Consider the following 115343-nt stretch of genomic DNA (forward strand, 5'->3'; position numbering starts at 1 on the left):
GTGAGCCTTTCTACCCTATGGCAAGATTGCTTATCTCAACTACAAGATCAGGTTTCCCCGATGGATCTCAGTACTTGGTTACGCCCACTACAAGCGGATTTAATCTCGCAAGATCAAGTGGTGTTATATGCGTCAAATATGTTTGTGAAAAGCTGGGTAGAAAATCATTACTTGGCCCAAATTCATCAAATTTGCCAAGCCCTTGCTAAAAATCCAAATTTACAAATTATCGTAAAAGAAGGGGTAAAACCAGCTCCAAAAGCAGTTGAAGCCCCAATTCAAACGAATAATCATCAAGAAAGTGCGGTGAGTTTTCAGCAAGAATCTGATTCATCCACTAAATTTGAATCACATCTAAATCGTAAACATTTATTCGAAAACTTTGTTGAAGGTAAATCAAACCAACTCGCTCGTGCTGTGGGTCAAAAACTTGCCCTTGCACCTGGTGAACCAACGGCAAACCCATTCTTTTTATATGGGGGGACTGGTTTAGGTAAAACTCACTTATTACACGCAATCGGTAATGGCATTTTAGCGAATAAACCGAATGCCCGCGTGCTTTATATCCATGCAAATAACTTTATGCAGCACATGGTAAAAGCAATGCGTGATAATAAAATGGATCAATTCAAAAAATTCTATCGTTCTCTTGATGCATTATTAGTGGATGATATTCAATTCTTCGCAGAAAAAGAAAAAACACAAGAAGAGTTTTTCCATATTTTCAATAGTTTATTTGAAACTGGCCGTCAAATTATTTTGACCTCTGACCGCTATCCAAAAGAAATTGAAAAAATTGAAGAACGCTTAAAATCTCGTTTCGGCTGGGGTTTAACCACTGCGATTGAACCACCTGATTTAGAAACTCGTGTTGCGATTTTGCTGAAAAAAGCAGAAGAACATCATATGGAACTGCCGGAAGAAGTGGCATTCTTTATTGCACAACGTTTACGCACCAATGTTCGTGAATTAGAAGGCGCATTAAACCGTGTGAAAGCGATGCAAGACTTCAAAGGTGGTCACATTGATATTGATTTTGTCCGTGACACATTAAAAGATATTCTCGCTTTACAAGAACGTTTGGTAACCATTGAAAATATTCAGAAAGTCGTGGCAGAATACTATCGAATTAAAGTGGCGGATTTAAAATCGAAAAGCAGAGCAAGATCAGTCACTCGCCCACGCCAAGTTGCGATGGCGTTAGCAAAAGAATTAACCAATAAAAGCTTACCGGAAATTGGCCGTGCCTTTGAACGCGACCATACGACAGTTTTAAATGCTTGTCGTGAAGTGCCAAAATTCCGTGAAAAAGACAGCAGTATTCAAGAAGATTGGGCGAATTTAATTCGCACATTATCTGCATAAGGAGCCAATGATGCAATTTAGCATTTCAAGAGAAAATCTATTAAAACCCTTACAGCAAGTTTGTGGCGTATTAAGCAATCGTCCGAATATTCCTGTATTAAATAACGTGTTATTACAAATTGAAGATAACCGTTTAACGATTACAGGTACAGACCTTGAAGTTGAGCTTTCTAGCTATACTCAACTTTCTTCTTCAACCGCTGATGGTGCGTTCACCATTCCGGCTAAAAAATTCTTAGATATTTGCCGTACGCTATCAGATGAATTTGAAATTACGGTCACCTTTGAGGAAGATCGTGCCATTGTAGAGTCTGGTCGCAGTAAATTTAATCTCACTACGCTACCTGCAGAAGAATACCCAAACCTGACAGATTGGCAATCTGAAGTGGATTTTGCCTTACCGCAAAGTACCTTGCGTCGCTTAATTGAAGCAACTCAATTTTCAATGGCAAACCAGGATGCCCGCTATTTCTTAAACGGCATGAAATTTGAAACCGAAGGTAATTTATTACGTACTGTTGCAACTGACGGTCACCGTCTTGCGGTTTGTACGATCGAATTAGATCAAGATCTGCAAACTCATTCAGTTATTCTTCCTCGTAAAGGTGTATTAGAACTAAACCGCTTATTAGAAAGCAGTGACGAGCTTGCTCGTTTGCAAATCGGTACTAATAATCTTCGTATTCACTTAAACCACATTGTGTTTACCTCAAAACTCATTGATGGTCGTTTCCCTGATTACCGTCGTGTATTACCACGTAATGCAACTCGTATCGTAGAAGGTAACTGGGAAACCTTAAAACAAGCCTTTATACGTGCATCTATTCTTTCAAATGAACGTGTACGTAGCGTGCGTTTAAACTTAAGTGAAAACCAACTTAAAATTACCGCATCTAACCCTGAACACGAAGTGGCAGAAGAAATCGTGGATGTGAATTACCAAGGCGAAGAAATGGAAGTGGGCTTTAATGTGACTTACATTTTAGACGTATTGAATGCCTTAAAATGCCAACAAGTACGTATTCGCCTAACAGATGCATCATCAAGCTGCTTAATTGAAAACAGCGAAGATGCAAGCGCAGAATACGTCATTATGCCAATGCGCCTCTAGAAATAATGGCCATTTCCCGCTTAATTGTTGAAAAATTTAGAAATTTAAATGCCGTGGATCTTGAATTTGATCACGGCTTTAACTTTTTAGTCGGCAACAACGGCAGCGGAAAAACGAGCTTATTAGAAGCAATTTTTTATCTCGGACATGGACGCTCTTTCAAAAGTGCGGTCGTAAATCGCATTATTTCTTACGACGAACCTCATTTCACGCTTTTTGGCCAAATTCAAGAAAGTCAGCATCAATGGTCTGTAGGCTTACAAAAACTTCGTCAAGGTAATACCATTGCGAAAATAAATGGTGAAGACGGCAATAAAATTGCCGATCTCGCTCACCTTTTACCCATGCAATTAATTACGCCTGAAGGACTTACCCTATTAAACGGTGGACCAAGTTTTCGACGTGCATTTTTAGATTGGGGTTTATTCCACCACCATAATAGCTTTCATTCCTCTTGGGTCGCCTTAAACCGTTTATTAAAGCAGCGAAATGCCGCACTCAGTCAAAATCAGCCTTATTCTGCAATAAAAATATGGGACATTGAATTAGCTAAATTAGCCCATCAAGTGAGTGATTGGCGCGCTGAATACGCGGAGGCTTTACGTCCTGAGATCGAAAAAACCTGCCAGTTATTTTTACCTGAATTAGAGATTACTGTGAGCTTTCATCAAGGCTGGGAGAAAGAGACAGAATATGGTGAATTATTGGCGCAAAACTTTGAGCGAGATAAAGCCATTGGCTATACGGTTTCTGGTCCACAAAAAGCCGATTTCCGTTTTAAAGCCAATGGACTCCCCGTGGAAGATGTACTCTCTCGTGGTCAATTAAAATTATTGATGTGTGCGCTACGTTTAGCCCAAGGTGAGCATTTAATGATTCAAAAACAACGTCATTGTATCTTTCTAATTGATGACTTTGCCTCAGAGTTGGATCAACATAAACGTGCGCTTCTAGCTGAACGCTTGCAACAAAGTGGTTCTCAAGTTTTCGTAACCGCTATTACTCAAGGCCAACTCAAAGAAATGCAGGTTGGTAAAGGGAAATTATTCCAAGTGGATACAGGTAAGATCACCGAATTGCAACCATAAAAAATAATCCGATCTGTTTAAAGATCGGATTACGTTTAAAACAATGCTATTTTTGACCGCACTTTAGTTTGGTTTCCATTCACCATTCAATATGGTACCAATCACATCATAATCTTTTGTGAATACAGCCAAATTAGCCACTTTACCCGCTTCAACAGAACCTAAACGGTCATCTACGCCAATCGCTCTTGCTGGGTACAGGTTACTCATACGAATCGCTTCTGCTAATGGAATTTCCACATACTCTACAGCATTCTTAATAGATTCCATCATGGTAATCGATGCGCCCGCAATCGTACCATTTGCATCGTAGCAACGACCTTCTTTCACATAAATCGGTTTTCCTACAAAAGTGAAAGTTTCCAATTCAGGTGGTGCACCTGCAGCAGCAAGAGAATCGGTTACAATGCAAAGTTTGTCACCTTTCGCTTTTTTATCTAAGCGAACGTTACCAAAATTCACATGCACGCCATCTACAATAATCCCCGTGTAAACATCGGAATCTAACACTGCGCCAACTACGCCCATCGCACGTCCTGAACTGATCGGCGACATCGCATTATGCAAGTGTGTCGCAAAAGTTGCCCCTTTATGAAAGGCGGCTTTTGCTACTTCATAAGTCGCATTAGAATGGCCAATAGACACAATAATGCCTGCTTTCACAAAATCAGGAATATATTGCACCGTTGGGTTTTCAGCAGCAATAGTTAACTTAGTAATCACATCCGCATTATCACACAAGAAATCTTTCATCTCTGGCGTCGCTTCACGGATATATTCCGGACGATGCACACCTTTTTTCTCAAGACTTAAATAAGGGCCTTCGATGTGTAAGCCAAGCGCTTGATTTTTATGCTTATTCAAATACTCACGCATAATATTTACTGCGCGTTTTATATCTTCATCTGGTGCAGTAATAAACGTTGGCAAGAAACTGGTACAGCCTGATTTTAAGTTCGTGGCTTGCATAATTTCTAATGTTTCCACGCTTGTTTGATCGTTAAACATCACACCGCCGCAGCCGTTTAATTGCAAATCAATAAAACCTGCAGTGAGATTATGCCCTTTTAAATCAATGGTTTTAATCCCGCTTTCTAATTCGCTTTGTGGAATAACGGATTGAATATATTCCCCTTCAATAACCACTGCATAATCTCTTAAGACTTCATTTTTCGTGTAGATTACGCTGTTAATTAATGCATACTTCATCATACCTTCCTAAAATCAAATTAAAATTAACCGCACTTATAATACACTATGAATCGCGCGACCTTCCAATTCAGTAAAATATTTCACTGTTTTGACTTTCAATTCTTGCAATGCTGGCTCATCACATACCAAAACGAAATGACGATGAAGCTGTAAAGCACTCACTGTCCAAAGGTGATTAATACTGCCCTCTACGGCGGCTTGTACGGCTAAGGCTTTATTATAACCCGTTGCTAAAATCATCACTTCTTCTGCATCAAGTAATGTCCCTACACCTATTGTTAAGGCATATTTTGGTACTTGATTTACGTCATTATTAAAGAAACGAGAATTCGCAATAATAGTATCTGGCGTTAAAGTTTTAATACGGGTACGCGAACTTAAAGAAGACGCAGGTTCATTAAAGGCAATATGTCCGTCAACACCTACACCGCCCATAAACAAATGAATTTTGCCATAAGATTTAATTTTTTCTTCATAACGGCGGCATTCTTCATCATGGTCATTGGTATTACCATTTAAAATATTGATATTTTGCGGTTGAATATCAATATGGTTGAAGAAATTATTATGCATAAAACTGTGATAGCTTTCTGGATGTTCTTTTGGTAAACCCACATATTCATCCATATTGAAAGTCACCACATGTTTAAAACTCACTTCTCCTGCTTGATTTAATTTAATCAATTCTTGATAGGTCTTAAGTGGCGTACCACCTGTTGGTAAACCTAATACAAAAGGACGTTCTGCGGTAGGTTTAAAATGATTAATTCGATCAGCAATATGACGCGCCGCCCAACGGCTGACTTGTTGTTCATTATTCAGAGGAATGAGACGCATAATAACCTTCCTTATCGGTACCACACCGACATTCTTTCCTCTCCGATAGAGAGAGGAAAGAAGTAAGTGCGGTCACTTTTCCATTAATTTATAAATATTTTGCTTTTAACTCTTTCGCTTTCGCTAATTGCTCTGGCGTTGCTTTCGCTGTCATTGGCTCACGGCAATAACCTGCATCCACACCATCTAGTTTCAATAACTCTTTGATAGTGAGATATAAGCCATTCGCTAAAATGCCTTCGATAAGATCATTGGTCACATGTTGAACTTGAAGCGCATCAGCCAATTTACCTTGTTTGGTTAATTCAAAGATTTGTCTTGCGCGTACACCATTAACATTGAATGTACTACCAATTGCACCATCCACACCTAAAGATACTGCAGGTACCATCATTTCATCAAAACCAGCCCAAATGAGGTGATTTGGATAAGCTTTTTTCAAGCGTTCTAATAGATAGAAATCCCCAGCGGTAAATTTCACACCTAGCACTTTCGGGTTTTTATAAAGTTCGCCGAATTGTTCAATACCCATGTTCACGCCAGTTAAGAACGGAATTGAGTACACGATCATGTTATTGCCCGTTTCTGCAATAATGGTGTCGTAGTAATGTTTGATTTCAGGGAAGCTGAATTTATAGTAGAAAGGCGTTACCGCAGAAAGACTGTCATAGCCTAATTCGGTTGCATATTTACCTAATTCCACTGCTTCGTGTAAGTTTACGCTACCCACTTGTGCGATTAACGCGACTTGGTCTTTCGCTTCATCTTTCGCGATACGGAAAATTTGTTTTTTCTCTTCCGTAGAAAGCATGAAGTTTTCACCTGTTGAGCCGCCTACATATAAACCATCAATTTTCATCTTATCAATGTTATAGCGAATAATTTCACGCAAACCTTTTTCATTGATAGAGCCATCTTCATTGAATGATACTAATAACGCACTAAAAATACCTTTTAAGTTACGCATTTTTCTCTCCTATTTAATACGTTGTTCTAAAATGACATTTAATGTTTTTTGCTTTATTTTGACCGCACTTTCCTGCGATGCCTGTACCAATAAAGCATAAATCAAATCTAATACGAATAATTGAGCAATCTTCGTGCCGATAGAGTCGCCTTGTAACTTGCCTTGCTTATTGCCATTCACTAAAACCAGATCGGCATATTCAGTGATTGGAGAACGCAAACTGTGTGTAATCGCAATGGTTTTGGCGCCATTTTCTTTAGCGATTTTCATGGTATGAGTGGTTTCTTGAGAATAACCGGAATGGCTCAAACCAATTGCCACATCCTTTTTCGTCAATAACGATGCCTGCATATACATAAAATGATTATTACCTGTCGCATCCACTTGCACACCGATACGCATCAATTTATTTTTGGCATCCTCTGCTGTAATACCCGATGTGCCCACACCAAATAAAAAGACACGATTCGCTTGCTGAATGGCTTTTACGGCCTCTTCCAACTGCTCAAAATCTAATAAATTAATGGTTTCATCCATCACGTTATTGATGGCAGATTTCAGCTTATGCGCAATATTCAATGAGTTGTCAGAATCGGTAATATCTGAATCTAATACGGTGTTATCTTTACCATCTTTCGTCGCAAGCTCGATGGATAATTCCAATTTAAAATCACTGAAGCCTTTAAAGCCGAGAGTGCGGCAAAAACGCACAAAGGTCGCTTCCCCTACTTCTAAATGAGCCGCAATTTCAGCTAGAGGACATTGCACCGCAAGATCAGGATTCAATAAAATCGCATCCGCAATTTTCTTTTCAGTTTTCGTTAAACTGCGATATAACGAGCTGATGGTATTTAAAATATTGCCATTTTTAGCCATAAACCACTCCCGTATTTTTTGCTTGTAATAAGCAATCTTTTACCCAGTAAGCTGCACCAATCAAGCCAGCATCTTGCCCGAATTTAGCACTTTCTAATTCACAATGATAAACAGCAGGAAGTTCACTTAATAAAGATTGAACCAACGGTAAATAACCGTCTGCTAATCCGACACTACCGCCAACCACGACTTTCTGCATATCTAAGCCAATCTTCAAATCTGCAATTAAATTCGCGATAGCTTGAGCTGAACGTGTGACAAGTGCGGTTGCTTTTTCATCATTTTGACGAAAACGTGCAAAAACTTCTTTCGGATCACAAGGATCATCCCATTGAGAAGAAACCGCTTCAATAGCTCGACCTGATGCAATGGCTTCGACACAACCATGCCGACCACAGCCGCAAACGGGGCCATTAGGATCGGCCAAAGTATGACCTATATGCCCTGCAATGCCGTTTGGCTCAGTGAGCAAACGATGATTTAAAATTAAACCGCCACCTACGCCTGTGGAAACCGTAATAAAGGTAAAGTTTTGCACATCATCAGGATTTTGTAGTTGATACTCTGCATAGGCTGCAGCTTGCACGTCATTAAGCAACCCAATCGGTTTATCAGTATGCTGTGCAATGCTGTCTTTTAGCGGAAATTGGGCTAATCCACCCAAATTTTTAGGGTTAAGTGCGGTCAAAACGCCTTGGTTAATAATGCCCGTTGAAGCAACGGCGACATAATCAAACTGTCCTTCATATTCTTTTAACAACTGAGCAAGGGTTTGATGCATAGCTTGTGTGGCATCATCTTGTGGCGTGGAAATCTGTTTTCGCTGTTGAATCTCACCATTTTTCACTATAGCAGAAGCGATTTTTGTGCCACCAATATCTAATGCCAAACAACGCTGTAATGCTTGACCACTATCCACTGTTAATGACATGTCTTCTTCCTTTATTTTTTTGCTGAATGAATGGCTTTAGCAAACCAGCTTACAATATGCTCTAAACGCGTTAATGCAGAACCAACTGTCACGCAATAAGCACCAATTTCAATGGCTGTTTTCGCCAACTCAGGGGTGTTATAACGGCCTTCCGCCATGACACGACAGCCTGCGGCTTTCAAATCTTTGACTAATTGATAATCAGGCTCTTCAGGTACAGCACCACCTGTGTAGCCAGACATCGTACTACCCACAATATCAAAACCGAGTTTTTGGCAGTACAAGCCTTCTTCTAAATTCGAACAATCCGCCATGGCTAAACAGCCTAATTCGTGGATTTTTTTGACCGCACTTTCAATATCTACTGGTCTAGGGCGATTTGTCCCATCCACGGCAATAATATCTGCACCGGCTTTCGCTAAATCTTCAATATCATGCAAAAATGGGGTAATTCGCACTGGGCTGTCAGGTAAATCACGTTTCACAATACCAATAATCGGCACATTCACGGTAGGGCGTGTTGCTTTGAGATTTTCTACGCCCTCAATACGCAATCCGGCTGCGCCACCAATAACAGAAGCCTGCGCCATCGCCGCCACGATTTCTGGTTTATCCATCGGGCCGTCATCGACAGGCTGACAAGAAGCAATAAGACCAAATTTGATTTTATCTAAGACTTCATTATGTGATAATTTCGACATATAAACTCCTATATTAGACAGTAACACTTGGTGTCCTTTTGGCTCTTTCGTCATTATAGTAAAACTCACACCATAAAAAAATATTTTTTGAAGTTTAATTTCAAAATTTGTGATCGGCTTCTCAAATTTAAGATAAAGTGACAACATCTATACAAAATATTTTTTTTTACTTTAAAATATGAAGTAATACTTCATTACTTATAAATAGGAGAAAAAAATGAATGTGTTAGGTTATGCGCAAAAAATTGGGCAGGCCTTGATGGTACCTGTCGCTGTCTTACCAGCAGCTGCTGTACTGATGGGTATCGGTTATTGGCTTGACCCTGATGGCTGGGGTGCAAACAGTCAACTTGCTGCATTTTTAATTAAATCAGGCGGTGCTATCATCGATAACATGGGCCTGCTTTTTGCCGTTGGCGTTGCTTTCGGTTTATCTAAGGACAAACATGGTTCTGCTGCACTTTCAGGTTTAGTTGGCTACTATGTGGTAACCACTCTACTTTCACCTGGCAGCGTTGCTCAGCTACAACATATCGATGTAAGTGAAGTGCCAGCTGCCTTCGGGAAAATCAATAACCAATTTATTGGGATTTTGATCGGGGTGATTTCAGCTGAACTTTATAACCGCTTCTATCAAGTGGAATTGCCAAAAGCACTTTCCTTCTTCAGCGGAAAACGTCTCGTACCGATTGTTGTGTCTTTTGTCATGATGCTTCTCAGTTTCGTCTTGCTCTACATCTGGCCATATATTTTCGGCGGTTTAGTGTCATTCGGTGAAAGCATTAAAGACTTAGGTGCGGTTGGTGCAGGTCTTTACGGTTTCTTCAACCGTTTACTCATCCCTGTTGGCTTACACCACGCATTAAACTCTGTATTCTGGTTTGACGTTGCAGGCATTAACGATATTCCAAACTTCTTAGGTGGTGCAAAATCACTTGCTGAAGGTACTGCAACAGTTGGTGTAACCGGTATGTATCAAGCTGGTTTCTTCCCTGTCATGATGTTCGGTTTACCGGGTGCGGCATTAGCGATTTATCTCAGTGCTAAACCAAGCCAAAAAACGAAAGTCGCATCAATCATGCTTGCCGGTGCGTTTGCCTCATTCTTCACTGGTATCACCGAGCCATTAGAATTCTCTTTCATGTTTGTTGCGCCAGTGCTTTACTTCATCCACGCAGTATTAACCGGTATTTCTGTCTTTATCGCCGCAACAATGCATTGGATCGCAGGCTTCGGTTTCAGTGCGGGTCTCGTGGATATGGTGCTTTCATCACGCAACCCATTAGCCGTTGAATGGTATATGCTCATCGTACAAGGCTTAGTATTCTTCGTGATTTACTACGTGGTATTCCGTTTTGCAATTAAAGCGTTCAACTTAAAAACATTAGGTCGTACCGAAGAAGCGGAAGAAACCACTACTGCACAACCAGTAGCAAGCCAATCTCGCGAAGAAAGAGCGGTCAAATTTATTGATGCTTTAGGTGGTGCAGATAACTTCAAAAATATTGATGCTTGTATCACTCGCTTACGTTTGAGCTTAGTGGATCAACACAAAATTAATGAAGAACAGCTTAAGTCTCTTGGCGCAAAAGGTATCGTGAAAATCGGTAACGATGGCTTACAAGTGGTTCTCGGCCCTGAAGCTGAACTTGTGGCAGAAGCCATGAAACAAAAAGTAAAATAAAATACACCAAATGAAATACCGACTCAGAAATGGGTCGGTATTTTTTTGCCAAAAATAAAGTAAAAAATGACCGCACTTTAACCGAGAATTTCTCGTTTGAAGTGATTTTGATGAATGTTTGAAAATTGAAGATTGTTTTGAAGGGTGGTGGAACTAAGCAGAATTGGTCTTAACAGCAAGTGGCTTACTGCATCGCATCCCTGCGGGATTTCTACCTAGCCCACCATAGATTTAAAGCATCTCTGGGGTTCCAGTCTGCGATATAAAATTAAAAGATTAAGTATCTTTTAAAAGCCACTTATTATATTCAGGAGACCAATCCTGACTTCCAAACAAACCACGTTGGAAGGCAGTATTATGATAGAAGTCTTCCGCAATTTTGTCAATTAAGATATTGCACTAAAAGAAGTATTTTTTCGCTTTTCGTATAAAAATTAACAAAGCCATTTCAACTATCACATCAATGTAACAAAAACAAAATAACCGTCTGATTAGAGACGGTTATTTTTGCTATCTTGTGCCATAAACCACAATGGTTTTGCCGTGTGCATGAATGAGATTTTGATCTTCCAGCATCTTAATGATTCGCCCTACGGTTTCACGCGAACAACCTACCATTTGACCGATTTCCTGACGTGTAATTTTAATCTGCATACCATCAGGATGCGTCATCGCTTCAGGTTGTTTTGCTAAATGCATAAGCGCCTGAGCAATACGCCCTGCCACATCTAAAAAGGCCAAGTTAGTCACTTGTCGCGATGTATTTTGCAAGCGTTTTGATAACTGAGAAGTAAGGAACATTAAAATCTCAGGATTAATTTGGATAAGCTGACGATATTTTTTATAGGAAATTTCTGCAATTTCACAAGGGGTTTTCGTTTTCACCCAAGCAGAACGTTTCGAGCCTTCATCAAATAAACCCGCTTCACCAAAAAATTGTCCGGCACCTAAATAAGATAAAATCATCTCTTTGCCTTCATCATCTTTCGATGAAACCATCACGGTTCCTTTAATTAAGAAATATAAAATATTGGCATCTTCACCCGCATGAATTAAGGTCGATTTTGCTGGATATTTATGTAAATGACAGTGAGTAAGGAACCAATCCAGAGCAGGATCTCGCTGCTGATCATCGTCCTGCGGCTTTTGTTCTTCTAATAATTCGACATTTTCTGACATATAAGCTCCTATTGATTTATTTTAGAAATTCCATTTTATCTTTTATATCAATGGATTCATGTAACTCTGACCAAACAATCACTGCACTTCCATTGTGAATCTTGTTTAGTAGGTGTTGTTTTTTTTGTTCTAAAGAAAATTCGTGTGAACCATAATCGGTACCTTCTCTAAGTACCACACTTTCCACAATATTTTCTAAGGTTTCTGTTGGCAATTCTTGCCACGGAATAATCATATATTTATCAACTAAAGTCAATTAAGCAAAAAGCGGTTCTAGAAAACGCCATTGCTGTTCAAAACTTTGATTTGCGCCTAAACGGAAATTTGTACGGACATAACGCATAAACTGCCCTTCACAAAGCGTCACTAAATGCCCCGCAATAATGCGTTCATCGACGTTAAAACCGCGCCCTTCGCGTAATTTTCGCATTTGTAAAATATTCACAAATTGCATTTCAAGACGATCGAAAAATTGCGCAACACGAGCCTGTAAAAGAGGTTCTTCAAACATCAATGCATGTCCGGTTAAAATACGTGTTAACCCTGGGTTTTTACGCGCAAAGTCGAGGATCATCTGCATAATGTCACGCACTCGATTCATCGTATTGGTTTCATTACGAATTGATGTGGTGATACGGCTAAATAAATTCGCTTCGATATTATCGATCAACGCTTCAAACATTTTGGTTTTACTTGGGAAGTAACGATAAAGCGCCGCTTCTGACACACCGACTTCTTCCGCCAAACGCGCTGTTGTCATACGCTCCATTCCGCGTTCAGAATGTAGCATATGCGTAAGCACCGTCAACACTTGTTGCCGACGTTCTTTTACCGTACGTTTTTCGATTTTTGGCGGTTTGATTTCCGCGGCAATCTCATCAACTTCTACGAGAGATAATTGTTCTACCATAGTTTATTTTTTACCTGAATGACCAAAACCGCCCTCACCGCGTTCAGTTTCGGTAAATTCGCTGACAATATTGAATTCCGCTTGTACGACTGGCACAAAGACTAACTGTGAGATGCGATCGCCGACTTCAATTTTGAACGGTTCATGACCACGATTCCATACAGACACCATTAATGGACCTTGGTAATCTGAATCAATTAAGCCCACTAAGTTACCTAATACGATACCGTGTTTATGACCTAAACCAGAACGAGGCAGAATCACTGCTGCAAGGTTCGGATCGGCAATATAAATTGAAAGGCCTGTCGGGATAAGTTTAGTTTCGCCTGGTTGAATTTCAATGCCTTCTTCAAGCAATGCACGTAAATCCAAACCTGCTGAACCTTCGGTTGCATAGGTTGGTAAAGGAAATTCGTTGCCAATACGGCTATCTAAAATTTTTACATCAATTTTTTTCATGCTTATTTATCCTTTAAAAGAAATCTGTCATACAAAAGTGCGGTCACAAAATCCAACGAATTTTAAACGTATTTTATTTGTGATAATGCTCAACAATTTCGGTGACCAACACTTCTGCCAATTTATTTTTATCAGCTAACGGCAACGCTTTTTCACCTGTTTTCCAAAAGATCTGCAAAGCATTTTGGTCTTGTCCGAATACTTGCCCACCCGATACATCATTGGCACAAATCATATCTAAATTTTTGCGTTGAAGTTTGCTCTTCGCATACTCAGCGACATTTTGCGTTTCAGCCGCAAAGCCCACAACAAATGGACGATCTTTTTCTAAACTTGCCACACTTGCGATAATGTCTGGATTTTTCACCAATTTAAGAGAAAGCTCATCGTTATCATTGGTTTTCTTAATTTTTTGATCAGCAACTTCCGCAACTCGATAATCAGCCACCGCAGCACAGCCAATAAAGATGCGATTTTTGACCGCACTTTCAAGGGAGGCTTGCCACATTTCATGGGCAGTTGTCACATCAATACGATGAACATTTTTCGGTGTAGCCAGATTAACAGGCCCTGCAATTAAGGTGACGTTTGCCCCACGTTTTGCAAAAGCCTCGGCAATTGCAAAGCCCATTTTGCCTGAGCTGTGATTAGAAATATAACGAACAGGATCGATAGCTTCACGCGTCGGACCTGCCGTAATGGTGACACTTAAATCGGCTAAATCCTGCTGAACAGCAAAAAGTGATTGAAGTGATTCGAAAATTTCAGCGGGCTCGGACATTCTACCAGCCCCCACATCGCCACAAGCTTGAAAGCCACTATTTGGCCCAACAAAATGAATACCTCGCGCAGAAAGGGCAGTCAAATTTTGTTGTGTAATCGCCTGGTGGTACATTTGCTGATTCATCGCCGGTGCGAGCAAAATAGGTGCACTTGTCGCGAGACAGATCGTACTGAGTAAATCATTTGCCATTCCAACGGTTAAACGCGCAATAAAATCGGCGCTAGCTGGCGCAATCACAATCGCATCAGCCCATTTGGCCAGCTCAATATGTCCCATGGCTAATTCAGCTTGTGGATCAAGTAAAGATTGAGAAACCGCATTACCCGAAATGGCTTGTAGCGTTAAAGGTGTGACAAATTCAGCAGCGGCAGGCGTTAAAGCCACTCGAACTTCTGCGTTAGATTTGCGTAACAAACGAATAAACTCAATGGTTTTATAGGCGGCAATGCCTCCTGTAATTCCGACAACAATACGCTTTCCGCTCAAGCTCATTTGCTACTCCGCTAAGACTTAATAGAATGGATATGTTTTTTGTGTGTTAGTACTTAACAACTTAAGGCTGTCTATTTTACTTCAAATTTCACCAATAAAAAATTTTATTTTTGCGATCGCTATACCAAAAATAAAACAGACTTCTCGCAAAGATTCGAAACCTCCTGAAAATTGACCTCACTTTTTTCTTTTCATTAATTAATATGCAGACAAACTCCCCCTTAATGCCTCGTGAAAAATTGTTGAAATATGGCGTTGAAGCCTTAGAAGATCACGAATTACTTGCTATTTTTCTACGAACAGGGATTAAAGGTTGCCCTGTCATGGAATTATCACATAACGTGCTGCAACATTTTGGCTCTCTTCGAAGCTTATTAAGCGCAGATAAAGAAGCCTTTTGCAAAGTAAAAGGATTAGGCATTACGCAGTTTATTCAACTGCAAGCCACCACAGAAATGACAAAGCGGTATCTGAAGCAAGAATTACTAATAGAGCATGTATTTAGCGACACATCTACGGTAAAGCTTTATCTTCAAGCGGAGCTTCATCACGAAGAACGTGAAATTTTTATGGTGTTATTTTTAGATAATCAACATCGTTTGATTAAAAAAGAGCGGTTATTTTTAGGCACAATTAATGTGACGAATGTTTATCCTCGTGAAATCATCAAAGAAAGCCTTTACTGCAATGCAGCCGCCTTAATTTTGGCTCACAACCACCCTTCTGGCCTAGCAGAACCGAGCTATTCCGACAAAATGATCACACAAAAAATTATTGAAGCTGCTGAGTTAATGGATATCCGAATTTTGGACCATTTTATTGTCGGCAAAGGCACTTGTTATTCTTTTGCAGAACATAATTTGTTATAGTTTTAGGGAATTTGATGATTTTTTTATCGTTCATTTCCATTTAAAGACGGAAAAATCGCTTTTAGACTTGAGAAATGAAAATAAAGTCAGTATAATTTGCGACCTTTAATATAGTAAGTGGGTCGGATACTGCGACCTGACGAGGAAGCAAGCTTAGTTTTAAGCTTCATTATCCGAACCATAAGCTCGAGCTTATATTTAAATTATTGGAGATTATTATGTCTAGAGTTTGTCAAGTAACAGGCAAGCGTCCAGCTGTGGGTAACAACCGCTCACACGCGTTGAATGCGACACGTCGTCGTTTTCTTCCAAACCTTCACACTCACCGTTTCTGGGTTGAAAGTGAAAACCGTTTCGTAACCTTACGTTTAACTGCGAAAGGTATGCGTATTATCGATAAAAAAGGCATTGATGCAGTGTTAGCTGAAATCCGTGCTCGTGGCGAAAAAATCTAAGGAGCTAAAACATGGCAGCTAAAGGCGCTCGTGAGAAAATCCGTTTAGTTTCTACAGCAGAGACTGGTCACTTCTACACAACTGATAAAAACAAACGTAATATGCCTGAAAAAATGGAAATCAAAAAATTTGATCCAGTAGTGCGTAAACACGTTATCTATAAAGAAGCAAAAATCAAATAATTTTGCTGATTTGAAAAAAGCCCGACATTGTTCGGGTTTTTTTATACCACAAATTCATTACCGAGATTATCTATGCCTGAACTTCCTGAAGTTGAAACAGCCCTACGTGGTGTCAGCCCCTATTTAAAAGGTTTTACCATTGAAAAAATTGTAGTGCGCCAACCACAATTACGCTGGGTGGTTTCTCCAGAATTAACAACGCTCAAAAACGTCAAAATTTTAGATACTTCTCGTCGTGCGAAATATCTAATTATTCACACAGAAAAAGGTTACATCATTGGTCATTTAGGGATGTCTGGCTCCGTTCGAATTGTGCCACACGATAGCCCTATTGATAAACACGATCACCTTGATATTGTGATGAATAATGGCAAATTACTGCGTTATAACGACCCTAGACGCTTCGGTGCGTGGTTATGGACTGAAAACTTAGATGACTTTCATCTTTTCCTAAAACTTGGTCCTGAACCACTTTCTGATGAATTTAATGCCGAATACCTTTTTAAAAAATCACGCAAAAAATCGACCGCACTTAAAACCTTTTTAATGGATAATGCTGTTGTTGTGGGCGTAGGAAATATTTATGCCAATGAAACACTCTTTTTATGTGGTTTACACCCAATGAAATTAGCTGAAAATCTCACGCGAAACCAATGTGCCTTACTCGTTGAAACAATTAAAAGTGTATTAACAAAAGCTATTACACAAGGGGGAACAACATTAAAAGATTTCTTACAACCCGATGGCCGTCCAGGTTATTTTGCTCAGGAATTATTAGTTTATGGAAACAAAGATAAACCTTGTCCAAAATGTGGTACAAAGATTGAAAGTATGATTATTGGGCAACGCAATAGCTTTTATTGCCCACATTGTCAGAAAAAGAAATAGGCGTGATACACGCCTTATTTTTTTAGAAAAAAGCACTCCAGAAATAAGAAATCGGCATGGCGAGGAAAAGAGCCGGCAACATATTCGCTACATGGAACATTTGAATATTACAAATGCGAAAACCTGCCGCTATCATTAGCATACCGCCTACTGCGGCAAAATCACCTCGCATTTCAGGTGTCACAAAAGGAATAATAAATACTGCAGAATAAGCTAAAATCACTTGAACCAATGTTTGTGGCACAAAAATACTCGCGACAGAAATGCCGAGCGATGTAGCAAAGATCATCGCGGTGAAGAAATCTAGAAAGGATTTCACAATGAGGATATCAAAATTCCCTGTCATCCCCTCATTCATCGCCCCGAAAATACCCGTTCCGCTAAAAGAAAATAAAATCACAATCGCAACAAATTTAGACAAGAACTCTTCTTGGCTATGCATGCTACTTGGTGTATCAGGGAACATCTTTTCAACAAGGCCTTTCGCTGATGAGGCGAGCTTATTGATCCCATGCTCTAATAAAAGCAATTCTCCAATTATCGTGCCTAATAACACCGATAAAATCATTGCAGGCATATTTGTCGTTTTCGCTACCATCACAATGCCCATGCCCATAGAACACAGACCAAAGATCAAGGTTAAATTAGTGCGTAAACGTTCTGGAATACGTCCACCGAGCGCTGCTCCAATAACTGCACCACTAATAATCGCCAGTGCATTGATATAAGGTCCGATAATCATATTCATCTCCAAGTTAACATATCCTATTATACGAAAAACAGGATGAAAATCGACCGCACTTTTGGCAATAAAAAAGGCATGGTTCCCCATGCCTTTTGTTTATTAACGATAAATTACCAGTGGTAACCTGCACCAACTGCTACACCCACTTTACCTTGTGTATCGCTCGTACCGGCTAAACGGATAATGATTTTACCGTTGTCTGAAATACGTGACATACCTAATGCCACTGCATTTTGACCTTGGTAATTACCCGCTGCCACAGATACCATGCTCTTACCAGGAATGTACGCTTGTGGCAATTGAGACGCTGCTAATGCGCTCGCTGTACCTGCATTGACACGTTTACCTAACTTGTTCACTTGACCATTTAAGTGGTTGATCTTGTTATTCATGTCAGCTTTTACTTCGTGTAATTGGCTGCCGTTTACCGCATCAGTACTGTCTGCCGCAATGCGTCCTGGTGCAACATTGGTAATTTGTTTATTACCTGCATCAATACCATTTTTAGTCATACTTGGACCATTTTTAATGGTGACGCCATTGCCATCAATCACAGTATCACCCGCAGTGAATTTGTTTGCCGTTACGCTTTCCACTTTAAGGTTTTTCTTGATACCTACACGAACATTACCGCTCTTATCAATGTTTGTCATCACATTATCACCACCATCAAACTCACTCCAGTTTGTGTTGCTATCTGCGCCTTTCACATTGATTTGGCTATTTAATTTCGCACCATAAACATCGCCTACGTTTGCACCAAATTTTAAGCCGTCACTTAATGTCGCAACAGTTTCATCACCAAATTTCATACGTTTTGGTGTTTTACCATCAAGATTTGGTGCTGCATATTTATCTTTATCTTTATCTTTATCTTTACCACTTACTACTGTAATTGGCGTTGAGTTATCACCTTCGCCAAGATTGATAGTTGTTGCAGTGACATTTTTAGCTTTCAAGTTTTCTGTGGTAGAAATAGTAAAATTCATACCAGCTTGCTTAATTTTGATATTTTGTCCAGCAATATAAGTCACGGTATCACCTGGGCTTACCTTTTGAACAGTTCCACCTTCAGTTTCACTACCGTCTTTATTTACAGTGACAGCTTCACCACCGTCTTTATTCACAGTTGCATTCCAACCTTTACCCGCAAGTTCCTTCACTTCGTATAACTGACTACCATTCACTGCATCTTTGCTATTGGCATTAACAGCGCCATCTGCAACATTGCTAATTGTCTTACCTGCAGCATCAATCCCTGATTTAGTAACATTTGGACCACCAGCAATAGTTAATCCATCAGTATTAATGGTTGTATCACCAGCTTTTACGCTATCAACGTTGATGTTTTTGTTTAATTTAACTTCAACTTTATCATCAGTTGCTTTAGTGGTGATATTATCATCACCTTTAATCGTAACAGTAGAACCCAATTTTTCCACATTAGTTGAACCGCTATCACCGTTAAAAGTTAGACCTTTTGTGTCTACCGTAGTCTTCGCATCAACACCTTGTTTAATCTCATCTTTCGTTTTTTTAGATAAATCAAGATGATAGTTAGTTACTAAAGCATTACCTAACTTTTCTGGGCCTTTTGGATCTACAGTAAGCGCTTCTGAAGTTGTCACATTCGCTGACGTATCCACGGCATTAATTGTATAAACACTTTTACCATTAGCGTCTATTTTTTCTTCAACCGTGGTATTTTCACCTGCTTCTACTCCAGTTTTAGCGGCATTAACGGCTTTGTTTAATTGTGAAACATTGACTGCATCTGTATCATCAATACCAGCTGCAACACCTGTGATTTTTTTGTCACCTGCATTAATGCCATCTTTTGTTACAGACACATCACCTGTTGTTAAGCCGTCTTTATCTAAAGCAACATCATCACCCACTTTGATACCATCACTATTCATCACAGTATCGCCAGTTGTAACACTATTGATATTGATATCTCTTGCTAACTTGATATTTAATGTATCTTCGCCATCAGCTATTACACCAATATTATTGTCAGAAAGATTAGCGTCATCAGCTAGACCACCTTTAATATTAACCGTTGTGCCTAATTTACGTTCAACATTTAAACCAGTGTCACCAGCAAAGGTTAATGGCATATTACGTACGTTATTAATTGCATCAGCTACATCACCTGCTGTAGCAATATTATTTGGATTCGCTGCAGTTACATTGCCTGCTGCATCAGTCGTGAAATTTGTTGTATTCACATCAAATTTCACAATGGTGCCATTATCCGCATCAGTTACATTTACAGTGGTTAAATTACCATCTTTAAAGTTCACAAAACCGTTGTTATTAATACGTGATTTATCAGTACCATTTTGTTGTACGTTAAAGCCACTATAAGTTAATACGGCATAAAGCTGTGAACCGTTGATTGCATCAGTAGAGTTTGCAGTAACACGGCCCGCACCTACATTTTGAATTTGACGTTCAAAACCTTCTTTACCAACTGAAACAGCACCAAGCGAATTATTAGCTAAACCTGCTTTAAACTGTTTATTTTCACTCACGCCAGTATCATTTTTGAAAGCGGCTTCATGGGCAGCTCCACCGAAAACATTGCCACCTGCAACACTATCTTTACCTAGTGCAACTGAATTTTGTACCGTTGCATTAGCTGATGAACCAATCGCTACACCATCAGCTGCTGTACCTACTGCACCTTTACCGATAGCAATAGATGCTTGTGCAGAAGCATTTGCATTATTACCTACTGCAATACCATAAATATCACTAACATTTGCATTCGCCCCCGTAGCAACGCCTGCATAAGCAGAAGAGGCAGTATGACCGATAGCCACACCTAACTCTTTCGCATCTGTATTAGAACCTAGCGCTGTCGAGTTGGTAACAGCTTTAGCATTTGTACCAACAGCCGTAGCATTACCGCCATCCGCATGAGTCGCAAAACCTATCGCTGTAGAGTTTGAATAATTACTGGTTGCATTATTACCTAATGAAACGCCATTAACTGCACTTGATTTTGCATCAGGACCAATTGCAATAGAATTAACTGCCGTTGCACCATTATTATTTTTATTTCCCTCAACAGTAGAATTAACCGAGAAATAACGGATTTTTTCAATTTCTGCCATCGCAGCGTAAAGCTGAGAACCATTGATCGCATCAGTCGAGTTTGCAGAAATATCACCTGGTGATAAGTTGATGAGTTGACGTTCATAGCCTTTTTTACCAATGGAAACAACATCCCCCGCGATAGTATCAGCACCACCCGCCCAAGTATAAGTTGTCCCTAAAATAGTACGAGTAGTATAGGCAACCCCCGCTTTATCCGTCGCAGAACCGCCACCAATCGCAACAGAGTTTGCAAAAGTTGCATTAGCTCCTGTACCAACAGCGACAGCATTCGTTTTTTGCGCTGCAGCCAATGAACCTAATGCTAATGAAAGATCCCCAGATTTTGTTTTTGTTCCTAATGATACAGCAGCCTCACCAGCAATCGTATTCATCCAACGGGGAGTTTGAAGATCCCCTCCAGTTAAATCTTTAAATGCTTGTTGAACCGTTCCCGTTTTATCTTGGCCATTAGTATTGATATAAGTCGTTTGTGTAGCCGCTGCTTTATCAGTATCATCCCCACCAATCGCAACCGATGCATTACCATAAGAAATAACATTACCGCCAATCGCAATTGATTGATCGCCTCGAGCCCATGCACCCTCAGTAATAGAATTACCACCAAATGTAGCTGCTTTATCAGCTCTAATGCCAGCTCCAATAGCAATAGACTGGTTTACTCGTATAACAGAAGTGCTATCACCAACTTGAGCATTTTGACCGATGAGAATATTACGACTACCCGTTGTTCCACCATAATTTCCTGTGCCATCACCAATCAGCACACTATTGTCATAACGACCATTTACGCCATAACCAATAGCGGTAGTACTTCCACCGCTTGCTGATGTGGCACTGTTCCCAACCGCAATACTAAAAGGATGTACATTTGTAGGCGCATTGCTTCCATCCCCCACAATCACGTTCGCTTGCGCCGGCATCATCACTGCAGATAAAGAAAGTGCAAATGCTGAAAGTTTAAAAAGAGAAGATAAACGTGTTTCGCTTGTTACACGTTGTTCTGAGTTTGAAGAGGCTTTTACTGCCCCTTTCGCTAATTCTGATGTCACGACAAAAGATTGTGTCGTTTTGTTCCAAATAATCTTAAATACTTTGTTCATAAAAAGGTTCTCCCAAACAAATAGGCCAATAAGTTGTTGCGAAGCTAAAATAATGCAAACTAAGCAAGTAAATAATAAAGTTCTTGGAGTATATAGGAGCGAAGCATAAGATCAAGTAAATGTTTGCTTTTTACACTGTTTTTTACAAAAAATTTACATTTTAACGTTTGCGTAAAAACCGAACATTAAAAAAGTAGTCAGGATGGGCTAATCACAAGGGTTTAATCTCTCTCAAACAAGTAAAAAACACGATGAAAATCGATCGCACTTTTTCCTCTTTAGGGTATCCTCCTCTACCACTTCCTTAACACCCAACATACCCCTTTATGAGTATTTTGATTTTAAAGTTTGATCAACCTCAAAGTTTTGAAAAAAAACCTTAGGAAAACTACTACTTTTTGGTATCTTATGCTTGCGTTGAGCTATTTTTATGAGTGATTTCAAAAGCTTAATAGGAATTGTTCGCATTTAAAATTGTTTTTTTATTCTTTCCTAATGGAGTGATTATCGTGAACGCATTGAGAAAAAGCCTTGTTTTGGCCACTTCTTTCGCAGCTTTAGGTGTGTATAACTCAGCGATGGCTGAAATGGTATACAAGCCTGTTGAACAACCTGTGGAAGCACCAAACCCTAATTTAAAAATCGAAGCAGTGAATGAAAAATTTGCTGAGAAATATCCTAGCCAATTCAATTCGTGGAAAGCGACTGAAAAAGGCGACAAAATCATCTATGCTAATGAACAAGATCCTCGTTTAATCGTGTTATGGGGGGGCTATTCTTTCGCAAAAGAATATAACGCACCTCGTGGTCACGTTTATGCAGTAGAAGATGTACGTAATATTTTACGTACTGGTGCGCCCAAAAATGCAAATGATGGCCCTCAACCAATGGCATGTTGGACTTGTAAAGGTCCAGACGTTCCTCGTTTAATTGCAGAATGGGGTGAAGATGGTTACTTTGGTGCCAAATGGGCTAAAGGTGGACCAGAAATTGTCAACTCGATCGGTTGTGCTGACTGTCACGATACGACCTCTAAAGACTTTGCTGAAGGCAAACCTGCATTACGTATTGCTCGTCCACACGTTCTTCGTGCATTAGATCACTTAAATAATGCACTTCAAGCAAAAGCAAAAGCTGAAGGTAAAGAACAAGCTAACTTAAGCTTTAACACAGCTGCTCGCACTGAAAAACGTGCTGAAATCTGTGCAAACTGTCATGTTGAATACTACTTCGCGGGCGACTTAAAACAAGTAACCTTCCCTTGGGATAACGGTCAAACTGTTGATGACATCGAAAAATACTATGATGATATCGGCTTCAGTGACTGGACTCACTCTCTTTCTAAAGCACCAATGTTAAAAGCGCAACACCCTGACTTTGAAATTTGGTCTTTAGGTATGCACGGTAAAAACGGCGTAACTTGTATCGACTGTCACATGCCTAAAGTACAAGGTAAAGACGGTAAAGTTTACACCGACCACCAAATCCAAAACCCATTCGATGCATTTGATACCACATGTGCAAACTGTCACGATCAAAGCAAAGAAAAACTTAAAGACATCGTTGCTTCACGTAAAAAAGAAGTGAAAGATGTAATGGGTCGTTTAGAAGATCAAGTTGTTCGTGCTCACTTTGAAGCGAAAGCGGCATGGGATGCAGGTGCAACTAAAGAAGAAATGGAACCTGCTTTAATGGATATCCGTCACGCTCAATGGCGTTGGGACTACGCAGCAGCAAGTCACGGTGGTCACATGCACGCACCTGATGTAATGCTTCGCGTATTAGGTTCTGGTATCGACAAAGCTGCGGATGCACGTGCTAAACTTGCAGCAATCTTAACTAAACATGGCGTGAAAACTCCGGTTGAAGTACCAGATATTTCTACAGCTGATAAAGCATGGAAAGTAATGGGTATTGATATCGAGAAAGAACGTCAAGCGAAAAAAGAATTCTTAGAAACTGTTGTACCTCAATGGGTAAAAGAAGCGAAAGCCAATGGCAAATTAGCTGAAGATACCGCAACAAAACAATAAAAAAAGAACCGCACTTTGTAACTAAAGTGTCGAAGTGCGGTCATTTTTAACCATATATTTGAGGTAATCAGAATGAATTTAACTTCTTTAATCAGCAAATCGGCAAAATCCCTTGCATTGCTTGCAATGCTTGCGGCAATGCCAATGGCTGCAAGTGCGGAAGAGATGGCAAAAACACCTGCCTCTCAACTCACTTACGAGCCACAAATGGATAACCAACGTGATCCAAACCAATATTGTGCAAAATGTCACAAATTTGACCAAGTTGATAAAAACCAAACTTTAGATCAATCTGGTGGTGAATTACACTTTGGTAAATTCCACGGCGCACACTTAAATCAAAAAAGCCCTAACACAGGTAAACCGATTAACTGTGTAAACTGTCACGGTAATATTTCGGAAGATCACCGTCGTGGTGCAAAAGATGTGATGCGTTTTGATGGCGATATCTTTGGTGATAAAAAACCAATGTATACCGCGCAAGAACAAAACCAAGTTTGTTTTGCTTGTCACCAACCGGCAAAACTTCGTGAAAAACTTTGGGCGCACGATGTTCACGCAATGAAATTGCCTTGTGCAAGCTGCCACACATTACACCCGAAAGATGATGCGATGAAAGGTATTCAACCGAAAAATCGTGTGAAACTTTGTGTAGATTGCCACGGCGAACAACAAAAACGCAAAGCGGCAAAAGAAGCACAATCACAAACGCAATCAACCGAACAAAAGGATAAATAATGACAGCTTGTTCACGCCGAAACTTTGTTTCCGGCATGGGGGCATTAATCCTTATGACGGGGACATCAGTTACCTCTTTAGCGAAAGAGGAAAAGGCGGATAAACCGAAACGCTATGCAATGGTACACGACGAAACAGCTTGTATCGGCTGTACCGCTTGTATGGATGCTTGTCGTGAAACAAACCACGTTCCTGAAGGCGTTTCACGTTTGGAAATTCTCCGTAGTGAACCTTACGGCGAATTCCCAAATCAAGAATACGAGTTTTTCCGTCAATCTTGCCAACACTGTACAAACGCCCCTTGCGTGGCAGTTTGTCCGACCGGTGCATCATTTATTGATCCTGAAACAGGTATCGTCGATGTGCATAAAGATCTTTGTGTAGGTTGCCAATACTGTATTGCAGTTTGTCCTTACCGCGTACGTTTCATTCACCCAGTACACCGTACTGCGGACAAATGTAACTTCTGTCGCGATACAAACTTAGCAGCTGGCAAACAACCTGCTTGTGTAGAAGCTTGTCCAACCAAAGCATTAACCTTTGGCGATATGAATGATCCAAGCAGTGCCGTTTCCCGCAAAGTGAAAGAAAAACCGGTTTATCGCACGAAAGTGGAATTAGGTACTCAACCAAATCTTTACCATATTCCATTCCAACACGGGGAGCCAAGAAGATGACATTAGATTATCCTGTTCCGTTTCACACACCTAATTTAGTGTGGGATTCAACAATCGCTATCTATTTGTTCTTACTTGGTATTTCTTCCGGTGCGGTACAATTAGCGATTGCTTATAAACGTAGTCACAAATTAGAAAATCCTAGCAAAAACTGGATTATCCGAGCAGCCGCCGTTTTAGGTTCTGTGCCAACATTAATTGGTTTAACCCTGTTAATTTTCCACTTGGCACGTCCTTGGACATTCTGGAAATTGATGTTTAACTATCAATTCAACTCTGTAATGTCTATGGGGGTAATGTTATTCCAAGTTTATATGCTGTTCTTGGTGTGTTGGTGTGCGGTTATCTTCAAAGAAGATATCATGGCGTTCATTCAACGTTTTATGCCAAAACTTGGCTTCATCGGTAAAATTATCAATGTATTAGAACGTTTAACTGGTCCTGTAGAAGTTATTCTCTTCATCTTAGCCGCTGTGCTAGGGGCTTATACTGGTTTCTTACTTTCAGCATTGATCAGTTACCCAATGTTGAATAACCCTGTTCTACCAGCGTTATTCCTGGCTTCTGGTACCTCTTCAGGTATCGCAGCAACCTTCTTATTTATCCTCATTGCAGGTAAATTAAAAGGTGATAGCCATGAATCACACTTCATTCATAAATTTGAAGTGCCAATTATGGTGACTGAACTTGGTTTATTAATCTGTTTCTTTGTTGGTCTACACTTCGGTGGTGGTCAGAAAGTGGTTGCATTACACAATGCACTTTCCGGCTTCTGGGGTGCAGTGTTCTGGATTGGGGTATTCTTAATTGGTATCATCATTCCTCTACTTGCGAACCTTGCAGTAAAAGACAACTTAAAATACAACAAGAACTTTATTATCCTTGTGTCAATCTTCGACTTAATCGGGGTTCTCTGCTTACGTTACTTCATCTTGTATGCAGGACAACTTACCGTTGCGTAAGGATAAACTTCTTATTTAATCAAAAGGCGTATACAATACGCCTTTTGTTTATTTAAAAGACTAAAGTGCGGTTAATTTTACGTATGTTTTTCATGCTTAAAATTAACCTTATTTTGTCAAATACAACTATATAATACTGAAGAATACTATGCTCCCCGAATTCGGATTTCTATCACTACTCTTCGCTACTACCGCAGCACTCTTACTTTCTATCGTGCCACAAATTGGTATTTGGCGAAATAAACCCTCTCTCACCAACACAGCTTGGGGATTAAGTTATTGCTTCGGTATTTTTACGAGCGTTTCAATCGGTATTCTTGCCTACTCTTTTGCAACAGATGACTTCACTTTGGAATACGTGGCAGCGCACTCCAATTCTCAACTACCAACATTTTTCAAAGTCGCCGCCACATGGGGCGGACACGAAGGCTCAATTTTATTTTGGCTTTTCACATTAAGTCTTTGGTTAGTGGCTTTTGCCTTTTTCTCTCGCAAAAATGACCGCACTTTTTCTGCACAAACCCTTTCTTTACTCGGCTTAATTTGTCTTGGGTTTGCTATTTTTATTTTGTTCTACTCCAATCCATTTGGACGTGCTTTTCCTGCCCCTGCGGAAGGGCGAGATCTCAACCCAATGCTGCAAGATATTGGCTTAATTTTCCATCCACCACTGTTATATGTGGGTTATGTGGGCTTTGCCGTTAACTTTGCCATGTCCATTTCTGCCTTAATCTTTAATCGTTCTGCGCAAGCAATCGCGCGTGCGATGCGAGCCTGGGTTCTCGTTTCTTGGTTATTCCTAACATTAGGGATCGTGCTCGGTGCATGGTGGGCATATTATGAATTAGGCTGGGGTGGCTGGTGGTTCTGGGACCCTGTAGAAAACGCCTCTCTTATGCCGTGGTTATTGGGTCTTGCACTTTTACACAGCTTAATGGTGACTGAAAAACAAGGCATGTTTAGCTACTGGACAACACTCTTTTCCCTACTCGCTTTTGCATTCAGTGTATTAGGCACATTTATTGTCCGTTCAGGCGCATTAACTTCCGTGCACGCCTTTGCTTTAGATAGCTCCCGTGGTTATGTGTTATTACTCATTTTCTTCTTACTGACTGTCGGCTCGCTCAGCTTATTTGCGCTACGCACAAATACCAATGAAAGTGCGGTCAAATTTCCACTCATTTCTAAAACTGGGGCTATTTTAGGTTTAAACATCGTATTGACCGTCGCAACCGTCAGTGCCTTCTTAGGCACCTTCTATCCTATGCTATTCCAAGCCATGAATTGGGGAAGTATTTCTGTGGGGGCCCCTTACTTTAATAGTATTTTCTTGCCCTTGCTCACGTTAGTACTTTTTGCCATGGCGGGTACACTTTGCTTAAACTGGTTTAAATCAGACAAAAAACGCTTTTTCAAACGTCTGTTATTACTTATTCCCGCTGCAGTAATTGCTTATGGCATGATTTGGAACGCGTTGCAAAATGACAGTGCGTTACGTTTCCATTTCTTTGCTTATGTATTACTCACCCTCGCTATTTGGGTATTATTCGTCACCTTATGGCAAAATTGGACAAAAGTAAGACTTGCCTATTTTGGAATGATTCTTGCACACTGCGGCGTGGCTATTGCCACAATGGGCGCCGTGATGAGTAGTTACTTTGGTAGTGAATTAGGTGTTAGACTTGCACCACAACAAAGCCAACAATTAGGTCAATTTGAATTCCACTACGATCGTTTTTCCAATGAAATTGGGCCAAACTTTACCGCCGAAGTCGCTTTCGTTAGCGTGTCAAAACAAGGCAAACCGTACGCTGAAATTGTACCGGAACGCCGTTATTATGATGTTCGAACTATGACCATGAGTGAAGTGGGCTTAGATGCAGGCTTTTGGGGCGATTTATACATTGTTATGGGCGATAACTTAGGCAAAGGCGAGTTCACATTCCGCTTACATTACAAACCACTTATTCGCTGGTTATGGCTCGGAGGCATTTTAATGGCACTTGGTGCATTATGTTCAGCCATCAATTTGAAGAGAAAACGTGATGAATAAAAAGTTTATTTTGTTTTTACCGCTGATTTTGTTATTGAGTATTTGCTTACTGCTTTTTGTTGGCTTACATAAAGATCCAAAACAAATTGCCTCAGCTCTCATTGATAAGCCTGTGCCAGAATTCTATCAAGCGAATTTGCTTGAACCGAGTCAAATTGTCAGCCCAAGAGATTTCCCGAAAAAGCCTTTTCTACTTAATGTGTGGGGAAGTTGGTGTGGCTATTGCCAACAAGAACACCCTCTTTTAATGGAAATTTCAAAAGACGTGCTCATTGTGGGCATCGACTATCGTGACAAACCACAAAACGGTATTGCGATGCTAGAACGTATGGGTAATCCATTTATACTTACCATTGACGATAGTCGTGGTGAATTTGCGATGCAATTAGGCGTAGATGGTGCACCAGAGACCTATATTGTCGATGAACACGGCATGATCCGTTATCGTCATTCTGGCTATATGGATCGTGAAACGTGGCTTACCGAAATCAAACCAAAACTTGATGAATTAACAAAAAAGTAAAATGAAAAAATTAACCCGATTTCTGACCGCACTTTTACTGACTTTCGCCCTTTTTGCTCACGCAGAAATGGTGGACACCTATGCGTTTAAAAACCAAGCCGATCGTACTCGTGCTGTTGAACTGGCAAAATCCTTACGTTGCCCACAATGTCAGAATCAGAACTTAGTTGAGTCCAATTCGCCGATTGCTTATGACTTACGTATTGAAGTCTATAAAATGGTGGATGAAGGAAAAACGAATCAGCAAATTATTGATACGATGACTGCACGTTTCGGTAATTTCGTGAACTATAAGCCCCCTTTCCAATGGAATACCGCACTCCTCTGGTTATTACCTATTTTGCTATTAATTGGTGCTTTTGCGTTGATTTTGTTTTCCACTAAAAAATCAGAAGACGAACCTAAACCACTTGAAAATAAACCTTATACAGCGCCTAAAGAAGAAAAAAATGCGGTCAAATTTGAAACCAAATCTGCCATTTGGGTCTTTGCTATTTTGTTGGTTCTTCCTTTAAGTTATTACTTCTCCCTTGATCGTTTTGAGCGTGTTCAACAAGGTGAAAAAGAAATGATTGAGCTTGCCAACAAAAAAGCAGATACATCAATGGTGCATCAAAAAGAAGATATGGTGCTCAAAATTCAAAATAAAATTCGAGAAGATGTGAATAACCCTGAGCTTTGGGCTCAGCTAGGTGACGCCTATATGCAAAATGATGAATTTGATCATGCTCTCATCGCCTATAGCAATGCAGAAAAAATTTCAGGCACAACACCCGCTATTTTAGGCCTAAAAGCGACCGCACTTTATTATCAAGCAGGTCAAAACATCACACCGCAAATCCAGCAAATAATGGATGAAGCGTTAAAACAAGATAAACATGAAATCTCGGTAATCACATTATTGGCGACTGAAGCTTTTAAAAATCATGAAGCCGAAAAAGCCAAAGCTTATTGGCAACAATTATTAGATTCGGGGAATTCTGCCGTGGATCGCCGTACTGTCATCCAACGAATCAAAATGATAGACTATTTTGAAAAAGGACAAACCTCACAATAAGCTATGTCTCATTATTCAGAAAATATCATTATTGGAGCCGGTGCTGCCGGCTTATTTTGTGCCGCACAGTTAGGAAAGCTGGGCAAGCAAGCCACCATTTTTGATAACGGTAAGAAAATTGGCCGAAAAATTTTAATGTCTGGCGGCGGATTTTGTAATTTCACCAATATGGAAATCAGTCCAGACCGTTATATCAGTCAAAACAAGCATTTCGTCAAATCTGCCCTAAAACGTTATACACAATGGGATTTTATTGCTTTAGTCGCTGAATACGGCATTCCTTACCACGAAAAAGAATTAGGTCAGTTATTTTGTGATAACGGCGCAGAAGATATCGTGAAGATGCTCGGAACGGAATGTAACAAATATGGTGTTAGCATTCAATTACGTAGCGAAGTCAGTGATGTTGAAGTCGTTGAAAACAATCCTAAAGTGCGGTTCAAATTAAAGGTAAATGCGGTTGAATGGCAATGCCAGAATTTAATTATCGCCACAGGTGGGCTCTCCATGCCTGGCTTAGGCGCTTCGCCTTTTGGCTATCAAATTGCAGAACAATTTGGATTAAATGTGATTCCTCCGCGAGCAAGTCTTGTGCCATTCACGTGGCGAGAAAGTGAAAAATTCTATGCAGCTCTCTCTGGTGTTTCATTAGATGTGGCGGCTACAAATCAAAACAAAACCTTTACTCATCAAATGCTATTCACCCATCGCGGTTTATCTGGTCCTGCTATTTTACAGATCTCCAATTATTGGCAACCGGGTGAAAGCATTCATTTGGATTTATTGCCTTATAACAATATTCGTCATCACCTGGATGAAATGCGTCAATCTTCGCCAAAATTGCAGCTAAAAACCGTATTAAGTCGCTTATTGCCGAAGAAATTAGTCGAACTTTGGTTAGAACAAGGCTTGATTCAAGATGAAGTGATTGCAAATTTAAGTAAAGTACGGTTAGAAAATCTAGAGAATTTAATCCACAATTGGCAATTCATTCCTAATGGCACTGAGGGCTACCGCACAGCTGAAGTCACAATGGGCGGTGTTGATACCCATGAGATTTCATCTAAAACCATGGAAGCCACAAAGATTAAAGGTCTCTATTTTATCGGTGAAGTGCTCGATGTCGTTGGTTGGTTAGGTGGCTATAATTTTCAATGGGCATGGAGTTCTGCTGCCGTTTGTGCAATGGGGATTGCTGAAAGCTAATCTTTCTCTGCATTAATTATTTTCATCATGAATGGAAAAATCATTACTTTGATCATGAAATATCCTTACGTTAAAATCATCATACTAAAATGAAAAGAAGGATATAAACATGACATCAAAAACACTTCCCTTTCACGCTGATACTGTGGGCTCATACTTGCGTTCTCAACCTTTAAAAGAAGCCCGTGCAAAATTTGCAGCAGGTGAACTTTCGCGTGAACAATTAACAGAAGTTGAAGATCAAGAAATTGCAAAATTAGTACAAGCTCAGTTAGATGCAGGTATTCAAGTCATCACGGATGGAGAATATCGCCGTGCATTTTGGCATATTGATTTCTTAGAAAACTTAAATGGCATCGAAGGTTATCAGCCTGAACATGGTTATAAATTTAATGGTGTGGAAACCAAACCTTACAATACTCGCTGCTGCGGTAAAGTATCTTGGAATCCAAACCATCCATTTATCGAACATTTCAAAAAATTAAAAGACATTGTTGGGGATCGTGGCATCGTAAAATATACCATTCCAAGTCCGAATCAATTAATGTATCCAATTCAATGGGATACAGGAGTTTATGCGACGCGTGCAGAATTTGCCAAAGATGTTCAACAAGCTTATAAAGATGCGATCAAAGCTTTCTACGATGCGGGTTGCCGTTATTTACAATTTGATGATGTGTATTGGGGTTCACTCTGTAATAATCACTTAAAACCAGAATTTGAAGCAGATAAAGCGCAAGCCCTTGAAAATATTCAAGTTGTATTAGCCGCTAAACCAGCAGATATGGTTATCACAACGCATGTTTGTCGTGGCAATTTCCGTTCAACCTATTTATTAACTGGCGCATATGATCCTATTGCGGATGCGTTATTCGGTCAAACCCAATACGATGGCTATTTCCTTGAATATGATGACGAACGTTCTGGTGGGTTTGAGCCATTAAAACACTTTGCCAATAACCCACACAAAGGCCGCGTGGTATTAGGCTTAATCAGTTCAAAATTCCCTGAATTAGAAGATAAAGCGGCTATTAAAGCTCGCATTGAAGAAGCGACTAAATATGTTCCACTTGAGCAACTTTGCTTAAGCCCACAATGTGGTTTTGCATCAACAGAAGAAGGGAATATCATGACGGAAGCACAGCAATGGGCAAAAGTCCGTTACGTTGAAGAAATCGCCAAAGAAGTATGGGGTGAAGATTAACTCTTTCACACCTGATGTTAAAAACACGCTGTTTTTTAACCGCACTTTTATAGACTGAGAGCGTAGCAATACGCTCTTTTTTATTACTTCCTTTCAATAAATAAAAAAGCTGATGTTATTCGCATCAGCTTTTTCATTATCAATTTGTCACTAAATTTGCGTTAAATCGACGTTTTTCGTTTCTTTTGAGGCTAATAATGCTAACAAGGTTAAGAATGCATTAATGGCTAAATAAATCCCTACACCCATTAAGCCATAAAGTGCATTGATTTTTAATGAAATCATTGCCGCAATGGTTGCCCCGATAATGGATGCAATATTGTAGGCTAAAGAGGCGCCAGAATAACGTACTTCCGTTGGGAATAATTCAGGTAATAACGCCGCCATTGGGCCAAATGTCATGCCCATTAATGCCATACCAATTACTAAGAAAGCAAATACAGAAGCCGGTGTACCATTTCCAAGGAATAATGGCATACATAATGCAAAAATTAAAATGCTGACCGTTGTCCAAATCAACCATTTACGACGACCGATTTTATCTGCATAAAGACCTGAAATACTAATAAAAATCGCAAAAACGATCGCACTCATTAAAAGTAATCCCGTGAAGGTATTGGCAGGAATGCCTAACCCCATAGGATAGCCCGCTTCTGAAAGGGTTGCCGGTGTACGAGAATACGCTTGAGCAAAGGCGGTCATAATATAGAACAAGGAATAGGTTGCCACCATGATAAATGTACCAATCACCATTGGTTTAAAGTGTTTAGTGAAAACCACACTCACCGGTGCTTTTAATTTTTTCCCTTTTACTTCCGCTTCAACGAAAACATGGCTCTCATGTAAAGTTAAACGAACATACAACCCAACTAAAACTAAGGCTAAAGAAGAAACAAACGGGATACGCCATGCCCACTCAACAAGGGCTTGTTGCCCCCAGAAATAGCTCACTAAGAAGAAGGTCGCATTAGCAACAAATAAACCAATTGGTGCACCTAATTGAGGGAATGTACCATACCAAGCACGTTTTCCTTCTGGTGCATTTTCTGTTGCCACTAAAGCAGCGCCGCCCCATTCACCACCAAGACCAATACCCTGACCGACTCGGCAAATACATAACAAAATCGGTGCCCAAATACCAATTTGAGAATAAGTCGGCAATAAACCGATAACGACAGTAGATCCGCCCATTAAAACCAAAGAGGCGACCAAGGTTTTCTTACGACCAATCTTATCACCAAAGTGCCCAAATAAAGCGGAGCCAATTGGACGAGCAAAGAACGCTAAGGCTAGTGTTGAAAGAGAAAGCAAATCATCTGAAAGCGGATCGCCACTATGGAAGAATTGCGTGTTAAAAACTAATACTGCCGCAGCGGCATAGATATAATAATCGAAGAATTCAATTGCGGTACCCACCATAGATGCTAAAGCAACCTTAAGTGGATCATTACGAAGTTGTGAGGACATTTTGCTTCCTTAAGAGTTCAAATAAAACGAAAGGGCTAAATCCTAGCATTTCCCTTAAGGTTGAGCAATTTTTAATACGATATTTTCGATTTTTTCAGCAAAATATGTCGGGTTTTCTAGATGTGCATTATGGCCTGCGTCAGGAATAAGCGTTAAATTGAGTTGATTATCCTCTGCCATCTGGCGAAACTTCTGATCTCGTTCACCACAAAAATAAAAAAATGGCAGCAAACTTGACCGCACTTTCTCGCGAAAATCAGGCTGTTTAGCAAGACTAGTGGCTAATAACATATGACCAATATTTGCCCCACTATTGGCTTTTCGCTTTTCAATTAATGCCTTACGTTGCTGTTCATTTAAATGAGAAAAAACAGGTTGTTGATACCAATCTTCGAGCACGGTTTCAGGCTTTTCATGAAAAAAACGCTCAGCCCACATGTTGTCATTGACTAGACGGCTTTGTTTTTCTTGTTCAGATTGTAAACCTAAATTCGCCCCTTCTAAAATGACTGCCTTTAAATGCCCTATTTTCACTTTCGCTTGCAGTGCATAATATTGTGCGATTCGTCCACCAAGTGAATAACCGATTAAGATATAAGGCTCATTTTTTATGAGATGTTGAATTTGTTCTTCAAGGCACTGAGCGGTTTGCTCAAAATCTTCAACGGCAACAGCTTTATTCTCACCATGAAACGGTAAATCGAGAGAGAAACAACGAAAGTGCGGTAGATTTTCGATGACTTTTTGCCAATCTGATTTCGTACCTAATAAGCCATGAAGAAAAACAAGATTCATCATAATAATGCCATATAAAGAAATCCCCTCTATATAAGAGGGGAAAAAATTATTCACCAATCACCGCGTGGCTGATTTGTTCAATCAAGCGCTTATAGGTTGCGCTACCATCACTTGGGTTTGTTTTAATTTCAATTAATGTCGCACGGCGGCGAGTATAAGCTTGTTTTAACACGGAGCTTAAATCTGCCCAGGTGTAAGGCAAGGCATATTTTAAGCCAAACATTGCCGCGACTTGAGAGAAATCACCATTATGTGGCAAGCGATAGAACTGCTCTTTCACCTCTTCATCCACCGGCAACATATCAAAGATTGCACCACCATTATTGTTAATCACAAAAATAATGGTTGGTTGAGTGACATTCTTAAATAAGGCTAAAGAGTTCAAATCATAAAGCGTAGACGTATCGCCAATCATGGCCACCACAGGTTGATCGGCACCGATACCAATACCTGCAGCTGTAGCTAATAAGCCATCAATTCCGCTTGCACCACGGTTAGTGAAAATTGGATACCCTTCAGGTAATTTGGTTAATGCATCAACCAAGCGTACAAAAAGACTGTTTCCTAAGAACAAAATACCGTTGTAAGGTAAAACACGCTCAATATGATGTGCTAATGAAGCTTCATTAAGATTGCCGCCGACTTGTTGTTCGATAAAGGTTGCACAGAATTTAGAAAGCGCAAGTGGTTCGAGCAACCAAGGCTTTTGACGCAATGGCGGGTGTGCACGTAACCAATGATGAGCTTTGGCGTTAAAGCGAGTTTGTGTATGGTGGTTTGGATCAACTGCATTTTGACTTTGCTCCACCACCCAAAATTCGCCTTGGAATTCCGCTAAGAATTGGTTAATCCGTTTACTGATAAAACGAGAGCCAAATTGAATCACAATATCAGCTTGAAGTAATTTTTGCTTCACTGTTTGGTTTGCCAGCCAAATATCCGCATAAGGCATGAGAGGTTCTACACCTGATTGAATATCCGTAAGCAAAATCCACCCCATGGTATTTGCCCATGAGTTAATGCCCATTGCTTGTTCAGGCGTTAATTGTCCTGCCACAATCACACCACGTTTCGTACGCCAAGTATCCCAATTCTCGTGCATTAACACTTCTTGCTGTAATGGTTGATGATCGACCCAATTTTTAGGCTGACTTAACCAACGTTGAATTGGCATTAACCATGGATGACCGTCAATTTCTTGTTCTTGCGCATTATAAAGTGGCTCTGCAAAAGGCACATTGATATGCACCACACCTGGTTGTTGTTTTTGTTTATAGCAAGCTTGTTCTAACGTAGAAATTAACCATTTTGCTGCATAATCGGCCTGAGGCTTCGGTAGATTGACACTTGCAACGGGGTAATCGGCAAACATATTTTGTTGCACGATAGCTTGATTCGCACCACACTCCCATAATTCAGGTGGGCGATCAGCGGTAAGAATAATTAAATTCACGCCTGTTTGACGAGCTTCGATAATTGCTGGATATAAATTTGCTGCTGCGGTGCCCGAAGTGACAATCACGGCAACAGGTGCTTGGGTAGATTTTGCAATCCCCAACGCAAAAAAGCCTAAACCACGTTCATCAAAGTGGCTATGGCACGTTGCACGAGAAGCATTTTGTAAACGCACAGCTTCTAGCGTTAAAGGTGTTGAGCGTGAACCAGGCGCAATACAAAAGTGACTGACTCCTTGGCGAACCAAAGTTTCTAAGATCACCTTTGACCAACAACGATTAAATACGCTTACAGACATTCTTCTTATTCTCCGTTATTCTCTGCAAACAGGGAAATCAGCCCTGCCGCTTTACGTTCAATTTCTAACCACTCTTCTACAGGTTGTGAGCCTTCCACAATCCCCGCGCCAGCAAATACACGTACTTGGTTTTCTTCAATAAAAGCCGAACGAATGGTGACACAAAATTCTGAGAGATGTTGACTCATCACGCCTAATGTTCCAGCATACCAACGACGATCAAAGGTTTCTATTTCAGCCAAAGCTTTCTTCGCTTGTTGCTGTGGTAAACCTGATACCGCTGCCGTTGGATGAATTGCCTTCAGTAAATCGGCATCCGTACAACGTGCGGTCAATTTTGCGTGCATTTTTCGAATCAAATGCTGCACTTTGCGTAATGACTTTAATGCGACATCATCAACGGTAATTTGTTCCACTAAGTGACTGATATTTTGTGAAATATCTTCAACCACCAACCAGTTTTCATTGAGGTTTTTTTCATCATTTAATAACCAATTCGCACGTTCATTATTTTCACTAGGATTATCACTAACAGGTGCAGTGCCCGCAAGCGCCTCCGTAAATAACTGACGCTCATCTCGTGCGAATAAGCGTTCAGGCGTCGAACCTACAAAACAGTGTTCTGCATTATCTGCCCATAAAAAATGGTAACAACCACTATTTTTTGCTTGGCTTGCTGCAAGAAAATCTTTTCCGTTTAACTCACCCTGAAGACCAAACACGGTTTCATTCGCCAAAACAAGCTTGGTTAATTCCCCTTGTCGAATACGAGCGAGTGCTTGATTGACCCAGTCACACCATGTTTCTTGGTTTGCTTTTGGCACCATGCTTTCGATGGTTAATTGATTAAGTGGTAAAAGTGCGGTCGTTTTTTCGAATGAATTCAATACCGCTTTTGCCAGATTAAGCTCATTTGTTTCAACAAAAACTGAAATCTCAGTCTCACCATGTTGTTGTTCAATTAAAACTTGAGGCAAAATAAACTGGCTTTCACCTTGAAACTGTAAACCACCGACTAAAGGGAAATCGTACTCTTGGATAAATTGCTGTGCCAAATTCACATCTGAAAATGACCGCACTTTTCCCACCGCTGCGACGGTTTTAGCTTCATCACGAAAACGTAAATAAAATTGTGGATAAACAAGTTGCCCTTTCATCCATGCCAAAAGATCAACACCCAATTTCATCTTCGTTTGAAGACGTACAATAGCGGGTTGCTGATCAGTTGTCGCCAAGGTTTCAAACTGGCGAATTAGCTCAGATTTAGCTTGTTCTAAAGGGCCCATGAAAAATAATAAAACACACAAAAAATTAGCCCATATTCTACCGCACTTTAATACATTCAAAAAATTTTTTTATAAAATCTTTTCAAGATAAGAATTTAAGCGTAAATTAGACGTAATTTTTGAATGAAAATCTAATTATCATAGGATGTTACTAATGAGATCTTTTCCGAAATCAGACAAATTAGAACACGTTTGCTACGATATTCGTGGACCGGTTCACAAAGAAGCTTTACGCCTAGAAGAAGAAGGCAACAAAATCTTAAAACTTAATATCGGCAACCCTGCCCCATTTGGTTTTGAAGCGCCTGATGAAATTTTAGTTGATGTTATCCGCAACCTACCATCTGCACAAGGTTATTGCGATTCCAAAGGGTTGTATTCAGCACGTAAAGCTATCGTGCAATACTATCAATCTAAAGGTATTCATGATGCGACAGTAAACGATGTATACATCGGGAATGGTGTATCTGAATTGATTACCATGTCCATGCAAGCACTTCTCAATGATGGGGATGAAGTATTGGTCCCAATGCCAGACTATCCATTATGGACAGCGGCTGTGACCTTAGCGGGCGGAAATGCAGTACATTATTTATGTGATGAAGAGGCTGGTTGGTTCCCAGCTATTGATGATATTCGCGCAAAAGTCAATGCCAAAACTAAAGCTATCGTCGTAATCAACCCGAACAACCCAACAGGTGCGGTTTATAGCAAAGAATTACTTGAAGAAATTATCCAAGTTGCACGTGAAAATAATTTGATTATTTTTGCAGATGAAATTTATGACAAAATTCTCTACGACGGTGCAGTCCACCATCATATTGCTGCTCTTGCACCAGATGTATTAACCATTACATTCAATGGCTTATCAAAAGCGTATCGTGTTGCTGGTTTCCGTCAAGGTTGGATGATTTTAAATGGGCCAAAACAACATGCTAAAGGCTATATTGAAGGCTTGGATATGTTGGCGTCTATGCGTTTATGTGCAAACGTACCAATGCAACACGCCATTCAAACTGCATTAGGTGGCTATCAAAGTATTAATGAATTTGTTCAACCAGGCGGTCGTTTGCTGGAACAACGCAATAAAGCCTATGATTTAATTACTCAAATCCCAGGCATTAGTTGCGTAAAACCAATGGGGGCGATGTATATGTTCCCGAAACTCGACATCCAAAAATTCAACATTCATAGTGATGAAAAATTTGTGCTCGATTTATTACGTAAAGAAAAAGTGCTTCTCGTGCACGGTAAAGGCTTTAACTGGCATTCACCGGATCACTTCCGTGTGGTGACACTTCCTTATACCGGTCAATTAGAAGAAGCCATTGGCAAATTGGCACGATTCTTAGAGACTTATCGTCAATAATAAAAAAGAGCGGTTAATTAACCGCTCTTTTTTTATTTCATGATTTATAACTATGCCCAGAAATAACGCACCACATGGAAGAAAATTGGTGCAGAGAAACAAAGCGAATCCATACGGTCTAAAATACCGCCATGGCCACTGATCATATTCCCCCAGTCTTTCACGCCCATACTGCGTTTCATTGCTGACATCACGAGCCCCCCTAAGAATCCCATTAAGCAAATTAATAGACTCATTAAAAAGGCTTGCCATGCATTAAATGGTGTCATCCAATGAAGCAACATCCCTAATAAACTCGCACTTAATACCCCACCAACAAAACCTTCTACCGTTTTAGATGGCGATAAGGTTGGTGCAATTTTATGCTTACCAAAAAGTTTACCCCAAACGTATTGCAACACATCGCTGGACTGCACCACCAAGATTAAGAAGATCATTAATAAAAGATTTTTTCCTTCATAACCCGAGATATCAAGGGTCAATAAAGCGGGAATATGTGAAATACAGAATACACTAATCATCAATGCCCACTGAATTTTTGTTGAACGGTCTAGGAAATGCGCAGGATCGCCGAGTAATGCCGACAAAATAGGTAAAAATAAGAAGCCATATACGGGAATGAAGATAGTAAACATACTAAACCAATCAATGGCGACTAAAAAATATTGCAATGGCAAGATCACATAAAAACAAGCAGCTAGCGCAAGATGATCGCCTCGACGAATATTCAATAGAGAAAGAAACTCACGCAATCCCATAAATGAAATAATCAAAAAGAGCCCAATTACGCCATAAAAGCCCAATAAACTCGCAATAAAGATAATCCCAATCATCACCCACCAAGCATTGATGCGTGCATTCAGGTTATCAATAACGCTATTTGGTGTATCCACACCCGATCTGCGTTTTAAAATATATCCCACCGAGGAAGCAAAAATTAAGGCGATAAATAAACCACCGAAGAGTTGCCATATTTCTGTCATCATTTGCTCCTAAGATTTGCCTTTTTCACTGACGTTTAAACTTAATAATGCCGATTGAGCACGTGTTAAAAAGGCCTCTTTAGCCTCTCCGTTCTCAATCTTTAATGGTTCGCCAACATAAAGATCACATAATAATGGGATCGGTAAAATAAAGCCTTTTGGTAAAACATTATTCATATTACTAATCCAAACGGGCACAAACTCACAATCAGGGTTTTCTTTGGCTAAATAAAACAATCCACTTTTAAACGGCTGAAGTGGTAAATCATCATCCATCTTACGAGTTCCTTCAGGAAAAATAATCAGGGAGTCATTGACTAATGCTTCACTCATTTGTCGTATGGCTGCTTTTGGATCTTGGCTATTACGCTCAATGAGTAACATATTGAACACTTTATAGGCTAAAAAGCGACGAATTGCGTCTTTCGTCCAATAATCTTTGCCTGCAACAGGGCGAGTTTGTTTTCTTACTTCATAAGGCAATGAAATCCAAAGTAAGATAAAATCCCCATGACTATTATGATTGGCAAAATAGACACGATGCCCTTCTGAAGATTGTTCCGCAATTGCGGCTTGTGGTCGAACGCCTGTAATAAAAGAAGCAAAACGACACAATAAAAAATCGATTAATCTCGCAAACATATTTGCTCCTATTATTCCGTCACTTCGGCTAAACCATTTTTTACTCGCTTAATACAAGTCACAATGAGCAAGATAATGACGATATTGGCTACCCACCAGAAAAGTGAATGCAAACTACCATTCACAGCATAGAGTAAACCGAGCACACCAAATACGAATGCACGATCACTTTTACCCATTGGACCATCATAACGACGCGTTTTGCCTTGAACTTGCCCTAAAATGCCACATAACTCACTCAACGCGGCAAGCCAAATAATACTTGAGATTTGAATACCATCAAAAGGTGCGACAAAAGCAAAAGGAAGATAAAGTGCCGCATCTGAAACGACATCAGTAATTTCATTAAGATACCCCCCTAATCGACTTTTTTGATTAAATTCACGTGCTAGCATGCCATCAATGGCATTCAACGCCATACGCAAAAACAACCAAATAGGGATAAGGAAGAAAAGAGAAGAAAATGTCGGAAATAGTGCGAGAACCACACCGAGTAAAATAGAAAGTAAGCAGGCAATTAGCGTAACTTGATTTGCCGTTACGCCTTTTGCCGCTAATTGCCTAACTAAAGGCCGAAGTAAATTCTGAAATTTGGGTTTTAAGGCATAGATACTCATCTACCATCTCCTTGTTTTTATTAAAAAACATAAATATGTTTCCAATAATAGGACGGTATAGAGTATTACTCAAGTTTTTTATTCATCCATATAACCTAAACTTCTTAAGGCACGTTCATCATCCGCCCAACCGGACTTCACTTTTACCCAAAGTTCAAGGTGTACTTTATTATCAAATAAGCGTTCCATATCAGCGCGCGCTTCCATACCAATGGTTTTAATTTTTTGTCCTTGAGCACCGATCACCATTTTCTTTTGGCCTTCGCGTTCAACTAAAATCAAGCCATTAATTTCATAAGTACCACGCTCATTTACTTTAAATTGTTCAATTTCAACCGTTACCGAATAAGGTAGCTCTTCCCCAGTGAAACGCATTAACTTTTCACGGATAATTTCTGACGCCATAAAACGCTGTGAACGGTCCGTTACATAATCTTCAGGGAAGTGATGAACGCCTTTACGTAGTGATTGACGAACAATTTTCTCTAATTGATGGACATTATTACCACGTTGTGCAGAAATCGGCACAATGTGAGCAAAGTTAAACTTGCTGCCTAAATCGGTAATAAATGGCAATAAATCATCTTTATTCTTAATATTATCAACTTTGTTGATGGCGAGTACGACTGGTGCTTTCGCGTTACGTAATTTGTTTAACACCATTTCATCATCGGCATTCCAATGTGTACCATCCACGACGAAAATAATGAGATCCACATCCCCTATTGCTGAGCTTGCTGCACGGTTCATTAAACGGTTAATTGCGCGTTTTTCTTCAATATGAAGTCCCGGCGTATCGACGTAAATTTCCTGGTAGATACCTTCCGTTTTAATTCCCACAATACGGTGACGCGTAGTTTGCGCCTTGCGAGATGTAATCGAGATTTTTTGTCCCAAAATTTTATTTAACAGAGTAGATTTCCCTACATTTGGGCGACCTACGATAGCGATAAAGCCACAATAGGTCTCTTGTTCTTGATTTAATTCGGTCATTTAATTTCCAATGTTTTTAAGATTTGTTCTGCGGCCGCTTGTTCTGCTTTACGGCGGCTAGAACCTTTCGCGATAAAAGTGCGGTCAATATTGGGTACGTTTTTTACTGTACATTCTACGGTGAAGGTTTGGCAATGGGCTTCGCCTTCAATTTTGATTACTTCATAGGTTGGTAAGGCAAAATGCTTACCTTGTAAATACTCTTGCAAGCGCGTTTTAGCATCTTTTTGGTTATCACCCGGTTTAATTTCGGCGAGTAACGTTTTATACCAGCTACGCACAATATCTGCTGCTTTATCAAAGCTTGAATCTAATGCCATTGCGCCAATTACCGCTTCAACACAATCCGCCAAAATAGATTCACGACGAAAGCCACCACTTTTCAATTCACCAGAACCTAAGGACATATAATCCCCAAGCTCAAAATTGCGGGCAATCATCGCCAGGGTTGGCTCACGAACTAATGTGGCACGCATTCTGCTAAGTTCACCTTCATTACAACGAGGGAATTGATGATAAAGCGCATCCGCGATGACATAATTGAGAATCGAATCACCTAGAAATTCTAGGCGCTCATTATGTTGAGTGGAGGCACTGCGGTGTGTCAGTGCCAATTTTAAATTTTTTAGATCGGAAAATTGATAACCAATTTTTCGTTCTAGACGATCTAAATGATTCATATTAATTAATTTTTGTAAAGAAACGGTCAAAACGGAAGCCTGTAGGCCACTCATTTGGTTCTTTTTCTAAACTCATCCAAATATAAGTGGCTTTACCCACGATATTTTTTTCTGGTACAAATCCCCAAAAACGGCTGTCATCACTATGATCACGGTTATCACCCATCACAAAATATTGCCCTTCAGGCACAATCCATTCTGCAGTAGGTAAACCTTCTTGTGGATAGAATTCAATCCCCGAATAACGGCGCATTGGCTCCACTAAAATACTGTGTGTCACATCACCGATTTCCAAATATTCAACTTGCGTTGGGAAGGCTGGATTTGTGGGTTCGTGTTTATATTCAAACGCTTTAGTTTGGCAATCTACTTCGCAAGGTTTGCCATCTTTGCCATAAACCAATGTTAAAGCACTTTTTTCAACATCAAGGATAATGCGGTCACCGCCTTTCCCGACAATACGTTTAATGTAATCCACACCAGACATATTATCTTTAGACGTTAATGCAAGGTTTTCCGCATATGCTGCTCGCGTTGCGCCTAAGCTTGTACGAAGTAACGCTTGCTCCGGTGCTTTAAACACGATCACATCACCACGTTCTGGTTTATTACCTTCAATAATCGTATTTTGGAAAATAGGATCTTTAATGCCATAAGTATATTTGTTCACGACGAGGAAATCCCCTACGCGCAAGGTCGCTTCCATTGATCCAGATGGAATTTGAAATGGCTCAAAAATAAATGAACGCACAAGGAATACCACGGATAACACAGGGAAAAGCGAAGAAATAAATTCTGAGCCTTCTGAAATAGGCTCAATTTTCGCTTTTTCTTCATCCGTTAATGCTTTGCCTGAACGTTGTTCTGCGCGTGCGATTTGACGACGGCGTCTCGGCATCACCGCAAAGCGGTGATAACACCATAAAATGCCGGAAAGTGCGGTCAAAATCAGCAATAAAATACTGAATGTGTTAGGCAGCTGGAAATAATCTAACGCTTTCCAACCAGCAAAGCCCACAGCTAACAACAAAATAAAAAATACATTCGACATTGATCTACTTTCCTATTTATCTTTACCTACATGTAAGATCGCTAAAAACGCTTCTTGCGGCACTTCCACGTTACCTAAAGATTTCATTCGTTTTTTACCTTCTTTCTGTTTCTGTAAGAGTTTTTTCTTACGGCTCACGTCACCACCATAACATTTTGCTAATACGTTTTTACGCAATTGTTTTACGGTTGAACGCGCAATAATATGGTTACCAATCGCGGCTTGGATGGCAATATCAAATTGTTGACGTGGAATGAGTTCACGCATTTTCTCAACCAATTCACGACCTCGGTAAGGGGCATTATCCTTATGAACAATTAATGCTAACGCATCAACACGATCACCATTGATCATGATATCCACACGTACCATGTCAGCTGCTTGGAAACGTTTGAAACCATAATCCAAAGAAGCATAACCACGCGATGTTGATTTCAAGCGATCGAAGAAATCTAAGACTACTTCGCCCATTGGAATTTCATAGGTTAACGCAATTTGGTTACCGTGATACACCATATTGGTTTGTACGCCACGTTTTTCCACACAAAGGGTGATGACATTTCCTAAGAATTCTTGTGGCACGAGCATATTACACTCTGCAATCGGCTCACGAATTTCCGCAATATTATTTAATGGTGGCAGTTTTGATGGGCTATCCACATAAACCACTTCACCATTGGTCATTTCAACTTCATAAATTACCGTTGGTGCGGTGGTAATCAAATCAAGATCGTATTCACGCTCTAAACGCTCTTGAATGATCTCCATGTGTAAAAGCCCCAAGAAGCCACAACGGAAACCAAAACCTAAAGCCGTCGAGTTTTCTGGTTCATAGAAAAGTGATGCATCATTTAGGCTTAATTTACCCAACGCATCACGGAAAGCTTCATAATCGTCAGAGCTAACAGGGAATAAACCAGCATAAACCTGCGGTTTTACTTTCTTAAAGCCTGGCAATACATGGCTTGCTGGATTGTGCTGATGGGTTAAGGTATCCCCTACTGGTGCCCCTAAAATATCTTTAATCGCACAAACAACCCAACCTACTTCGCCGGTATTTAATACAGTCGTATCCAGTTGTTTTGGCGTGAAAATACCTAGACGATCGACGTTGTAAGCTTGCCCAGTGGACATTACTTTGATTTTATCGCCTTTACGCAATACGCCATTTTTAATACGAACTAATGACACCACGCCTAAATAGTTATCGAACCAAGAGTCAATAATCAATGCTTGTAACGGTGCATCAGGATCACCTTCTGGCGCGGGAATTTTCGCAACAATTTCTTCTAATACATCTTCGATACCCACTCCGGTTTTAGCTGAACAACGTACCGCTTCCATCGCATCAATACCCACGATGTCTTCAATTTCTTCTGCAACACGTTCAGGATCTGCGGCCGGTAAGTCGATTTTATTCAAAATCGGTACGACTTCTAAATCCATTTCAATGGCGGTATAGCAGTTTGCTAAGGTTTGAGCTTCTACGCCTTGTCCCGCATCCACAACTAACAATGCCCCTTCACAAGCCGCAAGAGAACGCGACACTTCATAAGAGAAGTCTACGTGTCCTGGTGTATCGATAAAGTTTAATTGGTAAGTTTCACCATCTTTCGCTTGATAATTTAACGTTACACTTTGTGCTTTAATGGTAATACCGCGCTCACGCTCAAGATCCATGGAATCCAACACTTGCGCTTCCATTTCACGATCTGAAAGGCCCCCACAGGTCTGAATTAATCGGTCAGAAAGGGTCGATTTACCGTGGTCAATATGGGCAATAATAGAAAAGTTGCGAATATTCTTCATAAATAGATTAGTTTTCTCAAAAATCATTAAATTTAACTGGCGGATTGTACCTGAAAAGCGCAGAAATCGCTAGGGATGAAAGGGAAAAGTGCGGTCAAATTTTCAAACCTTTTAGATAAAACAAAACCCCGAATTACTTCGGGGTTTCTTTTTTCATTCAAGCTGAAATTATAGGCTTTCAGTGAAAGTACGAGTAATAACGTCGCGTTGTTGTTCTGGCGTTAAAGAGTTGAAACGTACTGCGTAACCAGAAACACGGATAGTTAATTGAGGGTATTTATCCGGGTTGTTTACTGCATCTTCTAACGTTTCACGACGTAATACGTTTACGTTTAAGTGTTGACCACCTTCAACTTTAACAGTTGGTGCTACGTTTACCGGTAATTCACGGTATTCGATTTGGCCTAATTCACTTACTGCGACTACTTGGTCTTCTGCGAATTCAGCTTTTGCACATAAACAACGAGCTTCATTTTTTTCGCTGTCTAATAACCAGAATGAGTTTAAAAGATTGTCATTTGCTGCTTGAGTAATTTGAATACCTTTGATCATAAAGTGCCTCCTAATTTGGCGGTTGTATATTTATTAAACTGTGCAAATTTTATCAAACTATTTGAAGAATTCAATTAATTTTGACCTAAAACAGATTCTTTTCTCTGACTAATTTTCGAAAATTGATCTAGATTAAGGTTTTAGATGTAAAAAGATCTCACAATACTTTAAGATTTAACAAGAAATTAACATTATTCTTAGTAAAGCCTTTCTAAGCAATTTCATTTATAATGTCTCTAAGCCTATCCAATAAGGAAATACAGAATGAAAACCTGGACAGATGTTATCGGTCAAGAGAAAGAAAAACCTTACTTTAAACACATTCTACAACAAGTTCATCAAGAGAGACTCGTGGGGAAAACCATTTACCCACCGCAAGACGAAGTGTTTAATGCCTTTAAGTATACGGCATTTGATAAAGTAAAAGTCGTCATTTTAGGGCAGGATCCCTACCATGGTCCAAATCAAGCACACGGTTTAGCTTTTTCGGTGAAACCTGAAGTGGCAATTCCCCCTTCTCTACTGAATATGTACAAAGAATTGGTTAACGACATTCCAGGTTTTCACATGCCAAATCATGGCTACTTAGTGAAATGGGCGGAGCAAGGCGTGCTGCTACTGAATACCGTGCTGACCGTAGAACGTGGCATGGCACATTCACACGCTAAATTTGGTTGGGAAGTTTTTACAGACCAAGTGATTGCAGCACTTAATGAACATCGTGAAAAAGTAGTATTTTTACTTTGGGGAAGTCATGCACAGAAAAAAGGGCAATTTATTGATCGCAATCGTCATTATGTTTTAACTGCCCCGCATCCTTCTCCACTTTCTGCTCATCGTGGTTTTCTAGGATGTCATCATTTTTCTAAAACTAACGAATATTTAAAACAAAATGGTTTAAGTGAAATTGATTGGCAAGTTTAAGATTACGACTCAACATCAAGCGGGAGATTCTTTTCCCGCTTTTCTTCTTTTTTCTGCTCTCGTCTTTTTTTAAAAAAATCACTCAATTTCTGACCGCACTTTTCTGCCAACACGCCAGAGGTAATTTCTAATGTGTGATTCATTTTATAATCATCAAAGAAATGAAAGCGAGAACCTACAGCCCCGGTTTTATAATCTGATGCACCGAAGACTAAACGTTTAATTCGGCTATGTAAAATCGCACCCGCACACATAGTACAAGGCTCAAGGGTGACATAAAGTGTGGTATTGAGCAGACGATAATTTTGAATATGTTGTGCTGCATTACGCAATGCGACAATTTCAGCGTGAGCGGTCGGATCATTTTCAATGATAGATAAATTCCAGCCTTCACCGAGAATATTTCCTTCATCGTCCACCAACACAGCCCCGACAGGAATCTCGCCGAGTGCTTCTGCACGATCGGCAAGCATCAGAGCGTGTTGCATAAATTTCTCGTCTAAATCTGACCGCACTTTGAATGCCTAAACAGAGAAAGGATATTTGATTGGTTCGTGAGATTGATAACCCACCACCTTGAAATCATCCATCGTTACCCAAGTCTCAAGATCTTCAAGAGTTTTAATATCAGGATTAATTTCTAATTGTGGTGACGGGAATGGTTCACGTTTTAATTGCACATCACGCATTAACTCAAGTTGGTCTTCATAAATATGTGCATTCACAATTTTATGATATGCCTTGCCCGGTTTATTACCAGTAATTTGCGCCATTAATGCAAGGAAAGTAAAGACTTGAATTTGATTGAAGTTTAAGCCAAGTGGTACATCACAAGAACGCTGATAGCTCGTTAAGTGCAGTGTATCGCCCACTAAGGAAAATGTGTGAGTGTGCATACAAGGACGCAAACAACCCAAATCAAATTCGCCTGGATTAAAGAAAGTCAGGATTTCACCACGATCATCAATACCTCGACTTAAATTGTTCACAATTTTACGAAGTTGATCGATGGTTTCGCCATTCGGTTTACGCCATGCTCGGCCTTGTACACCATAAACGCGCCCCATATCATCGGTGCCTTTACGATGTGGATTGGCAAGCCAAGCGGCATTTTCATTGGCATTGGCATCCCATGTTTTGGTGCCAAGCTTACGGAAATCTGCCGCATTGTCATAACCACGGATATAACCTAAAAATTCCGCAATCGCCGCTTTCCAATAGCTTTTACGCGTGGTAATTAAGGGGAATTGATTATTAGCAACATCATATTCTAAATCCGCATTAATCACTGTAAGGCAACGCTTACCAGTACGCTCATTAGCAACCCACTCACCCTCATTTACAATTCGTCGGCAAAGATCTAAATATTGTTTCATAAAAAACTCCTTACTAATGAACCGCACTTTTAGAGCGATTGTATGCCCATGCCATAATTAACCCACCACCAATAATCATCGGCAAACAAAGCGCTTGTCCACGAGTCATGATGCCTAAGAAAGATTCCACTTCAGGCTCACGGACATATTCAACGATAAAACGGAAAATCCCGTAACAAATCAGGAATAATCCAGCTACCGACCCTACAGGACGAGGCTTTTTAATAAAGACATTCAGAATAATAAACAGCACGAAACCTTCTAAGAACGCCTCATAAAGCTGTGAAGGATGGCGAGGCAACAACAATGGATCATTTGGGAAAATCATAGCCCAAGGGACATCCGTTTCTCGTCCCCAAAGTTCTAAATTGATGAAGTTACCAATTCGTCCCATCCCTAAGCCAAATGGAATCAAGGGTGCCACAAAATCTGCCGTCTGCCAGAAGCTTCTTTTTTGAGAATAAGAGGTCCAAATCATTGAAATAATCACCCCAATTAATCCACCATGGAATGACATTCCCCCTTCCCAAACACGAAATAAATACAGCGGGTCTTGCACAAAATGATCAAAATTATAGAAGAAAACATCCCCAATACGACCACCTAAGAACACGCCCATAAAGCCATTAAAAAGTAACGTATCCACTTGATCCACAGTCCAACCACTATTTGGTTGATTGGCACGACGAACCGCTAGCCAACGAGCAAAGATAAAGCCTAATAAATACATTAAACCATACCAACGCAGCCCTATATTGCTATTACCAAAAGTAAAAATAGTCGGATCAAAATGCGGAAGCATCAAAAATTCTGAATTCATAACATTCCTTATTTAATAAACATATCAACTGCGATCGCAACTAATAGCAAAGCAAAGCCTTTTTTCAAGGTTGGGACAGGGAGTTTGGAGGTTGCTGTTGCCCCTAGTTTAGAAGTGAAGAATGAAGTGCCCGTAATACCAAGCACGGCAGGCAAATAAACATAACCCAGGGAATAATCTGGCATGGCAGGATTGCCCCAGCCACTCACCATAAAACTCAACATACCTGATAAACCAAGAAGTGCCCCACAGAATGCAGAAGAACCGATGGCTTTTTTCATATCAATCCCGCGGGAATTTAAAAATGGCACGATAAAACCACCACCGCCAACTCCAGCAGCACTTGATGCCATCCCAATTAAAATCCCCCCAATAACAGAGGCTTGCGTCGTTAAAGGTTTGGTTTTCCCTGTGCTTTTCTTAATAGAAATCACCATTTTTGCCGCTAAATACACGACTAAACAGGCAAAGATTTTAGCTGATACATCACGATCAAGCTTGCCAATAAACAAACCAGAGATAAAGACCGAAATCATGACCATCGGTGCCAATACTTTAACGGCACTCCACTCTATATTGCCTAGTTTATGATGACGCTGTGCAGAAGAAAATCCGGTAATCACAATGGTCGCAAATGAAGTTCCCAATGCCGTAGACATCAGCAAGGGTTCAGGCACGCCTATCATCGGCAATAAATAAACCAAGGTAGGGACGATAATTAACCCACCACCAATGCCAAATAATCCGGCAAGAAAACCAACAATAGACCCAACAAGCAAACAAAGTAGAATAAAAGTGAGCATTATTGTCCCCTTGATTTATAAGATGAACGTTTTTGATATTTAGAAAAACCATTTTTACGCGGCGCATGATAAGGTTTATTTGTCTCATGCTCTTGCGTATTTTCAAGCAATGTTTTTTCATTGCCAAACATCACTTGGGCAAACTCTTTCATCGCTTTGCGATAAACATCTTTCTTAAAGGACACAACCTGACGTACGGGATACCAAAAACTTACCCAACGCCAACCATCAAATTCCGGTGATTTTGTCGTGTTCATATTGATATTTTTTTCATCCCCCACTAATTGCAACAAAAACCAACGTTGTTTTTGCCCAATACACACGGGTTTGCTGTCATAACGCAGCAATCTTTTCGGCAGCTTATAACGCAACCAATGTTTAGACGCGTAAAGCACCTTCACATCTTTGGGTTGCAAACCAACCTCTTCATATAATTCACGATACATGGCTTGTTCGGCACTTTCATTATCGTTAATTCCACCTTGCGGGAATTGCCACGAATTCTGCCCGTATCGTTTAGCCCAAAGCACCTGCCCTTTGCGATTACAAATGACAATGCCTACATTTGGACGGTAGCCATCAAAATCGATCACTATCGTTCACCTTAAATTTTGTACAAAAATAATTTGCAGATTGTTTCATAAATTCGCTTTTTTATCAACCGAATGGGCATATTTACCCTATTGTGGATAACTCTGTGGGTAACACTTGGATAGTCTAAATTTAACTGTGTATAAAAATTAAAAACCGCTTTTCACACTTCATTTTTTTCATTTTTGCATAACCTTTAATTAAAAATTTTCCAAAAAAATGACCGCACTTTTTCTCATCAAAGTGTGGTCAAAAATTCAGCTATTTTTTAGTTTAAACATTTCTGGCTTGGTGAAGAAATAACAGCTGTGAGTTATTCAATATTTCTGTGGATAAAATTGTGATTGAGCAAATGGTGACTGTTGCATAACTCTTCTTAGCATTTTACCATCGATTTTTGAGAAGAAATTTTATCTTTAATTTCATGAAGATAACGCTTTTCCTCAGAAATTATCTTATTCACATTCAATCAAAAATTTTAGTGATTATTTTTCATCCAAGTCTTTTTTGACTAACGCTAAATAGCGTTCCCATTCAAAATATTGACCAGGATCGAGCTTACGACCAGGCGAAATATCGCAATGCCCAACGATACGATCGAGCGTTATTTTCGGGTAAGCTTGCATAATATCTCGTGTTAATGCAGCAAGCACTTGGTATTGCTCCGCTGTAAAAGGTTGTTCATTACTGCCCTCTAGCTCAATCCCAATCGCAAAATCATTGCATTTATCGCGTCCTTCAAAGCAAGAAAGCCCCGCATGCCATGCTCTATCATTGAAACTAACATACTGTGTCACCTTGCCATCCCGTTCAATTAAACAATGGGCAGACACGCGAAATTGATAAATTTCCTCAAAATAGGGATGGATGGTTGGATCGAGTTTACCTTGGAAAAAATCATCTACATATCCCCCACCGAATTGTTCTGGCGGCAAACTGATGTAATGAATGACGAGTAATGAAATATCCTCTACATCAGGACGTTCATCAAAATGTGGTGAAATCACTTTTCTTGCCTGGCTTAACCAGCCATTTTTTATCTTATTCATCTATTTTTCTGCGATTAAATTTTATTTTTGCGATCGAGATCGCAAAAGAAGTGCGGTCAGTTTCACTTTCATTTTTCCCTTTTACACAATGTTGCAGCCAATCCTGGCATTTTTTTATTCAACCAAAAGGAAATTTAATTTAATGAAACTGACTTTTTCTAAACCTTTACATAAAGGTTTTACGTTAATTGAATTGATGATCGTGATTGCGATTATTGCTATTCTCGCGACGATCGCCATTCCGTCTTATCAAAATTATACCAAAAAAGCGGCTATCTCCGAATTGTTACAAGCTTCTGCACCTTATAAATCTGATGTGGAACTATGTATCTATAGCACCAATGCCCCAACAAACTGTTCAGGTGGCTCAAATGGCATTGCAGCAGACATCACTACTGCAAAAGGCTATGTCAAATCCATCACCACAAAATCGGGTGTGATTACGGTGACAGGAAATGGTTCATTAGATGGGATCAGTTATTCTTTAACGGCGACAGGCTCAACCTCATCAGGTGTCACCTGGACAACTGCTTGCCCAAGCAATGCAGATTTATTCCCTGCAGGCTTCTGTTCTTCGGCTAAATAGCGAAACATGGCTTATCAAGCAATCGCAAAAAATGGCGAGATTTATCAGATCTCGCCACAATATTGGCAACAAAACCAACAGCAACAAGCTTTGCTGTTGCGTTACTTTGCGCTCCCTCTTAAAGAAGACGAACACCATTTATGGCTTGCAGTGGACTCACTCAATAATCTTGCAGCTTGTGAAACCTTTGCTTTTTTGAGCGGAAAATTAGTTGAACCGATTTTATTTGACACGCCCCAACTCAAACAACTTTTACAATCCCTTGCACCTAAAACCAATCAAATCGAAGAGCAAACGACGTTTTACCATCATTCTGAAGATGAAAACTCAGCTAATTTAGCTAATGATGACGAACCCGTTATTCAATTATTAAATGGTATTTTTGAAACAGCCCTACAAAAAAATGCCTCCGATATTCATTTAGAAACTCAGCCAAGTGGGCTCTTAATTCGTTTACGTATTGATGGAGTGCTCCAACCGCAGCCGATTATCAGTAAAGCGCTCGCCAATCGTGTAATTTCTCGCCTTAAACTCTTAGCCAAACTGGATATTAGTGAAACTCGATTACCACAAGATGGCCGCTTTCAATTCAAAACGACGTTCTCCGATATTTTAGATTTCCGCCTTTCTACCTTGCCCACACATTGGGGAGAAAAAGCGGTATTACGATTACAACAAAATAAACCTGTTCAGTTAAGTTTTGCTGAACTTGGCATGACACAAAACCAACAAAGTCAATTTCAACATGCCCTCAGCCAACCTCAAGGTTTAATCCTTGTGACCGGCCCCACGGGAAGCGGAAAAAGCATCTCGCTTTATACCGCACTTCAATGGCTCAATACGCCAGATAAACATATTATGACGGCAGAAGATCCCGTTGAAATTGAATTAGAAGGCATCATTCAAACTCAAGTAAATCCACAAATCGGTTTAGATTTTAGCCGATTACTTCGTACATTTTTACGGCAAGATCCCGACATTATTATGCTTGGTGAAATTCGAGACGAAGAAAGTGCATTGATGGCATTAAGAGCGGCTCAAACAGGTCATCTAGTACTTTCTACCTTACATACCAACGATGCGATCTCAGCCATTTCACGCTTACAACAATTAGGCATTCAATCACATGAAATTGAAAACAGTCTCTTATTAGTTATCGCACAACGATTGGTACGCAAACGTTGCTTAAAGTGCGGCCAACATTTTAGTGATTCTTGCGATTGCCATCAGGGATATCAAGGTCGTATTGGGGTATATCAATTTTTACAATGCGAAAACAACCGTTACCAAACTGATTTTGAATCACTTTATCAAAGTGCGTTAGAAAAAGTGAAAGATCGCATCACCGATCTCGCCGAAATTCAACGCGTGTTAGGTAAAAAATAGGTATCACTATGGCAAAGCAAAAACTCTTTTATTTTCAAGCCTATGATCAGCGACAACAATGGCAAAAAGGCAGTCTTGTTGCCCAATCTAAACAAGCTGCACAATTCCAGTTAATCGCAAAAGGTTTTAATCACATTCGCTTACAACAAGATTGGCAACTTAATCAGAAACCGAAAAATGCAGAAATCAGTGCTTTATTGAATCAACTGGCTACATTACTCAGTTCAGCCATTCCATTAAAGAATACATTACATATTTTGCAAGATAACTGCTCGCAATTGGGATTGCATGAGTGGCTTGGCGCCTTAATTGAGTTAATTGAAAGTGGTCTTCCGTTTTCACAAAGTTTGGAAATGCAAGGAAAGTATTTAAATTTTCAAGAAATTCAACTTATTCAAGTGGGAGAAATGACCGGAAAACTGGCGGAGGTATGCACTAAAATTGCAGAACGTCGAACACAATCATTAACGCTTCAACGCAAATTGCAAAAAATTATGCTTTATCCTGCCATGGTATTAGGTATTTCGCTTTCACTTACGTTGATTTTATTACTCTTTGTTGTACCACAATTTGCTGAAATGTATGGCGAAAACTCAGCTGAGCTACCTATATTGACTGCCGTATTATTAGCCATGTCTCAATTCCTACAACATCATTTTATCGCCTTGATGATTGTCTGCATTTTCGCTCTTTTTATGCTAAAGATGGCATTAAAACATTCTCTTTGGCTAAATCAAAAAAAGAATGCGCTGATTAGTCGCATGCCAATTTGGGGCAATATCATTTGCCTTTCTCGTCTAATCAGTTTTAGTCATAACTTACAATTAATGCTTCAATCCGGTGTAGCATTAATGCCTGCGCTAAATAGTTTTCTCCCCAAACAACAAACCTGGCAAACACAACGTACCTTAAAAGGCGATATTCTGCTACAACAAGAAGTGCGGTCAATTTTACAGTGGGTTTCTCAAGGTTATCCATTTTCAGAAAGTGTCAGTAGTCATCTTTTCCCAATGGAAGCACAACAAATGCTACAGATTGGAGAGAAAAGTGGAAAACTTGCGTTGATGTTGCGTCATATTGCTGATAACTATCAAGAAAAACTCAATCATCAAATTGATTTACTTTCCCAACTTTTAGAGCCTTTAATGATGCTCATCATTGGTAGTTTAATTGGTATTATTATGATGGGCATGTATCTGCCGATTTTTAATATGGGATCGGTAATCCAATGATGACATTAGCTTTTTTTTTATTGGGTGGTTTAGCGGGCATCCTTGCTTGGGTTTATATTGATCGTTTTATACCCAATCTCCAACAAGAAATTTATCAGAACTATATCGAACTTTATCCTGAAAACAATCCTATTTTCTATAGCGAAAAAGCAGTGATTCAATCTCAAAAGTGCGGTCATATTTTCCTTTATTTTTTAGGGTTTGGACTCTGTTTTGCTGTACTCTGTTATTTTCTTCAGGATGAATTATTTACTTTATGGCTCGCGATTACGCTTAGTCTCATCTTTGTTATCAGTTGGCTAGACTGGCATTATCAGCTGATTTCACCTACACCTTGCCTGTTTTTATTTTTCCTGGGTTTATTCGGCGCACATCAAGAATTTTCAATTCTGACGCTTTCTCAAAGTTTAGAAAGTGCGGTTAGTTTTTTCAGTATTTTTTACATCATCTATCATTTGTCTAAATGGTTTTATAAGAAGGAAGCGTTAGGCCGTGGCGATTATTGGCTCGCTTTAGGAATCGGCGCTTATCTCACCATCGAGCTCTTACCACTTTTTTTATTCATTGCCTGTCTATTAGGCATCATAGGTTATTGGATTTCTCGTCAACCTGTTTTACCTTTCGCGCCCTTTCTTTGCTTATCGTTAATCATCACCAGTGCAATCAACCTATAAATGTAATATATTGGCAACATTGAAAAATATTATGTTTAAGAAGTGGATGTAAAACATCCTCCTCTTAAATCAAGTAGCAAGGAACATCATGACTTATATTGTAGGACTCACTGGCGGTATTGGTAGCGGAAAAAGCACGATTGCAAATCTCTTTGTTGAACTTGGTGTACCCATTGTTGATGCGGATATTGTGGCAAGAGAAGTGGTTGAAAAAGGCTCACCGCTGCTCGCTCAAATTGCTGAGCACTTTGGAAAATCAATTCTGACTGAAGAGGGAGAATTAAATCGAGCTGAGCTACGAAAAAAAGTATTTGCAGACGAAAATGAAAAAAACTGGCTCAATCATTTATTACATCCTGCTATTCGCGAAAGAATGTTAGCGCAGTTAAATGCTCAGACCGCTCCTTATACCTTGTTTGTCGTTCCACTGCTTATTGAAAACAAGCTCACCACACTTTGCGATCGCGTGCTTGTTATCGATGTTAAACCTGAAACTCAGCTGGCTCGAGCGTCATCGAGAGATCATAATAATATTCAGCAAATTCAAGCTATTATGAATGCACAAGTCAGCCGTGAAGAACGATTAAAATGGGCAGATGATATCATTTCAAATGATGCAAAATTGCCAGAAAACCTACCGCACTTAAAACAAAAAGTGCTAGAATTGCACCAATTTTATTTAAGTGAATCGAGAAATAAAAATGTCTGATGAAATTTTTGAAGTCCCTTGCCCGACATGTCAAAAGCCTGTGCCTTGGACACAGGAAAGTCAATTTCGCCCTTTTTGCAGCAAACGTTGCCAACTCATTGATTTAGGCGAATGGGCTGCAGAAGAAAAAGCCATTCCAAGTGATACTGCTGATTTTGCCATGGCTCCCAATCTCAGTGATGAATGGAGTATCAAATGAGTCTTCAGCATCACGATAATGGTAAACAGGGTGAGTTTTTCTTACTTGATGAGCAAGGCAAGAAAATCGCGAAACTCGCCTATTTTTATGAAACACCCGATACCATTAATGCTAATCACACGTTTGTTGATGATTCTCTTCGTGGACAAGGTGTGGCAGACAAACTCTATCAAGCCTTAATTCATTTTATCCAGGCTAAAAAGCTGACATTGCACCCAACTTGTAGCTATATTGCAAGAAAATGGGAACGAACCCAATCTACTCAACCTCAAGCTTAAACCTATTAATAAGCATTTTATTTTTAAGGATATTTTTCCGACTTCGTGGTATCCTTAGCCCCATTTATTTCTGAGAACCTGTTATTTATTATGCAAGAAAATTATTTAAGTCAGCAGCGGTTTGCTGATCTTCCATTACATCCTATCGTACAAAAAGCCCTACAAGACAAGGGATTTGAATATTGCACCCCTATTCAAGCGTTATCGTTACCTATTACCTTACAAGGAAAAGATGTTGCAGGCCAAGCGCAAACCGGCACTGGTAAAACAATGGCATTTTTAACGGCAACATTTCATCACTTATTAACACATCAACCTGATTTTGCCACCAATCAACCCCGTGCATTAATTCTTGCACCAACCCGTGAACTGGCCGTGCAAATTAATCATGATGCTGAGTTATTAGCTAAAACAAGTGGATTACGAACCGCACTTGCTTATGGTGGCGATGGCTATGATAAACAGCTCAAAGCGATTGAAGCCGGTGTGGATATTTTAATTGGTACCACTGGTCGTGTGATTGACTACGTGAAACAAGGGATTATCCGTTTAGATGATATCCAAGTCGTAGTATTGGACGAAGCGGATCGTATGTTTGATTTAGGTTTCATTCGTGATATTCGCTATTTATTACGCAAATGCCCTTCTCCACAAGAACGCCTCACCATGCTCTTTTCTGCAACGCTCTCTTACAAAGTACGAGAACTTGCCTTTGAAGATATGAATTCTCCAGAATACATTGAAATTGAACCAGAGCAAAAAACGGGACATCGAATTAAAGAGGAACTTTTCTATCCCTCAAATGAAGACAAAATCCCTCTCTTACTCACGTTAATGGAAGAGGAATGGCCGGAGCGTTGTATTGTTTTTGCGAATACTAAACATAAATGTGAAGAAATTTGGGGTTATTTAGCCGCAGATGGTCATCGAGTAGGATTACTCACGGGTGATGTGGCACAGAAAAAACGTCTTTCATTGCTCAAACAATTTACTGATGGAGAACTCGATATTCTCGTTGCAACCGATGTTGCCGCGCGTGGGTTACATATTTCAGATGTGACTCACGTCTTTAACTTTGATTTACCCGATGATCGAGAAGATTACGTTCACCGTATTGGCCGTACTGGTCGAGCGGGTGAAAGTGGGGTGTCTATCAGCTTTGCTTGTGAAGAATATGCGATGAATTTACCGGCAATTGAAGAATACATTAGTCATTCTATTCCGGTCAGCCAATATGACCCGAATTCATTGATTACTGATATTCCAAAACCTTATCGTTTAAAACGCAATCCTACGCCTCAAACGAGAAATACTACTACGACAAGAAAAACAAACTATCGTCGTAAAAACTAAAAAGAAAAGCTGATGAATATCTTCATCAGCTTTTTTTATGATTAATGCAATCCGACTCGTCGGCGTGCTGTGCGCATCAATAAGAATACCCACGGCCATAATACGCCTGATGCAATGGCACCAAAGATTTCCTGCCAGTTAAAGAATGCTCCGTGTAACGAGAATTCAACCAAGAAAATTGCCACTCGAATGGCAAAAACGAAAAGAAGCACTAATAAACTTTGGAACCAAAGGGAAAGGTTGCGCAACATTAAGTAATATTTGGAAACAAAATAGAAGGCAACAGAAAGCACTAATGCATGCACGCCTAGAATAGAGCCCAGTACAATATCCCATAAAACGCCAAGTAAAAATGCCCAGCCAATGCTTACTCTATCTGGTAATGCAAGGCTCCAGTAGAGTAAAACTAAAACTAACCAAGAAGGTTTAAAAGCTTGGAAACCTGCTGGCCATGGCGCTAACTCCATCACTAATGCAACAACAAAGAAGCATAAAATGGTTGCCCATTGAAAAATAAAACGCCCTTGCATTAATCTTCATCCCTATGTTCTTGCTGCTCTGGAGAAACCGGTTCCTCTTGTTGAGGCATTGTGGTCGGAATTTCAGGATCCACGATTTCTTTTCCTGTATGCGGTTGAGTGCTATCCGCTTGGTCATCCGTAATTTTGGTTTTACTCACAGAATGTGACGCTTCATGGGCTTGGCTTTCTAAACGTTGCTGTACTAAACGACGCACTTCTTCTGGTGACATGGATTTCACTTTCGACATATCAAGATTGCTCGGCCAAAGTAAAAGCAAATAACGTAAACGATCTAATTCAGCCAAAGGTTTCGCTTTTACCGTTGCAAAATAATTAGAACCATCACGAGAGACACTTTGCACGACTGCCACCGGATAACCTTCTACAAAGCGACCGCCTAAACCGGAAGTCACCAATAAATCGCCTTTTTCAATATCTACGGAACGAGGCACATTATCTAAAGTAAGTTCATCAGAGTGTCCTGTACCACTCGCGATCACGCGTACATCATTACGTAAAACTTGCACTGGTATAGAATGGGTTACATCCGTTAAAAGCAAGACTCGGCTGGTGTTCTCGCCGACAGATATAACCTGCCCAATCATTCCTTTTTCATCAATCACGGGCTGACCGACATAAGCGCCATCACGTTCACCTTGATTAATCACCACTTGCTGACGATAGACATCGGTTTCAGCGGTGAGCACTTCGGCAATTTTTTTGTATTCATCTGTGCGTAAAGGCGAATTAAGCAGTAAACGAAGACGTTGGTTTTCTACTTTGAGTTGATCCAATAATAAAAGATCAGCATTTTTCTCACGCAATTGCTCACGCAATACTTTATTTTCAATAAGCAGTTTATTGGTATCAACCAAGTTGCTTGATACACCATCTAGAACTGTTCTTGGCCCATTCGCAAGGTAATACAATCCGCCAACGGCAGTTTCCATGACACTACGCGCCTTCGTCATTGATGAAGTTTGTCCATCAACTAAAATGAGCGTCATCGAAGCAATCACCGCTAATGCGAGTCGGATACCTAATGGTGGTGCTTTACCAAAAATGGGTTTCATTCACTGTCCTAGGGTTGAAAGGAAAAGTGCGGTCAAAAAATCAGACGAATTAAAAACGCCGATTTTTCTGACCGCACTTTTAGAGATTAAATTTCGTCGCTAAAAATATCGCCGCCGTGCATATCGATCATTTCGATTGCTTCACCGCCGCCACGAGCTACGCAAGTTAATGGTTCTTCTGCGATGATTGCCGGTACACCACATTCTTTTGATAACAACACATCAATGTTGCGTAATAAGGCACCACCACCCGTTAACACCATACCGCGTTCAAAAATATCTGCTGCGTGTTCTGGTTGGCATTCTTCAAGTGCTGTGCGTACTGCTGCAACAATACCATTTAATGGTTGTTGAAGAGCTTCTTGTACATCACGAGAGGTTAATTTGAATGAGCGAGGCGCACCTTCAGCAAGGTTATGACCGTGCACTTCCATTTCTAAAATTTCATCACCTTCTTGAATGTAAGCTGAACCAATTTCGTGCTTGATACGCTCTGCAGTTGGTTCACCGATCACAGAACCAAAAGTACGACGAACATAAGAAATGATTGCTTCATCAAAACGGTCACCACCGATACGTACCGAAGAGGAGTACACAATACCGTTTAAAGAAATCACTGCCACTTCAGTGGTACCACCGCCGATATCAATGACCATTGAACCGATCGCTGTAGAAACCGGCAAGTTTGCACCAATTGCTGCCGCCATTGGCTCTTCAATTAAATAGACTTCACGCGCACCTGCCCCTAATGCTGATTCTTTAATAGCACGACGTTCAACTTGAGTTGCACCAGCCGGTACACAAACGAGCACACGCGGGCTAGGACGCATGAAGTTACCGCTATGTACTTGTTTAATAAAGTATTGCAACATTTTTTCAGTTACAGAGAAATCAGCGATTACACCATCTTTCATCGGACGAATTGCGACAATGCTTTTTGGTGTACGACCAAGCATTTGTTTTGCTTCTTTACCTACTGCCGCAATGCTTTTATATGCACCCATACGGTCTTGACGAATTGCCACTACTGAAGGCTCATCAAGTACAATACCTTGGCCTTTCACGTAAATTAATGTATTTGCTGTACCTAGATCGATAGAAAGATCATTTGAAAATAAACCACGAATTTTTTTGAATAACATAAGAATTCCGTCATTAGTTTGGTGAAAAATTACTCATTTCTGAGCATAGAAAAAAATTGTGCTAAATGTACCAAAAAATCGAGCTTGATAACAGGATTTTTTGCTTTGATCCGCTACACTTACCTCGCTATTTTTTCTAACAAGGTAAGTGCGGTCAATTTTAGTGGTATTTTATGCCTGATTTCGATCAGTGAATTGCCACTTACCGTTACCTAAAATCATCAATTGTTGCTGATGGAAAGCCTGCAAGGTTGAACGATGCCCCACGCTAATAACCGTTGTATGAGGTAAGCGTTCTTTTAACAGACGATACATCGTATCTTCTAAGCCTTCATCCATACTCGCCGTGGCTTCGTCCAGGAATGCGACTTTCGGCTTATGTAGTAGCAAACGAGCAAAAGCCAAACGCTGTTGCTCACCTAGCGAAAGAATACGTCTCCAATCTTGTTCTTGATCTAAACGATCTTGTAAATGCCCTAAAGACACTTGTTTTAATACCTCAATCATCTCATCACGATTAAAGGCCTTTTCTTCATTCGGATAAGCCAGTGCCGTTAACAAACTACCTTGTGGTAAATAAGGCTTTTGCGATAAGAAAAGCTGATGAGTAGGACAATACACATCCCCTTCAGAATAAGCCCAAAGCCCTGCCACAGTTCTCAACAACGTGGTTTTACCCACGCCTGAATTACCTTGAATTAATAGAGTTGAACCTTGTGGCAACGTCAAATTTAAATTCTCAATTAAGGTTTTTCCAAATGGATTACTGACAGTTAAATTCTTAAAGATCACGTCAGTTTCATGTTCGTGTAAATGGGAAGTAGATTGACGATTCGCCATATCAATCGCATAACTAAAGCCAGTTAAACGATCTAATGTGGCTTTGTATCCGGCAAAACCATCGTAAGAATTACGGAAGAAGGAAAGATTTGAATGCAACTTACCAAATACTTGTAGCGTTTGCATCAGATCGCCGAGTTTAATTTGCTTCTCAAAATAACGCCCCACTTGAATTAACAAAGGGAACACCACGGAAACTTGGCTTACTACTAGGTTAAAACCAGAGAATTTTAAGGTTCGATAAACAATATCCCACATGTTATTGATCACTGCGCCAAATTGTTTATAAAGTTGGCTACTCTCAACTTTCTCACCCGCATAAAATGCCACACTTTCCGCATATTCTTTGATACGAATTAAAGCATAACGATAGTTAGCGTTTAAGCGTTCGTTGACGAAATTCAACATAATTAATGGACGCCCTAAACGGAATGCAATCGCGGTAGTGATAATCACATAAGCAAATACCAAGAACACCATCATGCGTGGAATTTCAGTACCAAATACCATCATTGGTCCCGCTAATCCCCACAATAAGATTGTATAAGAAATCATGGAGGTGACAGCATCAATTACCCCGGTACTTAAAGAGAGCGTGGTTCGCACATAGGATTGCACATCTTGTTGAATACGTTGATCGGGGTTATCTAAGTTAGCGGAAACATACTGCGTTTTATAGTACGCGCGATTATTCATCCATTTATCTACTAACTGACCATTCAACCATTCGATCCAATCAATAGAAAAACGTTGCTCTAAATAATAGCTAAGCAATGCGGCAATGACTGAACTTGTCGCAATCACACAAAACAGCACCATTTGATCCCAAAACACAGGTTCATTAAATTCCTGCAAGGATGTGTACATATTGTTATACCACTCAGAATGGACCAAGCTAATACGCACACTGACTAATGTCATCGCTACAATTAATAAGAAAAATAGCAAAGGTTTAATACTTCGACGTGGTGAAAGATACCCACCCGCAAATTGCCAAAATTGTTTACCCCAGTGGGTAAAACGGACTAATAAGAAAATACCAAAGCTAAACACGACAGCCGTCATCGCTAGTGTTTTTACTATCCATAAAAGCGAATTAATGGCCTCTTGAGCGTAATCCATAATCAACCTATAAAATCAAAAAAGTGCGGTCATTTTAGGCAGTGTTTATTTTTAAGCAAGAAAAAATGTGATGGAGATAACATTTTTTGACTTTGTCACAAGCGGGTAAGAAATCTAATTGATATAATCCGAAATAGTTAAATTTTTAATAAATTAGAGGTCGGTATGAGTGAAACTGCGATTACCATTAGTTTGCTTGCCCTCGTTGCCGTGATTGGCCTATGGATCGGGCATTTTAAAATTAAAGGTGTAGGACTGGGCATTGGGGGGGTGCTATTTGGGGGAATTTTAGTTGCCCATTTTACCACCCAATATGGCATAAAATTAGATAGCCATACATTACATTTCGTGCAAGAGTTCGGCTTAATTCTGTTTGTTTATACGATTGGTATTCAAGTGGGGCCGGGCTTCTTTGCTTCCTTACGAAAATCAGGCTTAACCTTAAATGGATTAGGCATTTTAATCGTTGCACTTGGTGCAGTGGTGACAATTCTCATTTATAAGCTTGCGGATATTCCTCTTGATGTCGCGCTTGGTATTTACTCCGGTGCGGTCACCAATACCCCATCTCTCGGTGCGGGTCAGCAAATTCTTTCTGAATTAGGCATGTCGCAAACGACGTCTAACATGGGGATGGCCTATGCAATGGCTTATCCTTTTGGAATTTGTGGCATTTTACTTTCTATGTGGCTTATTCGTCTTTTCTTTAAAATTAAAGTGGATGAAGAAGCAGCAAATTTTGAAAAAGAAAGTGGTCATGACAAAGAAGCACTCAAAAGCATGTCTCTGAAAGTCACCAATACTAATCTCAATGGTATCCATTTGATTGAAATTCCAGGTTTTGATGATGAAGATGTTGTCTGCTCTCGTTTGAAACGGGGTGAGCTTGTTATTGTGCCGAAAGCGGATACCGATGTTCAACTTGGGGATATTTTACATTTGGTCGGCAATCCTGAAGGCTTGAAAAAAATGCACCTTATCATTGGAGAAGAGGTTGATATCCCGGTAGCCAGCTTGAGTGGCGAAATTCGTTCTGAACGCGTGGTCGTGACAAATGAAAAGGTTCTAGGAAAACAAATTCGTCATCTTGGCATTCATCAAAAATACGGTGTCGTCATTTCACGTTTAAATCGTGCGGGCGTGGAACTGGTACCAACTGCACATACAACACTTCAATTTGGTGACGTATTGCACATGGTTGGTAAAACCGACATTCTAAACCAAGCCATTTCAGTGATCGGGAATGCGAAACAAAAACTACTACAAGTGCAAATGTTACCAGTGTTTATTGGGATTGGCTTAGGGGTATTACTCGGCTCCATTCCTTTCTATATTCCAGGTTTCCCTGTAGCATTAAAATTAGGGCTAGCAGGCGGACCGTTAGTCGTCGCATTGATCCTGGCTCGAATTGGCTCTATCGGAAAACTCTACTGGTTTATGCCACCTAGTGCGAACTTGGCATTGCGCGAAATTGGTATAGTGCTCTTCCTTGCTGTAGTCGGTTTAAAATCTGGCGGTAGCTTTGTGGACACACTCACCAATGGTTCTGGTCTTGAATGGATGGGCTACGGTATTTTCATCACTCTTGTACCATTAATGATTGTAGGTATCATTGCACGTTTATATGTAAAATTAAATTATCTTTCTCTTTGTGGCCTGTTAGCGGGATCAATGACGGATCCACCAGCGCTTGCTTTCGCGAATGAACTGAAAGAAGGAAGCGGTGCTGCCGCACTCTCCTATGCGACAGTCTATCCGCTCACAATGTTCTTGCGGATTATTTCACCGCAATTGTTAGCAATTCTTTTATGGGTTTAATACCCTTTCAAACTTGGGGCAGAATAGCTGCCCCAATATTCATGCTAAGCACTATGACTGCCATAAAACAATTCAAATAAAATCAGCCCCAAGCCTACCCCTTTCCCTCATTCAATGATAGAATTCATCGCTTTATTTAAATAGGAAAAGAAATGTCATTAGTTGAATTTGTAATTGATAAACTCGATGATTTAAAAGGCACCGAAATTGTACATTTTGATGTAAAAGGCAAATCATCGATTACTGAAAATATGATTATTTGTACCGGTACATCTAGCCGCCAAGTGTCTGCTATGGCCGATAACCTTATCGCAGAATGTAAAAAATCCGGTTATGAAACCTTTGGTGAAGAAGGTCGTAATACAGCAGATTGGATCGTGGTGGATCTTGGTCAAACCATCGTACACATCATGCAGCGCGATGCACGTGAAATGTATCAATTAGAAAAACTTTGGGCATAAAGTGCGGTCAATTTTGACGGTGTTTTAAAAGGGAAAAGGATGAAAATCACATTAATTGCAGTGGGCACCAAAATGCCGGCTTGGGTTACCACCGGATTTGAAGAATACCAACGTCGTTTTCCTAAAGACATGCCTTTTGAACTCATTGAAATCCCTGCAGGCAAGCGTGGAAAAAATGCGGATATTAAACGCATCTTAGAGCAAGAAGGCAAAGCGATGCTAGCCGCTTGTGGAAAAGGCAAAGTGGTGACATTAGATATCCCTGGCAAACCTTGGACAACGCCACAACTTGCTGAGCAATTAGAGGGTTGGAAAAATGATGGTCGTGATGTGTGCTTACTCATTGGCGGGCCTGAAGGTTTATCCCCTGAATGCAAAGCGGCAGCAGAACAAAGTTGGTCACTGTCACCACTCACACTGCCCCATCCATTAGTGCGAGTTGTCGTGGCAGAAAGTTTATACCGTGCTTGGTCACTGACGACAAACCACCCTTATCACAGAGAATAACGTATTACATTACCGATGAATTTAAAAAAATTCTTTTCTGCACCAACTAATGAACCGATCCGCGATAAAAAAGCGGAGCGGAACTTGTTTGCGCGTCGAACATTGGTCGCATTCATCGGTATTTTAGCCCTAAGTGGTGTGCTATTTGCTAATATTTACCATCTCCAAGTGGTGAATTACGACATGTACCAAACTCGCTCAAATGGTAACCGCATTAAATTACTTCCGCTTCCTCCTACTCGCGGATTAATTTACGACCGTTACGGCGAATTACTGGCAGAAAACCTCACCTTTTTCGGTTTATATATCGTGCCGGAAAAAACGGAAAATTTAGACCGCACTTTTGAAGAATTGCGCTATGTTGTGGGACTCACTGATGAAGACATTGAGCATTTCAAAAAAGAGCGTCGTCGTGGTACACGCTATACGCCGATTTTACTCAAGCCTAGCCTAACGGAAGAGCAAATTGCCCGTTTTGCAGTAAACCAGTATAAATATCCAAGCCTTGATGTACGTCCTTATTTCAAACGAAATTACCTGTATGGCGAAGCCATGACTCATATTTTGGGTTATGTTGGACGCATTAATGACCGAGATGTTGAGCGCCTAAAAAAAGAAGAGAAATTTGCTAACTATTCCGGTTCTACGGACATGGGGAAACTGGGTATTGAACGTTATTACGAAGAACAACTCCATGGTACAACCGGTTTCGAAGAGGTTGAAATTAATAACCGTGGTAAAGTTATTCGTAAACTACGTGAACAACCCGCCACCGCGGGTAAAAGTATTCATCTGACTATCGATTTTACTCTTCAACGCTATATTATGTCGCTCCTTTCAGGTCAAAAAGGCGCTGTTGTTGTGCTTGATCCGAAAGATAATAGCGTATTAGCGATGGTTTCAACACCAAGCTATGACAATAATTTATTCGTCGATGGCATTTCTTCTAGTGATTACAAACGTTTACTCGAAGATCCAACTCGACCACTTTACAGTCGTGCGACACAAGGTGTGTACCCGCCTGCCTCTACTGTAAAACCATTCGTTGCTGTTGCGGCATTAACTGAAGGGGTGATTACGCCTAATACCACAATTTTTGACCCAGGCTACTGGACATTGCCAAACTCAACAAAGCGCTTCCGAGATTGGAAAAAAACAGGGCATGGTTATACGGATTTAAACAAGGCCATTACTGAATCATCGGATACTTTCTTCTATCAAACCGCCTTTAATTTAGGTATTGATCGTTTCTCCATGTGGATGAAACGTTTTGGGTTTGGTATGCCGACAGGTATTGAAATTCAAGAAGAAGCTACGGCCAATATGCCGAGTAAAGAATGGAAACAAAAACGTTATAAAAAACCATGGGTACAAGGCGATACAATCTCAGTGGGGATTGGTCAAGGTTATTGGACAGCAACACCATTACAAGTGGCAAAAGCAACCTCTATTGTGGTCAATAACGGTAAAATTCATACGCCACATTTAATGAAATCTGTTGAAGGTGCCACCATTGAGCCGTATCAAGACCCACTTTTATATGAAGATATTACCGATCCAAAACAAGCTTATTGGGATGCGGCTAAACGCGGCATGTTCAATGTGGTGAATTCAGGTGCAGGGACTGGACGAAAAGCCTTTATCGGCACGAATTACCACGTAGCAGGGAAATCCGGTACCGCACAGGTATTCAGCTTAAAGGAAAACCAAAAATATAATGCAGCGGGATTGAAAAAAGAATTACATGACCATGCTTGGTTCACGGCTTATGCGCCTTATGAAGATCCGAAATTAGTTGTGACGATTATTTTAGAAAACGCGGGTGGTGGTTCAAGTAATGCAGCACCAATTGCACGTCAAATTATGGATTTCTATTTGAATAAACGCTTGCCACAAATTGAACGTCAAGAAAATGCTGAAAAAGAGAAAAAGACGGACCAAACTGATTTAGATGCGCCAGCACTAGAATCTCAACCAAGTGAGAATGAATAATGGAAGAAAAAGTGCCTTTATGCTTGCGATTATGGCAACGCTTACATATTGATTTTTTATTATTTATTGGATTAGCCGCTATTACAGCTTATGGCATGCTTGTGCTTTATAGTGCATCAGGTGCCAGTGAAGTCATGTTCCAAAATCGTATTATTCAGGTCATATTAGGTTTTGCCGTGATGATGATTATGGCGCAACTTCCCCCTAAATTTTATCAGCGACTCGCCCCTTACTTATATTTGGTGGGTTTTATCATGCTGATTTTGGTTGATGCTATCGGTACAACCAGTAAAGGGGCGCAACGTTGGTTAGATCTTGGGTTTATTCGCTTTCAGCCTTCTGAAATTGTCAAACTCGCGGTACCATTAATGGTCGCGGTATATTTAGGTAACCGTCCGCTACCACCGAAAATGAGCGAAACCTTTATTGCTATCGCCATGATTATTGTGCCAACTTTACTTGTGGCTATTCAACCAGACTTAGGGACATCAATTCTGGTTAGTGCATCGGGCTTATTCGTGGTATTCTTAGCAGGGATGAGTTGGTGGCTTATTCTTGCTGCTGTAGTTGGATTAGCGGCATTTATTCCTATCATGTGGATGTATTTAATGCATGACTACCAACGCATGCGTGTATTAACCTTACTTGACCCCGAGAAAGATCCACTTGGGGCGGGTTACCATATTTTGCAATCCAAAATTGCCATCGGTTCAGGCGGTATATCTGGCAAGGGATGGATGCAAGGGACACAATCCCAATTAGAATTTTTGCCTGAACCACACACTGATTTTATTTTTGCCGTGATGAGTGAAGAACATGGAATGGTCGGTTTTCTTATTCTGATGGCAATTTATTTGTTTATTATTATCCGTGGCTTAATAATTGCGGTAAATGCAGAAACCTCTTTCGGGCGTATTCTTGCTGGTGCAACCACACTGATATTCTTCGTTTATGTCTTCGTGAATATTGGTATGGTGAGTGGCATTTTGCCTGTTGTAGGGGTGCCTTTACCACTCTTTAGCTACGGCGGTACCTCATATGTCGCCATCATGGCAAGCTTTGGTTTAGTGATGTCCATTCATACTCACAAACCTCGCTTTATGAAAGGGAACTAATTTCCCTTTTGGCTTTCTTATGAAGAGCACCGATAATCTTGAAAGTAATAAGTATGACATTAAAAAACATCTTAAAAACGACCGCACTTTTTACCTTGATAAGCAGCTCAAGTTTTTCTGCTTTTGCCGATACGCAAAAAATGTATGGTATTCAAGGGGATTCGCTGTCGATTACTACGACCGTTCAAGCGCCACAAAGCTATGAAGTGAATGGTAAAACATACACCACACAAGGTGATGAGGCAAAGTCCTATTCAAAAGAAGGGACAGCAAGTTATTACCACCATAAATTTAATGGTCGTAAAACAGCTAATGGTGAACGCTATGATTCGGCACTTTTCACTGCCGCACATAAAACCTTACCTTTGAATTCTTATGCGGTTGTTACAAACTTACATAACAATCGCAAGGTGATTGTGCGAATTAATGATCGTGGTCCGTTTAGTGAGAAACGTATCATTGACTTATCTCATTCTGCCGCAAAAGAATTAGGCCTTATTGCTCGTGGTACAGGGCAAGTAAGAATTGAAGCTTTACATGTGGATCACAAAGGTCAAATTTCAGGTGCGGGAGCAAAAACGCTTGCCAAGCATGCTAAAACACAAGAAGCCAGTGAGCGTTTAGTCGTCAATAAAAATAGCGAAAAAAAAAATCAAAACTTAGACAGCACAAACGATGCAAAAACTGTTTTCAAGCTAAAACTACTCGCGCTGTCGTCAAAAAGCCAAGCAGAAAGCATCATCACAAAACTCGCGTTAGATGACATCAAAACGGAAATTAACCAAAATGGGCGAAACTATGAAATCCATTTTGGCCCATTAGCGGATCAAGCGGATATTAATCAATTAAAAACAAAATTACAAAAAACGATCAATGGGCAACCCGTAATCGTTTATACTTATAAAAACCAATAAGCTATTAAAGGAAATGCTATGTTAAAACAATCTGCAAAATTGAAAAAAATTGTACTCTTCTCGGGATTAATAGCAGCGTCAACATTTGCTGCCGCTGAAGATATTCAATACGGTATCGCTGTACCGGAAGTGAATGCGCAAACTTATGTTTTAATGGATTACAATTCTGGTGCGGTACTTGCATCACTTAACCCAGACCAACGTCAATACCCTGCCTCATTAACAAAAATGATGACTAGCTACGTAGTTGGTGCGGCATTAAAACAAGGTAAAATCCATAATGAAGATATGGTGACAATTAGCGAAAGCGCTTGGGGTAGAAATTTCCCTGATTCATCAAAAATGTTCTTAAATTTAAATCAACAAGTGTCAGTGGGAGATTTAAACAAAGGGATTATCATTGTTTCTGGTAATGATGCCTGTGTTGCTGTAGCTGAACATATTTCGGGTACCGTGGCTAACTTCGTTGATACCATGAATAAATACGTTCAACAATTTGGCTTAAAAAATACTAACTTCACCACACCACATGGTTTAGACGATCCAAACCAATATTCAACTGCACGTGATATGGCGATTATTGGTGCGCATATTATTCGTGATTTACCGGAAGAATATAAAATCTACTCAGAAAAAGACTTTACTTTCAACAAAATCAAACAACCTAACCGTAATGGCTTATTATGGGATAAAACCATTAACGTTGATGGTATGAAAACCGGACACACAAGCCAAGCAGGTTATAACCTTGTCGCATCAGCAACAAGTCCAAACAATATGCGTTTAATTTCTGTTGTAATGGGTGTACCGACCTATAAAGGCCGTGAAGTAGAAAGTAAAAAACTCTTACAATGGGGTTTTGCTAACTTTGAAACCTTAAAAACTCAAAAAGCAGGTGAAGAAATTTCAAAACAATCTGTTTACTACGGTGATAAAGGTGACGTTAAACTTGGTGTCTTAGAAGATGGCTTTATCACTGTGCCAAAAGGTAAACAAACTGACTTAAAAGCACGTTATGAATTAGATAACAAATACTTACAAGCTCCTTTAGCAAAAGGTCAAGTGGTGGGTAAAATCGTTTATCAATTAAACGGCAAAGATGTCGCTACCGTAAATCTTCAAGCATTAGAAGATGTACAAGAAGGCGGCTTCTTAGGTAAAGGTTGGGACTGGTTAGTGTTAACAGTTAAAGGATTATTTGACTAAACACCTTGAAAATTAACCGCACTTCCCCATTTATATCACATCAATAAATTCGTAAGGTGTGTGAATTTAGCTGATTCACGCACCTTATTCTTAAATTAAGGAAACAACATGACAACCGAAAACGATTATGAAAAACTAAAAGAAGTAATGGAATTCCCCGCTGCAATGACATTTAAAGTCGCAGGTGTTAACCGTGAAGGTTTAGCGCAAGACATCGTAGCAGTGATACAAAAATATTTACCGGGTGATTATATTCCAAAGGAAAAACGCAGTAGTAAAGGCACGTATAATTCAGTTTCGATTGATATCGTCGCGCAAAACTTTGAGCAAGTAGAAACCCTTTACAAAGAACTTGCAAAAGTTGAAGGCGTCAAAATGGTTCTCTAAGATGAACAATACTGATTTAATTGTCCGTCAATTAGGATTACAAGATTATCAGGAAATCTGGCATAAAATGCAGGAATTCACGGATAATCGAAATGCAGAAACCACCGATGAAATTTGGCTAGTTGAGCATCATCCTGTTTTCACACAAGGCCAAGCAGGCAAACCGGAACACTTATTACAACGCAGTAATATTCCTGTTGTTCAATCTGATCGTGGTGGTCAAATTACCTATCATGGTCCTGGTCAGCAGGTCATGTATGTGCTCATTGATATTAAACGTCATGAACATTTAAATGTTCGCCAATTAGTGACCGCACTTGAACAATCCGTTGTAAAAACCCTAGCAGACTATGGTATTGAAGGTTATCCCAAACCAGATGCACCTGGCGTGTATATTGATGGCAAAAAAATCTGTTCATTAGGTTTACGCATTCGAAAAGGCTGCTCTTTCCATGGCCTCGCGTTTAATATCAATATGGATCTTAATCCTTTCCATTACATTAATCCTTGTGGCTATGCAGGGCTTGAAATGTGTCAGCTTACTGATTTTATCGGTAAAGAAGAGGCAACACTTGACAAGGTTTCCCCAAAATTAATTAAACACTTTGCCGAACTTTTGGGCTATAATGTTACAAATTTATAACATTCACTTTTATAACACATTTAAAAATGCCTGAATCAGGCATTTTTCTTTAGGAAAGAACAATGTCAACTCCTTTTAAAATGGAACGCGGTGTGAAATACCGTGATGCCGCCAAAACATCGATTATCCCTGTTAAAAACATCGATCCTAATCAAGAATTATTGAAAAAGCCGGAATGGATGAAAATCAAATTGCCATCTAGCTCATTAAAGATTGAGACTATCAAAAACGGGATGCGTCGTCATGGGCTACATTCTGTCTGCGAAGAAGCGTCTTGTCCAAATCTACACGAGTGCTTTAACCATGGTACGGCAACCTTTATGATTTTAGGGGCGATTTGTACTCGTCGTTGCCCATTCTGTGACGTTGCACATGGTAAACCCTTACCGCCCGATCCGGATGAACCACGTAAATTAGCTGAAACTATCCAAGATATGAAGTTGAAATATGTGGTGATTACCTCTGTTGACCGCGATGATTTACCTGATCGTGGTGCGGGTCATTTTGCTGAATGTGTCAAAGAAGTGCGTGCATTAAACCCTGGCATTAAAATTGAGATTTTAGTGCCGGATTTCCGTGGACGTATTACTCAAGCCTTAGAAAAATTAAAAGACAATCCACCGGATGTATTCAACCACAACTTGGAAAATGTGCCACGTTTATATAAAGAAATTCGTCCAGGTGCCGATTATCAATGGTCTTTAAAATTACTTCATGATTTCAAAGAAATGTTCCCAAATATCCCAACGAAATCAGGCTTAATGGTTGGATTAGGTGAAACTAATGAAGAAATTCTTGAAGTGATGGAAGACTTACGTGCAAATGGCGTCACCATGCTTACACTGGGTCAATACCTTCAACCAAGTCGCCATCACTTACCAGTTGCTCGCTATGTGCCACCAGCCGAATTTGATGAGTTCCGTGATAAAGCCAACGCAATGGGCTTTGAACACGCAGCTTGTGGTCCATTTGTTCGCTCTTCCTACCATGCTGATTTACAAGCAAGTGGTGGATTAGTGAAGTAATCAAAAACAGATAAAAAAATGACCGCACTTTGAATCTCAAGTGCGGTCATTTTTTATATTATCCTTTCAGCTAGTCAGTTGCAGCTGGCTTATCTTCTTCGCCCTCATCAGTCTCCATCATGCTTTCTTGACGAAGATCTTCAAGCGTACGCCCATTAATTAAGTAACCATTTTCCGTTTTTTCCACTCTAGAAACGTAATTATCACCTTCTTCTACAAATTCTCGGTGAAGTTTTCCATCATGTTTCACAAAGCTACTTAAATATTGCCAAAAGTATGAATTTTCCTTAATGGCTAAGGCTTTTTCATTTTGATCATCAAACAACATTTTACTTAATGTCAGATTAAATGTGCCTTCAATATTATCTGGAATCATGTCTGATGAATCATCTTCGGGCACTTGAGGCACAATACCACTCACTTCCAATTTTACAGGATAAGCATTGGTCTCTGGATAAGTATTTAGATTTAAATTCAATGTTGCATTATCAACGATTAAATCAAGCTCTTTCCAAGAATTTTTGATATATTTATCGAATGTGGCTGACGTTAAATGCGTGCTGCATAAGGCCCCATAAAACGGTGCTGAGCAAAATCTTGCTGATAAATGCGCTTTGCTATGATTAATTTTAAATGGTGCATCAATCGCTAATTTTTCAAATTGGAAGCCTGCACTTGGGTAACTGGCTTTATTCGCTGACAATGTGATATGTTCATTATATTGATCATTGTCTAGTGTTTCCGTCTTATCACTGGCTGATACGTCATCAAGCACTAAATCAGCCATATTAAATGATTTTAAGGCTGCCTCAATATTGGTTTTGCCACTAAATTCTTTCACCCATTTATCTTTGGCATTCAAGAAGTCTTTATTATCTTTTGAGGGTGCCTCTTTCTCAGCAAAAGCATCTAATAAAAATGGTACAAACGCCAATTCGTTTGCCACGTTGTAATCATCTAACTGAATATTAACTTTACCGCCTTTAGCTTCCCATTTACGCGCTTCATCGGCAGGGGTTTGTTTCACACTATCAACATTCAGTTTAAAATCTACATTAGCCTTGGTTAAATCCGTATTCGTCAACTTAAGTTCAAGACCGGCATTTTGTAAGTTAAAGTAAGGTTGATTATTTTTAGGCACATTGACAGAAAGCACGGATAATGAACCATCAAAACGATCGTTTTGTGTAAAAATTTTCGTTAACAAATTGACGCCATCTTTAATGTCTAGTGAGCCATCACTTAATTTTTTAAATTCATGATGAAAATTGACTGCACTTGGCACGCCATTTTGTTTAATCAATAAATTCAAACCACCAGCTGTTGCTTGGCTTTCTTCTGTCGTACGGCTTTTATTGGCAATACGTAAAATATCACTACTGAATTTCGTACTCAGATCACGCTTATCTGCCTCACCTGATTTCACGTCAAAGTGGTACGTCGCATTTTTCATATAAACATGGGTGTTTTCGCCATTTAACAACGCCACTTCGGCATTTTTCGCGGTTAAGTCAATACTTGATAGATCGTATTGATTTGCGCCGACAGGCACTAGGCGAGCTTCACCCTCAATTTGTTCCAGTTTAGTGTCTTTATCGTAATTAAAACCACTTAGAGTTGTTTTTAGCTCAACTTCTTTATTTTTTAAGAAATGAAGACCGATAGAAAGGTTTTGGGACTTATTCGCAAAATCACGGAATTCCGTCAAAATATCAGACTGTAAATAATCCCCTACCGGCGAAAATTTACTATTAATCGTGTTTTTATCAATCGTGATATTTAATGTTTTATTTAATTGACGAACTAATTGATCAGATAACTGAGACTCCGCTGTAATGAAGAAAGGCAGTGCGGTGAGCTTAGTTGAAATCACATTTGTGCTTTTTGCATCGCTATCTTTTACACTAAAGATTAACTCGCGAATAAAAAAGTTTTTCGCGGTTTGCGTCACATTCAATGTTGCTTGATTATCCAAAGAGTAAGGGAAATTTTTTAATACCTGATCGATTTTGTGATTGGTATAAAATTGTGCGCCGATCCCAAGTGCCACTGCGATAGCCGAAATCGTCAATGCTATTGTTCTTTTCTTGCTCATAATGTCCCCAAATACGATCTCAATTTACGATCTCAAAATCCTTTTGAAAAATTAACCGCACTTTTCTCTTCAAAGTGCGGTCAGTTTCCAGTCTATTTTAGCCTAAGATTTTATCTAATTCTTGGCTTACAGCTTCCACTTTTTGAGTACCATCTAAACGGAAATATTGCGTATTACCTGCTTTCGCTTCAGCTTGGTAATAATCAATTAATGGGCTGGTTTGTTTGTGGTAAACCGCTAAACGATCTAACACCGTTTCTGGTTTATCATCGGCACGGATAATTAAATCTTCACCCGTTACATCATCTTTACCTTCCACTTTTGGTGGGTTGTAAACGATATGATAAGAACGGCCCGATGCTTGGTGTACGCGACGACCACTCATACGTTCAACGATCACTTCATCCGGTACATCAAACTCTAAAACGTAATCAATTTTCACGCCAGAATCTTTTAATGCATCCGCTTGTGGAATCGTACGTGGGAAACCATCTAATAAGAAACCATTTGCACAATCTGGTTGAGAAATACGATCTTTTACTAATGCAACGGTTAATTCATCCGGTACTAATTTTCCTTCATCCATTAATGCTTTTGCTTGTTTGCCTAATTCTGTCCCCGCTTTAATCGCTGCACGGAACATATCCCCTGTTGAAATTTGTGGGATACCAAACTTGTTCATAATAAATTGTGCTTGTGTGCCTTTTCCTGCACCTGGTGCACCTAAAAGAATGATTTTCATACGAATCTCCAATAAATAATAGACCTGTTTAAAATACCGTTAAAGCCTTGTTTGGTCAAATGATTTTGCTGTTAATTTTGACCGCACTTTATTTTATTTTAAGCTTTTTCATTTCCTTTTTCATTCCATGGCGCCACCCAGAATAAACAAATCATTCCTGGGATAGCGAGGAATAAACAAATCCAGAAAAAATGATAGTAACCTACTGCTTTGACTAAGTAACCCGATAACATACCAAGCCCTTTACTCGGTAAAGCAGAAAGGCTGGTAAATAAGGCTAACTGAGTGGCTGTATAAAGCGGATTGGTTTCACGAGCCATAAAAGCAACAAAGGCAGCAGTGCCCAGACCGACACCGATATATTCCCCCGCAATCACGAAACCTAATTTCCAAAGTTCAGCAGCACCGATTTGGTCAAAATGCCCAAATGCCGCTAACCAAATAAATCCACCAATAGTGATTAATTGGATAAAACCAAATACCCATAATGCGCGATTAATGCCTAAGCGTAACATAATCACGCCACCCACGAGACCTGCAGAGATACTTGCCCAAAGTGAGGTACTTTTTACCACCAACGCAATATGCTCTTTTTCAAAGCCCATGTCATAGACGAATTTCGTTTGTAACGTAGTGGCAAATGAATCACCAAATTTATACAAGAACAAAAAGAGTAAAAAACCGATCGCTTGGGCGACACCTTTGCGTTGGAAGAACTCTTTCAAAGGTATCCAAAACACCATATAGAAAGGTTGATCACGATCGACTTGCGCAATGTTTGGTTCTTTCGCCAAAAAGAGCGTCATAAATATGCCCGCTAGCATACAAAGTGCGGTCAATAAAAAGACGGTTTCCCATGGATAAATCGTCGCTAAATAAAGTGAGAGTCCCCCAGGAATTAAGCCCGCAACGCGATAAGCATTAATGTGGATGGTGTTCCCCAATCCTAATTCATTATCCGTTAAAATCTCACGACGGTAAGCATCGAGCACAATATCTTGTGTCGCTGAGAAAAAGGCAATGAATGTGGCAATTTTAGCCACCGTACTTAATTCTGCCACGGGATCAAACTGACTTATCGCATAAAGGGAAATCAGCAAAACCACTTGAGAAATCAATAACCAACTACGACGACGCCCTAAAAAATGCGGGAAATAGCGGTCTAATAATGGCGCCCATAAAAACTTCAAACCATATGGCACCATCACCCCTGTCAATGCACCGATTAATTCAACAGAAAGTCCTTTATCGGTCAGCCACACTGGCAACATTTGCAATAACACGAAAAGTGGTAAACCCGAACTAAATCCAGTGAAAACACAGATCAGCATTTTGCGGGTAAATATTTGACTAGAAAGGGATTGTTCTGACATAAAGTGCGGTTATTTTTGAGCGTATTTTATCTGATTAAAATATTAAGGGCGGAATGATGCTCCGCCCAACAAGAGTGAGATTAATCTCGATATCCTTTCGGATTATTTTTTTGCCAATTCCAAGTATCTTTCATCATTTGCTCAAGACCTCGTTCTGCTGTCCAATTTAACTCTTTCGCTGCAAGGCTTGGATCGGAATAGCAGGTTGCAATATCACCTGGACGACGTGCCACAAGACGATATGGAATTTTAATATTGTTCGCTTGCTCAAACGCTTTCACCATATCCAGTACAGAATAACCGGTACCTGTACCTAAGTTATAAATGTGTAAACCTGCGTCATTTTCATGACGATTTAATGCTTTTAAGTGACCAATCGCTAAATCCACCACGTGAATATAATCACGTACACCTGTGCCGTCATGAGTATCATAATCGCTACCAAACACGGAAAGTTGCGGTAATTTACCGATCGCAACTTGGCTGATATAAGGTAATAGGTTATTTGGAATACCATTTGGATCTTCACCAATCAAGCCACTTGCGTGTGCGCCCACTGGGTTGAAATAACGTAAGATCGTCATACTAAATTGCGGTTCAGCTTTCGCAACATCAGTCAGAATTTGTTCCACCATATATTTAGATGTACCGTAAGGGTTAGTTGTGCCGCCCACTTTGCAATCTTCTGTAATAGGAATAATTTCAGGATCGCCATAAACTGTTGCAGATGAACTAAATACAAAGTTCCACACGCCTGCTTTTTTCATTTCTTGAATCAAAACAATCGTGCCTGATACGTTATTCATATAGTATTCAGCGGGTTTTTGAACACTTTCACCCACGGCTTTTAAACCCGCAAAATGGATGACCGATTGAATACTGTTTTCAGCAAAGATTTTTTGTAATAAAGCACGATCTAAAATATCGCCCTCATAAAATTTCACGTCTTTGCCCGTGATTTCTTTTACGCGTTCTAAAGATTTTGGGGAGGAATTGCATAAATTATCCAATACCACCACTTCTTTATTTGCATTTAATAATTCCACTACGGTGTGTGAACCGATATAGCCGGCGCCACCTGTTACTAAAATCGCCATGGGTTGCTCCTTAATCATTTTGTTCGTGAATTATAACATTGATTTCTATGATACATAAATTTATCCACTCTTTTGACCGCACTTTGGTGTGATCGTTGTCACAGAATAAACATTTTTCTCTGGAATTTTGATTTGAGTCATTGAAGCGTCTCTCGATGAGGCGAATAATAGCCTGCGAAAATCAAAAAGATAAAGGAAGACAACATGAAACCTCAAACACTTCAAAAAACCGCACTCGCATTACTCGTTGGTTGGTATGCCGCCAATGCTGCCGCTTATTCTGAACAAGGCCAAGCCGGTAATACCAAAAGCTGGGAAAGCACCGAATACCTTAAAGACTGGGGTTTAACCTCAATGAATGCCTCCACGGCTTATGCCCTTGGCTTTAATGGTTCTGGCGTGAAAATTGGCGTAATGGATTCGGGTGTACTATTAAACCACCCTGAATTTCAAGATGGTCGAATCCACGTTGTAAAAACAGAAGGGACTTACAGTAAAGATGGCATGCGTTATCCCGATGCCTCGGTGGGAAATGGTCCAATTAATAAAAATGAACCCGTAAAAAACGGCAAACGTAATTTTGATAAAACAGATAATGGCATATTTACTAAAGGTGAAGCCTTCAATATTGACGGGGCATGGCATAAATACACAAATGATTCACACGGCACGCACGTTGGCGGCACAATGGCGGCAAGCCGAGACGGCAATGAAATGCATGGTGTAGCATTCGGCGCTAATCTGTATTCTGCCAATACCGGTGGTAACGACAACATGACCTATGGGCCAAATCAAGACTATGGTTTCTTCTTACAAGGCTACTCTGCCCTAGCAGATGCTGGCGCCAAAGTGATTAATAACAGTTGGGGCTCAAACCGTCGTGTCAATTCATCCTTTGCTGGTGCGTTAGGTTATAAACCAAAATACGATTGGCGTGATGTACCTGAATATGGCGTGCAATATTATGATGTACCAAAAGCACCTGAGCCAATTTCCAGTCCTGCGGCACATATTTATTTAAGTAACTTAGGCGAAGCTGAAAAAGCTTATTATCAATTTGTCACAAGTGGTGAGAAAAACTTTGTTGATGCGGCTTATGAAGTAGCTAAGAATAGAAAAGTGATTCAAGTCTTTACCGCGGGTAACCGTAGTATGATGGCTGAGTCCTTTACGCGTGCTATGTTGCCACATTTTAGACCTGATGCAGAAAAATACTGGGTAAACGTCACCGGGCAAGTGGGAGGTGAAGGCTATCCAAATGACTCAAATGACGATGTGAGCGATGGAAAAGCAGGTGCAGATATTCAAGAATTTAACCTCGCCGGCCATTCAAAATGGTGGACGATTGCGGCACCATCCGCCAACATCTATTCCGCCTATATTCAATTACAAGACAACAACACTTATGGCGATCCTATCTACAAATCGGCTGGTGGTACTTCAATGGCTGCACCTCACGTAAGTGGTGCGTTAGGTGTCATCTTTTCTCGCTATCCATACATGACAACCGATCAGGCACGTGATGTCATGCTGACCACTGCAAGACAAACCACGCTTCGTAAAGGGCTTGAAGGTAAACCATTAGAACGTTGGGAAACTGAACAAGGTGTACCGAGTAACGTTTGGGGTTGGGGGATTTTAGATCTTGGCAAAGCCATGTTTGGTCCGGGTCAATTCTTAGGAAACATGAAAATCAACCTCAATCAAAATGATGTTTGGTCAAATGATATTAGCGATAAAGCCATCAAAGCACGTCAAGTCGAAGATCAAGCAGAAGCGGCAACTTGGACAACGCGCAAAGCAGAATTACAAGCTTTAATGCAAAATCGTGCGGGCGCGACAGCTGAAGAAAAAGCGGAATATCAAGTAGGTTTAGCGCGTGAAGCTGCTCGTAATGAACGTGCTGCACAAGGCTATGTCGGTGCATTAACTAAAAATGGTTCTGGCACCTTAACCCTCACCGGTAATAACAGCTTCACTGGTGAAATTACTGTGAATGAAGGTCAGCTTTCAGGGTTAAATCAATCCCTTGGTTCGGCACAACAAGTCATCGTAAAACAAGGTGCAACATTGGAAGTGTTACCAAAAGCGGAAGTCACTAAACCAAGTGAGAATGGATTTGTTACTGAAACCTTAACCAGCACCGCGAAAACGGTCACTGCGACAGTGGAAAAAGGTGGTCGTTTCTTACTGAATAATGGTATTGCTAACGTCAATGCAACCTTTGCAGACGGTTCTGTTTTAGTGCCAAATAAATTTGACGAAGAAATTCTACCTCAATTACAACAAGATCCACAAAAAGCGGTATCTGTGCAAGGTACTGGCTCATTTGTGGGAGCTGAAAATGCGGTAGTTGAAACACCTCGTACTTATGATTTTTTTGCCGTTAAAAATGAAAGTAATGCGAATACGTTGAAAGTAACCGTTCAGAAAAAAGCTCTTTCATCTGCAGCAACCACTGAAAATGAAGTGGCTATCGCCAATGCCTTAGATGCAGCAACAAGCAGTGCGGCATATCAAAACCTCATTTGGGGAACAAAAGAGAATGCTCGCCAAGCTTTTGCTCGTTTAAGCTATGATGAAGATCTCGCGGCTGAACAACACAATGTGTTAAATGGCTTATTGCTTCGTCAGCAACTTGCCCAACCTGGTGCAGTAAGAGCACAACTTAATACCGACACACAAATTTGGACAAGTGGCACCTTCACCCACTTCAGCACGGATAGTTTAAGCAGTCATGCGTACAATCAACTTGTGGGTATTGATGCAACCATTGATACAAACAAACATGTAGGTGTATTTGTTGGTTCAACACAAAACAGTCATAAAATTGACCGCACTTTAAAAGATCGTGCCGTACATTTAGGCTTAACGGCTGAACATCGTTTCAACGTATTAACACCGAAAATTGGTTTTATTCAAAGCTGGGGTAAACACGAACAACGCGCTGAATTTGCACAAGGTGTGAAAACCCATAGCCAAACACAAAATGTCTTTGCTGAACTTGCCTACACAGGCTTAAAAGGCGAACATTTTGCGATTGAACCTTATGCCGGCGTAAGCTATATGCACATCAAAAATAAAGGTGTGACAAAAGGCGAAGTGCAGTTAAAAAACAACAATCGTGATTTAATCGTCACCTCTGCAGGTTTACGTCCATCCATTCCATTTGCAATCGGTGGCGTTCAATTAAACTTATTAGGTGATGTGGCTTATCATCGTTTCCATAAAGATAAAGCCGCTGAAGGCAGCTTAGTTATCAATAATCAAGGTGTAGCGAATCTTTATGGTAAAGAATTGAAAAATGTCGTTACGACAGGCGTCGCATTACAAGCTCAATTTACACCAGTACTGAGTGTGAAAGTCGGCTATCAAGGTGCTTACAACCACGATACGAAAGCGAATAATGTTAATGCAGAACTACGTTTCTCATTTTAACGATATTCAATAAGACAAAAGTGCGGTCAGTTTTTGAGAAGTTTTAAAAATTGACTGCACTTTGTATTAGATACTTTTAGTTATATTCATTTCAAATATCTAAAAGCTTAGCCCTACAATGCTCAATTCTAAGAGATATATTTCTTAAATATCCAATCATTAAAATTCAATTTAATATTTCCACATATATTTCATCCTCAAACTTCTCAATACTAGAAATATCTAAAATGCACTCACCAATCCTTTTAACATGAAAACTGAATATAGAACTAAAACCAAACTCATTACTTTTAAAACACAAAAACAAGACACAAGGCTTATTAGGAAAGACTTTATTCCATTTAGCCTTGAAAGCATTAACAAAACAAAATGATTCTTTCTTAACATTCTTATGGATATAATCTTCAATATATATTTTATTAATAGAAAACTCATACCCAGAGAAATCTAAAAATTGCTCTCTAATATTATCAATAGTTATATCATTACTATACTCATCACTCCATAACCAACTAAAAAAAACACATTTATTTATCTCAACAAACCCCTTATCTAATATGCAAGATAATTCTGTAGATAAATTTTCATGACTACAAACATCATTAAAAGAATCTCTCATTTTTGGATTCATATAAATCATTTTTCTTCTCCAAATAATTTAAACCTTTATCTATAATCAGGTTATTCAATATTCCTTGTATATAAAAAAAGGTTTACTAGCACATTGATATGATTCTTTGCTTTTATTTTCACAACAGAGAATATCACATAAGTATTCTCTGAACCCACTCCAACATTCGCATTTTTAATACTAGTAGATAAATAAAAAAGGCATCAACTTGATGCCTTTTAAATTCATTAACATGAAGAATTAACGTTCATTCCAACGTTTGATTGATTCACGAATCACTTCTTTCGCTTCTTCTACATCGCCCCAGTGAGTCACTTTCGTTGAACCTGGTTTTTTTAATGCTTTGTAGTTGTTGAAGTGGAATTCAATTTGTTTGATTAATTGCGCTGGTACATCGGCAAGGCTGTTGTATGCATTGCCTGTATCGCGGTCATCTGCTGGCACACAAACGATTTTATCGTCCACTTCGCCATCATCAACGAATTTCATCACACCGATTACTTTTGCTTCAAGGAATACACCCGTTGCAAGTGGTTGACGAGTTAATAATAAAACGTCTAACTCATCGCCATCTTCATCTAAAGTTTGCGGAATGAAACCATAGTTAGTTGGTTTTGCGAAGATCGCAGGCTCAACACGGTCTAATTGGAACGCTGCAACTTTACGGTTCCATTCGATTTTGTGGCAGCTCCCTTCTGGAATTTCATTTACCACATTGATAATGCCAGCATCTACATCGCCTGGCGTTAAAATTTGATTAAAATCAGCCATTGTTTTTCCTTTTTTTGATTACGTTAAAAACTTTCAGAGTATAGCAGTTTTTAGTCGATAAAAAAATATGCGAAAAACATCCTCAAAACTGACCGCACTTTCCCGCCAGACCGACAAAAAAACGATTGCGCAAACGTTTACTTTTAAATAATTTGCTATAAAATAGCACGTCTTTTTTTGATTATTAGCCTAGGGGACTTTATGTCAAGTTTAGAAAAAACCTTTGAACTCAGCAAACGCGGTTCAACGGTTCGTCAAGAAATCATTGCGGGTTTAACCACCTTCTTAGCCATGGTGTATTCCGTGATTGTTGTGCCTAAAATGCTTGGTGATGCAGGCTTTCCGGCTGAATCAGTGTTTATCGCAACCTGTTTAGTGGCGGGGCTTGGTTCGATTTTAATCGGCTTTTGGGCAAATGCGCCAATGGCGATCGGTTGTGCCATTTCATTAACTGCCTTCACCGCATTTAGCTTAGTCATTGGTCAACATGTTTCTATTCCTGTGGCATTAGGTGCTGTATTCCTTATGGGTTTGGTATTCACCTTAATCTCTGCGACAGGTATTCGCTCTTGGATCTTACGTAACCTGCCATCAAGCATCGCGCATGGTGCAGGGATCGGGATCGGCTTATTCTTACTTTTAATCGCCGCAAACGGTGTAGGCTTAGTGGTCGGCAACCAAGCGGGTTTACCAGTTAAATTAGGTGATTTCACTTCGTTCCCTGTGATGATGTCCTTAATCGGTCTTGCATTCATTATTGGCTTAGAAAAAATGAAAGTAAAAGGCGGGATTTTATGGGTCATCATCGCGATTACTATCGTCGGTTTAATCTTCGATCCAAATGTAACATTCAATGGCCAAATCTTCAAAATGCCAACCTTTGGTGAAAACTCACTTTTCTTACAATTAGATTTGCAAGGTGCATTACAACCAGCCATTTTACCAATTGTCTTTGCTTTAGTGATGACTGCCGTATTTGATGCAACTGGTACTATTCGTGCCGTTGCAGGTCAAGCGGACTTATTAGACAAAGACGGACAAATCATCAACGGTGGCAAAGCCTTAACCTCTGACTCTGTAAGTAGCTTATTCTCGGGTTTATTCGGTACTGCGCCAGCCGCCGTTTATATCGAATCTGCAGCAGGTACAGCCGCTGGCGGTAAAACCGGTATCACCGCTATCGTCGTCGGCGTATTATTCTTATTAATGTTATTCTTCCAACCACTTGCATTCTTAGTGCCAGGTTATGCAACTGCACCGGCGTTAATGTATGTGGGCCTATTAATGTTAAGTAATGTAAGTAAATTAGACTTCGACGATTTCGTAGGCGCAATGAGCGGCTTAGTTTGTGCGGTATTCATCGTGCTCACCGCAAACATCGTAACGGGTATTATGCTTGGCTTTGCGGCATTAGTGATTGGTCGTATCGTGAGTGGCGATGTGAAAAAACTCAACATCGGCACAATTATCATCGCTGTTGTACTTGTGGCATTCTATGCTGGCGGCTGGGCGATTTAATTAAATACAATCTTGATAAGGCGAACAATAGTTCGCCTTTTTTATTTCTAGCCTCAAAAAACAATCGAAAAACCAACCGCACTTTTACTTTACAAATCCCTAAATCCGCCTAAAATACAGGCCTTTAATACGGCTTGCCAAAAGCAAGCTACTGACCTGAAATCAGACAAGAGAATATTATGACAACCCCATTTAAACCTGAATTACTCTCCCCTGCGGGCTCCCTCAAAAACATGCGCTACGCCTTCGCGTATGGCGCAGATGCCGTTTATGCAGGCCAACCACGTTATAGCTTACGTGTACGTAACAATGAATTTAATCACGCCAATTTAAAAATCGGGATCGATGAAGCCCATGCGCTTGGCAAAAAATTCTATGTGGTCGTAAACATTGCACCGCATAACTCCAAACTCAAAACCTTTATCAAAGATTTACAACCTGTGATCGACATGAGTCCTGATGCCTTAATTATGTCTGACCCAGGCTTAATCATGTTGGTGCGTGAAAACTTCCCGGATATTGATATTCACCTTTCTGTACAAGCGAATGCGGTAAACTGGGCAACGGTAAAATTCTGGAAACAAATGGGATTAACTCGTGTGATTTTATCGCGCGAATTGTCCATTGAAGAAATTGCTGAAATTCGCCAACATGTGCCCGATATCGAACTCGAAATCTTCGTACACGGTGCGTTATGTATGGCATATTCTGGCCGTTGCTTGCTTTCTGGCTATATCAACAAACGCGACCCTAACCAAGGCACTTGCACGAATGCTTGCCGTTGGGAATACAAACTGGAAGAAGGTACGATGGATGAAGTAGGTAACATCGTGCCAAAAATCGATCCTGCTCAACAAATTGAAGTGAAAAATGTGGCGCCAACCTTGGGCGAAGGTGCGGTAACGGATAAAGTCTTCCTTTATACTGAATCACAAAAACCCGATGAGCAAATGACGGCATTTGAAGATGAGCACGGCACCTACTTTATGAACTCAAAAGATCTGCGTGCAGTACAACACGTGGAAAAATTGACCGCACTTGGTGTGCATTCTTTAAAAATCGAAGGCCGTACTAAATCATTCTATTACTGCGCAAGAACCGCACAAGTTTACCGCAAAGCTATTGATGATGCGGCTGCAGGCAAACCATTTGATGAAAGCTTAATGGATACGTTGGAATCCCTTGCCCATCGTGGTTATACCGAAGGGTTCTTACGTCGCCATACGCACGATGAATACCAAAATTACGAATATGGCTACTCTATCTCTGAACGCCAACAATTTGTCGGTGAATTTACCGGTAAACGTAATGAACAAGGCATGGCTGAAGTAGCGGTCAAAAACAAATTCTTACTTGGTGATGAAGTGGAAATGATGACGCCACAAGGCAACATCGTCTTTAAGATTGAAAAAATGCTCAATCGCAAAAACGAAAATGTGGAAGCCGCACTCGGCGATGGTCACTTTGTCTTTTTAGATGTGCCACAAGACATCCAACTTGATTATGCATTGTTGATGCGTAACTTGGTCAACACCAACACGCGCAATCCACACAATTAATTTGTTAAAAAATTGTTGCATTTGTTAATGAATGCACTATAATACATCCCATACCTGATTTGTTAATTCAACAACTCATAGTATGACTCCAAATATTTTGCCCTTTCACCTTTTTGAAAGGGCTTTTTTTCTTGTTCTTTCCTCCGAATAGCTCTAGACTATGCCCCATTTTTAGCTTTCATGATTTACAATTATGCGTGTTTCTGACTTTCATTTTGACTTACCTGATGAGCTCATTGCTCGTTATCCTAAAGAAGATCGCTCTTCTTGCCGTTTGCTACAACTCAATGGTGAAAATGGGGATATATCTCACCGCACTTTTACTGATGTATTAGATTTAATCGATGAAGGGGATTTGTTGATTTTTAACAATACGCGCGTGATCCCTGCTCGTATGTTTGGTCGTAAAGCCAGTGGTGGAAAAATTGAAGTGTTGGTGGAACGTGTTTTAAGTGAACATCATTTCTTAGCGCATATTCGTTCGTCAAAAGCTCCGAAAGAAGGTGCTGAATTATTTTTAGGTGAAGATAAACTCGGTGAAAATAATGGCGTAAAAGCCATTATGATTGGTCGTCAAGATGCACTTTTTGAAGTGGAATTAGCGGATAAAAACCGCAATGTACTTGATGTGTTGCAAGAAATCGGTCATATGCCTTTGCCGCCTTATATTGATCGCCCAGATGAAGAAGCGGATCAAGAATGCTATCAAACCGTGTATAACAAAGTGCCAGGTGCAGTGGCTGCGCCAACGGCTGGCTTGCATTTTGATGATGCGCTTTTACAAAAATTACACGAAAAAGGCGTTAATTTTGAATTTGTGACTTTGCACGTGGGCGCAGGCACATTCCAACCCGTACGTGTTGAAAATATTGAAGATCACATCATGCACGCGGAATATGTGGAACTTTCTCAAGAAGTCTGCAATGCCATTATTGAAACGAAAAAAGCGGGCAAACGTGTGATTGCGGTAGGTACAACATCAGTGCGTTCTATTGAAACCGCTGCCCTATCGGCAGAAGAAAATGGCAATCCAGATTTAATTGAACCTTATTTTTCTGATACGTCCATTTTTATTTACCCGGGCAAATCATTCCGTGTGGTGGATGCGTTGATTACCAACTTCCACTTGCCAGAAAGTACATTGATTATGTTGGTGTCTGCCTTCGCAGGCTTTAGCCACACCATGAATGCCTATAAAAGTGCGGTCGAAAATCGCTATCGTTTTTTCAGTTATGGCGATGCGATGTTCATTACTAAAAACCCCAATGTGAAAGGGTTAGAATAAGTGGTTTGACTTATTTTCAACCAACTCATAAAATACCTACCAAGAAGCCTGTACTAACAGGCTTTTTTATTGAATAACAACCTTCGAACTGTTTATTCGTTGAGGAAAAAAATGAAATATGAATTAGATAAAACCAGCGGCAGTGCACGTCGTGGTCGCTTGGTGTTTGAACGTCCACAAGGCACGTTCACCGTAGAAACCCCTGCTTTTATGCCAGTGGGTACTTATGGCACCGTAAAAGGCATGACACCAGAAGAAGTGCGTGCGACAGGTGCAGAAATTTTGCTTGGTAACACGTTCCATCTATGGCTTCGTCCTGGACAGGAAGTGATGCGTAAACACGGTGATTTACATGACTTTATGCAATGGCATCGTCCGATTTTGACTGACAGTGGCGGTTTCCAAGTATTTAGTTTAGGTAAATTACGCAAAATCACCGAAGAAGGCGTAAAATTCCAAAACCCAATTAACGGTGAGCGCATTTTCCTTTCGCCTGAAAAATCCATGGAAATTCAATATGATTTGGGTTCTGACATCGTGATGATTTTCGATGAATGCACGCCTTATCCTGCGACTTTCGATTATGCAAAAAAATCCATGGAAATGTCTCTTCGTTGGGCAAAACGCAGCCGCGATCGCTTTGATGAATTAGGCAATAAAAATGCACTATTCGGTATTATTCAAGGTGGCGTATTTGAAGAATTACGCAAAGTATCACTAGAAGGCTTAGTCAATATTGGCTTTGACGGTTATGCGGTGGGTGGTTTAGCGGTAGGCGAACCAAAAGAAGACATGCATCGTATTTTAGAATACATCTGCCCACAAATCCCTGCAGACAAACCGCGTTATTTAATGGGCGTGGGTAAACCTGAAGATTTAGTGGAAGGTGTGCGCCGTGGTATTGATATGTTCGACTGTGTAATGCCAACCCGTAACGCTCGTAACGGTCATTTATTCGTGACAGACGGCATTGTCAAAATCCGTAATGCAAAATACCGCGATGATACAAGTCCATTAGATCCAGAATGTGATTGCTACACCTGTAAAAACTACACCAAAGCTTATTTATATCATTTAGATAAATGCGGTGAAATTTTAGGTGCGCGCTTAAATACCATTCACAATTTACGCTATTATCAACGTTTAATGGCGGAAATTCGTCAAGCTATCGAAGACGATCGTTTTGATGATTTTGTGGTGGAATTCTATGCTCGTATGGGCAAACCTGTTCCACCATTACAGTTAGATCCTACTCAATCTTCTGAAACACAATTATCAGAATAACACATGCAAAGTGCGGTCAAAAATGACCGCACTTTTTAACAAAGGAAACCTTATGCAAATCCTTGAACCTCAACAATTTGCCACTTGGAATGAGCCGATTGATATGCTTTATGCCTGTCATAGCAAAGTGAGACGCTTTTGTAAGCAACTCACCATTCTTCCTGGCTACTTAGAAAAAAATGGCGTGAATCAAGCCGTATTAAATGATGTGAAAACCATTTTGCAGTATTTTAATCATGCGGCGCCCCTTCATCATGATGATGAAGAAAAAGACTTCTTCCCCGCTTTAATTGAAAAAGCGCCTCAAGCGAAAGAATCGGTGGATGAATTAGAACGACAACACGTTACCTTGCATGAAAATTGGGCAAAACTTTCTGAGCAACTAGAAGAATTGATTGCAGAGAAACGGACTGATGTAGATGAAAGGCTGATTACGCTATTTGTAGCAAGTTATGATAGACATCTTGCCCTTGAAGAGCCGCTATTTGAGCTTGGTAAGCAATATTTATCCGCAGAACAACTCACAGCTATGGGCAAAATTATGTTTGCTCGTCGCCAAGCTTAAACCATGAAATATCAATTAAATTTGACCGCACTTTCCTGCCCGATTCCGCTTTTAACGGCGAAGAAAGCTTTGGCAAATTTAGCGCCAAATGATGAATTAGTTTTGCAATTAAATCGTCAAAGTGCGGTAGAAAATTTTGTTGTTTTTTGTGAAGAAAATCAATGTGAATTAGTGGATCAACATTGGCTTTCCGAGCAAATCTTCGAAGTTTGCTTGAAAAAAATCAATTAATCCTAAAATTCTCGTTGTTATTGCCTTCATCGGCTTTTACTGAATGCCGTTTTATGGTATTTTACGCACACTTTTAACTTTTCATTTATAAGGAAAACACAATGGAAGCACAAAGCCCAATGTCCACGTTATTTATTTTCGTGATCTTCGGTTTAATTTTTTATTTTATGATTTACCGTCCACAAGCGAAACGTAATAAAGAACACAAAAAATTAATGTCTGAATTAGCGAAAGGCACTGAAGTATTAACCGCTGGTGGTTTGATTGGTAAAATCACCAAAGTAACCGAAGGTGCTGAAATTGTTATCGCTTTAAACGATACCACTGAAATCACGATTAACCGTAACTATATCGTTTCAGTATTACCGAAAGGTTCTGTAAAATCTCTCTAATCTAAATTCCTAAAGGGAAAACTATGTTAAATCGTTACCCATTATGGAAGAATCTAATGGTGATCCTTGTGGTCGCCATTGGTGCTTTATACTCTCTTCCAAATATCTATGGTGAAGATCCAGCGGTGCAAATTTCCGGTACTCGCGGACAACAAGCAGACACCACCGCATTAACTGAAGTACAAAATGTACTGAAAGAAAATAACCTTCCAACGAAATCTATCGTTCTTGAAAATGGCTCTATTCTAGCCCGTTTCACCAACACAGATGACCAACTTCTTGCCAAAGATAAAATTGCAGAAAAACTAGGCAACAACTACACCACGGCATTAAACCTTGCACCCGCAACACCGGCTTGGTTAAGCAGCATTGGGGCTAACCCGATGAAATGGGGTTTGGACTTACGTGGTGGTGTACGCTTCTTAATGGAAGTGGACATGAATTCTGCGCTTGCTAAACGTCAAGAACAGTTACAAGACACATTACGCAACGAATTACGTAAAGAAAAAATTCAGTTTACGGCGATTAAAAATGGCGACAAATTTGGTACAACGGTCACATTAGAAAACGCAGACCAAATGTCAAAAGCAGCGCGTATTATTCGTCAGTTACACCCAACATTAGACGTGTCTGACATTGGTGACAACACCTTAAACCTTGCCCTTTCAGAAGCGGCATTAACAGAATCACGTAACTTAGCCATCGAGCAAAACTTAACGATTTTACGTAAACGTGTCGCTGAATTAGGCGTAGCTGAAGCGGTTATCCAACGTCAAGGTGCAGAACGTATCGTTATCGAATTACCGGGTGTTCAAGATACTGCGCGCGCAAAAGAAATCTTAGGGGCAACCGCAACACTTGAATTCCGCATTGTGAATTCATTAGTGAACCCTGAATCGGCTGCACGTGGTATGTTACCTTCTGACACAGAGATCAAATATGACCGTCAAGGTAGACCTGTTGCACTTTACAAACGTGCGGTATTGGGTGGTGAACACATCATCAACTCAAGCTCGGGTTTAGACCAAAACACCAGTACGCCACAAGTAAGTGTAACCTTGGATAGTGAAGGCGGCGAAATCATGTCGCAAACCACTAAGAAATACTACAAAAAACCAATGGCAACCTTGTATGTAGAATACAAAGACAACGGTAAAAAAGACGAAAATGGCAAAACCATTTTAGAGAAAAATGAAGAAGTCATTAACGTCGCAACCATTCAAGGGCGCTTTAGTTCTAACTTCCAAATTACGGGTGTAAGCAGTTCTGCAGAAGCACAAAACCTTTCTATGTTATTAAAATCAGGTGCATTAATTGCTCCAGTGCAAATTGTAGAAGAGCGTACAATCGGTCCTTCTCTTGGTGCACAAAACGTAGAACAAGGTATTGATGCAAGCTTCTGGGGCTTAATTGCAGTCATTGTCTTCATGCTAGTTTACTATAAAGTCTTTGGTATTATCGCAAGCTTTGCCTTGGTGATTAATATCGTTTTATTAGTCGGTTTGATGTCTATCCTACCTGGTGCAACACTCACCATGCCGGGGATTGCGGGTATCGTATTAACCCTGGGGATGTCGGTGGATGCCAACGTACTTATTTTTGAACGTATCAAAGAAGAGATTCGTAATGGTCGTCCAATCCAGCAAGCCATTAACGAAGGTTATAACGGTGCATTCACCTCTATCTTCGATGCGAACTTAACCACAATTTTAACGGCAATCATTCTTTATGCTGTGGGTACCGGCCCTATTCAAGGCTTCGCGGTAACCCTTGCATTAGGTGTGGCAATTTCAATGTTTACAGCGATTACTGGAACACGTGCTATCGTGAACTTCCTATACGGTGGTAAACGTCTTGAAAAATTATCAATTTAGGTAGGATAAGATGAGATTATTTGCAAAAGATAAAAACGGACATTTTATCCGTGAAGTGAATGGGATTAAATTGCCATTCCCTCTCACTGAATTTATGAAAGTGAGATTTGTAGGGTATGCATTTTCCGCAATTTTAATGGCGATTTCCCTCTTCTTCATTGTGACAAAAGGCTTCAACTGGGGCTTGGATTTTACCGGTGGTGTGGTATTTGATACTCACTTCTCACAACCGGCTGATTTAGAAAAAATCCGTGGCACATTAAATCAAAATGGGATTGCAAGCCCGATTGTACAAACAACGGGTTCTGTACAAGACGTGATGATTCGCTTACCGGCTGACAATAACGATTCTGCTATTGGTGATCACGTTAAAAGCATGCTCCAAACAATTGACCCTAATATTCATATTAACAGTATCGAATTCGTCGGTCCAAACGTTGGTGAAGAACTGGCTCAAGGTGCGGTTTATGCGACCCTTGCAACCCTAGCAATGATGTTAATTTACGTGGGCTCACGTTTTGAATGGCGTTTAGGTTTTGGTGGTATTGCCTCACTTGCGCATGACGTGGTGATTACACTCGGTGTATTCTCTGCATTACAAGTCGAAATGGATTTAACCTTCGTGGCGGCGATTCTTTCCGTTGTAGGTTATTCTATCAACGATAGTATCGTGGTATTCGACCGTGTTCGTGAAAACTTCCGTAAAATTCGCCGTGTAGAAACCATCGATATTATTGATATTTCCTTAACGCAAACCTTATCGAGAACCATCATGACATCTCTCACAACGCTTCTTGTTGTGATTGCCTTGTTCTTCTTTGGTGGTCCATCAATTCATAACTTCTCATTAGCGTTATTAATTGGTATCGGTTTTGGTACTTATTCATCAATCTTTATCGCGATTGCGATTGCTTATGATATCGGCCTACGCCGTGAACATATGATTCCACCAAAAGTGGATAAAGAAGTAGATGATTTACCTTAATCTATTAAACATCAGATAAAAAGAAAGCCACCATAACGGTGGCTTTTTTATTGCTAAAATTATGACATTTTATGACCGCACTTTAGTCGTTTACATCACCTAATAAAGCCGCATATTTCTTCGTTGATTCAGAGCTTTCTAAGGTAATTTTAAACGCCATTGTTAGCGGCACTGAAAGTAACATACCGACTGTACCGAGCAACCATCCCCAGAAAAGCAACGAAAAGAATACGACCAAGGTAGAAAGTCCTAAGGTTTTCCCCATCATTTTCGGTTCAATAATATTACCAATCACAATATTGGATGCAATAATACCAGCTGTCACGCCCATACCTACACCAAATCCATTCAGTAATAACGCTTGAACAATAATAGGCACTGCGGCAATAATCGAACCAATATTCGGAATGTAATTTAATAGGAAACTTAACGTCGCCCATAAAATGGCATATTGGACATCCATGACATCCAACAAAATCCACGTCGAGACGCCGGTAAGCAGACTAATCACCGTTTTCACACCAAGATAACTAATCACACCGTCTAAAATACGATCGATGTGATGTTCTTCCGCGACAACATCATGTTCATTATCACTTAAAACTAAAGCAAGTTTATGCTTCATGGTTGGTGCTTCAAGCAGCATAAAAATCACCGCTAAGATCAACACAAAAACATTCGTCACCACACCAGAAAAGTTTAATAACAAACGGCTCACAAAGTTCATGATCACACTTGGATCAAAATGCTCCATAATGGCTTCGCGAGAAATTACAATCGGCAATTTCAGTTTTTGAGCTAACGCCATGATGTCATTTATACGCTCCGAAAGCAGCACTTTATATTGCGGAATCGAGCGTGTAAATTCTTGCACACTGCTATTAATTAATCCCGCCAGGAAAAAGAATACGATTAAAATTAAGATAAATAACAAGGCAATAGCAATACCATGCGGCACTTTGCGTTGTGTCATCGCTTTAATCACTGGCGAACAAATAATGGCGATAAATAATGCCAATAAAAAAGGCACGACAATCTCTGCTGCCAGTTTAATTCCCGCAAACACTATCACTAAAGCCGCCATAGCGACTACAGTGCGGTTAAAATTTAAGTTTTTTTCCACTAAATGGCTTCCTCATTTTCTTCGCCTGTACGAACACGAATCACGCGTTCTACATCATAAACAAAGATCTTTCCATCACCGATTTTGCCCGTTTGGCAAGTTTCAACAATGGTTTCAAGGCATTGCTCAAGCAAATCATCTGGCACGACAATTTCCATTTTCACTTTAGGCAGAAAATCCACCATATATTCTGCACCGCGATAAAGCTCAGTATGCCCTTTTTGACGGCCAAAACCACGGACTTCAGTCACGGTCATTCCGCTAATGCCGATATCAGATAAATTTTCACGCACATCATCTAATTTAAATGGCTTAATAATGGCTTCGATTTTTTTCATCTTATTTCTCCAAATTTTCGCGTCGTGCGGCTTTCGGGCGGAAGCTTGTAATCACTTCAGGTTTGGTATCAATATAAATACCATCAATTAATTGCAAACAGTAAGGCACTGCACTAAAAATCCCTTTCACTAAGACTTTGCCTTGCTCATCTTTCACGCCTTCTAAGGTTTCTTTGATGGCTTTTGGCTGACCCGGTAAATTCAAGATTAGGCTATTTTTACGAATAACGCCAACTTGACGAGATAAAATCGCTGTCGGCACAAAATGCAAACTCACTTGACGCATTTGCTCACCAAATCCTGGCATTTCACGATCGGCTACTGCTAACGTGGCATCAGGTGTCACATCACGTTTTGCCGGTCCTGTACCGCCCGTTGTGAGCACTAAATGACAATGGTGCTCATCCACCAATTCTTTCAGCGTTTGTTCGATTAATGGTTGCTCATCTGGAATTAATCGCGTTTCCACTTCAAAAGGATCCACCAATGCTTGCTCTAACCATTGTTGTAACTCTGGAATCCCTTGATCTTGATACACACCACTTGATGCACGATCTGATACTGAAACTAAACCTATTTTTAAAAGTGCGGTCATTTTTATCCTCATTTTTATACGCAATAAATAGCGTCATTCTACCCTATTTTATCTTTTACCAAAGCATAAAAAAGCCATTTAGCTTTCACTAAATGGCTTTTCATTTTATAGCTTATTGTCTGGCTTGAACTTTGCCGTCAGTATAATCAACGGTTACCACTTTACCTGGTAATAATTGACCAGATAGAACTTGTTGTGCCAAGCTGTTTTCGATCTCTTGTTGGATTGCACGTTTTAATGGACGCGCCCCATAAATTGGGTCGTAACCCACTTCACCAATGAAATCTAATAACGCTTCGGTAAACACTAATTCGTAACCACGGGTTTCCATACGTTTTGCTAAACGTTCTAATTGGATGCTTGCAATCGCACGGATATTTTCTTTGCCAAGTGGGTGGAATACCACAGTTTCGTCAATACGGTTGATGAATTCCGGACGGAAATGTTGGCTCACCACTGACATCACTAAGGCTTTCATTTCTCCATAGCTTTCGTCTTTGCTACCTTGGATCAAATCAGAACCCAAGTTAGAGGTCATAATCACGACTGTGTTACGGAAGTCCACAGTACGGCCTTGACCATCAGTTAAACGGCCATCATCCAACACTTGTAATAAGATGTTGAATACATCCGCATGGGCTTTTTCCACTTCATCGAGCAAAATTACAGAATATGGACGACGACGTACCGCTTCAGTTAAGTAACCACCTTCTTCATAGCCTACGTAGCCTGGAGGCGCACCCACTAAACGAGATACGCTGTGTTTTTCCATAAACTCTGACATATCAATACGCACCATCGCATCTTCGCTGTCAAAGAGGAATTTCGCCAATGTTTTGCAAAGCTCAGTTTTACCTACACCAGTTGGACCTAAGAATAAGAAAGAACCAATTGGGCGGTTAGGATCTGAAAGCCCTGCACGGCTACGACGAATTGCGTTCGCGACGGCATCAACTGCTTCTTCTTGACCGATCACACGTTTGTGCAATTCTTCTTCCATGCGTAAGAGTTTTTCTTTCTCACCTTCCATCATTTTAGAAACAGGAATACCTGTTGCTTTAGAAAGCACTTCCGCAATTTCTTCATCTGTCACACGATAGCGTAATAGGCTCATTTCTTTGCCTTCACCGGTTTCAGCGGCAGCAAGTTGTTTTTCCAATTCTGGAATACGACCGTATTGAAGCTCAGACATTTTGCTTAAATCGCCAGCACGACGCGCTTGTTCCATTTCAGTTTTCGCCGCATCTAACGCTTGTTTGATGTGTTGAGAACCTGAAAGTGCTGCTTTTTCTGACTTCCATACTTCTTCAAGCTCAGCATATTCACGTTCTTTGTCAGAAAGTTCTTTTTCTAACATTTCTAAACGTTTACGGCTTGCTTCGTCTTCTTCTTTTTGTAACGCCTGTTGTTCCAATTTTAATTGGATGATACGGCGTTCAAGACGATCGAGAGGCTCAGGTTTAGAGTCAATTTCCATACGGATACTAGAAGCCGCCTCATCGATTAAGTCGATGGCTTTATCCGGCAATTGACGATCGGAAATATAACGATGCGAAAGTGTTGCCGCTGCTACGATTGCTGGGTCAGTAATATCTACATGGTGATGGATCTCATAACGCTCTTTCAAACCACGTAAGATCGCAATGGTATCTTCTACACTTGGCTCGTCCACAAAGACTTTTTGGAAACGACGTTCAAGCGCCGCATCTTTCTCGATATATTGACGATATTCGTCTAACGTTGTTGCACCCACACAGTGTAATTCACCACGTGCTAAACTTGGTTTTAATAAGTTACCTGCATCCATCGCACCGTCAGTTTTACCTGCACCAACCATGGTATGGATTTCATCAATAAAGAGGATCACGCGACCTTCTTCTTTTGCAAGTTCATTTAATACCGCTTTTAAACGTTCTTCAAATTCACCACGATATTTAGCACCTGCAATCAAGGCACCCATATCTAAAGAAAGGACACGTTTGTTTTTCAAGCCCTCCGGTACTTCACCATTGACAATACGTTGTGCCAAACCTTCTACAATAGCGGTTTTACCTACACCAGGCTCACCGATTAATACTGGGTTGTTTTTGGTACGACGTTGCAATACTTGAATGGCTCGACGAATTTCTTCATCACGACCAATAACCGGGTCGAGTTTGCCACTTTCAGCACGAGCTGTTAAATCAATCGTATATTTTTCAAGAGCTTGTCTGCTTTCTTCTGCATTTTGATCGTTCACGCTTTGTCCTCCGCGAATATGTTGAATCGCTTGTAAAATTTGTTCTTTTTTCGCACCACATTTTTTCAAAATGTCATTTAATGCACCGCGCTCTTCAAGAGCCGCTAATAAGAACAATTCACTGGAAATAAATTTATCTTGTTTTTGTTGTGCTAATTTGTCACATAAATTCAATAAGTTGAGTAATTGACGAGAAATTTGCACGTCTCCGCCATTACCTGACACTTGTGGCAATTTATTCAATTCTGCGTTTAATTCATTACGTAATAACGCGACATTCACGCCACTTGCTGTCAAAATCGGTGCAATTGAACCGTCTTGTTGATTTAAAAGTGCGGCCAATAAATGCACTGGTTCGATAAACTGATTATCTTTACCAAGCGCTAATGACTGTGCTTCACTGAGTGCTTGTTGGAATTTAGTGGTAAATTTTTCAATATTCATATCTTATCTTCTCCTGCATAAAATACTTGGGGTCATCCCCTTTATGAGTAATTAAATAAGACCCTTTTTTGGTATTTCAAGAGAAAAAATCGACAATTTTTAATTTTTTCTATCAAATTTTACTTCTTGATAGGTTTAAGCAACTAAGATTTGATGAAGTGGCACGTCCCACGCTTCTGTTGGAAGCTGTTCGACTTGCTGACATTGATGGGCTAATCCCACAGGGATAAAAGAAGTATTTTGCCAATTTTGTAAGGTACGATCATAAAAACCACCGCCCATGCCTAGACGATTCCCTTGTTTATCAAACGCGACGAGTGGTGTAAAAAGAATATCTAATTCATCCAAAGGCAATACGTTTTGCACATTGAGTTTGGGCTCCCAAATGCCAAATTTATTTTTCAGCATCGGTGTATCTGGCAAATAACGTAAAAACAAAAGATGGTTAGGATTGAAAGGATGCAAGACAGGCAAATAAACCTGTTTACCTTGCGCCCAAAGGATTTTGATAAGCTTATCCGTGGAGATTTCTCCATCAAAGGAAACATACAAGGCAATATGCTGCGCATTTCGTTCTTCAATTAATGCAAGAGCTTGTTGAGTAATGGAATCTTCCGCCTGTTGCTGCTGAAGTGCGGTCAAATTTGCTCGTGTTTTACGAATTTGCTGACGAAGCTGATTGCGAAGCGTTTGCTGTGTTGATTTCATTCGATTGGAAAGAATGGATTTAAGAGAAAGGTCCCAGAGTGCCGCTACGAGTAGTAGTCCTTGAACCCGACGGTCCAAGGAAACCGGTAAGGCCATTTTTAGGTTTCTTTAGTCCAATGACAAAGTCAAAGGTCAAGCCTACACACCAATGGCGGGAAACCGATTTATAAAGTTCTAAGTATCGGCTCAGGGACATAACCCATCCACGAACACCCCAGGAAATCTTTTAAATTTATACTAGCTCAATTTGATTGGTTTGACTAGCCTTTATTTGAATAATTTTGCTTATTCAAGCACGTCCCACAAGGGACGGGATTATTTTTTAACCGGTTGAATTAAATCAGACTCTTCCGGTTTTTTCACGTCCGCAAATTGTTTATCTTTATTCGCATCGATGACTTGTTGAGTTTGACTCGCTAATTGTTGTAAACCCATTTTGTCATAGGCTTCTTTCATTAAGAATAAACCTTCGTAAGTCGCTTTGGCATCTGGATATTGTTGTAACATACCCACTACACGGTTTGCTACAGCTACCCATGCATCACGTTTTGCATAGAATTTTGCAATTTCTAATTCATGACGAGCTAATGAATCTTTGATGTATGCCATACGTGCTACTGCATCTTGTGAATATGGGCTATTTGGGAACGCACGCACTAAGCTTTGGAAGTTTGAAAACGCCGTTTTCATTGAAGTTGTTTCACGCGTTGCACGATCGATACCAAAGAAGTCTTGAATCATGTTATCAGCCGTTGCCAAGTTAGTTAAACCCGCCATATACACTGCATAGTCACGGTTTGGACTTTGTGGGAATTGGTGTAAGTAGTTATCTACGGTTACCAACGTTGCGGTGTAATCTTGTGTTTTATAGTTTGCATAAATTAAATCAAGCATTGCTTGCTCTTGGTAAGTACTACCAGGGAAACGCTCTGTTGCTGCTTTTAAATAACGAATCGAGTCAGAATAGCTTCCTTCTTGCAATGCAGCTGCCCCTTTTGCATAAAGATCATCAACAGAAGCTTGCTCTACTTCTTTATTACCACTGCTACAAGCTGCAATCGCGAATGAGGTCAATGCAATAAGTGCAAGAGATTTTATTTTACGCATTCTTTTTTCCTTAATTTTTACGAAAATCAATAAATAAGTTACAATTAACGAATATTGTATAGAACATTACACAATAAGCCAACTTTTTAAATTTTTAGATGGATTTTTTATGCCACAAATGACCTTAACGGCTGAAATTCAGCCCGAACAAATGGGACAGCGTTTAGACCAAACCCTCGCAGAGTTGTTCCCTGAATATTCCCGTTCCCGTTTAAAAACCTGGATTGAAGCAAAACAGGTAAAAATGAACGGTGAAATTGCCGATATTCCACGTGCAAAAGTTTATGGCGGAGAGCAAATTGAGATTTCGGTAGAAGTGGAAGATGAAAACCGTTTTGAGCCACAAAATATTCCACTCAATATCGTTTATGAAGATGACGATATTATCGTGATTAACAAACCTAAAGATCTCGTCGTCCACCCTGGTGCAGGCAATCCGGATGGCACGGTACTTAACGCGCTACTCTATCACTATCCACCTATTGCCGAAGTACCGCGCGCAGGAATTGTGCATCGTTTAGATAAAGACACAACGGGTCTCATGGTTGTTGCTAAAACGATCCCTGCACAAACTAAGCTCGTGCGTGACTTACAAAAACGCAAAATTACTCGTGAATACGAAGCCGTTGCAAGTGGCATTATGACCAAAGGCGGCACAGTAGATCAGCCAATGGCTCGTCATGCTACAAAACGCACATTGATGGCGGTTCACCCAATGGGTAAACCAGCTGTGACGCACTATCGCATTATGGAAAATTTCCGTAATTACACGCGTTTACGCTTACGTTTAGAAACCGGTCGTACTCACCAAATTCGTGTGCACATGGCACATATTGCGCATCCACTATTGGGTGATCAAACTTATGGTGGTCGTCCTCGTCCACCTAAAAACGCAAGTGAAGCCTTCACTGAAGTACTACGCAATTTTAAACGCCAAGCCTTACATGCGGTTATGTTGCGTTTAGCTCACCCGATTACAGGTGAAATGATGGAATGGTATGCGCCATTACCGGATGACTTTGTTGAATTACTTCATGCCTTAAAAGCGGATTACCTCGAACACAAAGACGAGTTGGATTATTAAGATGAAAACCATTGTTCCAAACTGGAATGTTCCACCACATATCCAAGCTTTTACAACCACAAGAGAAGGTGGTGTAAGCCTGCCGCCTTTCGAGAGTTTCAATTTAGGCGATCATGTCGAAGATGATAAAAGTGCGGTCAAAACTAACCGCACTTTATTGGTTGAAAAATTTAATCTGCCACATTTCCCGTTGTTTTTAACTCAAACGCACAGCACTCGTGTGATTACAGTACCTTATGAGGGAAATAATTTTGAAGCTGATGCAGTTTACACCAACCAACTAAACCAAGTATGTTTGGTGATGACAGCAGATTGCCTGCCGGTTTTATTCACTAATAAGCAAGGGACTGAAGTGGCCGCTGCCCATGCGGGCTGGCGAGGACTCTGTGATGGTGTATTAGAAGAAACCGTGAAATGTTTCCAATCAGCTCCCGAAGAGATTATCGCATGGTTTGGACCTGCTATCGGCCCTAATGCATTCCAAGTTGGCAAAGAAGTGATTGAGCAATTTATGGCTTTTGACCCGATTGCAGAAACGGCTTTTCGACCCGATCCGAATGAAGCAGGAAAATACCTTGGCAATCTTTATCAAATCGCCACACAACGCCTCAATAAATTAGGGATTACCCAAATTTACGGCGGTGAACATTGCACATTCACAGAAAAAGAGACCTTTTTTTCCTATCGTCGAGATGGCAAAACAGGCCGAATGGCGAGTCTGATTTGGATAAAAAAATAAACTCATCAATACAACAAACCGCACATTAAAGTGCGGTTTATTTTTGGCTTATTCTGAATAACTTTCGAACCAACTTTCTAAAATCAAGCAAGCAGAGATCCCATCGACTTTGCTTTTATTGAGAGCGCGATAACCGCCACGCTGGAAAATTTCATCTCTAGCAGAAACCGTCGTTAAGCGCTCATCTTGCAATTCTACTTTGATACCGAAACGACCATTTAAGCGATTGGCAAATTTTTTCGCACGAAGTGTTAAATCTTGCTCGGTACCATCCATATTTAAAGGCAATCCCACCACAATAACATCAGGCTTCCAATCCTTTAAACATTTTTCAATGGCATCCCAGTTTGGAATCCCATCTTGCGCTTTAAATGCGGGCAAGGCTTGCGCTGTACCCGTGATACTTTGCCCGACCGCACAACCGATACTTTTTGTGCCAAAATCAAACGCGATTGCCGTGATGCCCATTAACTATGCCCTACTTGTGAAAAGACAAAATTATGAGGATGAATCCCTAATAATTGATTCGCTGCGGGATAACGATCTTCATAAATCGTTTCAAACAAAATGGTGTCTGAAGCTGGTGCCACTAACCACGCATTATCCGCAATCTCTTGTTCTAACTGTCCAGCTGTCCAACTGGCACAACCGAGTGCAACCAGATATTTCTCAGGCGCATCCGCAGAACCAAATGTTTCCACAATATCTGCTGACGTGGTGAGATACATATCATCAGTAATTTTATAACTATGCTCAAATTCTTTCGCGGTTTTCTTATGCAGAATAAAACCACGCTCAGAATGTACTGGTCCCCCTGCAAGCACTAGTTCATTGCTAAAAGTGCGGTCATTTTTCATCATAAAATTCATTTTTGAATATAGCTCTGCAATGCTTAAATCGGTGGGCTGATTAATCACTAAGCCCATCGAACCTTGCTCATTATGCTCACACATATACACTACAGTATTTTGGAAATAATCCTCCAACTGTGGCATCGCAATTAAAAATTGCCCTTGTAAATCCATCATTATCCCAAATCTCCAAAACAAATTTGTAACGCACTAATTGCCGCCAAAGAGGCAGTTTCTGTGCGTAATACTCGCTTTCCTAATAAAATTTCAGTAAATCCTTGTTGTTCAGTTTGTGCGATTTCTTGAGGTGATAAACCGCCTTCTGAACCAATAAGTAAACGAACCCCTTCTTTAGGAATGGAAGGCAAGGTTTTAATAGAATATTGGGCTCTTGGATGCAAATTCAATTTCAGCGCACCATCATTTTCTGCACACCAATCTTGCAACTTCATTAATGGGCGAATTTCTGGTACAACGTTACGGCCACATTGTTCACAAGCCGCAATAGCTATTTTTTGCCATTGCTGGAGTTTCTTATCCATACGTTCGCCGTCTAGCTTCACACCGCAGCGTTCTGACCACAATGGTGTAATCACGTTAACGCCCAACTCTACGGATTTCTGAATGGTAAATTCCATTCGATCGCCACGAGAAATAACCTGCCCTAAGTGAATCGATAAATTCGACTCTTTATCACTCAATTCACAGCCTAGAATTTCCACCTTAACGGCTTTTTTGCTCGCTTCAATAATTTTCGCTGGATAAATATGATTACTTCCATCAAATAATTCAATTTGTTCACCTTCAGTCATACGAAGTACACGTCCTACGTGATTAGCCGCATCTTCTGAAAGTTGGCAAGTGAATTGATTTTTAAGGGATTCTGGGTGATAAATTCTTGGAATACGCATAATATTGAGTCTTTGATATAAGGAAAAAGTGCGGTCATTTTCAACCGCACTTTTAATATTTATTCTGTCGCTAAATCTTTTGGCAAACTTTCTAAAATGGTTCGCCAATAAGCAGAAGTCACTTGCTTGTGTTTACGAATACAACCTACCACTAAATCAGATTGCCCACTTTCACAAATATCGCGCAATTCAACATAGAAATCACGCGTGACTTGACGATGTTTCTCTTCGCTGAAAAACAATAAACCAATTTTATGATAAACCCCACGTAAGCTATTAAAAATCAAACGATAGAAAGGTTTATTAGCCATTACTGTAAACTGACGGAATAAGGCATAGTCAAATTCCATATAGCTTTCTGCGGTATTTTCTAATGAATCTAGCCCTTTAAACAAAGCAACCGAGGCTTTCGGCGAATTTTTTACGGCTTCATAAATATAAGATTCAGACATGCGACTACGCAATGAAAGCATATTTTCAATGATTAATGGCGCACTTTGACGATCTAAAGTAATTAAGGTTTCAATAATGCTTGGACCAGCTGTATCCCAAATATTATTGACTTTTGTCGGCTTGCCGTGTTGAATGGTAAGCCAGCCATCACGGGCCAAACGCTGCAATACTTCGCGTAATGTGGTGCGTGTTACACCAATTTTATCAGCTAAATCACGCTCAGAAGGAAGATTGGTGCCGGCGGGAAATACATTATCCCAAATACTTCTAACAATATATTCTTCGGCAAGAGCGGCTGGGCTTTGTGCCCGTAAAAGGGTATTATCTGTTTGCATAAATATAAAATAAATATAAAAAAAGCTTAAAAAGATCAAAAAAATGTGATTTATTCAATAAATCTTTAACTGGTCTATTATCCTTTAAAGCAGTATATATTACAATGACAAGACTATAAAAAAACGGAGTTCGATATGACTTACACACAAGCATTCATGAAAAACTTTCTGGGCGCGAGTCCAGATTGGTATAAATTAACCATTATTGCCTTCTTGGTAATTAACCCGATTTTATTCTTTTTTGTTAGTCCATTTTTTGCAGGCTGGCTACTCGTTGCAGAGTTTATTTTCACCCTAGCCATGGCATTAAAATGCTACCCTCTTCAACCAGGTGGTTTGTTAGCATTTGAAGCCATTGCCATTGGCATGACGAATGCCGAACACGTTAAAGCGGAGATCGTGGCAAACTTTGAAGTGGTTTTACTTTTAATCTTCATGGTCGCCGGTATTTATTTTATGAAGCAACTTTTGCTTTATGTCTTCACCAAATTATTAGTGCGTATCCGTTCTAAAATCGTTCTCTCTTTAGCATTCTGTTTCAGTGCAGCATTTCTTTCAGCATTCTTAGATGCGCTTACTGTTGTGGCTGTAATCATCAGTGTTGCCATGGGTTTCTATGGGGTTTATCACAAAGTGGCATCAGGGAAAAATCTACAGGATGCGGTTGATATTGCCGATGATAACAAAATCAAAAATCATGAAACTCTCGAAAAATTCCGCTCTTTCTTACGTAGCTTAATGATGCATGCTGGTGTCGGTACCGCACTCGGTGGTGTAATGACCATGGTGGGTGAGCCACAAAACTTAATCATTGCAGAACAAGCTAAATGGAATTTCATTGAATTTTTCTTCCGCATGGCTCCTGTGACAGTCCCTGTATTTATCTGCGGATTACTCACTTGTATTTTAGTCGAAAAATTTAAATTATTCGGTTATGGTGAGAAACTACCGGAAGAAGTATGGCAAGTCTTAGCAGATTTAGATCGTGAAAACGCACAAAAAATGTCTAAACAAGATAAGATTCGTCTTTCTGTCCAAGCGGTTATCGCGGTTTGGTTGATCTTAGGTTTAGCCTTCCACTTAGCAGCTGTAGGCATGATTGGTTTAAGTGTGATTATCCTTGCAACAACCTTTACTGGTGTAACTGATGAACACGCTATTGGTAAAGCATTCCAAGAAAGTTTACCTTTCACTGCATTATTAGTCGTATTTTTCTCTGTCGTTGCGGTGATTATCGATCAAAAACTCTTTGCGCCAATTATTCATTTCGTATTAAGTTCTGAAGAGAAAACACAGTTAGCATTATTCTACGGTTTCAATGGTTTACTTTCTGCGATTTCTGATAACGTATTCGTAGCAACGGTTTATATCAATGAAGCGAAACATGCCCTTGCAACAGGCGCAATTGCACCGCACCAATTTGAATTACTTGCTGTAGCAATCAATACAGGGACAAACTTACCTTCTGTTGCGACACCAAACGGTCAAGCAGCATTCTTGTTCTTATTAACATCGTCACTTGCACCGTTAATTAAACTTTCTTATGGTAGAATGGTCTACATGGCATTGCCTTACACTATCGTATTAACGCTAGTTGGTTTCCTTGCAATCGAATTTATCCTACCTGGAATGACGATTTGGCTTGCAAACCTTGGCTTAATTCTTCCAATTTAATGAAGCATAAGGAGAAAGAATGCTCGACTTTTTTAAGCAATTATCCCTTAAACGTTCAGCGTGGATCTTTTTGACATTTACTGCATTTGCCTTAGAATCGACCGCACTTTACTTTCAATACGGCATGGGTTTGCAACCTTGCGTACTTTGTGTTTATGAACGTTTAGCTATGGTAGGGTTATTTATAGCCGGTTTTATCGGCGCCTTAGCCCCTAGCTCGCTTATTGTCCGCATTCTTGCTCTTATTGTAGGTTTATTTAGTGCAATCAAGGGATTAATGATCTCCATTCGTCACCTTGATTTACAAATGAACCCTGCGCCATGGAAACAATGTGAATTTATACCAAACTTTCCAGAAACGTTACCATTCCATAAATGGCTACCTGCAGTGTTCAATCCAACAGGCAGCTGTAATGAAAGCCAATGGTCACTTTTCGGCATCACGATGGTGCAATGGTTGGTATTTATTTTCGCTGTCTATGTCATTGTGTTGGGATTAATTACACTTTCACAAGTGAAGAAAAGTCGAAATCGACGTCTCATTTTTAAGTAGTCTAATCGCATACTAAAAAGCCTAGAGATATTCTCTAGGCTTTTTTATTACTGAAAGTCATTCTGTACTCAACATTATTCAAGAAAGAAATACCAATAAGGCATTAAGATCAACCAAATAAAGGCACTGAGAATAACAACAAATTTAAAACTGAAGTGTTTGGTTTTATGACGAAAGCGTTTCATCCCGCAATAAACACCAATAAAACCACCAAGCAGGCTTAATAGAAAGAAAGTATTTTCAGAAATTCGCCAGCCGTGACGAACCGCGCGGACTTTATCTTTCCACATTAAAAAATAAGCGGCGATATTTACCGCCGCTAACATCACAAATAAAAGCTGAATCAGCATTATGCGTAAACTGGAAGACGTTTGCAGATTGCCAATACTTTTTCTTTGGTTGCTGCAATCACTTGTTCTTCGTTTTCTTTGCCTAATGCATCTAATACATCACACATCCAGCCGGCTAACTCACGGCAGTCTTGTTCGTTAAAGCCACGACGAGTCACCGCTGGTGTACCAACACGAATACCAGAGGTCACAAATGGTTTTTGTGGATCATTTGGTACAGAGTTTTTATTCACCGTAATATTCGCCTTACCTAACGCAGCATCCGCTGCTTTACCGGTTAAGCCTTGTTTAATGAAACTCACTAAGAATAAATGGTTTTCTGTGCCATTTGAAACCACGTCATAACCGCGTTGTTTAAACACTTCTACCATTGCTTTCGCATTTTTAATCACATTCGCTTGGTATTCTTTATAAGCTGGCTCTAATGCTTCTTTGAAACATACGGCTTTCGCTGCAATAATGTGAACCAATGGGCCACCTTGGTTTGCTGGGAAAACAGAAGATTGTAAGCGTTTATAAAGTTCTTCATCACCGTAAGAAGAAAGGATTAAACCACCACGTGGACCACCTAAGGTTTTATGGGTAGTTGTTGTGACAACATGTGCGTATGGTAATGGGTTTGGATATAAACCTGCTGCGATTAAACCTGCAACGTGCGCCATATCCACAAATAAATACGCGCCCACTTCATCGGCGATTTCACGCATTTTTTTCCAATCTACTACTTGAGAATAAGCAGAGAAACCCGCCACAATCATTTTTGGTTTGTGCTCTAATGCTTTTTGACGCACATCTTCATAGTCGATTAAACCATCAGCAGTGATACCATAAAGTACAGAATTATAGATTTTACCAGAGAAGCTCACTTTCGCCCCGTGGGTTAAGTGACCACCGTGTGCTAAATCCATCCCTAAAATGGTATCACCCGCATTGATTAATGCGCCATATACCGCCGCATTAGCTTGTGAACCAGAATGTGGTTGTACGTTTACATAATCCGCACCAAACAACTCTTTAGCACGATCAATCGCTAACTGCTCGACAATGTCTGCGTACTCACAACCGCCGTAGTAACGTTTACCTGGGTAGCCTTCAGCATACTTGTTAGTAAACTGTGAACCTTGCGCTTCCATTACGCGTGGGCTCGCATAGTTTTCAGATGCGATAAGCTCGATATGCTCTTCTTGACGACGATTTTCGCCCTGAATGGCTTGCCATAGAACCGGATCGTAATCAGCGATGTTCATACTTTTTTTAAACATTGTGTTTTCCTCGTTGTTTGAATTATTTGTGTATAGTTTACCTGTTTCCAAGTAAAAACTTAATCAAAAATTTCGATCATATTTTTCATTATTACAATGAAAAACATTCATTTATCTAAATCGAGCCTTTTTCTTTCACTAACTTCTCAATTAGTTTAACTTCTTTTGTTTTCTCGCCAGCTCCCAGTTTACGGCATTGGCTGGTTTCTTTTGTATAAGTATTAAAATTGGTCATATTGGTTGGGCTTTTCATTTTAATTTTCATATCTAAATGATTACCGCAGTTATTACAAGGTGAAACAAATTCCTTATCATATTCTTTAAATTCTGGAGATTGTTCAATAATTTTCGCAACTTGTGGTGAATGGGCTGTTTTAAATAGACGATCCGTAAAGTCATAACTTAACTTGCCATCATTCGCCTGCCATTTGGCTTTAGCTTGCAATAAATAACGCATCCAGCCTTCTTTTGTATCAATCTGTGAAATACCACGTAGAAGCACAGTTTGATCTGCGTGATAGGTGACATAATCAAAATGCTCAACAGGTAAAGGGGACTTAGCTGCAGGTTTTACATGGCAAATCCAATCGCCGACTAAAGCTTTTTCCTGTTCTGTTTGTTGATGTGCCGTTGCACATCCTGATAACAATACTGCGACAAGACTACTTAATACTAATTTTCTCATCATAACTCTCCTTTTATTAATCAGATCCCCGCACCTAAAAATAAAGTGCGGTTGAAATCGTATTTGTTTTTCTTAATCGACCCTATTTCTTTACAAACCACTTATTCAATAACTGAATGTCCTTGTCATTCTCTGTTACTCGTCGGCAGGTCGCATAATCCTTATCGAGAATAAATTGATTGCCATTTTGTTTCAGCTCAATTGGCATATCTGTATGATTGGCAGATTTACTATAAAATGCAGCCAACTCTTCTTTTTCTTGTTTTTGTAGAACTTTATTTTGCTTGATGACTTTAGCCACATTTTTACTATGAGCCGGCACCATAGAACGATTGATAAAATCAAAACTCAAGACATTATTTTGGGCAACCCATTTCACCTTGCCTTTGGTTAAATAACGAATTGTGTTTTCTTTATCTAATTCTATACTCGAAATACCTCGCAACATACCTGTTCCATCAGATTTCAAGACAAAATGATCTAAACGATCATAAGTTTGTTTATCTTTCGTCGGGATAGTATGACAAATCCATTCGCCATCTAACGTTGAGCTTTGTGAAACATTTGAAGCCCCAGCACAACCTGTTAATAATACTGCTACAAAACTACCCAATATTAACTTTCTCATAAGATACTCCTTTTATTGTCAGTAGGGATAACATTCATCACAACAAAGTAGGGAAATTTTTATTTAATCCGGAATAGGTAAAAGGCGGCAGTTACATAAATCATCACTCTCAAATTCTGATATTTCACCTGCAACCTTATTCGGAATGGGGAATAAACGCACAGTTAGTGGTTTATTTAAGCGAAATGCCATCGTTCCAGTGTCGCGCATAATAGCTGCTATGCTTTCTGCCTTAACATTTCCCGCCACTGGAACCGTATCTAAACCGATACCACATACAGCGCTATACGTCAGTAAAGCACGAATATCAAAATAGTGTTTTTGTGTCCCTTCGGCTAAACCTAAATCTTCTGTCACCGCCAACATTAATCCTGAAAACCCAACCAATGGCACACCTTGGATTGATTTAAACACTTTTGTCAGTAAGGCAGAAACCTCTACTGAACCAGCTGCACCAAAATAAGGTAATCCCATTAATTCATAAATTTTTGTCATGGATGAACAATTTTTTGATGGTGCCGCCGAACTATCAATCCCTGCAAATTCAAATTCACCCGATAATTTGACCGCACTTAACATCTCTAATACTTGATCTACATGATATTGCAGCGCTTGCGACATAGCCTGATAACAATCCGCATAAAATTGATTATGAGACGATTTTGGTACAGATTTTAATACTTCGACTAATAAATCAGGTGTTTCTAATCCAATGACAAAACTGTTTGGTAAATGACTTAAATGATAACCGGCAGGGAAATAAGGAATAAATGGATTGCAATTAAAATTCACCGTAAAGTTAAAATTACCTTCGCCACGTGGGGTAATATTGGCAATTCGTTGTACGGCATAAACAGATTGCTCGATAAGTTCATTATCTAACACGCCATTTTCATCTAATGGCACATTAACACAAGCATTACACAAGTCGCCATAAGCTGCGATTAACTCTGGCAATAACGCGATTTCCTCTTTATTTCTCGCCGCACCTATCGCAAATCGAAGACGTATGCCACTTTCATTAAACTTATTCAGTAACTCTGTTAAATACTGCAAATCTGCTTTTGCTGTTTGCAAATTGGTTAAATCCAAATATTCACCAAAAGGATTGGTAATGACTCGAATCGATTGCAAGGTATAACCGGCTTTCTGCACAGCTGGCAATAACAAATCCACATCACGTTTTACCGAATAAAGGGCGTCTTCCCATTGCGTTTTATCTTTATGTAACGTTAGAAAAAAACTGATTGTGCGAAGACGACATAATTCCTTATTTTTATAATCCATTCGATCCCTTAACATTAAATGTAGTTATTTTTGCTGCTCACGTTCAACTGCACGATAGCCAATATCTCGACGATAAAAACGTCCAGTCCATTGAATTTGCTCCGCGAGTTTTAAGGCTTTTTGTTGCGCTTTAAATACGCTTTCGCCTAATGCAGTAACACAAAGTACGCGACCGCCATTCGTAACTAATTTGCCTTCTTTTTCTGCGACGCCCGCTAAGAAAACTTTCTCATTTTCGACCGCGCTTTGTGGTAAACCGCTAATCACATCGCCTTTACGATAATCGCCTGGATACCCTTCTGCGGCTAACACAATACCTAAGGACGCTTTTGGATTCCATTGGGATTTCACTTCATCCAATTTTCCCTCGCAAGCTTTAAGACAAAGCTCAACGAGATCTGATTCGAGGCGTAGCATAATTGGCTGTGTTTCAGGATCGCCAAAACGGCAGTTAAATTCAATTACTTTCGGCTGACCATTTGGCATGATCATTAATCCCGCATACAAGAAACCGGTGTAAACATTGCCTTCTGTCGCCATACCATTAACCGTTGGATAAATCACTTCACGCATAATGCGATCATGAATTTCTGGGGTAACCACTGGGGCTGGTGAATACGCCCCCATACCGCCGGTATTCAAACCGGTGTCGTTTTCGCCCACGCGTTTATGATCTTGGCTGGTAGCCATAGGTTCGACGTTTTTACCGTCCACCATGACGATAAAGCTGGCTTCTTCGCCATCTAAAAACTCTTCAATCACCACTCGGCTACCCGCTTCGCCAAAGGCATTGCCAGAAAGCATATCACGCACAGCGTCTTCCGCTTCTTGCAATGTCATTGCAACGATTACGCCTTTGCCCGCAGCCAGACCATCTGCTTTTACAACAATTGGCGCACCTTTCTCACACAAGTACGCCAATGCAGGTTCTACTTCGGTGAAGTTTTGATATTCTGCCGTTGGGATTTTATGGCGCGCGAGGAAATCTTTGGTAAATGCTTTTGAACCTTCCAATTGTGCAGCCGCTTGAGTTGGGCCAAAAATTTTTAATCCAGCCGCACGAAATGCATCAACCACACCAATTACTAGCGGTGCTTCAGGGCCAACAATGGTTAATCCAATTTGTTTATCTTGAGCAAATTTCACTAAGGCAGGGATATCTGTCGCAGAAATATTCACGTTTTCCACTTTTTGTTCTAATGCAGTACCCGCGTTGCCCGGTGCGACGAAAACTTTGTCCGCTAATGGAGATTGTGCAGCTTTCCAAGCCAAGGCGTGTTCACGACCGCCATTTCCGATGATGAGAATATTCATTTGTTCTGTTCCAAGTAATTTATTGCTAAATATCCCCTCTCTTTAATCTGAAAGGGGAAAAGGGCGTTTAGATTAATGACGGAAATGTCTCATTCCAGTTAATACCATCACCATATTATGTTCATCCGCTGCATCGATGACTTCTTGATCGCGCATTGAACCACCTGGATGGATAACACATTGAATTCCCACTTTCGCCGCTGCATCAATACCGTCACGGAATGGGAAGAATGCATCAGATGCCATCACACAACCGGCTACAGTTAAACCTTCATCCTGTGCCTTAATCCCTGCAATCTTCGCAGAATATACACGGCTCATTTGGCCAGCACCGATGCCAATAGTTTGATTATCTTTAGCATAAACAATGGCATTTGATTTCACAAATTTCGCCACTTTCCAGCAGAACAATAAGTCTTTTAGTTCTTGTTCAGTTGGCTGACGTTTACTTACCACTTTTAAATCATCCACACCAACCATGCCTAAATCCGCATCTTGTACTAATAAGCCGCCGTTTACACGTTTAAAATCTAGACGTTCAGAACGTGAAGTCCATTCACCACATTCAAGTAAACGAACATTTTTCTTACGTTTCACCACTTCTTGCGCTTCAGCTGATACTTTCGGCGCAATAATCACTTCAACAAATTGGCGCTCCACGATTTCAGTCGCTGTTTTTTCGTCTAATTCACGGTTGAAAGCAATAATGCCGCCAAATGCAGAAGTTGGATCGGTTTGGTAAGCACGGTTATAAGCTTCTAAAATATCTTTGCCTAAAGCCACACCGCATGGATTCGCATGTTTAACGATCACGCAAGCCGGCTCATCAAATTCTTTCACGCATTCAAGTGCTGCATCAGTGTCAGCAATATTATTGTAAGACAAGGCTTTACCTTGTAATTGATGAGCGGTGGCTACGCTCGCTTCTTTCACATTTAAATCAACGTAGAAAGCCGCATTTTGATGGGAGTTCTCGCCGTAACGCATAGTTTGTTTACGAACGAAGTTAAGGTTTAAAGTACGTGGGAATTGACCGCACTTCGCATTCGCGTCTTCTTCCTCTGCTACATGATATGGTTTCACCATTTGTCCAAAATAGTTGGCAATCATAGAATCATATTGAGCGGTATGTTCAAATGCTTTAATCGCAAGGTCAAAACGAGTTTCAAGTGTTAGGCTGTTGTGGTGTTTATCCATTTCAGCAAGAATATTGTTAAAATCATGATTATTCACCACGATCGCCACATCTTTATGGTTTTTCGCTGCAGAACGCACCATGGTTGGTCCACCAATATCGATATTTTCTACTGCGTCTTCTAACGTACAATTTGGCTTCGCTACTGTTGCGGCAAATGGATATAAATTCACAACGACCATATCAATGCCTTCTATGCCATGTTGCTGCATGATAGCGTCATCTGTACCACGACGACCAAGAATACCGCCATGTACTTTTGGATGTAAGGTTTTCACACGACCGTCCATCATTTCTGGGAATCCCGTATAATCAGACACTTCTGTCACCGGTAAACCATGTTGCTCCAATAATTTTGCGGTACCGCCTGTGGAAAGTAGTTTTACACCACGCTGTACTAAGCCTTGAGCAAATTCTACGATACCGGTTTTATCAGAAACACTCAGTAAAGCCTGACGAATTGGACGATCTGTCATTACATTTTCCTTTCATTAAATGGTTAAAAATAAGCGGGGGGAATTATAGCGCAAACGTTTGCGTTTATGTAGAAAAAATTTTTCTGGTAAGCGCACTTAAAAGTGCGGTGATTTATTTAAACGATTTTAAAAATAAAAAAGCCCGCGAAATGCGAGCAATAAATGAATGAGATAATTGATTAACGTTTGCGATTGTCTAGAGAAAATGCACCAGCACCAGCAAACACAAAATAGAAGAACACGAGAGAGTAAAGTAAAGCAAGTTCACCACCGTTCGCGATTGGGAAAAATAAATTCCCTTTACCTGCAGCGTGCATAAAGAAATACGCATAAGCCATTTGACCTGAAAGAATAAATGCCGCTGGGCGAACAAATAAACCTAAAATTAATAGGATTGAGCCGACAATCTCAATTACCCCACCGACAATCATCAGTGGATCGCCCACTGCGCCGTTACCGCCCGTCATTGAAATTGGGAATTCCCAGAATTTCGCTGTGCCGTGTAAGATAAACATATACGCGGCGACGATACGTAATAAAGCTAAAACATACGGAGAGTATTTTTCTAAGTTTTTCATAAAGTTTTCCTAATAAAAATAAAAAGTGATTTGAGAACGGGGTGTATATTAATGATTAACTCAAAGCCAAACAATACCTCAAATCGAAAAGGACTTTTTACTATTAGGAAATAATTTTATGCTTTACTGATTTTCTCAATCCATTGTAAAAACTCAACTGGTGGCATGAATCCGTTAACACGACTCCCCTCAATTTCTTTTCCATCTCGGTTAAAGAACAAAATAGTCGGTAAACCTAACACTTTATATTTTGCCATTAAAGCGCGGTTTTCTTCGGAGTTTTTTGTCATATCAACCTGAAGGAGCAGCATGTCACCAAAGGCTTTTTGTACACTTGGATCACTGAATGTTTCTTTTTCAAACTCTTTACAAGCGACACACCAATCCGCATAAAGATCGAGCATTACAAGCGATTTGTTATTTTCTGACAGTGCTTGTTGTAATTCAGCTTCGCTTTTCACTTTCTTAAATTCAACATGAGAAACCGCTTTATTTTCGAGCGCACTTGGTATTGAGTTTTCACCCCAAACCCAAGCTTGAAGCGGTTTAACACTAATCATTGCTGCCACTAAAAAGAGAATTCGGAATACCCAACCTGTGCCATTTTTCGGCATTTGGAAAGCAAACCAGATGAAAAATGCGGTACCGAGCATCGCCCATAATCTTGGTGTCCATTCATCCGGCAAAATACGAGAAATTAAGAATACTGGTAACGCGAGCATCACAAAGCCAAAGAGCTTTTTAACGGTTTCCATCCACATGCCTGATTTAGGCAAGATTTTATTCCCAAATAAAGTGATTAAAATCAGCGGTACGCCCATACCCAACGCGAGCAAATAAAGCGTGAGCGCACCCGTAAATAAATCACCACTCTGCGCCACATAAAGCAAGGCGCCAGAAAGCGGTGCTGACGTACAAGGCGAAGCCACAAGCCCTGCAATCATCCCCATTAAGAACACGCCACCAAAGGCACCAGCTTTTTGCTGTTGGCTAAGTAAAGACAGTTTTGTTTGTAAGGAGCTTGGAAGCTGTAAAGTGAATACACCGAACATCGATAACGCTAACAAGACAAAGATGATTGATAAGCCAATCATCACGTAAGGATGTTGCAACGCCACTTGGAATGGCAAACCAATTGCAGCGACAATTAAGCCTAATAAGGTATAAGTCAGCGCCATTCCCTGCACATACACAAAACTTAATGCGAAAGCGCGCCACATATTAGGGCGTTGATTTTGACCAATCACTATCGCTGAAAGCAACGGCAGCATTGGCAACACACAAGGGGTAAAGGCCAAACCTAAGCCCAATAAGAAAAAGCCAAATACAGCATATTTGCTATTAAATAAACTTTCCGCTAAACGATCTTGCTCTGCTTTAGGTTGTGCGGAAAGTGAGGTCGATTTTTCCGATG

Annotated in this window: 111 protein-coding genes and 1 other RNA gene (1 of these 112 running past the window's edge); 51 read left to right on the forward strand and 61 right to left on the reverse strand. The window is 40.1% G+C overall.

What is annotated here, in order from left to right; genetic code table 11:
• From dnaA to recF, 3 genes are read left to right on the forward strand one after another with little or no spacing between them, the layout of a single operon-like run.
• A complete protein-coding gene (dnaA, locus tag INP93_RS00005) occupies window positions 1-1365 on the forward strand; it encodes a chromosomal replication initiator protein DnaA (RefSeq protein WP_197544795.1) in 1365 nt (454 codons plus the stop codon).
• 10 nt (window positions 1366-1375) lie between these two features.
• The gene (gene dnaN, locus INP93_RS00010) at window positions 1376-2476 is read left to right on the forward strand and encodes a DNA polymerase III subunit beta (RefSeq protein WP_128787990.1); all 1101 of its coding nucleotides are present in this window, start codon (window positions 1376-1378) and stop codon (window positions 2474-2476) included.
• Window positions 2477-2481: 5 nt separating this feature from the next.
• Window positions 2482-3564: a DNA replication/repair protein RecF gene (recF, locus tag INP93_RS00015; RefSeq protein WP_197544796.1), complete on the forward strand. Its 1083-nt coding sequence runs from the start codon at window positions 2482-2484 to the stop codon at window positions 3562-3564.
• Between the two features lie 63 nt (window positions 3565-3627).
• Here recF and nagA read toward each other — a convergent pair whose 3' ends face one another.
• The 6 genes from nagA to INP93_RS00045 all read right to left on the reverse strand — a co-directional run bounded on the left by nagA (window position 3628) and on the right by INP93_RS00045 (window position 9088).
• The gene (nagA, locus tag INP93_RS00020; RefSeq protein ID WP_197545301.1) at window positions 3628-4773 is read right to left on the reverse strand and encodes an N-acetylglucosamine-6-phosphate deacetylase; all 1146 of its coding nucleotides are present in this window, start codon (window positions 4771-4773) and stop codon (window positions 3628-3630) included.
• 36 nt (window positions 4774-4809) lie between these two features.
• Window positions 4810-5613, reverse strand: coding sequence for a glucosamine-6-phosphate deaminase (gene nagB, locus INP93_RS00025; protein ID WP_197544797.1), 804 nt, complete (start codon window positions 5611-5613; stop codon window positions 4810-4812).
• An 88-nt stretch (window positions 5614-5701) separates the two neighbouring features.
• Window positions 5702-6580: an N-acetylneuraminate lyase gene (gene nanA / locus INP93_RS00030; RefSeq protein WP_005695560.1), complete on the reverse strand. Its 879-nt coding sequence runs from the start codon at window positions 6578-6580 to the stop codon at window positions 5702-5704.
• Between the two features lie 9 nt (window positions 6581-6589).
• Window positions 6590-7456 (reverse strand): MurR/RpiR family transcriptional regulator, encoded by an 867-nt coding sequence (locus tag INP93_RS00035; protein ID WP_014064022.1) that lies wholly within the window; start codon window positions 7454-7456, stop codon window positions 6590-6592.
• Window positions 7449-8387, reverse strand: coding sequence for an N-acetylmannosamine kinase (locus INP93_RS00040; protein ID WP_197544798.1), 939 nt, complete (start codon window positions 8385-8387; stop codon window positions 7449-7451). The genes INP93_RS00035 and INP93_RS00040 overlap by 8 nt, the downstream gene beginning before the upstream one ends.
• Before the next feature lie 11 nt (window positions 8388-8398).
• Window positions 8399-9088 carry an N-acetylmannosamine-6-phosphate 2-epimerase gene (locus INP93_RS00045; protein WP_049372873.1) on the reverse strand — a complete coding sequence of 230 codons (690 nt, stop codon included), beginning with the start codon at window positions 9086-9088 and terminating at the stop codon, window positions 8399-8401.
• Window positions 9089-9305: 217 nt separating this feature from the next.
• On the opposite strand from INP93_RS00045, the gene nagE reads away from it, so the two are divergent.
• The gene (gene nagE / locus INP93_RS00050; RefSeq protein WP_197544799.1) at window positions 9306-10772 is read left to right on the forward strand and encodes an N-acetylglucosamine-specific PTS transporter subunit IIBC; all 1467 of its coding nucleotides are present in this window, start codon (window positions 9306-9308) and stop codon (window positions 10770-10772) included.
• 510 nt (window positions 10773-11282) lie between these two features.
• On the opposite strand, the gene crp is transcribed toward nagE, so the two are convergent.
• The 5 genes from crp to coaBC all read right to left on the reverse strand — a co-directional run bounded on the left by crp (window position 11283) and on the right by coaBC (window position 14596).
• Window positions 11283-11951: a cAMP-activated global transcriptional regulator CRP gene (gene crp / locus INP93_RS00055; protein WP_049369445.1), complete on the reverse strand. Its 669-nt coding sequence runs from the start codon at window positions 11949-11951 to the stop codon at window positions 11283-11285.
• 16 nt (window positions 11952-11967) lie between these two features.
• Window positions 11968-12186 carry a YheU family protein gene (locus tag INP93_RS00060; RefSeq protein ID WP_005695554.1) on the reverse strand — a complete coding sequence of 73 codons (219 nt, stop codon included), beginning with the start codon at window positions 12184-12186 and terminating at the stop codon, window positions 11968-11970.
• 21 nt (window positions 12187-12207) lie between these two features.
• Window positions 12208-12861: a nucleoid occlusion factor SlmA gene (gene slmA / locus INP93_RS00065; RefSeq protein WP_005698358.1), complete on the reverse strand. Its 654-nt coding sequence runs from the start codon at window positions 12859-12861 to the stop codon at window positions 12208-12210.
• A 3-nt stretch (window positions 12862-12864) separates the two neighbouring features.
• On the reverse strand, window positions 12865-13320 hold the full coding sequence (gene dut / locus INP93_RS00070) for a dUTP diphosphatase (RefSeq protein WP_197544800.1): 456 nt from the start codon (window positions 13318-13320) through the stop codon (window positions 12865-12867).
• Between the two features lie 73 nt (window positions 13321-13393).
• Window positions 13394-14596 carry a bifunctional phosphopantothenoylcysteine decarboxylase/phosphopantothenate--cysteine ligase CoaBC gene (gene coaBC, locus INP93_RS00075; protein ID WP_197544801.1) on the reverse strand — a complete coding sequence of 401 codons (1203 nt, stop codon included), beginning with the start codon at window positions 14594-14596 and terminating at the stop codon, window positions 13394-13396.
• Between the two features lie 203 nt (window positions 14597-14799).
• On the opposite strand from coaBC, the gene radC reads away from it, so the two are divergent.
• The 4 genes from radC to mutM all read left to right on the forward strand — a co-directional run bounded on the left by radC (window position 14800) and on the right by mutM (window position 16990).
• The gene (radC, locus tag INP93_RS00080) at window positions 14800-15465 is read left to right on the forward strand and encodes a RadC family protein (RefSeq protein ID WP_049371887.1); all 666 of its coding nucleotides are present in this window, start codon (window positions 14800-14802) and stop codon (window positions 15463-15465) included.
• Between the two features lie 218 nt (window positions 15466-15683).
• Window positions 15684-15920, forward strand: a complete 237-nt coding sequence (rpmB, locus tag INP93_RS00085) for a 50S ribosomal protein L28 (protein WP_005599762.1) — start codon at window positions 15684-15686, stop codon at window positions 15918-15920.
• A gap of 11 nt (window positions 15921-15931) precedes the next feature.
• Window positions 15932-16102, forward strand: coding sequence for a 50S ribosomal protein L33 (rpmG, locus tag INP93_RS00090; protein WP_005613503.1), 171 nt, complete (start codon window positions 15932-15934; stop codon window positions 16100-16102).
• 72 nt (window positions 16103-16174) lie between these two features.
• A complete protein-coding gene (gene mutM / locus INP93_RS00095; RefSeq protein ID WP_193451374.1) occupies window positions 16175-16990 on the forward strand; it encodes a DNA-formamidopyrimidine glycosylase in 816 nt (271 codons plus the stop codon).
• Between the two features lie 22 nt (window positions 16991-17012).
• On the opposite strand, the gene INP93_RS00100 is transcribed toward mutM, so the two are convergent.
• Entirely contained in the window at window positions 17013-17732 is a 720-nt protein-coding gene (locus INP93_RS00100) for a DUF554 domain-containing protein (RefSeq protein WP_193451375.1), read from the reverse strand.
• Window positions 17733-17845: 113 nt separating this feature from the next.
• Window positions 17846-21961, reverse strand: a complete 4116-nt coding sequence (locus INP93_RS00105) for a YadA-like family protein (RefSeq protein ID WP_193451376.1) — start codon at window positions 21959-21961, stop codon at window positions 17846-17848.
• A gap of 509 nt (window positions 21962-22470) precedes the next feature.
• Between INP93_RS00105 and nrfA the strand changes: the two genes are divergently transcribed.
• The 9 genes from nrfA (at window position 22471) to INP93_RS00150 (ending at window position 32414) form a co-directional block, all read left to right on the forward strand.
• Window positions 22471-23994, forward strand: coding sequence for an ammonia-forming nitrite reductase cytochrome c552 subunit (nrfA, locus tag INP93_RS00110; RefSeq protein ID WP_180363118.1), 1524 nt, complete (start codon window positions 22471-22473; stop codon window positions 23992-23994).
• 72 nt (window positions 23995-24066) lie between these two features.
• Window positions 24067-24732, forward strand: coding sequence for a cytochrome c nitrite reductase pentaheme subunit (nrfB, locus tag INP93_RS00115; protein WP_197544802.1), 666 nt, complete (start codon window positions 24067-24069; stop codon window positions 24730-24732).
• Entirely contained in the window at window positions 24732-25409 is a 678-nt protein-coding gene (gene nrfC / locus INP93_RS00120) for a cytochrome c nitrite reductase Fe-S protein (RefSeq protein WP_049376106.1), read from the forward strand. Before nrfB ends, nrfC begins: the two co-directional genes overlap by 1 nt.
• On the forward strand, window positions 25406-26371 hold the full coding sequence (gene nrfD / locus INP93_RS00125) for a cytochrome c nitrite reductase subunit NrfD (RefSeq protein ID WP_049376107.1): 966 nt from the start codon (window positions 25406-25408) through the stop codon (window positions 26369-26371). The genes nrfC and nrfD overlap by 4 nt, the downstream gene beginning before the upstream one ends.
• A gap of 148 nt (window positions 26372-26519) precedes the next feature.
• Window positions 26520-28424, forward strand: coding sequence for a heme lyase NrfEFG subunit NrfE (gene nrfE, locus INP93_RS00130; RefSeq protein ID WP_197544803.1), 1905 nt, complete (start codon window positions 26520-26522; stop codon window positions 28422-28424).
• Entirely contained in the window at window positions 28417-28947 is a 531-nt protein-coding gene (locus tag INP93_RS00135; RefSeq protein ID WP_197544804.1) for a DsbE family thiol:disulfide interchange protein, read from the forward strand. The genes nrfE and INP93_RS00135 overlap by 8 nt, the downstream gene beginning before the upstream one ends.
• Before the next feature lies 1 nt (window position 28948).
• A complete protein-coding gene (gene nrfF, locus INP93_RS00140) occupies window positions 28949-30004 on the forward strand; it encodes a heme lyase NrfEFG subunit NrfF (protein WP_049384508.1) in 1056 nt (351 codons plus the stop codon).
• 3 nt (window positions 30005-30007) lie between these two features.
• A complete protein-coding gene (locus INP93_RS00145) occupies window positions 30008-31210 on the forward strand; it encodes a BaiN/RdsA family NAD(P)/FAD-dependent oxidoreductase (RefSeq protein ID WP_197544805.1) in 1203 nt (400 codons plus the stop codon).
• A gap of 109 nt (window positions 31211-31319) precedes the next feature.
• Window positions 31320-32414: a 5-methyltetrahydropteroyltriglutamate--homocysteine S-methyltransferase gene (locus INP93_RS00150; protein WP_197544806.1), complete on the forward strand. Its 1095-nt coding sequence runs from the start codon at window positions 31320-31322 to the stop codon at window positions 32412-32414.
• 150 nt (window positions 32415-32564) lie between these two features.
• On the opposite strand, the gene INP93_RS00155 is transcribed toward INP93_RS00150, so the two are convergent.
• The 4 genes from INP93_RS00155 to INP93_RS00170 are packed head-to-tail and all read right to left on the reverse strand — an operon-like array spanning window position 32565 to window position 37718.
• Window positions 32565-33881: an MFS transporter gene (locus INP93_RS00155; protein ID WP_111387450.1), complete on the reverse strand. Its 1317-nt coding sequence runs from the start codon at window positions 33879-33881 to the stop codon at window positions 32565-32567.
• A gap of 54 nt (window positions 33882-33935) precedes the next feature.
• Window positions 33936-34679, reverse strand: coding sequence for a 2-succinyl-6-hydroxy-2,4-cyclohexadiene-1-carboxylate synthase (gene menH / locus INP93_RS00160; RefSeq protein WP_111387448.1), 744 nt, complete (start codon window positions 34677-34679; stop codon window positions 33936-33938).
• Between the two features lie 46 nt (window positions 34680-34725).
• Window positions 34726-36432, reverse strand: coding sequence for a 2-succinyl-5-enolpyruvyl-6-hydroxy-3-cyclohexene-1-carboxylic-acid synthase (menD, locus tag INP93_RS00165; protein ID WP_049376114.1), 1707 nt, complete (start codon window positions 36430-36432; stop codon window positions 34726-34728).
• Between the two features lie 5 nt (window positions 36433-36437).
• Window positions 36438-37718 carry an isochorismate synthase gene (locus tag INP93_RS00170; RefSeq protein WP_197544807.1) on the reverse strand — a complete coding sequence of 427 codons (1281 nt, stop codon included), beginning with the start codon at window positions 37716-37718 and terminating at the stop codon, window positions 36438-36440.
• Between the two features lie 154 nt (window positions 37719-37872).
• Here INP93_RS00170 and INP93_RS00175 point away from each other — a divergent pair, with 154 nt between their 5' ends.
• Window positions 37873-39087, forward strand: coding sequence for a pyridoxal phosphate-dependent aminotransferase (locus INP93_RS00175; RefSeq protein WP_049372855.1), 1215 nt, complete (start codon window positions 37873-37875; stop codon window positions 39085-39087).
• Window positions 39088-39137: 50 nt separating this feature from the next.
• Here the strand turns inward: INP93_RS00175 and INP93_RS00180 are convergent, their stop codons facing one another.
• From INP93_RS00180 to grcA, 8 genes are all read right to left on the reverse strand, one after another.
• The gene (locus INP93_RS00180) at window positions 39138-40070 is read right to left on the reverse strand and encodes a phosphatidate cytidylyltransferase (protein ID WP_005695529.1); all 933 of its coding nucleotides are present in this window, start codon (window positions 40068-40070) and stop codon (window positions 39138-39140) included.
• 9 nt (window positions 40071-40079) lie between these two features.
• Window positions 40080-40712, reverse strand: a complete 633-nt coding sequence (locus tag INP93_RS00185) for a lysophospholipid acyltransferase family protein (RefSeq protein ID WP_197544808.1) — start codon at window positions 40710-40712, stop codon at window positions 40080-40082.
• A gap of 11 nt (window positions 40713-40723) precedes the next feature.
• Window positions 40724-41329, reverse strand: a complete 606-nt coding sequence (locus tag INP93_RS00190; RefSeq protein ID WP_049367105.1) for a CDP-alcohol phosphatidyltransferase family protein — start codon at window positions 41327-41329, stop codon at window positions 40724-40726.
• A 78-nt stretch (window positions 41330-41407) separates the two neighbouring features.
• Window positions 41408-42322 carry a GTPase Era gene (gene era / locus INP93_RS00195; protein WP_005695525.1) on the reverse strand — a complete coding sequence of 305 codons (915 nt, stop codon included), beginning with the start codon at window positions 42320-42322 and terminating at the stop codon, window positions 41408-41410.
• A complete protein-coding gene (rnc, locus tag INP93_RS00200) occupies window positions 42319-43002 on the reverse strand; it encodes a ribonuclease III (protein WP_005699979.1) in 684 nt (227 codons plus the stop codon). The genes era and rnc overlap by 4 nt, the downstream gene beginning before the upstream one ends.
• 1 nt (window position 43003) lies before the next feature.
• Complete coding sequence (gene lepB, locus INP93_RS00205) at window positions 43004-44053, reverse strand: signal peptidase I (RefSeq protein WP_197544809.1); 1050 nt, start codon at window positions 44051-44053, stop codon at window positions 43004-43006.
• Between the two features lie 12 nt (window positions 44054-44065).
• Entirely contained in the window at window positions 44066-45862 is a 1797-nt protein-coding gene (lepA, locus tag INP93_RS00210) for a translation elongation factor 4 (RefSeq protein ID WP_197543654.1), read from the reverse strand.
• Between the two features lie 168 nt (window positions 45863-46030).
• Entirely contained in the window at window positions 46031-46414 is a 384-nt protein-coding gene (grcA, locus tag INP93_RS00215) for an autonomous glycyl radical cofactor GrcA (protein ID WP_005697846.1), read from the reverse strand.
• Window positions 46415-46678: 264 nt separating this feature from the next.
• Here grcA and ung point away from each other — a divergent pair, with 264 nt between their 5' ends.
• A complete protein-coding gene (ung, locus tag INP93_RS00220; protein WP_049371644.1) occupies window positions 46679-47338 on the forward strand; it encodes a uracil-DNA glycosylase in 660 nt (219 codons plus the stop codon).
• A 2-nt stretch (window positions 47339-47340) separates the two neighbouring features.
• Here ung and tadA read toward each other — a convergent pair whose 3' ends face one another.
• The 6 genes from tadA to ampD form a co-directional block, all read right to left on the reverse strand.
• Window positions 47341-47826 carry a tRNA adenosine(34) deaminase TadA gene (gene tadA, locus INP93_RS00225; RefSeq protein WP_049371643.1) on the reverse strand — a complete coding sequence of 162 codons (486 nt, stop codon included), beginning with the start codon at window positions 47824-47826 and terminating at the stop codon, window positions 47341-47343.
• A gap of 36 nt (window positions 47827-47862) precedes the next feature.
• Entirely contained in the window at window positions 47863-48714 is an 852-nt protein-coding gene (locus INP93_RS00230) for a thymidylate synthase (protein ID WP_049364941.1), read from the reverse strand.
• A 13-nt stretch (window positions 48715-48727) separates the two neighbouring features.
• Window positions 48728-49534, reverse strand: coding sequence for a prolipoprotein diacylglyceryl transferase (gene lgt / locus INP93_RS00235; RefSeq protein ID WP_070582537.1), 807 nt, complete (start codon window positions 49532-49534; stop codon window positions 48728-48730).
• A gap of 8 nt (window positions 49535-49542) precedes the next feature.
• On the reverse strand, window positions 49543-50337 hold the full coding sequence (locus INP93_RS00240; protein WP_197544810.1) for a sulfite exporter TauE/SafE family protein: 795 nt from the start codon (window positions 50335-50337) through the stop codon (window positions 49543-49545).
• Window positions 50337-50930 carry an RNA pyrophosphohydrolase gene (gene rppH / locus INP93_RS00245; protein WP_049379955.1) on the reverse strand — a complete coding sequence of 198 codons (594 nt, stop codon included), beginning with the start codon at window positions 50928-50930 and terminating at the stop codon, window positions 50337-50339. The genes INP93_RS00240 and rppH overlap by 1 nt, the downstream gene beginning before the upstream one ends.
• 483 nt (window positions 50931-51413) lie before the next feature.
• Window positions 51414-51977, reverse strand: a complete 564-nt coding sequence (gene ampD, locus INP93_RS00250; RefSeq protein ID WP_197544811.1) for a 1,6-anhydro-N-acetylmuramyl-L-alanine amidase AmpD — start codon at window positions 51975-51977, stop codon at window positions 51414-51416.
• A 142-nt stretch (window positions 51978-52119) separates the two neighbouring features.
• Between ampD and ppdD the strand changes: the two genes are divergently transcribed.
• From ppdD to rhlB, 8 genes are all read left to right on the forward strand, one after another.
• Entirely contained in the window at window positions 52120-52563 is a 444-nt protein-coding gene (gene ppdD / locus INP93_RS00255) for a prepilin peptidase-dependent pilin (RefSeq protein WP_197544812.1), read from the forward strand.
• A gap of 6 nt (window positions 52564-52569) precedes the next feature.
• A complete protein-coding gene (locus tag INP93_RS00260) occupies window positions 52570-53949 on the forward strand; it encodes a GspE/PulE family protein (RefSeq protein WP_197544813.1) in 1380 nt (459 codons plus the stop codon).
• A gap of 8 nt (window positions 53950-53957) precedes the next feature.
• Window positions 53958-55181 carry a type II secretion system F family protein gene (locus INP93_RS00265; RefSeq protein ID WP_197544814.1) on the forward strand — a complete coding sequence of 408 codons (1224 nt, stop codon included), beginning with the start codon at window positions 53958-53960 and terminating at the stop codon, window positions 55179-55181.
• The gene (locus INP93_RS00270) at window positions 55178-55855 is read left to right on the forward strand and encodes a prepilin peptidase (RefSeq protein WP_197544815.1); all 678 of its coding nucleotides are present in this window, start codon (window positions 55178-55180) and stop codon (window positions 55853-55855) included. Before INP93_RS00265 ends, INP93_RS00270 begins: the two co-directional genes overlap by 4 nt.
• 88 nt (window positions 55856-55943) lie before the next feature.
• The gene (gene coaE, locus INP93_RS00275; protein WP_197544816.1) at window positions 55944-56564 is read left to right on the forward strand and encodes a dephospho-CoA kinase; all 621 of its coding nucleotides are present in this window, start codon (window positions 55944-55946) and stop codon (window positions 56562-56564) included.
• Window positions 56557-56763 carry a DNA gyrase inhibitor YacG gene (gene yacG / locus INP93_RS00280; protein ID WP_197544817.1) on the forward strand — a complete coding sequence of 69 codons (207 nt, stop codon included), beginning with the start codon at window positions 56557-56559 and terminating at the stop codon, window positions 56761-56763. The genes coaE and yacG overlap by 8 nt, the downstream gene beginning before the upstream one ends.
• Window positions 56760-57041: a GNAT family N-acetyltransferase gene (locus tag INP93_RS00285; RefSeq protein WP_197544818.1), complete on the forward strand. Its 282-nt coding sequence runs from the start codon at window positions 56760-56762 to the stop codon at window positions 57039-57041. Before yacG ends, INP93_RS00285 begins: the two co-directional genes overlap by 4 nt.
• A gap of 90 nt (window positions 57042-57131) precedes the next feature.
• Window positions 57132-58394, forward strand: coding sequence for an ATP-dependent RNA helicase RhlB (gene rhlB / locus INP93_RS00290; protein WP_197544819.1), 1263 nt, complete (start codon window positions 57132-57134; stop codon window positions 58392-58394).
• A 41-nt stretch (window positions 58395-58435) separates the two neighbouring features.
• On the opposite strand, the gene mreD is transcribed toward rhlB, so the two are convergent.
• The 4 genes from mreD to INP93_RS00310 all read right to left on the reverse strand — a co-directional run bounded on the left by mreD (window position 58436) and on the right by INP93_RS00310 (window position 63092).
• Window positions 58436-58924 (reverse strand): rod shape-determining protein MreD, encoded by a 489-nt coding sequence (mreD, locus tag INP93_RS00295; RefSeq protein WP_193451403.1) that lies wholly within the window; start codon window positions 58922-58924, stop codon window positions 58436-58438.
• Window positions 58924-59988: a rod shape-determining protein MreC gene (mreC, locus tag INP93_RS00300; RefSeq protein ID WP_197544820.1), complete on the reverse strand. Its 1065-nt coding sequence runs from the start codon at window positions 59986-59988 to the stop codon at window positions 58924-58926. The genes mreD and mreC overlap by 1 nt, the downstream gene beginning before the upstream one ends.
• Before the next feature lie 86 nt (window positions 59989-60074).
• Window positions 60075-61130, reverse strand: coding sequence for a rod shape-determining protein (locus INP93_RS00305; RefSeq protein WP_014064069.1), 1056 nt, complete (start codon window positions 61128-61130; stop codon window positions 60075-60077).
• 171 nt (window positions 61131-61301) lie between these two features.
• Window positions 61302-63092, reverse strand: coding sequence for an ABC transporter ATP-binding protein/permease (locus INP93_RS00310; protein ID WP_197544821.1), 1791 nt, complete (start codon window positions 63090-63092; stop codon window positions 61302-61304).
• Between the two features lie 165 nt (window positions 63093-63257).
• Between INP93_RS00310 and INP93_RS00315 the strand changes: the two genes are divergently transcribed.
• From INP93_RS00315 to lipA, 10 genes are all read left to right on the forward strand, one after another.
• Complete coding sequence (locus INP93_RS00315) at window positions 63258-64910, forward strand: putative transporter (protein ID WP_049364926.1); 1653 nt, start codon at window positions 63258-63260, stop codon at window positions 64908-64910.
• Between the two features lie 152 nt (window positions 64911-65062).
• Window positions 65063-65371, forward strand: a complete 309-nt coding sequence (gene rsfS / locus INP93_RS00320; RefSeq protein WP_197544822.1) for a ribosome silencing factor — start codon at window positions 65063-65065, stop codon at window positions 65369-65371.
• Between the two features lie 39 nt (window positions 65372-65410).
• Window positions 65411-65878 carry a 23S rRNA (pseudouridine(1915)-N(3))-methyltransferase RlmH gene (gene rlmH / locus INP93_RS00325; RefSeq protein WP_005695494.1) on the forward strand — a complete coding sequence of 156 codons (468 nt, stop codon included), beginning with the start codon at window positions 65411-65413 and terminating at the stop codon, window positions 65876-65878.
• A gap of 15 nt (window positions 65879-65893) precedes the next feature.
• A complete protein-coding gene (gene mrdA, locus INP93_RS00330) occupies window positions 65894-67870 on the forward strand; it encodes a penicillin-binding protein 2 (RefSeq protein ID WP_049364924.1) in 1977 nt (658 codons plus the stop codon).
• Window positions 67870-68985: a rod shape-determining protein RodA gene (rodA, locus tag INP93_RS00335; protein WP_049364923.1), complete on the forward strand. Its 1116-nt coding sequence runs from the start codon at window positions 67870-67872 to the stop codon at window positions 68983-68985. Before mrdA ends, rodA begins: the two co-directional genes overlap by 1 nt.
• Window positions 68986-69038: 53 nt before the next feature.
• Entirely contained in the window at window positions 69039-69899 is an 861-nt protein-coding gene (locus tag INP93_RS00340) for a septal ring lytic transglycosylase RlpA family protein (RefSeq protein WP_197544823.1), read from the forward strand.
• Window positions 69900-69917: 18 nt separating this feature from the next.
• Window positions 69918-71105: a D-alanyl-D-alanine carboxypeptidase family protein gene (locus INP93_RS00345; RefSeq protein ID WP_197544824.1), complete on the forward strand. Its 1188-nt coding sequence runs from the start codon at window positions 69918-69920 to the stop codon at window positions 71103-71105.
• Between the two features lie 108 nt (window positions 71106-71213).
• On the forward strand, window positions 71214-71492 hold the full coding sequence (ybeD, locus tag INP93_RS00350; RefSeq protein ID WP_049364920.1) for a DUF493 family protein YbeD: 279 nt from the start codon (window positions 71214-71216) through the stop codon (window positions 71490-71492).
• Window position 71493: 1 nt separating this feature from the next.
• Complete coding sequence (gene lipB / locus INP93_RS00355; protein ID WP_197544825.1) at window positions 71494-72135, forward strand: lipoyl(octanoyl) transferase LipB; 642 nt, start codon at window positions 71494-71496, stop codon at window positions 72133-72135.
• Between the two features lie 62 nt (window positions 72136-72197).
• Window positions 72198-73160, forward strand: a complete 963-nt coding sequence (gene lipA, locus INP93_RS00360; RefSeq protein WP_005697928.1) for a lipoyl synthase — start codon at window positions 72198-72200, stop codon at window positions 73158-73160.
• Between the two features lie 70 nt (window positions 73161-73230).
• Here lipA and INP93_RS00365 read toward each other — a convergent pair whose 3' ends face one another.
• The 4 genes from INP93_RS00365 to galE form a co-directional block, all read right to left on the reverse strand.
• Window positions 73231-75255: a hypothetical protein gene (locus INP93_RS00365; RefSeq protein WP_197544826.1), complete on the reverse strand. Its 2025-nt coding sequence runs from the start codon at window positions 75253-75255 to the stop codon at window positions 73231-73233.
• Between the two features lie 97 nt (window positions 75256-75352).
• Window positions 75353-75997 (reverse strand): adenylate kinase, encoded by a 645-nt coding sequence (gene adk, locus INP93_RS00370; RefSeq protein ID WP_005695482.1) that lies wholly within the window; start codon window positions 75995-75997, stop codon window positions 75353-75355.
• Between the two features lie 98 nt (window positions 75998-76095).
• Window positions 76096-77370 carry an MFS transporter gene (locus INP93_RS00375; RefSeq protein WP_197544827.1) on the reverse strand — a complete coding sequence of 425 codons (1275 nt, stop codon included), beginning with the start codon at window positions 77368-77370 and terminating at the stop codon, window positions 76096-76098.
• An 80-nt stretch (window positions 77371-77450) separates the two neighbouring features.
• A complete protein-coding gene (gene galE / locus INP93_RS00380; protein ID WP_193451415.1) occupies window positions 77451-78467 on the reverse strand; it encodes a UDP-glucose 4-epimerase GalE in 1017 nt (338 codons plus the stop codon).
• A 204-nt stretch (window positions 78468-78671) separates the two neighbouring features.
• Here galE and INP93_RS00385 point away from each other — a divergent pair, with 204 nt between their 5' ends.
• Window positions 78672-81905 (forward strand): S8 family serine peptidase, encoded by a 3234-nt coding sequence (locus INP93_RS00385; protein ID WP_197544828.1) that lies wholly within the window; start codon window positions 78672-78674, stop codon window positions 81903-81905.
• 166 nt (window positions 81906-82071) lie between these two features.
• On the opposite strand, the gene INP93_RS00390 is transcribed toward INP93_RS00385, so the two are convergent.
• The gene (locus INP93_RS00390) at window positions 82072-82545 is read right to left on the reverse strand and encodes a PM0498 family protein (RefSeq protein ID WP_197544829.1); all 474 of its coding nucleotides are present in this window, start codon (window positions 82543-82545) and stop codon (window positions 82072-82074) included.
• Window positions 82546-82776: 231 nt separating this feature from the next.
• Window positions 82777-83307, reverse strand: a complete 531-nt coding sequence (locus INP93_RS00395) for an inorganic diphosphatase (protein ID WP_005695476.1) — start codon at window positions 83305-83307, stop codon at window positions 82777-82779.
• A gap of 201 nt (window positions 83308-83508) precedes the next feature.
• Between INP93_RS00395 and INP93_RS00400 the strand changes: the two genes are divergently transcribed.
• The 9 genes from INP93_RS00400 to secF all read left to right on the forward strand — a co-directional run bounded on the left by INP93_RS00400 (window position 83509) and on the right by secF (window position 93000).
• Window positions 83509-84825, forward strand: coding sequence for an NCS2 family permease (locus INP93_RS00400; RefSeq protein ID WP_005695475.1), 1317 nt, complete (start codon window positions 83509-83511; stop codon window positions 84823-84825).
• A 179-nt stretch (window positions 84826-85004) separates the two neighbouring features.
• Window positions 85005-86384 (forward strand): prephenate-dependent tRNA uridine(34) hydroxylase TrhP, encoded by a 1380-nt coding sequence (gene trhP / locus INP93_RS00405; protein ID WP_197544830.1) that lies wholly within the window; start codon window positions 85005-85007, stop codon window positions 86382-86384.
• A gap of 193 nt (window positions 86385-86577) precedes the next feature.
• On the forward strand, window positions 86578-87669 hold the full coding sequence (gene queA / locus INP93_RS00410; RefSeq protein ID WP_197544831.1) for a tRNA preQ1(34) S-adenosylmethionine ribosyltransferase-isomerase QueA: 1092 nt from the start codon (window positions 86578-86580) through the stop codon (window positions 87667-87669).
• Window positions 87670-87780: 111 nt separating this feature from the next.
• Window positions 87781-88953, forward strand: a complete 1173-nt coding sequence (tgt, locus tag INP93_RS00415) for a tRNA guanosine(34) transglycosylase Tgt (protein WP_193475881.1) — start codon at window positions 87781-87783, stop codon at window positions 88951-88953.
• Between the two features lie 52 nt (window positions 88954-89005).
• A complete protein-coding gene (locus INP93_RS00420) occupies window positions 89006-89518 on the forward strand; it encodes a hemerythrin domain-containing protein (RefSeq protein WP_014064086.1) in 513 nt (170 codons plus the stop codon).
• 3 nt (window positions 89519-89521) lie between these two features.
• Window positions 89522-89749 (forward strand): sulfurtransferase TusA family protein, encoded by a 228-nt coding sequence (locus INP93_RS00425; RefSeq protein ID WP_014064087.1) that lies wholly within the window; start codon window positions 89522-89524, stop codon window positions 89747-89749.
• Window positions 89750-89850: 101 nt separating this feature from the next.
• Window positions 89851-90141, forward strand: a complete 291-nt coding sequence (gene yajC / locus INP93_RS00430; protein ID WP_005695468.1) for a preprotein translocase subunit YajC — start codon at window positions 89851-89853, stop codon at window positions 90139-90141.
• A 23-nt stretch (window positions 90142-90164) separates the two neighbouring features.
• Entirely contained in the window at window positions 90165-92015 is a 1851-nt protein-coding gene (gene secD / locus INP93_RS00435; protein ID WP_197544832.1) for a protein translocase subunit SecD, read from the forward strand.
• 10 nt (window positions 92016-92025) lie between these two features.
• Window positions 92026-93000, forward strand: coding sequence for a protein translocase subunit SecF (gene secF / locus INP93_RS00440; RefSeq protein ID WP_005697896.1), 975 nt, complete (start codon window positions 92026-92028; stop codon window positions 92998-93000).
• A gap of 82 nt (window positions 93001-93082) precedes the next feature.
• On the opposite strand, the gene INP93_RS00445 is transcribed toward secF, so the two are convergent.
• The 7 genes from INP93_RS00445 to INP93_RS00475 all read right to left on the reverse strand — a co-directional run bounded on the left by INP93_RS00445 (window position 93083) and on the right by INP93_RS00475 (window position 99554).
• Window positions 93083-94123 (reverse strand): AI-2E family transporter, encoded by a 1041-nt coding sequence (locus INP93_RS00445; protein WP_197544833.1) that lies wholly within the window; start codon window positions 94121-94123, stop codon window positions 93083-93085.
• Window positions 94123-94461 carry a nitrogen regulatory protein P-II gene (gene glnB, locus INP93_RS00450; RefSeq protein ID WP_005697836.1) on the reverse strand — a complete coding sequence of 113 codons (339 nt, stop codon included), beginning with the start codon at window positions 94459-94461 and terminating at the stop codon, window positions 94123-94125. The genes INP93_RS00445 and glnB overlap by 1 nt, the downstream gene beginning before the upstream one ends.
• A 1-nt stretch (window position 94462) precedes the next feature.
• Window positions 94463-95056: a molybdopterin adenylyltransferase gene (gene mog / locus INP93_RS00455; RefSeq protein WP_049362318.1), complete on the reverse strand. Its 594-nt coding sequence runs from the start codon at window positions 95054-95056 to the stop codon at window positions 94463-94465.
• 112 nt (window positions 95057-95168) lie between these two features.
• Complete coding sequence (clpB, locus tag INP93_RS00460; protein WP_197544834.1) at window positions 95169-97739, reverse strand: ATP-dependent chaperone ClpB; 2571 nt, start codon at window positions 97737-97739, stop codon at window positions 95169-95171.
• Between the two features lie 135 nt (window positions 97740-97874).
• On the reverse strand, window positions 97875-98447 hold the full coding sequence (locus tag INP93_RS00465; protein ID WP_197544835.1) for a 5-formyltetrahydrofolate cyclo-ligase: 573 nt from the start codon (window positions 98445-98447) through the stop codon (window positions 97875-97877).
• 26 nt (window positions 98448-98473) lie between these two features.
• A non-coding RNA gene (gene ssrS, locus INP93_RS00470) (6S RNA) lies at window positions 98474-98671 on the reverse strand.
• Window positions 98672-98762: 91 nt separating this feature from the next.
• A complete protein-coding gene (locus tag INP93_RS00475) occupies window positions 98763-99554 on the reverse strand; it encodes an outer membrane protein assembly factor BamD (protein ID WP_197544836.1) in 792 nt (263 codons plus the stop codon).
• A gap of 109 nt (window positions 99555-99663) precedes the next feature.
• On the opposite strand from INP93_RS00475, the gene rluD reads away from it, so the two are divergent.
• Both rluD and pgeF read left to right on the forward strand, forming a co-directional pair.
• Window positions 99664-100638, forward strand: coding sequence for a 23S rRNA pseudouridine(1911/1915/1917) synthase RluD (gene rluD / locus INP93_RS00480; RefSeq protein ID WP_197544837.1), 975 nt, complete (start codon window positions 99664-99666; stop codon window positions 100636-100638).
• A gap of 1 nt (window position 100639) precedes the next feature.
• Window positions 100640-101377: a peptidoglycan editing factor PgeF gene (gene pgeF, locus INP93_RS00485; protein ID WP_197544838.1), complete on the forward strand. Its 738-nt coding sequence runs from the start codon at window positions 100640-100642 to the stop codon at window positions 101375-101377.
• 48 nt (window positions 101378-101425) lie between these two features.
• Here pgeF and ruvX read toward each other — a convergent pair whose 3' ends face one another.
• From ruvX to fadR, 4 genes are read right to left on the reverse strand one after another with little or no spacing between them, the layout of a single operon-like run.
• Window positions 101426-101845: a Holliday junction resolvase RuvX gene (gene ruvX / locus INP93_RS00490; protein ID WP_197543696.1), complete on the reverse strand. Its 420-nt coding sequence runs from the start codon at window positions 101843-101845 to the stop codon at window positions 101426-101428.
• Complete coding sequence (locus tag INP93_RS00495) at window positions 101845-102405, reverse strand: YqgE/AlgH family protein (protein WP_005695456.1); 561 nt, start codon at window positions 102403-102405, stop codon at window positions 101845-101847. The genes ruvX and INP93_RS00495 overlap by 1 nt, the downstream gene beginning before the upstream one ends.
• Window positions 102405-103139, reverse strand: a complete 735-nt coding sequence (rsmE, locus tag INP93_RS00500; RefSeq protein ID WP_197544839.1) for a 16S rRNA (uracil(1498)-N(3))-methyltransferase — start codon at window positions 103137-103139, stop codon at window positions 102405-102407. Before rsmE ends, INP93_RS00495 begins: the two co-directional genes overlap by 1 nt.
• Window positions 103140-103198: 59 nt before the next feature.
• Window positions 103199-103927 carry a fatty acid metabolism transcriptional regulator FadR gene (gene fadR, locus INP93_RS00505; RefSeq protein WP_178410083.1) on the reverse strand — a complete coding sequence of 243 codons (729 nt, stop codon included), beginning with the start codon at window positions 103925-103927 and terminating at the stop codon, window positions 103199-103201.
• Window positions 103928-104062: 135 nt separating this feature from the next.
• On the opposite strand from fadR, the gene nhaB reads away from it, so the two are divergent.
• On the forward strand, window positions 104063-105601 hold the full coding sequence (gene nhaB, locus INP93_RS00510; protein WP_070582571.1) for a Na(+)/H(+) antiporter NhaB: 1539 nt from the start codon (window positions 104063-104065) through the stop codon (window positions 105599-105601).
• A 19-nt stretch (window positions 105602-105620) separates the two neighbouring features.
• Window positions 105621-106154 (forward strand): disulfide bond formation protein DsbB, encoded by a 534-nt coding sequence (gene dsbB, locus INP93_RS00515; RefSeq protein ID WP_197544840.1) that lies wholly within the window; start codon window positions 105621-105623, stop codon window positions 106152-106154.
• Window positions 106155-106228: 74 nt separating this feature from the next.
• Here dsbB and INP93_RS00520 read toward each other — a convergent pair whose 3' ends face one another.
• The 9 genes from INP93_RS00520 to INP93_RS00560 form a co-directional block, all read right to left on the reverse strand.
• Window positions 106229-106504, reverse strand: coding sequence for a DUF1294 domain-containing protein (locus INP93_RS00520; RefSeq protein WP_049372809.1), 276 nt, complete (start codon window positions 106502-106504; stop codon window positions 106229-106231).
• Window positions 106504-107766, reverse strand: a complete 1263-nt coding sequence (glyA, locus tag INP93_RS00525; protein ID WP_197544841.1) for a serine hydroxymethyltransferase — start codon at window positions 107764-107766, stop codon at window positions 106504-106506. The genes INP93_RS00520 and glyA overlap by 1 nt, the downstream gene beginning before the upstream one ends.
• A gap of 115 nt (window positions 107767-107881) precedes the next feature.
• The gene (locus INP93_RS00530; RefSeq protein WP_232087611.1) at window positions 107882-108454 is read right to left on the reverse strand and encodes a hypothetical protein; all 573 of its coding nucleotides are present in this window, start codon (window positions 108452-108454) and stop codon (window positions 107882-107884) included.
• Window positions 108455-108533: 79 nt separating this feature from the next.
• A complete protein-coding gene (locus INP93_RS00535; RefSeq protein WP_197544842.1) occupies window positions 108534-109079 on the reverse strand; it encodes a hypothetical protein in 546 nt (181 codons plus the stop codon).
• A gap of 63 nt (window positions 109080-109142) precedes the next feature.
• Entirely contained in the window at window positions 109143-110366 is a 1224-nt protein-coding gene (locus INP93_RS00540; protein WP_197544843.1) for a DUF711 family protein, read from the reverse strand.
• 24 nt (window positions 110367-110390) lie between these two features.
• Window positions 110391-111680: a phosphoribosylamine--glycine ligase gene (purD, locus tag INP93_RS00545; RefSeq protein WP_197544844.1), complete on the reverse strand. Its 1290-nt coding sequence runs from the start codon at window positions 111678-111680 to the stop codon at window positions 110391-110393.
• A 72-nt stretch (window positions 111681-111752) separates the two neighbouring features.
• A complete protein-coding gene (purH, locus tag INP93_RS00550) occupies window positions 111753-113351 on the reverse strand; it encodes a bifunctional phosphoribosylaminoimidazolecarboxamide formyltransferase/IMP cyclohydrolase (protein WP_049369541.1) in 1599 nt (532 codons plus the stop codon).
• Window positions 113352-113530: 179 nt separating this feature from the next.
• Complete coding sequence (locus tag INP93_RS00555; RefSeq protein WP_049372802.1) at window positions 113531-113929, reverse strand: DoxX family protein; 399 nt, start codon at window positions 113927-113929, stop codon at window positions 113531-113533.
• A gap of 116 nt (window positions 113930-114045) precedes the next feature.
• Window positions 114046-115343, reverse strand: the 3' portion of a protein-coding gene (locus INP93_RS00560; RefSeq protein WP_197545303.1) for a protein-disulfide reductase DsbD. It continues 469 nt past the right edge of the window; 1298 of the gene's 1767 nt are visible here — the last part of the coding sequence; its start codon lies beyond the right edge, outside the window; it ends in the stop codon at window positions 114046-114048.

This window comes from Haemophilus parainfluenzae (assembly GCF_014931415.1).
Lineage (GTDB): Bacteria > Pseudomonadota > Gammaproteobacteria > Enterobacterales > Pasteurellaceae > Haemophilus_D > Haemophilus_D parainfluenzae_AF.

Coding starts and splice junctions, on each gene's coding strand:
- galE (WP_193451415.1), bottom strand. CDS start 78,467: ATGGCGATTTTAGTAACAGGTGGCGCCGGCTATATCGGTTCACACACC.
- tgt (WP_193475881.1), top strand. CDS start 87,781: ATGAAATATGAATTAGATAAAACCAGCGGCAGTGCACGTCGTGGTCGC.
- INP93_RS00540 (WP_197544843.1), bottom strand. CDS start 110,366: ATGGATTATAAAAATAAGGAATTATGTCGTCTTCGCACAATCAGTTTT.
- INP93_RS00390 (WP_197544829.1), bottom strand. CDS start 82,545: ATGATTTATATGAATCCAAAAATGAGAGATTCTTTTAATGATGTTTGT.
- nanA (WP_005695560.1), bottom strand. CDS start 6,580: ATGCGTAACTTAAAAGGTATTTTTAGTGCGTTATTAGTATCATTCAAT.
- era (WP_005695525.1), bottom strand. CDS start 42,322: ATGACCGAATTAAATCAAGAACAAGAGACCTATTGTGGCTTTATCGCT.
- menH (WP_111387448.1), bottom strand. CDS start 34,679: ATGATGAATCTTGTTTTTCTTCATGGCTTATTAGGTACGAAATCAGAT.
- INP93_RS00185 (WP_197544808.1), bottom strand. CDS start 40,712: ATGTTTGCGAGATTAATCGATTTTTTATTGTGTCGTTTTGCTTCTTTT.
- purH (WP_049369541.1), bottom strand. CDS start 113,351: ATGACAGATCGTCCAATTCGTCAGGCTTTACTGAGTGTTTCTGATAAA.
- menD (WP_049376114.1), bottom strand. CDS start 36,432: ATGTCTGTAAGCGTATTTAATCGTTGTTGGTCAAAGGTGATCTTAGAA.
- INP93_RS00170 (WP_197544807.1), bottom strand. CDS start 37,718: ATGGGCCCTTTAGAACAAGCTAAATCTGAGCTAATTCGCCAGTTTGAA.
- rpmG (WP_005613503.1), top strand. CDS start 15,932: ATGGCAGCTAAAGGCGCTCGTGAGAAAATCCGTTTAGTTTCTACAGCA.
- rnc (WP_005699979.1), bottom strand. CDS start 43,002: ATGAATCATTTAGATCGTCTAGAACGAAAAATTGGTTATCAATTTTCC.
- INP93_RS00305 (WP_014064069.1), bottom strand. CDS start 61,130: ATGTTATTCAAAAAAATTCGTGGTTTATTTTCAAATGATCTTTCTATC.
- INP93_RS00385 (WP_197544828.1), top strand. CDS start 78,672: ATGAAACCTCAAACACTTCAAAAAACCGCACTCGCATTACTCGTTGGT.
- rhlB (WP_197544819.1), top strand. CDS start 57,132: ATGCAAGAAAATTATTTAAGTCAGCAGCGGTTTGCTGATCTTCCATTA.
- INP93_RS00155 (WP_111387450.1), bottom strand. CDS start 33,881: ATGTCCTCACAACTTCGTAATGATCCACTTAAGGTTGCTTTAGCATCT.
- lepA (WP_197543654.1), bottom strand. CDS start 45,862: ATGAAGAATATTCGCAACTTTTCTATTATTGCCCATATTGACCACGGT.
- mog (WP_049362318.1), bottom strand. CDS start 95,056: ATGACCGCACTTTTAAAAATAGGTTTAGTTTCAGTATCAGATCGTGCA.
- INP93_RS00340 (WP_197544823.1), top strand. CDS start 69,039: ATGACATTAAAAAACATCTTAAAAACGACCGCACTTTTTACCTTGATA.
- lepB (WP_197544809.1), bottom strand. CDS start 44,053: ATGTCGAATGTATTTTTTATTTTGTTGTTAGCTGTGGGCTTTGCTGGT.
- INP93_RS00240 (WP_197544810.1), bottom strand. CDS start 50,337: ATGCTCACTTTTATTCTACTTTGTTTGCTTGTTGGGTCTATTGTTGGT.
- ppdD (WP_197544812.1), top strand. CDS start 52,120: ATGAAACTGACTTTTTCTAAACCTTTACATAAAGGTTTTACGTTAATT.
- dnaN (WP_128787990.1), top strand. CDS start 1,376: ATGCAATTTAGCATTTCAAGAGAAAATCTATTAAAACCCTTACAGCAA.
- INP93_RS00035 (WP_014064022.1), bottom strand. CDS start 7,456: ATGGCTAAAAATGGCAATATTTTAAATACCATCAGCTCGTTATATCGC.
- INP93_RS00365 (WP_197544826.1), bottom strand. CDS start 75,255: ATGAGCAAGAAAAGAACAATAGCATTGACGATTTCGGCTATCGCAGTG.
- ampD (WP_197544811.1), bottom strand. CDS start 51,977: ATGAATAAGATAAAAAATGGCTGGTTAAGCCAGGCAAGAAAAGTGATT.
- coaBC (WP_197544801.1), bottom strand. CDS start 14,596: ATGAGCTTGAGCGGAAAGCGTATTGTTGTCGGAATTACAGGAGGCATT.
- ruvX (WP_197543696.1), bottom strand. CDS start 101,845: ATGGGCATCACGGCAATCGCGTTTGATTTTGGCACAAAAAGTATCGGT.
- INP93_RS00465 (WP_197544835.1), bottom strand. CDS start 98,447: ATGAAATCAACACAGCAAACGCTTCGCAATCAGCTTCGTCAGCAAATT.
- ung (WP_049371644.1), top strand. CDS start 46,679: ATGAAAACCTGGACAGATGTTATCGGTCAAGAGAAAGAAAAACCTTAC.
- INP93_RS00175 (WP_049372855.1), top strand. CDS start 37,873: ATGAGATCTTTTCCGAAATCAGACAAATTAGAACACGTTTGCTACGAT.
- INP93_RS00105 (WP_193451376.1), bottom strand. CDS start 21,961: ATGAACAAAGTATTTAAGATTATTTGGAACAAAACGACACAATCTTTT.
- clpB (WP_197544834.1), bottom strand. CDS start 97,739: ATGAATATTGAAAAATTTACCACTAAATTCCAACAAGCACTCAGTGAA.
- glyA (WP_197544841.1), bottom strand. CDS start 107,766: ATGTTTAAAAAAAGTATGAACATCGCTGATTACGATCCGGTTCTATGG.
- rsmE (WP_197544839.1), bottom strand. CDS start 103,139: ATGCGTATTCCAAGAATTTATCACCCAGAATCCCTTAAAAATCAATTC.
- dut (WP_197544800.1), bottom strand. CDS start 13,320: ATGAAAAAAATTGATGTAAAAATTTTAGATAGCCGTATTGGCAACGAA.
- INP93_RS00285 (WP_197544818.1), top strand. CDS start 56,760: ATGAGTCTTCAGCATCACGATAATGGTAAACAGGGTGAGTTTTTCTTA.
- fadR (WP_178410083.1), bottom strand. CDS start 103,927: ATGCAAACAGATAATACCCTTTTACGGGCACAAAGCCCAGCCGCTCTT.
- crp (WP_049369445.1), bottom strand. CDS start 11,951: ATGTCAGAAAATGTCGAATTATTAGAAGAACAAAAGCCGCAGGACGAT.
- secF (WP_005697896.1), top strand. CDS start 92,026: ATGAGATTATTTGCAAAAGATAAAAACGGACATTTTATCCGTGAAGTG.
- nrfF (WP_049384508.1), top strand. CDS start 28,949: ATGAAAAAATTAACCCGATTTCTGACCGCACTTTTACTGACTTTCGCC.
- rpmB (WP_005599762.1), top strand. CDS start 15,684: ATGTCTAGAGTTTGTCAAGTAACAGGCAAGCGTCCAGCTGTGGGTAAC.
- INP93_RS00060 (WP_005695554.1), bottom strand. CDS start 12,186: ATGATTATTCCGTGGCAAGAATTGCCAACAGAAACCTTAGAAAATATT.
- INP93_RS00190 (WP_049367105.1), bottom strand. CDS start 41,329: ATGAGTATCTATGCCTTAAAACCCAAATTTCAGAATTTACTTCGGCCT.
- INP93_RS00265 (WP_197544814.1), top strand. CDS start 53,958: ATGGCAAAGCAAAAACTCTTTTATTTTCAAGCCTATGATCAGCGACAA.
- INP93_RS00045 (WP_049372873.1), bottom strand. CDS start 9,088: ATGTCGAAATTATCACATAATGAAGTCTTAGATAAAATCAAATTTGGT.
- INP93_RS00315 (WP_049364926.1), top strand. CDS start 63,258: ATGAGTGAAACTGCGATTACCATTAGTTTGCTTGCCCTCGTTGCCGTG.
- tadA (WP_049371643.1), bottom strand. CDS start 47,826: ATGCAACACGCTCTGATGCTTGCCGATCGTGCAGAAGCACTCGGCGAG.
- INP93_RS00425 (WP_014064087.1), top strand. CDS start 89,522: ATGAAATATCAATTAAATTTGACCGCACTTTCCTGCCCGATTCCGCTT.
- INP93_RS00475 (WP_197544836.1), bottom strand. CDS start 99,554: ATGCGTAAAATAAAATCTCTTGCACTTATTGCATTGACCTCATTCGCG.
- mutM (WP_193451374.1), top strand. CDS start 16,175: ATGCCTGAACTTCCTGAAGTTGAAACAGCCCTACGTGGTGTCAGCCCC.
- INP93_RS00345 (WP_197544824.1), top strand. CDS start 69,918: ATGTTAAAACAATCTGCAAAATTGAAAAAAATTGTACTCTTCTCGGGA.
- INP93_RS00150 (WP_197544806.1), top strand. CDS start 31,320: ATGACATCAAAAACACTTCCCTTTCACGCTGATACTGTGGGCTCATAC.
- lipB (WP_197544825.1), top strand. CDS start 71,494: ATGAACAATACTGATTTAATTGTCCGTCAATTAGGATTACAAGATTAT.
- INP93_RS00495 (WP_005695456.1), bottom strand. CDS start 102,405: ATGATGGATTTACAAGGGCAATTTTTAATTGCGATGCCACAGTTGGAG.
- INP93_RS00400 (WP_005695475.1), top strand. CDS start 83,509: ATGTCAAGTTTAGAAAAAACCTTTGAACTCAGCAAACGCGGTTCAACG.
- INP93_RS00395 (WP_005695476.1), bottom strand. CDS start 83,307: ATGGCTGATTTTAATCAAATTTTAACGCCAGGCGATGTAGATGCTGGC.
- nagA (WP_197545301.1), bottom strand. CDS start 4,773: ATGAAGTATGCATTAATTAACAGCGTAATCTACACGAAAAATGAAGTC.
- INP93_RS00040 (WP_197544798.1), bottom strand. CDS start 8,387: ATGTCATTAACAGTGGATAGTGGTCAAGCATTACAGCGTTGTTTGGCA.
- pgeF (WP_197544838.1), top strand. CDS start 100,640: ATGAAAACCATTGTTCCAAACTGGAATGTTCCACCACATATCCAAGCT.
- INP93_RS00555 (WP_049372802.1), bottom strand. CDS start 113,929: ATGAAAAACTTAGAAAAATACTCTCCGTATGTTTTAGCTTTATTACGT.
- nrfD (WP_049376107.1), top strand. CDS start 25,406: ATGACATTAGATTATCCTGTTCCGTTTCACACACCTAATTTAGTGTGG.
- INP93_RS00145 (WP_197544805.1), top strand. CDS start 30,008: ATGTCTCATTATTCAGAAAATATCATTATTGGAGCCGGTGCTGCCGGC.
- trhP (WP_197544830.1), top strand. CDS start 85,005: ATGACAACCCCATTTAAACCTGAATTACTCTCCCCTGCGGGCTCCCTC.
- mreC (WP_197544820.1), bottom strand. CDS start 59,988: ATGAAACCCATTTTTGGTAAAGCACCACCATTAGGTATCCGACTCGCA.
- INP93_RS00230 (WP_049364941.1), bottom strand. CDS start 48,714: ATGAAACAATATTTAGATCTTTGCCGACGAATTGTAAATGAGGGTGAG.
- INP93_RS00520 (WP_049372809.1), bottom strand. CDS start 106,504: ATGCTGATTCAGCTTTTATTTGTGATGTTAGCGGCGGTAAATATCGCC.
- nrfB (WP_197544802.1), top strand. CDS start 24,067: ATGAATTTAACTTCTTTAATCAGCAAATCGGCAAAATCCCTTGCATTG.
- rodA (WP_049364923.1), top strand. CDS start 67,870: ATGGAAGAAAAAGTGCCTTTATGCTTGCGATTATGGCAACGCTTACAT.
- purD (WP_197544844.1), bottom strand. CDS start 111,680: ATGAATATTCTCATCATCGGAAATGGCGGTCGTGAACACGCCTTGGCT.
- INP93_RS00180 (WP_005695529.1), bottom strand. CDS start 40,070: ATGACAGAAATATGGCAACTCTTCGGTGGTTTATTTATCGCCTTAATT.
- rsfS (WP_197544822.1), top strand. CDS start 65,063: ATGTCATTAGTTGAATTTGTAATTGATAAACTCGATGATTTAAAAGGC.
- INP93_RS00135 (WP_197544804.1), top strand. CDS start 28,417: ATGAATAAAAAGTTTATTTTGTTTTTACCGCTGATTTTGTTATTGAGT.
- INP93_RS00375 (WP_197544827.1), bottom strand. CDS start 77,370: ATGTCAGAACAATCCCTTTCTAGTCAAATATTTACCCGCAAAATGCTG.
- glnB (WP_005697836.1), bottom strand. CDS start 94,461: ATGAAAAAAATCGAAGCCATTATTAAGCCATTTAAATTAGATGATGTG.
- nhaB (WP_070582571.1), top strand. CDS start 104,063: ATGACTTACACACAAGCATTCATGAAAAACTTTCTGGGCGCGAGTCCA.
- slmA (WP_005698358.1), bottom strand. CDS start 12,861: ATGGTAGAACAATTATCTCTCGTAGAAGTTGATGAGATTGCCGCGGAA.
- dsbB (WP_197544840.1), top strand. CDS start 105,621: ATGCTCGACTTTTTTAAGCAATTATCCCTTAAACGTTCAGCGTGGATC.
- rlmH (WP_005695494.1), top strand. CDS start 65,411: ATGAAAATCACATTAATTGCAGTGGGCACCAAAATGCCGGCTTGGGTT.
- rluD (WP_197544837.1), top strand. CDS start 99,664: ATGCCACAAATGACCTTAACGGCTGAAATTCAGCCCGAACAAATGGGA.
- coaE (WP_197544816.1), top strand. CDS start 55,944: ATGACTTATATTGTAGGACTCACTGGCGGTATTGGTAGCGGAAAAAGC.
- INP93_RS00310 (WP_197544821.1), bottom strand. CDS start 63,092: ATGGATTACGCTCAAGAGGCCATTAATTCGCTTTTATGGATAGTAAAA.
- INP93_RS00260 (WP_197544813.1), top strand. CDS start 52,570: ATGGCTTATCAAGCAATCGCAAAAAATGGCGAGATTTATCAGATCTCG.
- adk (WP_005695482.1), bottom strand. CDS start 75,997: ATGAAAATCATTCTTTTAGGTGCACCAGGTGCAGGAAAAGGCACACAA.
- ybeD (WP_049364920.1), top strand. CDS start 71,214: ATGACAACCGAAAACGATTATGAAAAACTAAAAGAAGTAATGGAATTC.
- INP93_RS00530 (WP_232087611.1), bottom strand. CDS start 108,454: ATGATGAGAAAATTAGTATTAAGTAGTCTTGTCGCAGTATTGTTATCA.
- nrfC (WP_049376106.1), top strand. CDS start 24,732: ATGACAGCTTGTTCACGCCGAAACTTTGTTTCCGGCATGGGGGCATTA.
- lipA (WP_005697928.1), top strand. CDS start 72,198: ATGTCAACTCCTTTTAAAATGGAACGCGGTGTGAAATACCGTGATGCC.
- recF (WP_197544796.1), top strand. CDS start 2,482: ATGGCCATTTCCCGCTTAATTGTTGAAAAATTTAGAAATTTAAATGCC.
- mreD (WP_193451403.1), bottom strand. CDS start 58,924: ATGCAAGGGCGTTTTATTTTTCAATGGGCAACCATTTTATGCTTCTTT.
- INP93_RS00270 (WP_197544815.1), top strand. CDS start 55,178: ATGATGACATTAGCTTTTTTTTTATTGGGTGGTTTAGCGGGCATCCTT.
- grcA (WP_005697846.1), bottom strand. CDS start 46,414: ATGATCAAAGGTATTCAAATTACTCAAGCAGCAAATGACAATCTTTTA.
- nrfE (WP_197544803.1), top strand. CDS start 26,520: ATGCTCCCCGAATTCGGATTTCTATCACTACTCTTCGCTACTACCGCA.
- yacG (WP_197544817.1), top strand. CDS start 56,557: ATGTCTGATGAAATTTTTGAAGTCCCTTGCCCGACATGTCAAAAGCCT.
- lgt (WP_070582537.1), bottom strand. CDS start 49,534: ATGAATTCAGAATTTTTGATGCTTCCGCATTTTGATCCGACTATTTTT.
- radC (WP_049371887.1), top strand. CDS start 14,800: ATGCAGACAAACTCCCCCTTAATGCCTCGTGAAAAATTGTTGAAATAT.
- nagE (WP_197544799.1), top strand. CDS start 9,306: ATGAATGTGTTAGGTTATGCGCAAAAAATTGGGCAGGCCTTGATGGTA.
- nagB (WP_197544797.1), bottom strand. CDS start 5,613: ATGCGTCTCATTCCTCTGAATAATGAACAACAAGTCAGCCGTTGGGCG.
- queA (WP_197544831.1), top strand. CDS start 86,578: ATGCGTGTTTCTGACTTTCATTTTGACTTACCTGATGAGCTCATTGCT.
- INP93_RS00100 (WP_193451375.1), bottom strand. CDS start 17,732: ATGATTATCGGACCTTATATCAATGCACTGGCGATTATTAGTGGTGCA.
- INP93_RS00420 (WP_014064086.1), top strand. CDS start 89,006: ATGCAAATCCTTGAACCTCAACAATTTGCCACTTGGAATGAGCCGATT.
- mrdA (WP_049364924.1), top strand. CDS start 65,894: ATGAATTTAAAAAAATTCTTTTCTGCACCAACTAATGAACCGATCCGC.
- secD (WP_197544832.1), top strand. CDS start 90,165: ATGTTAAATCGTTACCCATTATGGAAGAATCTAATGGTGATCCTTGTG.
- yajC (WP_005695468.1), top strand. CDS start 89,851: ATGGAAGCACAAAGCCCAATGTCCACGTTATTTATTTTCGTGATCTTC.
- INP93_RS00535 (WP_197544842.1), bottom strand. CDS start 109,079: ATGAGAAAGTTAATATTGGGTAGTTTTGTAGCAGTATTATTAACAGGT.